The organism is Streptomyces sp. NPDC088910 (assembly GCF_044749865.1).
Classification (GTDB): Bacteria; Actinomycetota; Actinomycetes; order Streptomycetales; family Streptomycetaceae; genus Actinacidiphila.
In genome coordinates this window covers 1-115343 of sequence record NZ_JBIVIV010000005.1, presented here as the reverse complement: position 1 = coordinate 115343, position 115343 = coordinate 1, and the positions used below count along the sequence as shown (strand labels likewise).

Below are 115343 nucleotides of genomic sequence, written 5' to 3'. Positions count from 1 at the left end.
CGTACACGACGTGCTTGATCTGGGACAGGTCCCCCTCGGCCGGCCCCGCGGTCGCCGCCCGCGCGAGGTTCTCGGGCAGCACGCCCGCCACCCCGGCGGCACCCGCCAGCGCGGCGGCGCTGGCGACGAAACGGCGCCGGGAGATCCCCGAGCGGCCTGAAGCGGTGTTGCTCATCGTCTGTCTTCTCTCCGTCTCGTGGGACCCGGTCAGGACTTCTGCGGGGCGGGACCGCGCGGGGCGGCGCCGTGACCGCGCGGAGCCGTCGGCCCCGCCGCGTCACCGGACCGGGCGACACCGAGCACCTGGGCGACCGCGTTGTTGCGTGTGTCGGCGAGGTACAGCAGGTCCGAGGACCGGTCGACCGGAGGTCGCCGCGCCGCCGTCGCCGGAGAACGCGCCGAGGCCGTCGTCCGCCTTGTCGGCAGTATGGTCGCCCGCCACGGTCGTGATGGTCCCGGTCCGCGCGTCGACCCGGCGGATCACGTTGTTGGCCGAGTCCGCGATGTAGTCGCGGAAGGCGCCGTCGCGGTCGTCGGCGCGGCGGCGTGCGGCGGCTCGGGGTGGGGCACGCGTGCACCGCGAGCGGGTCTCCTGTCGTTCTTCCAGCGTTCAACTCGTAGTCCATGACGGCGCATTGTGCTGTCCCTAGGGTCCCTGAGGGCTGTGAAAGAAGGGACTCATGGACACTCTCCTTGCTGTCCGGGCTCGTGGGATCACCAAGTGCTTCGGTGACGTCGTCGCCCTCGACGGCGTGGATCTGGATGTCGCGCAGGGGCGGATCCACGGCCTGGTCGGACCGAACGGCGCAGGCAAGACCACGTTGTTGGGCCTGCTCCTGGGCCTGGCCGTCGCCGACGCCGGGCACCTCGACATCCTGGGCACGCCGATCGGCCGGCTGCTCGCCGCTCCCGAGGGGGTGGCCGGATTCGTGGACGGGCCGGGGCTGTACCCCTCGCTCACCGCCCGGCAGAATCTGGCCGCGCTGGCCGCCCTGCGCGGACGCGACGCGCGGACGGCGGGGATCGACGACGTACTCGACCAGGTCGGCCTCACCGACGTCGCCGACGACAGGGCGCGCGGGTTCTCCCTCGGCATGCGGCAGCGCCTCGGACTCGCCGCGGCCCTGCTCACCACACCCCGGCTGCTCGTCCTCGACGAACCGTCCAACGGCCTCGACCCGGCGGGGAAGAAGCACGTCCACGGTGTCCTCACCCGGCTCGCCGCCGAGGGCGCCGCGGTCGTGCTCTCCAGCCACCGCATGGACGACCTCGAAGCGCTGTGCTCCGACGTCACCATCCTCGCCACCGGAAGGACCGTCTTCTCCGGCCCGCTGGGCAAGCTGGCCGCCGAGAGCCGCGAACTCGACTACCGGCTGCTGACCTCGGACCAGCGGGCCGCCAGCCGGCTGGCCCATGACACGGCCGGTGTGCGTGTCGTGGACGAGGCCGCGACATGGCGCGGCGCCGACGTCCTCGTCGTCCGCGCGCCGACGCCGGCCCTGGACGACCTGGTGGCGCGGATCGTCCGTGACGGCGTCGCCGTACGAGAGGTGGGCCCGGTGCAATCGCCCCTCGAAGCCGCGTTCCTCGCCCTCACCGAGCAGGAGGCGGCCCGATGACCGCGACCGTGTCCGCGACCGACCGCCCGGCTGACGGCCATGACGCCCATGACGGCCATGACGACGAGGCCGGAGTCCGCCGCGTCTCGGTGGCCCGCGCCTACCGCTTCGAACTGGTCAAGCTGGTGTCGCAGTGGCGCATCCGCCTGCTGGTGCTCGCCTGCTGGATCGCGCCCGCGCTCTTCGTCGCCGCGGTGAGCCAGCAGAGCACGCTCCCCTCCGACACCCTCTTCGGCCGCTGGATGCATGCCACCGGGTGGGCCGGATCGCTGGTGGTGCTCGGCTTCTCCGGCACCTGGGCGCTCCCGCTGCTGACCTCGCTGGTCGCCGGGGACGTCTTCGCCTCCGAGGACCGGCTCGGCACCTGGCGGCACCTGCTGGTGGCGGTCAGGTCGCCCGGGCGGATCTTCGCCGCGAAGGCACTGGCCAGCGTCACGGTCATCCTGCTGCTCGTGGCCGGGCTGGCCGCCTCCGGCGTGGTCGGCGGGCTGCTGTCGGTCGGCAACCACCCGCTGGTCGGCCTCGACGGCCACCTGCTGGCGCCTTCCGACGCCGCGCGTGACGTCCTCCTCGCCTGGGCCTGTGTCGTCGCGCCGACCCTCGCCCTGGCCGCGATCGGACTCCTCGGGTCGATCGCGCTGGGACGGTCCCCGATGGGTCTGCTCCTGCCCGCGCTCGTCGCGCTCGCGATGCAGCTCGCCCAGATGCTGCCGCTGCCCGTAGCTCTGCGCCTGGCCCTGCCCGGCTACGCCTTCCTCTCGTGGAACGGTCTGTTCACCAGTCCGGGACAGCTCGAACCGCTGCTGATCGGCATCGCGGTGAGCGTGGTGTGGGCCGTGGTCGCGACGGGACTCGCGTGTCTGCTCTTCCTGCGCCGCGATTTCACCGACCTCACCTCCGACGGCTCGGGGCGCCGTGCCGTCACCGCCGGACTCCTGCCGCTGACCGGCCTGTTGGCCGCGACCTTCGCGGTCATCGCAGTGGCGACCCCGTCGACGGGCTCCGGAATCGACCAGGACAAGATCCAGCGGTCGGTGGCCACCGCGTTCGCCCACCTCTACCGCGTCCAGGCCGGCGACCTGAACCGCCCCGACGTGACGGAGGAGCACCTGCGCGTCACCGCGGCGTGCAACAGGGGCGGGGGCCAGGTCGCCGCCGAGGGTCCGGGCAACGACTGGCGCTGCGTCGTCACCTGGCATCTCCCCGACGTCACGGCCGCGGGGACGGCTGTCTACCAGCTCGACGTCACCGCGGACGGGCGGTTCGTGGCCGACGGCGACGGGCCGAAGGAAGTCAACGGCTACTTCCTCGTGCGCACCCCCGTCGGGGACGCGCCGAACCCGCTCTGGCAGTTCGACGGCAACGTCGAACTGCTCCACTCCTCGAAGGGATGACTCCATGCAGGTAGCTCGCCGCCGAAGGCGTACCGAGAAACCGGAGTTCAGCATTTTCGGCAAACGCGTCGGACGCCGGGCGGTCCTGGTGACGTCGGGCGTCAGCGCCCTCGCCCTCGCCGCCACCGGCACCGCGTTCGCCCAGACGCACCAGTTCGGCACCCAGCAGGTCGGGCAGACCACCGACCGGGGCCAGGTCATCTCCAGCGACCAGTACATCGCCCCGTACGGCGACCGCCTCGTCGTCAACAACGGCAAGATCATGTCGTCCACGGTCAGCCCGGACGGCACCCACCTGGCGGCCGCGGTCACCGACGGCGGGATGGCGCTGTCCGTCGTGGACCTGAAGAGCTGGAAGGTGCAGCAGCTCATCGGCAACTCCGCCGCGGCCGACCTGCGGATCAGCGGCAATGACGTGGGACAGGAAAGCCCCGCGTACTCGCCCGACGGCTCACAGTTGTGGCTCGGCCAGACCGACGGATACACCAAGTTCACCGTGAACGCGGACGGCAGCCTCGCCCACCCGACGGCCGTCAAGATCCCCGCCGACGGTCCCCGGCACGCGCTGGCGAGCGCGGCGGTCTTCTCGCCCGACGGCGCCACCGTGTACAGCGTGGTCAACGGCCAGAACCGCGTGGTCGCCATCAACGCCGCGACCGGATCCGTCCAGCGGAGCTGGCCCGTCGGCAACGCCCCGCGCGGCATCGCCCGGGTCGGCGACAAGCTGTACGTCAGCAACGAGGGCGGACGTCCGGCACGTCCCGGCGAGACCACCATCAACTCGTACAACACCCAGGTGGCCGCCGACCCGGTGACCGCCGCCACCACGACCGGCACGGTCAGTGTCATCAACCTGGCCAAGCCCGACGCCGCGCCGGCCAGCATCACCGTCGGGCTGCACCCGACCGCGGTCTACGCCAAGAAGGGAGCGGTGTTCGTCACCAACACCGCGACCAACGACGTGTCGGTGATCAGGACGGCCAACGACAAGGTCGTGCAGACCATCGCCACCCGGCCGTGGCCCGAGGCGTCGGTGGGCTACGAACCCGACGCCGTGACCCTCACCGACGACGGGCACCTCCTGGTGACGCTCGGCCGCGCCAACGCCGTCGCCGTCTACCGCTACACGACCCCGCAGGAGCCGGTCAGTTACGTCGGACTGCTCCCGACGGACTACTTCCCCGCCGAGATCGCGACCGTCGGCAAGCAGGTCGTCGTCTCCAACACCCGTGGCGTGGACGCCCGTCGGCCCACCACCGCCGCCGGGCACGGCACCCACGACACCACGTCGAGCGTGCAGCACTTCACGCTGCCGAACGACCGTGTCATCGCGTCCCAGACGGCCAAGGTCTTCCGGCAGAACGGCTGGACCAACGGCTCGCTCAAGGAGGCCGCGTCCAAGGGCCACGCGAAGCCGGTGCCGGTCCCCGCGCGGCTCGGCGACCCCTCGACGATCAAGCACGTCTTCCTGATCGTCAAGGAGAACCGGACCTACGACCAGATCCTCGGCGACCTCCCGCAGGGCGACGGCGACCCGGCGCTGACCCAGTTCGGCGAGAACGTGACACCCAACCAGCACGCGCTGGCGCGCCAGTTCGGGCTGTACGACAACACGTACGACATCGGCACCAACTCCGCCGAGGGCCACAACTGGCTGATGCAGGCGGACAATCCGGAGTACACCGAGTCCTCCGCCGGTGAGTACCTGCGCAGTTACGACACCGAGGACGACGCGCTCGGCCACCAGCGAAGCGGATTCCTGTGGACCGGCGCGCAGGCGGCGGGGAAATCGGTGCGGGACTTCGGCGAGTTCCAGCAGTTCCTGGCCAAACCCGCCGACGCGAGCTGGCAGAACCTGTACTGCGACGCCAAGACCATGGACGCCACCGGGAAGGACACCGCCTACCCGCTGGACTCCTCCTCGCCGATCCCGTCGCTCAACGCCGTGTCCGTGCCGGGCTTCCCGAAGTTCGACACCAGCGTCCCCGACGTCTACCGGTACCAGATCTGGAAGCAGGACTTCGAGAAGAACGGTCCGGCGAACCTGAACATGTTCTGGCTCTCCAGCGACCACACCGGCGGTCCCGCGAGCCCGGCCGCGCAGGTCGCCGACAACGACCTCGCGGTCGGCAAGATGGTCGACGAGATCTCGCACAGCCGGTACTGGAAGGACTCCGCCATCTTCGTGGTCGAGGACGACTCCCAGGCCGGTCTCGACCACATCGACGGCCACCGCGCCCCGATCCAGATCATCAGCCCGTACGCCCGGCACGGCGTCGTCGACAACCACTACTACTCGCAGATCACGATGATCCGCACCATCGAGCAGATCCTCGGGGTCCACCCGATGAACCAGAAGGACACGGCGGCCAGCCCGATGACCGCGGCCTTCACCAAGAAGCCCGACCTCGCGCCGTTCAACGCTCTGGCCAATCGCACCTCGCTCACCGACGGTCTGTCCACCCCGCCCTCCTGCGGCGTCGACACCCCGGCGGCGCAGAACCCCAACGCGGCGGCGGTACCGGCGGCGGCGGTCCCGGCTGCCGAGAAGCGGCTCGCGGACCAGTGGGACACCTGGAAGTCCCAGCAGCGCCTGACCGGCCCCAACGCCGTGCCCGACTACGCCAACCCGGCGCAGATGAACCACCTCACCTGGTACCAGACGCACAACTGGACCAAGCCGTACCCCGGCGAGGCCAGGATCTTCGCGCCGAACGACGTACCGGGCGCGTACATCCCGTCGTCGGAGAACGACGGCTGACGGTCCGAGCCGGATCGATCGCGAGAGGGCCCCTGGCCGGCGTCACCGCCGCCCAGGGGCTCTCCAGTCGTCCTGCCGTCTTCCCGTCAGCGGGAACGCGAGATCCGCTCCTCGGCGCCGTAGCGGTGCTCCTGGTCGCCGTCCATCGCCTCGTAGATGGTCCTCTTCAGACCCTCCGGGTCCGGAATGTGCTTCAGGGTCAGCAGGCCCTGCTCGGAGGCCGACTCGATCTTGAGCGTCCCGCACCGGATGATCCGCTCCCACAGGGAGGCGGCGAACGAGATGTCGTTGATCCGGGCCAGCGGGATGCTGCGCCCGGTCTTGTTCACGAAGCCGACCCGCGTGTGGACCCGCTTGGTGGTCAGGATGTAGAGGGTGCCGCGCCACTTCATGAGCGGGATCAGCCAGAACCACAGCGACACGAGCGCGGCCACACCGAGCACCACGTACCTGGCGGCGTCCGTCCAGCTCTTGCCGGAGGGCAGCACCCACATACGTTTCCGCCCCCCCGCCGACCACGTCGCGGCGCGGTCGGTGCCGCCGTGCTGTGTGTCGAACCCGCCGTCCATCGCCGTTGGTACCGGCAGGTGCGGACGGAATCCGGCTGGGCGGGCCGCTGGTTGGCGGGTGGCCGGTCGCGAACGGGCAGGTCGGGGACCGTACAGTGGGCGATCCGAACGGTGGTACGAACAGCGAAACGCGTGTCGGCACGGGAAAGGCCCGATCATGACGTCCCCTCTGAGCCCGCAGGTCCGCCCGAATCTCGTTCCGGACGACGGCGTCGTGCTCTTCATCGGCGACAGCATCACCGACTGCGGTCGTGACCTGGACGCGCCCGACTCCCTCGGCGACGGCTACGCGGCGATGGTGGCCGAGCGGTACGCGGCCGGGCACCCCGGCTCGGGGGTCCGATTCGTCAACCGTGGCATCAGCGGCAACCGCGCGGTCGATCTGCGGGGCCGCTGGGACCGGGACTGCCTGGCGGTCGGCGCCGACGTGGTGTCCGTCCTGGTCGGGATCAACGAGGTGTGGCGCCGCTTCGACAGCGACGACCCCACCTCCGACGAGGAGTACGAGGACCACTACCGCACCGTGCTCGGCCAGGCCGCCGACCGGGGCAGCGCGCTGGTGCTGATCGAGCCGTTCGTGATGCCCGTCAGCGAGGACCAACTGGCGTTCCGCGACGACCTGGACGGCAAGCTGGCGGTGGTACGGCGACTGGCCGCCGACTTCTCCGCCACCCTCGTCCCCGCCGACGCGCTGATGACGCGGGCCGCCGCCGACGCCGGTCCCCGCAAGTGGACCGACGACGGCATCCACCTGACCCCGGACGGTCACGCCCTGCTCGCCGACGCCTGGCTCACCGCGGTCGGAGCGGCGCTCCCCGAGCGGGCCTGACCCTCGCGCCCCGGCCGCTTGCCGGTCGCCAGGGCCACCCGGCTCACAGCCGGGTGGCCGTGCGGACCAGGGCGGCGAGGGGGAGGGAGCGGCTGTGGGCGGGCCAGGCGATGTGGGTGACGACGGGCGGAGCGTCGCTGAGCGGGACGGCGGTGTGCTCGGCCCACAGCCAGGCGCGGGCGGAGTCGGGGAAGACGGCCATGGTGCGGCCGAGGGCGATGAGCTGGGCCAGTTGCGTCTGGTCGTGGATCTCGGGGCCAGGGCCTGGGGGATACGTGCCGTCGTGGGCCCAGCGGGCGAGCGGGAGATCGGGGAGGTCGCTGACGTCGGCCAGCGACAGGACCTTGCGCGTGGCCAAGGGGTGCCCTGCGGGCAGGATGGCGATCTGGCCCTCGGTCATCAGTTCCTCGCTGTCGAATCCGGCGAGGGAGTTGAACGGCTTGTGCATGAGCGCCACGTCGGCGCGGCCGTCGCGCAGCATCTCGCCCTGCTCGCACGTGCCGCTCGGTAGCACCTCGATCTCGGCGGCGTCCGGCTCGGCCGCGTAGGCGTCCAGGAGCTTGTGCAGCAGCTCGTGGGACGCGGCGGCCTTCACCGCCAGGACCAGACGGTCGCGGGCCCCGCCCGCGCGGTCGGCGTCACCGGCCCGGCGGGTACGGCGCGCGGCGGCGGCCGTCGCGTCCAGGGCCGCGCGGCCCTCGTGCAGCAGCACCTGACCGGCGCCGGTCAGAGCGACCCCGCGGCGGTCGCGGATCAGCAGCGTGACACCGAGCCGCCGTTCGAGCTGCTGGATCGCGCGGGACAGCGGTGGCTGGGCCATGCCGAGGCGCTCGGCGGCGCGGCCGAAGTGCAGTTCCTCGGCGACCGCCGTGAAGTACCGAAGCTCGCGGATCTCCAAGGTGTTCATGACCCCAGCGTACGTGTGATACCTGCCGGGTATGACAGAGCACCGTATCGGTGTTGGATGCGCGGCCCGGCCGCGGGCGAGCATCAACGGTATGAGCGAAACGAAGATCGCGCTGGTGACCGGCGCGAACAAGGGAATCGGCTACGAGATCGCGAGCGGCCTCGGGGCCCTCGGCTACCGGGTGGGCGTGGGAGCGCGTGACGGGGGCCGCCTCGAAGCCGCCGTCGACAAGCTGCGCGCCGCCGGGGTGGACGCCTTCGGGGTGCCGCTGGACGTGACCGGCGACCGCAGCGTCACCGACGCCGCGGAACTCGTCGAGCGGCGGGAGGGCCGCCTGGACGCCCTGGTCAACAACGCCGGTATCTCAGGACCGACGGGGCCGGGGTGGACGCAGGACCCGACGACGCTCGACCTCGACCTGGTCCGCACGGTCGTGGAGACCAACGTCCTCGGCGTCATCCGCGTGACCAACGCGATGCTGCCCCTTCTGCGGCGCTCCGCGTCGCCGCGCGTCGTCAACGTCTCCAGCAGCGTCGCCTCCCTGACCCGGCAGGCGGACCCGGACGTCGAGATCGGCCCGGTCATGGCGGCCTATTCGCCGACGAAGACGTTCCTCAACGCCGTCACCGTGCACTACGCCCGGCAGTTCGCCGGTACGAACATCCTGATCAACGCCGCCTGCCCCGGCCTGGTCGCGACCGACTTCACCGGCTTCCTCGGCCCCCGCACCCCCCAGCAGGGCGCGGCCACCCCCATCCGCCTCGCCACCCTGCCCGACGGCGGCCCGACCGGCGGGTTCTTCGAGGACGCCGGCGTCGTCCCCTGGTAACGGCTTCCAGCACCGAGTCCCGAGGGTGCGCCGGGTCAGCCGGTGACGGCCTCGGCCGCGAGGGCGTCCTGCGCCGTGCCGCGCATGCCCGCGACGATCATGTCGACACCGCGCCGGTAGTACGCGTCGTTGCTCGCGCACGACAAGAGCGCGTCGGCGGCGGCCACGACGTGCGGGTACCGGTCGGGGGAGAGGTCGAGCAGGCTCGCCTTCTTCGCGCTGACGGCCTCCTCGCGGGACTCGGGGTCCAGGGCCGGATTGCTGCGGCCGGGCTCGGTGATGACGAGGGTCACCAGCGAGCACAGCGCCTGACCGGCGGTCTGCGCGCCCTGCTCGACCGGCAGACCGGCCGCGGAGAGCAGCGCGAGGGTGCGTTCGGTGACGACGAGACCGGGCTCCGAGGCGAAGATCCGGGTGATCACCAGACCGGCGGCGTTGGGGTGCGGGCGCAGCGCCGCGAGGAAACCGCTCAGCAGGTCGTTCATCTGCTCGTGCCACGGCCGCTCGTCCGGCTCCGGGACCCGGACGTCGGTCAGCAGCCGCTCGGTGACCGCGTCGAACAGCCCGTCCTTGTCCGGGAAGTGCCGGTACAGCGCCATCGGCGTCACGTCGTGCTGCTGGGCGACCCGCCGGATGGTGACGGCTTCGAGACCTTCGCTGTCGGCCACGGCGAGCGCGGTGGAAATCAGCTCGTCCCTGTTCAAGCGCTTGTGAGCCGCCACGGGTCCCGCCACCTCCTGGTCGACAGCCTGAGCGACACCGGATTCCTCGCCGCCGCCACTACGCAGCGTACTGCGTATACAGCCGCGAACGGTGCCGCCGAGGATCAAGGTATACGCCGTACGCATACGGGGTGCGACTCCGGGACTGTCCCGGAAACGGCGGCCGGTCCGCACCTCGGCCGGTGGCCGTATTGCCGGAATTTGCTATGGTCGGATGAGTACCCGACGAGCGCGTCGTACCGGGACCCTGCAAAGACGGCGCACCCCCGTAAGCACGAAACCCACGGAGGTGCCCTCATGGCATGGGTCCTTGTTGTTGTCGCAGGTCTGCTCGAAGTGGCCTGGTCGATCGGAATGAAGTACACCGACGGCTTCACCCGTCCCGTCCCGAGTCTGCTGACCGGCGCGGGCATCGTGGCGAGCATGCTGATGCTCTCCCAGGCGGCGAAGACGCTGCCGATCGGTACGGCGTACGGCGTCTGGGTCGGCATCGGCGCGGCCGGTGCGGCCGTGGTCGGCATGGCGGTGCTCGGCGAGCCCACGACCGCCGCCCGGATCTTCTTCGTCTCGCTGCTGCTGGTCGCCGTGGTCGGTCTGAAGGCGACCTCCGGCCACTGACCGGCGCTGCCGACGGGTCAGCTCGGCTGTCCCGTCGGCATGACGGTGACCTGCTGGATGTTGACCCGCGGCGGCAGCGTCGCGATGAAACCGACGGTCCTGGCGATGTCCCCGGCCTCCAGGAACTCCATCGACCGCCGGGCGCCGTCCAGCCACTCCAGCGCGCCCGCGTCCGTGACGTGGGTCTGGAGTTCGGTGCCGACGATGCCCGGCTCCAGGGAGGTGACGCGCACGTTCTTCGGGCCGAGTTCGACCCGCAGATTCGTGGACAGATGCGTCACGAACGCCTTCGTCCCGCAGTAGACGGCGAAGGTCGGGAAGATGTTCCGCGCGCCGATGGACGAGGTGTTGATCAGGTCGGCGACGCCGCGCTCGGCCGCGGCGGCGATCAACTGCGGGGTGAAGGCGCCGATCGCGTTCATCAGGCCCTTGACGTTGAGGTCGATCTGCCGCTGCCACAGGTCGGTGCGCAGCTCCTCGATCGGCGAGGGCAGCATCACGCCCGCGTTGTTGAACAGCAGGTCGGCGCCGCCCAGTTCGGCCGCGACCCGGTCGGCGGCGGCCAGCAGGGCTTCCGGGTCGGTGACGTCGACCGGCAGGGCCAGCGCGGCGCCGCCGTTCTTGGTGATCCGGGCGACCAGGTCGTCCAGCCGGTCGGTGCGGCGGGCCAGCACCGCGACCTTCGCGCCGAGTTCCGCCAGGTGCTCCGCCGACGCCTCGCCGAGACCGCTGGAGGCGCCGGTGACGACCGCCACCCGGCCGGTGAGGGGCTTGCTGATGTCGTGCGCGGACATGGCTGTCCACCTTTCGTGTTCGGTGTGATGCGGCGGCGGACCCTCGGTCCGCCTGCCGTCCAGCACACCACCCGGGCCGCCGCCGCGGAGCGCCGAAAAGTGCCCTGAGCAGGCAGGTAACGGCCTGACCCGCACCGGCGAGGCAGGTACTGACAGGGCCAGTCACGACGCGCGCGGCCTGCGCGCCGCCCGCCACACTGGGGGTATGGACCGCAGCACCGACACCGCCGACTTCCTGCGCTCGCGCCGGGCCCGTATCACCCCCGACGAGGCGGGACTGCCCGCCGACGGCCGGGTCCGCCGGGTGCCGGGGCTGCGCCGCGACGAGGTGGCCCGGCTGGCCGGGGTGAGCACCGAGTACTACACCCGGCTCGAACAGGGGCGCGGCGGGAACCCGTCGCCCGAGGTGCTCGACGCGCTCGCCCGCGCGCTGCGGCTCGACACCGCCGAGCGCGAGCACCTGACCGACCTGCTGACCCGCAGGCCCGCAGGTTCCCGGCACGCGCCGAGCGGACCGCAGCGGGTTCGGCCGGGACTCCATCTGCTGCTCCAGACGCTGGAGCACGTGCCCGCCTTCGTCCTCGGCCGCCGCACCGACGTGCTGGCGTCCAACCGGCTGGCCCGCGCGCTGCTCGTCGACTTCGACGCGCTGCCCGCGACCCGCCGGAACATGGCCCGCTACTACCTGCTGGACCCCGAGGCGCGCGAGCGCGTCGTCGACTGGGAGCAGCTCGCCGCCGAGACCGTCGCCATGCTCCGGCTGGAGGCCGGCCGCTACCCGAACGACCGCCAGCTCGCCGACCTGGTCGGTGAACTCACCCTGCGCTCACCGGAGTTCACCACGTGGTGGAACGACCACCGGGTGCTGCGCCGCACCCACGGGATCAAGCGCTACCGCCATCCCGTCGCGGGGGACCTGGAGTTCTCCTACGAGTCGCTGCAACCGCCCGGCGATCAGGACCAGACGCTGTGCGTCTACACCGTCGAGCCGGGCTCGCCGAGCGCCCAGGCGCTCCAGCTCCTCGGCAACTGGACGGCGCCCGCTCCGGAAGGGCGCGACGGCGGCCGGGGAAGCGGCCAGGACAGCGACCCGGAGCTGCAAATTTAAGTTAATTAGGAATTATCGTTGACAGGGTTCGGGACCGCCGCCACAGTCTTCGTCGTGGCGGCGGTCCCCGGTGTTCCGGGAGGCGGCCGTCCGCGTATCCCCAACTCTCGGGAGACCCTTCATGACTTCGCATCGTTCAGGGACGGCGCGTGCCCGGCGCGCCGTGGCGACGGCGGGAGCGGGCGTACTGCTCGCGGTCGCGGTGCCGGGGGCGGCGCATGCCGACGCCCCGGCGCGTACCGCCGCCGACGGCGCCCCCGCCTTCTACGACAGCGGCCTCGCGCCGACGCCGTACATGGGCTGGAACACCTACTACGGCCTCGGCGCCCCCACCGAGGCCCAGGTCAGAAGCGTCGCCGACCACCTCGTCAGCAGCGGTCTGCGCGACAGCGGCTACGACATCGTGTGGCTCGACGGCGGCTGGCAGGCCGACACGCCCCGCGACAGCGCCGGACGCCTGACCGCCAACCGGGACCGATTCCCCTCCGGCATACCGGCGTTGGTGACCTATCTGCACCAGCGCGGACTCAAGGCCGGCATCTACACCGACGCGGGCGACTACGACCCGGCGAACTGCGGGCTCGGCAGCCGCGGCCACTACCGGCAGGACGCCGACCAGTTCGCCGCCTGGAAGATCGACGCGGTCAAGGTCGACTTCCTGTGCGGCATCGCGGAAAAGCTCGATCCCGGCCCGGCCTTCAAGGAGTTCAGCGACGCCGTCGCGAAGTCCGGCCGCCCGATGATCCTCAACCTGTGCAACCCGCTCACCGACGACTGGGGTCTGCCGCACACCCCGGCGCAGGACGCGCACAACGCGTACGTGTACGGGCCGACCGCCGCCGACTCCTGGCGCAGTGGCACCGACATCGCCTACGGCACGCCGACCGCGGACGAGTGGCCCAATGTGCTGCGCAACATGGACGCCAACGCCTGGCACCCCGAGGCGCAGGGCCCCGGCCACTACAACGACCCCGACTATCTGATCCCGATGCGGAAGATGCCCGACGGCTCGTACGAGCTGACGCAGGAGGAGTCCACCACGCAGCTCGTGATGTGGGCGGAGATGGCATCCCCGCTGGTCATCGGCTCCGACCCGCGCACCCTGCCCAAGGCGATGCTCGACACGCTGCGCAATCCGGAGATCCTCGCCGTCGACCAGGACCCGCTGGCGATCCAGGGCGTACGGGTGGCCACGGACGCGACCGGCGACGTCTACAGCAAGGTCCTCCAGGGCGCGGGCCGCCGCGCGGTCGTCCTGCTCAACCGCTCGGACCGGCCCGCCGCGCGCACGGTCGACTTCGCCGCCGCCGGGCTGACCGGCAACGTGGCCGTACGCGACCTGCGGGCGCGCGCCGACCGGGGCACGCGCAGCGGCTCGTACACCGTCACCGTCCCGGCCCACGGCACCGCCTTCCTGAAGCTCACCGGGCGCGACGACGCGCCCGGCGTCACGCTCGGCGGCCGGTCCACGGCGAGCCCCGCGCTGGTGCGCGACGGCGCCACGCTGACCGCGTTCACCCGCGGCGACGGCGGCGAACTGCGGGCGCGCACCGGCCGGGACGGTCACTGGCCGGCGCGCACCGCCGACCTCGGCGGCCCCACCCGCGGCCGGTTCCTCGGCGACCCCGCCGCGTACGGCAGCGCGGGCGGCCGGATCGACGTGTTCGTGCGCGGCACGGACGGCGCCGCGTACCGGCGGACCTACGAACACGGCCGCTGGGGCGGCTGGCAGAGCCTGGGCGGGCGGCTCGCGGACGCGCCGACCGTCGCCTTCGACGGCCCCGACCGGTGGACGCTGTTCGCCACCGGGAGCGACGGCACGGTCCGCAGCCGCGGCCCGCGCACCGGCTGGACCTCGATCGGCGCGCCGGACGGACTGGCGCTGTATGGACGGCCGTCGGCCGTCGCCGACGCCGCGGGCCGGATCCATGTGGCGGTGCGGGCCGCGGACGACGCGGTGTGGACGCGGGTGCGCGACACCTCGGGCGCCTGGTCGGGCTGGTCGTCGCTGGGCGGCACCATCAGTGCCGCGCCCACGCTGGTCACGGCGGGCGGCACCGTCCAACTGCTCGCGCGGGCCTCGGACTACACGCTCTGGCAGCGGGGGTACGACGCCGCGAGCGACACCTGGTCGGGGTGGTACCCGCGCACGGCGTTCGTGAGCGGGGCGCTCGACGGGTCGGCCGGGGCCACGGCCGCGGCGGACGGGGGCGTGCTGGTGGTCTTCCGCGGGGTGGGCGGAGCCGTCCGCCAGAGCACGCTCTGACAGGTCGAGTACGGCGTCCGGTGCGGGATCGCGCACGGGCCACGGACGTGCCTAAGTAAATAAATTAGGAATTAATCTTGACGGCGCTCCGCCGTCACGACAGTCTGTACCAGCCGAACGAGGGCCCGGTCGTCAGGGGGCCGGGCCCCGTTCCGTGGGCGTAAGGGAGTCCCATGAACACCTCGCAACCCAGCCGCCGCCGGTTCCTCGCCGGTGCGGGCGCCGTCGGCGCCGCGGCGATGATGAGTAGCTGCGTCACCTCCGGCTCGTCCGGTGCCAAGACCCAGTCGGGCAAGGGCCCGGTCACCCTTCAGTCCAACCTGTCGTCCCCGCAGGCGAAGGCCGCGATGCAGGACCTCGTGGCCGCGTACAACAAGCAGGGCGACGGCAAGGCCAAGCTGAACACGGTCGCCTCTGAGACCTTCCGCACCCAGCTCCCGACGTACCTCACCTCCGGCAACCCGCCGGACCTGCTCACCTGGTACCCCGGCTCGGTCGCGGACTCGTACGCCAAGAGGAATCTGCTGCTCGACGTCGGCGACATCTGGGCCGAGCCGGAGCTGTCCGGCTACTCCAAGGCGCTCCAGACGCTGTGCACCTCCTCGTCGGGCCAGAAGGTGTTCGTGCCCGCCACGTACTACTGGTGGGGCGTGTTCTACCGGAAGTCGAACTTCGCGAAGTGGGGCGTCCAGGAGCCCAAGACCTGGGACGAGTTCATGGCCCTGTGCGAGACGCTCAAGTCCAAGGGCGTCGCGCCGATCGGCCTCGGCGCGGGCGGCGGCACCGCGTGGGTCGCGTCGTCCTGGTTCGACTACCTCAACATCCGTATCAACGGCGCCCAGTACCACCGCGACCTGCTCGCGGGGAAGCACCGCTTCGACGACCCCGAGGTCCGCAAGGTCTTCGACAAGTGGGCCGAGGCGCTGCCGTACTTCGACCCCAACGGCACCGCGCTCGCCTTCCAGGACGCCACCACGGCGCTGCTCCAGGGCCGCACCGGGATGATGCTGATCGGCACCTTCTTCGCCGACTCCGCCCCGAAGGGCGAACTGGACGACATCGACTTCTTCCGCTTCCCGGTGATCGACGCCAAGATCCCGATGGCCGAGGAGGGCCCCACCGACGGCTACTTCGCCAGCGCCCGCACCGGCCACCGGGACGAGGTCAAGGACTTCATGCGGTATCTGGCCACCGCCCCGGCGCAGGAGACCTACATCAAGGGCTCCTCCGGCACCGCGCTGCCGACCAACCCCAAGGCCAAGGACAGCGGCACCCCGCTGGTGAAGAAGGGCCGCGCGCTGATCGAGAGCGCCGCCGAGGTCACGCAGTTCTTCAACCGCGACTCCAGCGACGCCCTCCAGCCGACCGCCGACACCGCGCTGACGAAGTTCCTGGCCAAGCCCAAGGAGATCGACTCGATCCTCACCACCTGGCAGCGGGACGCGCAGAAGATCTGGAGCCAGTGAGATGGCGGTGCTCACCGCGACCCGCGCGGACCCGGGCAAGAAGCCGGGGAAGCCGAAGAAGCGCAAGCAGGCGACCCGGGTCCCGCCCGTCGTCCTCGCCTTCGTCCTGGTCCCGCTGCTCGCCGAGGGCTTCTGGGTCTTCTGGCCCGCCCTCCAGGGCTTCTACCTCTCGCTGACCAAGTGGGACGGGGTCTCGGCGCCGCGGTTCATCGGCCTGGGCAACTACCGGGAGATGGTGCACGACAGCGTCTTCCACACCGCCGTGCTCGACACCGTGCTGTGGCTGGTGCTCTTCGGCGGCCTGTCCGCCGCGCTCGGCCTCGGCGCGGCCCTGCTGCTCCAGCAGGAGCGGCGCGGGGTCGGCTTCTACCGGGCCGCGCTCTTCCTTCCCGTGGTGTTCTCGCTGACCGCGACCGCCCTGGTCTGGCAGGCGATGTACCAGCCGGACGGCCTGATCAACCACACCCTGTCCGGCCTCGGACTCGGCAGCCTCACCCACCCCTGGCTCGCCGACCAGGACACCGCCTTCTACGCCGTGATCTTGCCCGCCCTGTGGCGGCAGATCGGCTACGTGATGGTGCTCTACCTGGCCGGACTCAAGGGCATCGACCCGATGCTCTACGAGGCCGCCAAGGTCGACGGCGCCTCCCGCTGGCAGCAGTTCCGGCACATCACGCTGCCGCAGCTCAGCAGCGTCAACGCGGTCGTGCTGTCGGTCATCATCATCGACTCGCTGCGCTCCTTCGACGTGGTGTGGGCGCTCACCCGCGGCGGCCCGTACCACTCCTCCGAACTGCTCAGCACGTACATGTACTCCACCGCCTTCCAGTCCCTGCGGCTCGGCTACGGTTCCGCGCTCGCCGTCGTGATCTTCGTGCTGGCGTTCGGCGTGATCGCGTCGTACCTGGTGCGCGCCTTCAAGGAGGCCGACTCATGACCGTCACGCACGCGGGCGCCGACGCGGCGCCGACCGCGGACCGTACCGGCGAGGACGCGGGTGCCGGTGCGAAGGCCGCGCGCGGCGGGAGCCGTCGGCCCGACCGGCGCCGCGCCTGGGGGACCGCCGCCTTCCACACCGGCGCGGGACTGCTGTCGCTGATCTGGCTGATCCCCATCGTCGTCGTACTGGTCACCAGCACCCGCTCCTTCGACGACATCGCCGCCAACGGCCTCGGCGGCCTGCCGCACTCCTTCACCCTCGACGGCTTCCGCCAGGCATGGGTCGACGGCGGACAGCAGCGCGCGCTGATCAACAGCATGCTGGTGTCCGTCCCCACCGTGCTGATCTCGCTGCTGCTCGCCTCGATGGCCGCCTTCGCGCTCAGCCGCTACGACGTGCCGCTGCGCCGCGTACTGCTGCTGGTGATGCTCAGCGGCAATCTGCTGCCGCCGCAGATCCTGCTGATCCCGGTCTCCAAGCTCAGCGAGCAACTGGGCTTCTACGACTCGCTGTACGCCCTCATCGGCGTCCAGGTCGGCTTCGGCGTCGGCTTCTACGTCTTCGTGCTGCACGGCTTCATGCGGTCCATCCCGCCGGAGATCCAGCAGGCCGCCGTCATCGACGGAGCGGGCCCCTGGCAGATCTACACGCGGATCATCCTGCCGCTCGCCAGGCCCGCGCTCGCCGCGCTCACCGCGCTGTCGTTCACGTGGATCTTCAACGACCTGCTGTGGGCCATCACCGTGCTGCGCACCGACAGCAAGATGCCGATCACCGCGTCGCTGATCGGCCTCCAGGGCCAGTACGTCTCCATGTGGAACGTCATCGCGGCCGGTTCCGTGATCGCCGCCGCCCCGACCGTCATCGTCTTCCTCCGATTCCAGCGGCACTTCGTGGCCGGACTCAACCTGGGAGCAGTCAAGTGACCCCGTCCGCAACGCCGTCGGCCGCACCGTGGCTGCTGCGCACCGACACCACCGCCTACGCCGTCCGCCTCGGCGGCGACGGGCGGTGGGCCGAGGTCGCCGCCTGGGGCCCGCACGGCGCCGAGACCGGCCCGTCCCCGCTGGACTGGTCGCGCCGCACCCACTACATCACCCCCGCCGACGCCGCCCCGGCCGAATACCTGCCCCAGGGCATGCGTCCCTTCGGCGGCGCCGACCTCGTCGTACGCCGCCCCGACGGCGAACGCGGCGTGTGGTGGACCTTCGAGCGCGCCACACAGGACGACGACCGGTCGCTGCGCCTGGACTTCACCGACGACCACCTCGGACTGCGGGTCGCGCTGCGCTACGAGACCGTGTCCGGCACCGACGTACTGCTGCGCTGGACCGAGCTGACCTGCACGGGACCGGACGAACTGCGCCTGGAACGCCTGGACTCCGCCGCGATCAGCGTCCCCGTCACCGACGGCGAGGGCGGCCGGCTCACCTACCTCACGGGCCAGTGGTCGCAGGAGTTCCAGCGCACCCAACTCGACCTCGTCAGGGGCCGGTTCGAGATGGCCTCCACCCAGGGAGTGCCGGGCCACGCCTACGCGCCCTGGCTCGCGGTCCAGGACGCCGCCGCCCCGCAGGAGGGCGACACCCCCACCTACGGCATCGCGTTGGAGTGGTCGGGCAACTGGCACATCACCGCGGACGCGGAACCCGGCGGGATCGTCCGCGTACGCGCCGGACGGCTGCCGCACGAGGAGTCCGTCCGCCTCGCGCCCGGCGCCACGCTCACCACCCCGCGCGTCGCCTGCGCCTTCAGCTCGGAAGGGCTCGACGGACTGACGCGGATCTGGCACGCGTACGAGCGCGCGCTGAGCGGCGAGCGGCTGCACCGTACCCGCAAGGTGCAGTACAACTCCTGGGAGGCCACCGGCTTCGACGTCGAGGCCGACGCGCAGCTCGAACTGGCCGCCGTCGCCGCCGACATGGGCGTCGAACTCTTCGTCGTGGACGACGGCTGGTTCCGCGGGCGGCAGGACGAGACCGGGGGACTGGGCGACTGGACCCCGGACCCGGCCAACTTCCCCGAGGGATTCGACGGCTTCATCGAGCGGGTCCGCGCCACCGGCATGGACTTCGGCCTGTGGGTCGAGCCCGAGGCGATCAGCCCGCGGTCCGAGCTGTACGCCAAGCACCCCGAGTGGGTGTACCGGATCGACGGCCGCCCGGCGACCCTCGTCCGCGAGCAACTGCTGCTCGACCTCGGCCGGGTGGACGTGCAGGACTTCGTGATCGCCACCTTGGACCGGCTGCTCGGCGAACACGCCGTCAGCTACCTCAAGTGGGACATGAACCGCCCGCCGACCGAGCGCGGCAGGCCCGACACGGGACCGGCCGCGGGCCAGGACCTCGACGCCGACCACGTCGCCGGATACCTGCGGGTCCTCGACCACCTGCGCGCCCACCACCCGCACGTCACCGTCGAGGGCTGCGCGGGCGGCGGCGCCCGCATCGAACACGCCACGCTGGCCCGTACCGACGTGGTCTGGCCCAGCGACAACACCGCGCCGCTCGACCGGCTCGCCATCCAGTACGGCTATCTGCACGCGCACGCCCCGCACACCATGAGCTCCTGGGTCACCGACGCGCCCGGCGTCTTCGACCCGCGGCCCCGCTCCCTGGCCTTCCGCTTCGTCCTCGCCATCGCGGGCGTGCTCGGCATCGGCGCCGACATCCGCGCCTGGACGCCGGAGCAGCGCACCGAGGCGGCGGGCTGGATCGCCCGCTACAAGGAGATCCGCGACGTCGTCCACCACGGCACGGCCCGGCTGCTGAACGGCCCCGCCGATCCGACCTGCGGTGTCCAGTACGAGGAGCGCGGCGGCGCGCGGGTCGTGGTCACCGCGTGGAGCACCGGACGGCTCGACGGCGCGCCGCTGGTCCCCGGACGCGCCTCGCGGCTGCGGCTGCGCGGCCTGGACCCCGCCGCCCGCTACACCGACACGGCGGACGGGACGGTGTACAGCGGGGCGTATCTGCTCCACAGCGGCCTGCCGTTCGGCTGGACCGGTCGACACGACGCCGAACTCGTCGTGCTGGCGCGGCAGGAGGCCGCCGACGGCTCCGGGCGTCACTAAAGTCGCGGGAGGCCCGGACCGGTCCGACCGCACCGAGCGACCCGACCGCACCGACCGCACCGACCGCACCGACCAGCCCCACCGTACCGAGGAGCAGGACCAGCACATGAACGCAGCACTCCGCTTCGCCGACAAGGTGGCCGTGGTCACCGGAGCCGCTTCCGGGATCGGCGCGGCCACCGCAGAACGGCTCGCGGCCGAGGGCGCCGCCGTGGTCCTCGCCGACATCGCGGCCGACCGCGCCGAGGGCGTCGCCGCGGGCATCCGCGAGGAGGGCGGCCGGGCGGTGTCCGTACGGGCGGACGTGTCCGACCCCGAGGACTGGGAGCGGATCGTCGCGGTGGCGCACGCCTACGGCCCCGTGGCGGCCCTGGTCTCCAACGCCTACACCGTCGACGTGGCCCCGGCCCACGAGATGTCCGTCGCCTCCTGGGAGCGTCAGCTCGCGGTCAACCTCACCGGCGGCTTCCTCGGCTTCCGGGCGCTGCTGCCCGACCTGCGCACCGCGCGCGGCGCCGCCGTCCTCACCTCCTCCGTCCACGCGCACAAGGGCATCCCCGGCCACCCCGCCTACGCGGCGGCCAAGGGCGCGCTGCTGTCGCTGAGCGGCCAACTGGCCGTCGAGTACGGGCCCGAGGTCCGGGTCAACGCCGTGCTCCCCGGTCCGATCCTCACCGCTGCCTGGGACCGGGTGCCCGAGGAGGACCGGGCCCGCAGCGTCGCGGAGACCGCGGCGCGCCGCTTCGGCCGCCCGGAGGAGGTCGCCGCGGCCATCGCCTTCCTCGCCTCGGACGACGCCTCGTACATCACTGGTTCGAGCCTGCTGGTGGACGGCGGCTGGAGTGTCACCAAGGCCTCGGCCTGACCGCCGCCCAGCACCATCGCCGTACCTCACCCGGGGTACCCCACCCGACCTGGAGAAAGGCAGAACGACATGACGCCATACGCGCGCCGCGGAGTGCACGGGCAGACCGTGGAGACTCTCGCGCGCCGGGTGCTCAGCGGCGAGATCCCCGAAGGGGCGACACTCGATCTCGTGGCGTTGCAGAGCGAGTTGGACGTCAGTCTCACCGCGCTGCGCGAATCGCTGAAGGTGCTGGCGGCCAAGGGGATGGTCGACGCGCGGCAGAAACGCGGCACCTTCGTCAGAGCCCGCGCCGACTGGAATCTGCTGGACGCCGACGTGCTGCGCTGGCAGTTCGCGGGCGGCACCGGCACCGGGGCCGACCTGGGGCTGCTGCGCAGCCTCGGTGAGGTCCGCGGGATCGTCGAACCGGCCGCCGTACGGCTGGCGGCGGTGCGCCGTACCGACGGCGACCTGGTCGCGCTGGACGCCGCGCTCACCGCGATGGGGGAGGACGAGGGCGGCGCCGCGCACGCGGTCGAGGCCGACCTCGCCTTCCACCGCGCCCTGCTCGCCGCCACCCACAACGAACTGCTGGAGCGGATGGAGATGGTGATCGAGTCCGGTCTCGCGCACCGCGACGAGATCGTGCACAGCTCCCCGCACGGCCAGGACCCGGTGCCCAGCCACCGGGCCGTCCTCGACGCGGTACGCGACCAGGACCCGGACGCCGCCGAGCGCGCCATGCGGGCCCTGCTCGACCAGGCCGTCCGCGACCTGGACCTGGTGCACGGCTCGGGCGCCGAGGCGGTCGAGGGGTCCGGCGGGTCCGGCGGGTCCGGGACAACCGGGGCATCCGAAACGGCGCGGGCATCCGAAAGGGCGCAGGCATCCGAAACGGCGCGGGCAACCAAGGAATCCCAGACCTCCACGGCTTCAGAGGCGGCGAAGTGAAGATAGTGCGCGTCGAGACCTTCCTCGTACCGCCCCGGTGGCTGTTCTGCCGGATCGAGACGGACGAGGGCGTCGTCGGCTGGGGCGAACCCGTGGTCGAGGGGCGGGCCGAGGTGGTGCGCGCCGCCGTCGACGTCCTGGCCGAGTATCTGATCGGCCAGGACCCGCTGCGGATCCAGGACCACTGGCAGGTGCTCACCAAGGGCGGCTTCTACCGCGGCGGCCCGGTGCTCTCCAGCGCCGTCGCCGGTCTCGACCACGCGCTGTGGGACATCGCGGGCAAGACGTACGGCGCCCCCGTGTACGGCCTGCTCGGCGGTCCGGTCAGGGACGCGGTCCGGGTCTACGCCTGGGTCGGCGGCGACGAGCCCGCGCGGCTCGCGGAGGACGTCGGCGCGCAGGTCGAGGCGGGCTTCACCGCCGTCAAGATGAACGCGGCCGGCCGCACGTCGGCGCTCACCACGCCCGCCGAGACCGCCGCCGTCGTGGAGCGGGTGGCCGCCGCGCGCCAGGCGCTCGGCCCCGGACGCGATGTCGCCGTCGACTTTCACGGCCGCTTCACCGCCGCGGGCGCCCGGCGTGTCCTGCGTGAAATCGCGCCGCTGCACCCGCTGTTCGTCGAGGAGCCGCTGCTGCCGGAGCTGGGACATCTGCTCGGCGGCCTGGTGGCCTCCACCGAAGTGCCGATCGCGACCGGTGAACGCCTTTACGGGCGCGCGGAGTTCCTGCCCGCGCTCACCGCGGGCATAGCCGTGGCGCAGCCGGACCTCTCGCACGCCGGGGGCATCACCGAGGTGACGCGGATCGCGTCGCTCGCCGAGACGTACGGCGCCCAACTCGCCCCGCACTGCCCGCTCGGGCCGATCTCGCTCGCCGCCAGCCTCCAAGTCGCCTTCTGCACGCCGAACTTCCTCATCCAGGAGCAGAGCCGCGGCATCCACTACAACAAGGACGCCGACCTCCTGTCCTATCTGGTGGACACCGAGCCGTTCCGCTTCGTGGACGGCCAGGCGCAGCGCACCGGGCTGCCGGGGCTCGGGATCACCGTGGACGAGGCGGCGGTACGCGCCGCCGACCGCGGTGGGCACGCCTGGCGCAATCCGGTGTGGCGGCACGCCGACGGGTCGTTCGCGGAATGGTGACAGCGCTGACCGGGGTGGCGCTTCCCGTACGGATCGTCACCGACCTTGCGCACGGCGGCCGTTGGACGTCGCTGCGGGCCGGGGACCGCGAATGGCTCTGGCACCGGGACGAGCCGCGTCGCGCGGGCGTCGCGCCCGGTGACGCCTTCGCCGACGCGGGCGGTGTGGAGGAGTGCCTGCCCACCGTCCGGGGCGTCCCCGACCACGGCGACGTGTGGTCGCGCCCCTGGCGGCGCGAGAACGGCGGGGACGGCGCAGATGGCGCGGGCGGCGCGGATGGCGCGGACCGGGTCGACCACCCCGACTTCCGGCTCACCCGGCGGATCGGGGGCGGCCCCGGCGGCGGCGCGGTGGTCGACTACCGGCTGACCGCCGCGCCCGGCTACCGCTTCCTGTGGGCCGCCCACGCGCTCCTCGACGTGTCGCGGGACGGCCGGATCGAACTGCCGCCCGGCGCACAGGCCCTGCACTACCCGGACGGGGGCGCGCGGCGCGAGCCGTTCACCTGGCCGTCCGCCGGGGGCACGGGCGACGGGACGCGTACCCGCTTCGACCTGCTCGGGCCCGACGACGGTACGGCGAGCGGCGCGGTCGTCGAGGCCGCGACGGCGACCGTGCACGACGGGCCCGACCGGCTGCGGTTCGCGCTCGACGTGGCCGGTCAGCCCGCGTCCATCGCCCTGTGGCGGAATCTGGGCGGCTTCCCCGAGGGCGCGCCGTACCGCTCGATCGGCATGGAGCCGATGCTCGGGCGGGTCTTCGACCTGGCGACAGCGGGGGAGGGGGACGCGGCCCGCGTGCCCGCGAGCGGCGAGGTCCGCTGGCGGCTCACGGTCACGGCCGCCGGTGCTTCCGCCGCCACCGCCGCCGCGTCCGCCCAGAACCGCTGAACCCTCGACGGGATCGGCTGACCGTGTCCGGCTCACCACGACCGGCTCACCGCACCGCGACCGGCTCACCCCGACCCCACCGACCGCCCGGACCCACGCCGTCCGAATCACCGCAACAGGAAAGGAACATCACCCGTGGACCTGCTCACCGCGCTGCGCGCCCACCGCCTCGTCGCCATTGTGCGCGGCGACGACGAGGACGCGTCGCTGCGCACCGTACTGACCCTGGTCGAGGAGGGCGTCGCGCTGGTCGAGGTCTCGCTCAGCGGCCGGAACGCGCTCGGCGTCATCGCCGCGGCCCGGGCCGCCCTCGGCCCCGACGCGCCGCTCGGCGCGGGCACCGTCCTCACCGAGCAGGACGCCAAGGACGCGCACCGCGCCGGGGCCGACTTCGTCGTCACGCCCGCGGTCGGCGAAGGCGTCAGCGCCGCACGGGAGTTGGGCCTGCCCGTGCTGGCCGGAGTGATGACGCCCACCGATATCGTCACCGCGCGGCGGCTCGGCGCCACCGCGCTCAAGCTCTTCCCCGCCGAGCAAGCGGGCGGCCCCGGCTACCTCCGCGCCCTGCGCGGCCCCTTCCCCGACCTGCCCTTCGTGCCCGTCGGCGGCGTCGACATCCCGGCCGCCCGCGCCTACTTCGCCGCCGGAGCCCTCGCGGTCGGCGTCGGCTCGCCCCTCATCGGCGACGCGGCGAGCGGCGGCAGCCGGACCGCGCTCCGCGCGCGGGCCAAGGACTTCCTCGCCGCCGTCGCGGAGACGGACGCGCCGAGCGCGCGGGCCGCACGATGACCGGGAGTACGACGGGACGGGGGCAGCCCCCGGCGCCGTCACTCGCCATGACCGGACGGGGCCCGCGCCGTACCCCCGCGAGGAGACTGCCGTGATCCGGATCGGCGGCCCCGTCGCCTGCCTCGGGGAGACCATGGTCGCGATGGTGCCGGAGACCGGTGAAACGCTCGCGGAGGCACGGCGGTTGCGGGTGGAGGTCGCCGGGGCGGAGTCGAACGCGGCGATGTATCTGGCCGACCACGGGGTGGAGGCCCGGTGGGTGTCGGCGGTCGGTGACGATCCGTTCGGGCGGCGGATCGTGGCCGAGGTCGCGGCGTGCGGGGTGGACGTCGGCGGCGTCAGGACCGACACGGGGCGGCCGACCGGGGTGATGGTGAAGAGCCCCGGCGGGCAGGGCACCCGCGTGCACTACTACCGGCGGGGGTCGGCCGCGTCCGCGCTCGGGCCGCGATCGCTGGCGGCCGAGGCCGTACGCACCGCGGGGCTGCTGCACCTGACCGGCGTCACGGCGGCGCTGTCGGACTCCTGCCGTGACTTGGTGGACGCGGCGCTGCGCGGCCCGCTGCCGGTCAGCTTCGACGTCAACCACCGGCCCGCGCTCTGGCCGGACGGCGCGGCGCCCGGCGTCCTGCGCGACTTCGCCGACCGCGCGGACATCACTTTCGTCGGCCTGGACGAGGCCCAGGAACTGTGGGGCGCGCACCTCGCCGACGCCGCCGACGTACGCGCCCTGCTGCCGGGCCCGCGTGTGCTGGTGGTCAAGGACGGCGCCCGCGCCGCGACCGCCTTCGACGGCGCGACGGCGCACACCGTGCCCGCCCGCGCCGTCGAGGTCGTGGAACCCGTCGGCGCGGGCGACGCCTTCGCCGCCGGATTCCTCACCGGCCTGCTCCGCGGCGAGCCGCCCGTCCGCGCGCTGCGCCTCGGCCATGTCACCGCGGGCGCGGCCCTGCGGGTCCCCGGCGATCACGGCCCGCTGCCGGACCCCGCCCGTATCGCACACCTGCTGGACGCCACCGAGGCGCGGTGGGCCTCGGCGGCGTCCCCGGGCGGCGTCACCGATAGTTGACGGTGACCTGCTGACGCACGGACCTCTGCGGAACGGTGACGGTCACCTTCCCGGCGGCGGCGTCCCACGCCCAGGCGCTCCTGGCCACCGGGACGCCGTCCACGGTCACGGACTTCGGCGCGGTGGCGTTGGTCACCGGCACACCGGGCCTCCTCGGCCAGAATTTACGTGTACGGCAACAGCGCCTCGCTCGAGCGGGTGTCACCCGTGAAGTGCACGGTGGTGCGCTTGTCGGCCCGCGGCCCGGTCGCGAGCCCGGCCCTGCCGCCGTAACCGCCGGTCGGGAGTGAGCCGTACGCCCGCGAGAACCCGCTGGGTGAACGGGGCGCCGCCGAAGCCGTCACGGCTGACGGTGTCGAAGGTCGGCGCGTCCAGGAACGCGGTGTCGCCCGCGTACGCGGTGCGGATCAGCGTGGGGGAGAGGACCTCGAACCGCGCCCGAGACCACGGCGTCGGAGCGACGTCGGGTCATGTCTGGTTGCGGGTCCGCTTGTGCGCATTTCTGTTCGTGCGCTGACAAGTCGACGATGACAGATCCGGCGCCGCGAGGGGAGTGTGCCGACTGGTGCGAATGGGGTTGGTGCAGAGAGCTGATGCGAGTGGGTGTGCCCGGCGGGGCGCACCGGCTGGTGAGCCGTCAGGGGGCGGTCTGCTCGCGCAGCGGGCCGGTGTCCTTCGCGGGGTCGGCCGCCGGGGCCGGGGCGCCGGAGTCGTAGCGCCAGAAGGAGCGGGCCAGCGGGGCGGCGAGTGCCACGACCGCCACGCAGGCGAGGCCGCCGATCGTCCAGGACAGCCCGGCGCCGAGCGCGGCGGCCATGGTACCGGCGCGAAGGTCGCCCAGCCGGGGGCCGCCGGCGACGACGACGGTGTGGACGCCCTGCATACGGCCTCGCATCTCGTCGGGGGCGTAGGTCTGGAGGAGTGTCTGGCGCAGGACCGCGCTGATCAGGTCGGCCGCGCCGGCCACGGCGAGGAGCAGGACGACCAGCCAGAGCTGGCGGGCCAGGCCGGAGACGGCGACGGCGGCGCCCCACACCAGCACGGCGCCGGTGAGCACCACGCCCTGCCGCCGGATCCGGCCGATCCATCCGCTGGCGAACCCGGCCAGGACGGAGCCGATCGGGATGGCGGAGTAGAGCAGTCCGACCGAGCCGCCGAAGCGGGCGTCCGCGACGGCGGGGAACAGCGACCGCGGCATCGCCAGCGTCATGGCGCAGATGTCCACGAAGAAGCTCATCACCAGCACCGGCCGCCCGCCGATGAAGGACAGCCCGTCCCGTACCGACCGCAGACCCAGGCGGGCCGCGGAGCCGTCCGGCGGAAGTCGGGGCAGCCGCAGCGTGGAGTGCAGCGCGGCCGTGAACAGCACGGCGTCCGCGCCGTACGCGTACGCGAAGCCGTGCGGGACGGTGACGAGGACACCGGCGATCAGCGGGCCGACCACCTCGCCGACCGTGCCGATCACGTAGTTGAGGGTGTTCGCGGCGGGGATCAGGCCGGGTTCGACGATGCGCGGCACGATCGCGCCGCGCGCGGAACTGGCCATCGCGAACCCGGCGGACTGCGTCGCGACCAGGGCGAGGATCAGCCCGACACTGCGCAGGTCGAGCAGCGTCTGCGCGAGCAGCGCCAGTGTCACCGTCCAGGTGCCGAGCGAGGACCACAGATACAGCGTCCTGCGGTCGACGGCGTCGGCGACGGCTCCGCCGTAGAGGCCGAAGACGATCAGCGGCACCAGACCGGCGAAGCCGACCATGCCGACGGCCAGCGACGAGTGCGAGATCCGGAAGACCTGGACCGGCACCGCGATCTGGGTGAGCATCGAGCCGACGAACGACGTGCCCTGGCCGATGAAGAGCCGCCGGAAGGCGGGCAGGGCCAGCGGGCGGGTGTCGATGGCGTGGTCGGCGAGCAGCCGCCGCGCTCCGCGAGGGCTCGGCTGCTCCGCGCGCTCCACGGCGTCGCCTTTCATCCGCCTCTGCTTTCCGGGCCGCCGCGGCCCTCTTCCCGTTGCCGTCCGCCGGGGGCCCCTGCCCGGCCGTTCGTCCTGCCGGGCCCCTTGCCGCCGCGGCTCACAGACGGCAGCTGATCTCCATGCCGTCCTCGACCGGGAAGGTGACGCTCTCGTAGCCGTTGCGCGGATCGCGGACGTAGTCGAGATACGGCGCCAGGTCCGTGAGGTCCACGTCGTCGGCCACGACGAGGGTGCCCGGCGCGAGGCGCGGTTCGAGCAGCCGCAGGACGGGCAGACAGAGGTCCTTCCAGCCGTCGAGCAGCAGGAAGTCCACCGGACCTGACAGCTCGGCGAGGGTGTCGCGGGCGTCGCCTTCTAGGACGGTGACCAGTCCGTCGAGACCCGTCTCGGCGAAGGTCACGCGGGCCGCGGCGGCCTTGTCCGCGCTCAGTTCGGTGCTGATCACCCGCCCCGCGCCGTTGTCGCGCACCGCGGCGGCCAGGTGGAGCGTGGAGATCCCGAAGGAGGTGCCGAATTCGACGACGGTGGCCGGGCGGACGGCCCGGACCAGGCTGTACAGGAGTTTTCCGCCGTCGGCCGAGATCGGCATGTACACCTCGGCGTTGGCGTCGGCCAACTCCCGCGGCGTCGCCGGGGCGAAGCCGTCGGGCCACGCGGCCCGGATACGGCGGCGGGTCGCGTCGTCCTGCGCGGCCCGGTCGAACATCGCGGTCAGGGCGGAGACGACCCGGGGGTCGCGGAGGGTGCTGGTCGCTGTCATGAGCCCTAGAGTAGACGCACCGTTGCGTTGCGTCTAGAAGTTGCCGACCTACCCCGGGACCCGGAGGATGCAGACATGGAGCGAGGGAGTTCGGTCGCCGACGGCGCCAGGGGCGCCGAAAGCGCGGGGGGCGCCGAGAGTGCGGGCGGCACGGAGGGTGCGGGGGGCGCCGGGGCTGACGCCGACCGGACGGCGCGGCACCACGGCAACCGGCACGGGCGCAGCGAGCAGGCGCGGATGGCCGTACTGGAAGCCGCCGACGACCTCCTGGTCGAGAAGGGCTTCGCCGGTGTCACCGTCGAAGGCATCGCGGCGCGGGCCGGGGTCGCCAAACAGACCATCTACCGCCGCTGGAACACCAAGACCGACATCCTTCTGGACGCCTTCCTCCAGGACGCCGCCGAAGCCCTCGCCCCGGCCGACCACGGCGATCTCGGCGCCGATCTCCGCGAGCACCTGGGCCTGCTGGCCGGCTTCCTCACCGCGTCAGACGCGGGCGCGGTCTTCCGGGCCCTGCTCGGGCACGCGCAGCACGACCCGCAGTTCGCGGCCGTGCTGCGCGCCCGCTATCTCGACGAGCAGCGCCGCCGCGACCGGCTCCCGCTGGAGAACGCGGTGGGCCGCGGCGAACTCCCCGCCGGTCTCGACCTGACGGCCGAGGTCGACCGGCTCGTGGGGCCGATCTACCACCGCGTCCTGGTGACCGGGGACCCGGTCGACCGGGACTTCACCGACCGTCTCGTGGACGACTTCCTGCGCCGCCACCCCCGTGCCCGTCCCGCGTCGGACGGCGCTTCCTAGCGGCGCGTGGTACGTCCTCCCGTCGGCGTCCCTCAGGCTCCGGTGCCGTCGGCGGCGGCCTTGAGCGCCGCCAGGTCGATCTTCTTCATACCGAGCATCGCCTTCATCGCGCGCTGGCCGCGCTCCGCGTCGGGGTCGTTCAGCATCGCCACCATGCCGGTGGGGACGACCTGCCAGGACAGCCCGTACTTGTCCTTGAGCCATCCGCACGGGCCCTCGGAGCCGCCGCCCTCGGTGAGCCGGGCCCAGTAGTGGTCGACCTCGGCCTGGTCCTCACAGGTGATCAGCAGCGAGACGGCCTCGGTGAAGGGGAACTCGGGGCCGCCGTTGATCGCGATGTACGGCTGGCCGTCCAGCTCGAACGCCACGGTCAGTACGGTGCCCGCCTCGCGCGGACCGGCCTCGCCGTAGTAGGTGGTGTCGGTGATCCGCGAGTTCGGGAAGACCGAGACGTAGAACTCGGCGGCTTCCTGGCTCTCGGTGTCGAACCAGAGGTTGGGGGTGATCCGGGGCATCGCGGTCTCCTCGCGTCAGGCTGTCGTCGGCGCCCGAGCGCCGCCGTTCACCTTTATGACCGGCCGCCCGCCGAAAACTCATCGGCGACACAGCACCCGCGCGGCTCAGTCCCCCAGCCGGTCGATCTGCCGGATCTTGTTGGTGACGTCGAGCGCCGCGACCTTGTAGGACTCGGCGAGCGTCGGGTAATTGAAGACGGCGTCCACGAGGTAGTCGACGGTGCCGCCGCAGCCCATCACGGCGTGGCCGATGTGGATCAGCTCGGTGGCGCCGGTGCCGAAGCAGTGCACGCCGAGCAGCTTGCGGTCCTCCGGCGAGACCAGCAGTTTCAGCATGCCGTGCGCGTCACCGATGATCTGGCCGCGGGCCAGCTCGCGGTAGCGGGAGACACCGACCTCGAACGGCACCAGTTCGTCGGTGAGCTGGTCCTCGGTGCGGCCGATGAAGCTGACCTCGGGAATGGTGTAGATGCCGATCGGCTGGCCGTCCCGCATCGCGTGCACCGGTTCGCCGCAGGCGTGGTACGCGGCGGTCCTGCCCTGCTCCATCGAGGTCGCGGCCAGCGCGGGGAAGCCGATGACGTCACCGACGGCGTAGATGTGCGGGACCGCGGTGCGGAAGTGCTCGTCCACCGATATCCGGCCGCGCTTGTCGGCTTGCAGACCGGCCTTGTCGAGGTCCAGCTCGTCGGTCAGACCCTGCCGTCCCGCCGAGTACATCACCGCGTCCGCGGCGATCTTCTTGCCGCTCTCCAGCACGGTCAGGGTGCCGCGCTCGTGCCGCGAGACCGCCGCGACCGTCTCGCCGAAGCGGAAGGTGACCGCGAGATCGCGCAGGTGGTACTTGAGCGCCTCGACGATCTCGGCGTCGCAGAAGTCCAGCATTCCCTCGCGCTGCTCCACCACGGTGATCTTGCTGCCGAGGGCGGCGAACATCGACGCGTACTCCATGCCGATGACCCCGGCGCCGACGATCACCATGGACCGCGGCACCCGCTCCATGCTGAGGACGCTGTCGGAGTCCAGCACCGTACGGTCGTCGAACTCGACGCTCGCCGGGCGCGCGGGCCGGGTGCCGGTGGCGATCACGATGTGCTCGGCCGTCACCAGCCGGTCCTGGCCGACCGCGTCGCGCACCGCGACGGTGTGCTGGTCGACGAAGCGCCCGGTGCCGGAGAGCAGCGCGACCTGGTTCCTGGAGAGCTGACTGCGGATCACATCGACCTCGCGGCCGACCACATGCTGCGTCCTCGCGGTCAGGTCCGCGACGGTGATGTCCTCCTTGAGCCGGTAGCTCTGGCCGTACAGATCCCGCTGGTTGAGACCGGTGAGGTAGAGCACCGCCTCCCGCAGCGTCTTGGACGGGATCGTGCCGGTGTGGATCGACACCCCGCCCAGCGAGTCCGCGCGGTCCACCACCGCCGCCCGCCGTCCGAGCTTGGCCGCCGCGATGGCCGCCTTCTGACCACCAGGACCTGAACCGATCACCAACACGTCGAAGTCGGGCACACCAGCGAGTGTGACAGTCGGCGGGCCGCCCCGGAAGGCTTTGCCGAACAGGGCCGCCCGCGGCCGTGTCGCGCTGCCGCCGGTCCGCTACGTGACCGGCCGCCCCGCCCGTTGCCCGACCCGTTCCCGAACCGCTGCTCGCCCGGTTCCCCGACCCGTAACCCGACCGGCTACGTGACCGGCGCGAAGAGGTGCTGCGCCGCCACGGCCGCGCCGCCGCGCGCCCACTCCTCGAACGGCAGCGGGCGCAGCAGCAGATCGCACTCGGCGGCGGCGCCGAACGCCTGGGCGGCGAAGGTCTCGCGGATCTGGTCGGCGAACAGGTCGTAGGTCGCCACGCCCTCGCCGGAGATGATGATCCGCTCGGGGCCGATCAGGTTGGCGACCGAGGCGATGGCGAGGCCGAGCGCGTGCCCGGCGCGGGAGAACACGGCGCGGACCGCCTCGTCCCCGGCGTGCGCCAGCCGTACCGCTTCGGTCATCGTCAGCTCCGGATTCCCCGTGGCCTGCCTGGCCTGCTCGGTGATGGCGTGCGTGGACGCGACGGCCTCCACACAGCCGGTGTTGCCGCAGGTGCAGGTCCGCTCGGTGCCGCCGACCGGCAGGTGGCCCACCTCCCCCGACACGCCGTGCGCCCCCGACACCACGCGCCCGCGGATGGAGAGTCCGCAGCCGATCCCGGCGCCGACGGTGATCAGCGCGAACGAGTCCAGGCCCGCGCCCGCGCCGAACCACTGCTCGGTGACGGTCAGCGCGCGTACGTCGTTCTCGATCACCGTCGGTGTGCCGGTGGCGGTCTCGACGAGCCGGGCCAGCGCGACCCGGCGCCAGTTGAGGAACGGCGAGTACTGCACGATGCCGGTCTGCCCGTCGACGTCGCCGGAGATGGTCACGCCGATGCTGTGCACGTCCTCGCCGTGCTCGGGCCCGGCCGCCGCGCGCAGCCGCTTGACCAGCCGGGCGATGGCCAGCACCACGGTGCCGACGTCCCGCGAGTCGAGGGTGACCCGGCGTGCCACGAGCGGCTTGGCCGTGAGATCGGCCAGTACGCCGATCAGCTCGTCCGCGGTCACCTTGACGCCGATGAAGCGGGCCCGCTCCGGGCGTACCGCGATCAGCGTGGCGGGTCTGCCGGTCGCCCGCTTCGGGGCCGGGGTGCTCAGCTCGGTGATCCAGCCGTCGCTCAGCAGCGGCGCCGTCACTTTGGTGACGGCCCCCGCGGACAGGCCGGTACGTCGGCCGGCCTCGGCCCGGGTGAGCGGCCCGTGGGCGAGCAGGGTCTGGAACACCAGGGCGGCGGCGGGCGGCTGATCGGCGGGAGTCACGTCTCCGACCCTACCTTTCCGCTGGAAGGTAAGGGAAGGCGCGATGGCGTCGCGAGAGGTGCACAGGTTTCACAGAATCCGCCGGGAAACCAGGTGGTGACTATGTTGACGCTGGAAGGAAACTCTGGCTACAGTCGCCGCACTCCACAGCCGAACGGGGTCCGGGACGGCCCCGAACGGCAGGAGCGCGACCGGCGTTCCTCCCCTCCGGCCGCGGCCTGCGCACGGGGCGGCGTCCCCTCGGACCGCCCCGCGGGCGCAGGCGTCCACGCCAACCAACCCTCCTCGTCACCCGGCCCCGCCGTGCCCGCGCACGGTGCCGAGATGGAGCAGTCATGGCACCTTCCGATGGACCCGTACGCCTCAGCGCCCGTGCCGCCCGCGCCAGGGGCGGCGCCCGGAACGCCGTCCTCCCCGCCCTGCTGGCGGCCGGAGCGCTGATCGCGGCCTTCGCCGTACCGGCGTCCGCGTCGGCGCCCGCTGCCGCGCCCGGCTCCGCACCCGAGTCCGTACAAGCCGCCGTCTCCCGAGCCGCCCCCGCTCCCGCCTCCGCCCCGTCCCCGGTCCTGGCCGCCAAGCCGTACATGGGCTGGAGCAGTTGGAGCCTGGAGTCGACCAACTTCCCCGGCTACGGCGGGATGAGCTGGCTGACCGAGGCGCATGTGAAGCAGCAGGCCGATGTGGTGGCCAAGAAGCTCAAGTCCCACGGCTACGAGTACATCAACATCGACTCGGGCTGGGTCGGCGGCTTCGACCACTACGGCCGCCCGATGCCCAATGCCACGACGTTCCCCGACGGACTGAAGGGCCTGGCGGACTACGTGCACGCCAAGGGCCTGAAATTCGGCGCCTATCTGGCCGTCGGGCTCTACTTCGACGCGTACAACGACGGGAAGTCCCCGATCTACGGGGCACCGGGCTGTACGACCAAGGACATCGTCTACCCGGACCTGCGCAAGACCAGCGGCTGGGACAACGTCTCCTACCAGATGGACTTCTCCAGCCCGTGCGCCGCGAAGTACATCGACTCCGTCGCGGCCGAACTGGCGGGCTGGGGCGTGGACTTCCTCAAGGTCGACGGCGTCGGCCCCGGCTCCAACCAGGGCGACGCGGCCCACGACAACATCCCCGACGTCCAGGCATGGCACGCCGCGCTCCAGAAGACCGGCCGTCCGATGCAGTTCACGGTGTCCTGGTCGTTGAGTCATGACCGGGCGGACGTGTGGAAGCGGAACTCCAACGGGTGGCGGGTCGACACCGACGTGGAGTGCTACTGCGACACGCTGGTGACCTGGGACAACTCCGTCAAGCAGCGGTGGAACGACGTCGTCCAGTGGATCGACGACGCAGGCCCCGGCCACTGGAACAACCTCGACTCGCTCGACGTCGGCGCAGGCGAGATGGACGGCCTCACCGACGCCGAACGGCAGACCTACATGACGCTGTGGGCGGTCGAGTCCGCGCCGCTGTACTCCGGCGACGACCTCACCCGACTCGACCCCTACGGCCTGAAACTCCTCACCAACGACGAGGTGATCGCGGTCGACCAGGCGGGCAACCCCGCCAGGCCCGTCAGCCAGGCCACCGACCAGCAGGTCTGGTACTCCCGGAACACCGACGGAACGTACACCGTCGCCCTGTTCAACCTCGGCAGCGCACCCGCAGACGTCACCGCGGACTTCGCCGACCTCGGCATCACCGGCAAGGCCGCCGTCCGCGACCTGTGGAGCCGCACCGGCCTCGGCAGCGCCTCGGGCCACCTGACGAAGAACCTGCCCCCGCACGGCTCCCGCCTGTTCACCCTCACCCCCGCCAAGAAGACCCCTGCCCCCGGCACCCCCCTCGGCGTCCACGGCACCGCGTCCACCGCCACCACCGTCTCCCTGGCCTGGAACCCGGTGAACACCGGCCCCGCCACCACGGGATACGACGTGTACGTCAACGGCCGCAAGGCCACCTCGACCGGCAGCACCTCCGCCACCGTCACCGGCCTCACCCCCGCCACCGGCTACACCTTCACCGTCACCGCCCACGACGCCAAGGGACGCCACTCCGCGCCCGGCAAACCGGTTCCGGTCACCACCCCCGCCCCCGGCGGACGCGTCACCTACGAAGCGGAAGCCCCCGCCAACACCCTCACCGGAAACGCGAGCATCACCGACTGCGCCGCCTGCTCCGGCGGAAAGAAAGTCGGCAACCTCGGCGGGGACAGCGCGGTCGCCATCAACCATGTGACAGCGCCGAAGGACGGCACCTACCTCCTCACGCTCGGCTACGCGGACGGGTCCTCCGGCCGCACCGCCGTGGTCACCGCGGGCGGCTCGTCGTTCCAGCTCCCGCTGCCCGGCGGCAACGACAACAACTGGGGCGTGGCGCGGTCCGTGACCGTACCGGTCCACCTGAAGGCGGGCGACAACACCGTCACCTTCGGCAACCCGGCCGACTACGCCTCGGACGTCGACCGCGTCACCGTCTGACCCCGGTCGCCGTCCCGCGGTTGGGGCGCGGCAGCCGCCACGGCTGCCGCACCCCACCGGCGGCGCCCTGGTGCCCGATGACGATGATGGTCACCGGACCTGCGGAAAGGACTCATTCATGACCACCATCCCCGCGCGGATCGTCACCCTGCGCGCGGCAGGCGCCGCCCTCGTCGTGGAGCTCGGCGAGCCGGTGCCCAGAGTCCTGCACTGGGGCGCCGACCTCGGCGATCTCTCGGACGCCGACCTCGCCGCGCTGAGCCTGACCGCCGAGGGCGCGGTGCTCAACAACTCCCTCGACGTCCCGCGCCGGTTCACCGTCTGGCCCACCGAGGCCGACGGCTGGTCCGGCAGCCCCGCCCAGCAGGGCCACCGGGCGGGCACCGCGACCACCCCGCGGCCGTCCCTGACCGGCGCCGAGCAGCGCGAAGTGCCCGGCGGCGGCGAGTTGGTGATCCGCCTGCGGGACGAGGTCAGCGACCTGGCCGTCACCGTCACCTACCGCCTGGAGCCGTCGGGCGTGCTCGGGGTGCACGCCGAGCTGACCGCGGGGCAGGCGGCGGGCTCCGGCACGGACCCGGCGCCGTACGACCTGTCCGCGCTCGGCCTGCTGCTGCCGCTGCCCGAACGCGCCGGTGAGGTACTGGACTTCACCGGCAAGTGGAGCAGGGAACGCTCCCCGCAGCGCCGCCCGCTGCACTACGGCTCGTACGTCCGCGAGGTCCGGCGCGGCAAGCCCGGCGTCGACTCGCCGTACCTGCTGACCGTCGGCGTGCCCGGCTTCGGCTTCCGGGACGGCGAGGTGTGGGGCCTGCACGTCGGCTGGAGCGGCGACCAGCGGTATCTCGTCGAGCGGCTGCCGGAAGGCGCGGGCAGCGACCACGCCGTGGTGCTCGGCGGCGGCGAACTGCTGCGCGCGGGCGAGGTACGGCTGGCACCGGGGGAGTCGTACACCTCCCCGGTCTGCTGGTTCGCCTGGTCCGACGCGGGCCTCGACGGGCTCGCCGACCGCTTCCACACCCTGCTGCGCGCCCGCCCCACCCACCCGGCCACCCCGCGCCCGCTGATCCTCAACAGCTGGGAGGCGGTCTACTTCGACCACGACCTGGACCGGCTGCTGCGGCTGGTCGACCGGGCCGCCGAGGTCGGCGTCGAGCGCTTCGTCCTGGACGACGGCTGGTTCAAGGGCCGCCGCGACGATACCGCGGGCCTCGGCGACTGGACGGTGGACGCGACCGTCTGGCCCGACGGCCTGACCCCGCTGGCCGACCACGTCCGCTCCCTCGGCATGGAATTCGGCCTGTGGGTCGAGCCGGAGATGGTCAACCTCGACTCCGACCTCGCCCGCGAGCACCCGGGCTGGATCCTCGGCCCCTCGGCGGGCCTCGGACCCAGCTCCCGGCACCAGTACACGCTCAACCTCGCCAACGAGGACGCCTGGCAGTACCTGCTCACCTCGCTCGACACCCTCGTCGGCCGGTACGGGATCGGCTACCTGAAGTGGGACCACAACCGCGAGCTGCACGAGGCGGTCGAGCGCGGCCCCGGCGGCGTCGACCGGCCCGGCAGCCGCGCCCAGGTCCTCGCGGTGTACCGGCTGATCGACGCGCTCAAGGCCCGCCACCCGGGCCTGGAGATCGAGAGCTGCGCCAGCGGCGGCGGCCGGATCGACCTCGGCATCCTCGCCCGTACCGACCGGGTGTGGGCCTCGGACTGCAACGACCCGGTGGAACGGCAGACCATCCAGCGCTGGACCGGCCAGCTGTTGCCGCCGGAACTCTTCGGCGCGCACGTCGGCCCCACGCCCAGCCACACCACGAGCCGTCCCGGCACCGACACCTTCCGGATGGCCACCGCCCTGTTCGGCCACGCGGGCATCGAACAGGACCTCAGCCGCTGCACCCCCGAGGAGCTGGCCCGGCTCACCCACTGGTCCGCGCTCTACCGCGAGCAGCGCCCGCTGCTGCACTCGGGACGGGTGGTCCGCGCCGACCTCGCGGGCGGCGCCGTCCTGCTGCACGGCGTCGTCGCCGCCGACGGCTCGGCCGCGCTGTACGCGTGGGCCAGGATCGCCACCTCGCCCGAGGGCCAGTCGGGCCGCGTCCGGCTGCCGGGCCTCGACCCCGCCACCGCCTACCAGGTCCGCGTCCGCACCGAGATCGGCCTGCCCTCCTTCCACCAGACGACCGCACCGCCGTGGCTGGCCCGCGCCCTCGAGGGCTGGCTGCCGCTGCCCGGCGCCGTCCTGGCCACGGCGGGAATCCCCATGCCCACCCTCGACCCGGAGCACGCGATGCTCATCGAGGTGCGCACGGCACCCTGACCCGGCGGACCGGCGGACCGGCGGACCGGCGGACCGGCCGGCCGACGGGCGTACGGACCGGGGGAGCCCATTGGGGGAGGCATTCGTACCCCAGGTGTACGAATGTCGAATCCACCGGCGCAGGCGGCACGGCGAACCGCCCTCGAACGGGTCACGGACCCGCACGGAGGCGGTTCGCCCTGTTAGGCAGGAGTCGATGCCCGCCATCGAACCCTGGAGTCCCCTTGTCCTTCGCCACCGCCGCCCGCGAGGAGCCGACCGCCTGCCTGCCCGGCCCGGTGCCCGCCCAGAGCGACGGCGCCACGGCGCGGCCATTCGCCCGGATCAGTGAGTGGCATCTGGAGTACGAGGGCTTCCGGTACACCTGCCGGATCAGGCACCACGAACGGCCGGTCGACGCCCCCCTGCTGATCCTCGGCGGCTCCTCCCAGGACCGGCACTCGTGGATGCGGCACGAGCAGCGGATCGGCACCGCGGCCGACGTGATCACCGTCGACCTGCCGGGCTACGGCACCGCCGACTTCCTCCCGGCGTTCTACGGCATCGACTTCCTGGCCGCCGTCGTCCGGCATCTGCTGGACGAACTGGTCGTGCCCGCCGTCAACCTCGTCGCGGCCTGCTTCGGCGGCGCCGTCGGCCTGCGCTTCGCCCAGCACTACCCGGCGCGGGTCGAGCGGCTGTTCTTCGTCGGCATGACGACCCGGATCCCGCCGGACTACGCGGCGGCCATGGAACGCTGGGACGGCATGATCGACCGCGGCGAGACCGACCGGATCGCCCGCGAGCTCACCGACCGCTTCATGTCCCCGCCCGGCACCGGCCGGGTACGCAAGCACGCGGCCGTCGCCCGCCTGGTGTACGGCGGTCTGATCGGCCAGGACGCCGAGCAGTTGCGGAAGTCCGCCGAGCACAACAAGCGGCTGATGCGGCACGAGTGGTACCGGCCGGAGCCCGTACCCGCGGTGCCCAGCCTGGTCGTCACCGGCGAGTACGACACGCTGTGCACCCCGGAGATGGGCCGTGAGGTCGCCGCGGTGCTGCGTGCGGCCACCTTCCTGACCATCGACGAGACCGACCACCTCGCGCCGGTCGAGCGGATCGCGGACTTCGCCGACCTCGTCACCCGCTTCTGCGCCGGCCACCCGCTGGACGACCTGCCGTACTGCAGCGCCCCCGAGTCGGCCGCGGCCGGCACGCTCCGGGAACCGGCCGTGGCCTGGCGCGGCCGACCGTAAGACCGGCGGTACGAGCGACTGTGAAGCCCGGCGGTGATGACCGGCGGTGACGGGAGTCCGAAAGGGCAGGGGACCCGCGCTACGGGGTCGGGATGCCCGCGGGCTTGTTCGGCAGGCCGAAGCGGACCGGGACGCCGGGGGAGTACAGCACGCTGACCGGGTCCCCCAGCGGCCGGGCCAGACCGGCGGCCGTCACCACGTCCTCGTCCAGGGACAGCAGCTCGGCGCGGTGCAGCGGCCAGCGCGGGTGGACGTTGGGCAGATACACCGGCCGCCCGAAGAAGGCGTTGTGCATGCCCCAGCGGGCGGTGAGGAAGTGTTCGAGTTCCGTGGGCTCCGCCACCGGCTCACCGATCCGTACGCTCAGCGAGGCCCGCGCGCCGCGCGGCCCCGGCCAGCGGCGGGAACTGGTGTACGTGATGGTGTCGGCGTCCCGGCGCACCGACATCCGCGACCACAGATAGGGCAGCCGGAAAACGCCCCGCCCCACGACGACCGGTATCAGCCGGGAGGCGTCCAGCGACCGGAACACCACACCGCGCCGCCCCCGCTCGTCCACCGAGTACAGCCGCACATTCGTCTCGGGGAAGGTGCCCAGGTACGGCACACCGGGCAGCCGGAACCAGCCGACCCGGTGCATGCGGAAGGCGACCAGACCCACGTACGTGACGCCGTGCAGGGTGTCGGGCCGTACGCCCGGCGGCAGCAGCGGTGCCACCAGCCCAGGCTCCACCGGCCAGTGCACGAAAGCCAGGTCCAGCCACCACTGCGTCATCAGCGGCTCGGCCGCGGCGCCGGGCGGCGCCTCGGCCACGATCGGCTCCGCGTCGGCGGGGATGGTGGACACGCCGTCCAGCATGCCACCGCCGCGTCACCGGCCGGGCTCCGGGGGACGGCCGGTCAGCTCGGGCGGTAGCGGATCTCCAGCATCAGACAGCCGGGGCCCGTGCGGTACGGGCCGTGCGGCATGCCGGGAGGGCGGGAGGCGAAGTGGCCGCTGGCGAAGGTCTTCCCCAGGGTCAGATCCTCCAGCTCGCCCTCCAGGAGATAGACCTCCTCGTAGTAGGCGTGCCTGATCACCCCGGCGGCTGAGGTGTCGAGCCCCGGCTCCCAGCGCGCGAGCCGGGTCAGCTCCGCGCTGTCGGCGGCCGGGTCGGCCGACAGCACGCGCTCGCTGACGCCCGGCGAGCCCTCCGCCGGGGTCCACGGGATGTCCGCGGCGGCGAGGAATTCGTGTTCGTCCTTCACGGGGAGACCTCTTTCAGCACGGGTACGGGGGTGCGGGCGCCGGCCTCGAATTCGGTTGACCGACGCATGCGGCCGGTATAGCAATGCCGGGTGATAGAAGGCGAGAAAATCCAGCTCAGGGCCAGGATCGAGAGCGATGTCCCGGTGCTCCACGCCGAGTTGCAGGACGACGTGGTGGGCAGGTCCCGCTCCGACTCCCGACCTTGGCGCCCCATATCGCCGGGCACGGCGGACTCACCGTACGCGGTGAACGGGCTTCCTCCGGAGGTGGTCGTCTTCTCCGTGGTGGAGACGCGGACGCGGGAGCTGGCGGGCGCGGCCTCGATGTGGGGAATCGACACCCACAACCGGCTCGCCCACCTCGGGATCGGTCTGCGCCCCGCCTACCGCGGTCGCGGCCTCGGCACCGACGTCGTGCGCGCGCTGTGCCACTACGGCTTCGTCGTGCGCGGTCTGCACCGGATCCAGCTCGAAACCCTCGCCGACAACACCGGGATGATCACCGCGGCCACACGCGCCGGATTCCGTGTCGAGGGAACGCTGCGCCGGGCGGCCTGGGTGTACGGCTCCTTCCTCGACGAGGTGGTCCTCGGGCTGCTCGCCGACGAGTGGACCCCGTAGGGCGGACTCACCGCGTCCGGCTCATGGACGTACAGTCGGTCAGCCGTCAGCCGTCAGCCGTCAGCCGTCAGCCGTCAGCCGTCAGCCGTCAGCCGTCAGCCGTCAGCCGTCAGCCGTCAGCCGTCAGCCGGTCGGCCGGGGAGACCGGCGGACGGCCGCGCGGCGCGGTTCACATGCCCTCGCGTACGCGGCAGGAAGCGGCCGACCCGCCTGGCCGGGAAGACGTATTGTCCGATATGCCCCGTTATGCTCGACGGTGTGAAGACGATCCGATCCCGCTGGCGCTCCTGGTGGCCGGACGTCCGATGGGATCCCGTCCTCCTGACCCCGCTCCTGCTGACCGTGATGATCATAGTGGTGGCGCTGGTCACTCCGACCGACTTCGCGATCAGCCGCCTGCTGCCCGCCGCTCCCGCGCTCGCCGCCTCCATGTGGCCGGTGCGCCCGACCGTCGCGCTGGGCGTGGTGGCGACCGCCGTGGTGGTCGGTGACTCGCTCATCATCGACTCCCCGAACATGCTGTTCACGGCCGGGGCGATCGCCGTGGTCACCGCCGCGGCCGGATACGCGGCGCACAGCCGGCTGCACCGCGAGGAGACCCTCACCCAGGTGAGATCGGTGGCCGACACCGCACAGGCGGTCGTCCTGCGGCCGGTGCCGCCCCGTGTCGGGAACGTGGACGTCGAGACGCTGTACGTGGCCGCCGCCGCGGAGGCCCGGATCGGCGGCGACTTCTACGCGGCGGCCGACACCCCGCACGGCGTACGCCTGCTCATCGGCGACGTCCGCGGCAAAGGGCTGAACGCGGCGGGCGCGGCCGGGGCGATCGCCAACAGCTTCCGCGACGCCGCCCACGACGAACCCGACCTCGCGGCGGTCGCGCGCAGGCTGGACAGGAGTGTGGTCCGCTACAGCGCGTCGATCCCCGGCGGCGACGCGCCCGAGCGCTTCGCCACCGCCCTGTTCGTCGAGATCCCGGCCGACGGCGGCCACGCCGTCCTCCTCAACTGCGGCCACCCGCCGCCTCTGCTGCTGCGCGGCGACCGGGCCACGTCCCTCGACCCGAGCGCCCCGTCACCGCCCCTGAACATGGCCGTGCTGATCGGATCCGAGTACCGCATGGACACCGTCCCGCTGGTCCGCGGCGACCGGCTGCTGCTCTACACCGACGGCGTCATCGAGACCCGCGACGACACGGGCGCGTTCTTCTCGCTGCGCCGATGGATGAGCGGCAGACCGCCCGTGGAGCCCAGGGAACTGCTCGACCAGCTCCGCGCCGAGTTGCTGCGCTTCAGCGACGGACAGCTCGACGACGACATCGCCGCCGTGCTCGTACGCTCCCGCGCGGGAGCATACGATTCGCGCGGTTCGGGCAGCGCGGACGGCTCGTCCGGCTCAGGCGGCGGCTCACCCGGTTCACGTGGCGCGGATGAAGACGTGTGAGCGGCCGATCGGGGTGAAGCCCCGCCGCGCGTACCAGGTGCGCGGCCAGTCGTCCGCGTCCGCGATCAGGAACAGCAGCGGGCACCCGGCCGCCAGGTGCACGGCGGTGGCGAGATTGACGTCCGCGTAGCCGCGCCGCTGATGCGTGGTCGCGGTGACGACCTCCTCGATCTGCGCGATGCCCTCCGCCGGGTCGAGGTAGAGGTCGGTCCACGCGCCGACCGCCCCCTGCTCGTCCCTGACCGCCAGGAAACGCACCTGCTCCGCGCCCCGCAGCCGGGCGGCGCGGCGGTCGGTGAGCTGGCGCAGCACCTCGTCGTCGGCCTTCGGCAGCCACTGCCGCGTCTGGCGCAGCACGGCGGACCGCAGGGCCCGCGGCGTGACGGTCTCGGCGGCCGGGTCCGGCGCGGGCGCGGGACCCGAGTGCCGCATCACCAGTTCCGTCTCGTGCTCGTAACCGGCCGCGAGCAGCGTCGGCGCGCACAGCACGCCGAACTCGTCGTCCAGCACCGAGATCCGGCGGTGCGGCAGATGGGCGAGTACGGCGTCGGCGAACGCGGGCAGCTCGTCCACCGCCACCGGTCCCTCCACGACGATCTGATTGTGCTCGTGGGAGGCGGCGTACGCGCCGTTGAGGACCGCCGCGCCGCCGGGGAACTCGACGACGCACCGGGCCTGCCGCCGCTGGAAGGCGGCGCGGAAGGACGCGATGCGGTGCAGATCGACGGCGGAGACCTCGACAGCGGGCATACCGCCCAGTCTAGGAACACCTGGTCACGGCGCCGCAAGCGCATTTTCCGCCGCCCGCGCGCCGTACCGCTGCCTCGGGGAGGCGCGACCGGTCGGCCGTCACTCCCCGATGTCCTCGTACCAGAGCTCGGGCCGGGCCGCGATGAAGTCCCGCATGAGCGCGACGCAGTCGGGGTCGTCCAGCAGCGTGATCCGTACGCCGTGCTCCGCGAGCCAGTCGTGGCCGCCGGAGAAGGTGCGCGCCTCGCCGATCACCACATGGCCGATGCCGAACTGCCGGATCAGCCCCGAGCAGTACCAGCACGGGGACAGCGTCGTCACCATCGTCGTGCGCCCGTATCCGCGCAGCCGTCCGGCGGCCCTGAAGGCCGAGGTCTCGCCGTGCGCCGACGGGTCGCCGTCCTGCACCCGGCGGTTGTGCCCGCGGCCCAGCACGTGCCCGTCCTGGCCGAAGAGGGCCGCGCCGATCGGGATGCCGCCCTCGGCGAGCCCGGCGCGGGCCTCCTCCAGGGCCGTGGCCAGCATCGTTGTCGGGTCCGGGGCCGCCGCGTCAGTCATGTGCCCACTGTGGCCGCGGGGGAGCGCCGCCGCAATGCCGTCGGCGGCGGACGGCCCGAGGCGCGGAACCGGTCCCTTCCCCCGTGGCCCGGCGCGGACGCCGTGCAAGGGTAGTGACAGGCGTGGCCCGCGTTGCTTCAATGCAGCAAGCGCTTTCCGTCCCCGTTTCCCTGGAGCCGCCGCCGTGCCGATATCCCGTCGTGTCCTGCTCTCCTCGGTCCCGGCGGCGAGCCTGACGGCCCTGGTCGCACCCTTGCGCGCGCGAGCCGCGGACGGCCCGGTCCCGGCGGGCGGCGCGCACGGCGCGAGCGCGGACCAGGCGGCGCTCGTCGCCAACACGGTGGCGGTCTTCGCCGGTACCGCCGAGTCCAACACCCGCCCCGAGGTCGCCGCGAAGCTCACCGCGATCGAGGCGACCGCCCGCGCCAGGCTGGCCGCGCTGGGCACGGCAGGAGCGCATCAGCTCTTCGGCGGCCTGACGCTCGGCACCAGCGACACCAACCTGACGACGTCGTTCCAGTACCTGTACGAGACGGCGCTCGCGACCCGCGTACCCGGCGCGCCCGGCGGTCCGGGCTCCGGGCTGCGCGACGACGTGGCCGTGCAGCGGCGCGTCATCGACGGCCTGGCCTTCCTCTACGACGGCTACTACGGCGACCAGGCGAAGGGCTACTACGGCAACTGGTTCAACTGGGAGATCGGCATCTCCACCCACGTCACCAAGACGCTGCTGCTCCTCCAGGATGCCCTCGCCGCCTACCGGCCCGACCTCACCGCCGCGTTCGTGGCCGCCATGGACGCCTATCTGCGCAATGGCGAGGACGGCGACGTCGACCTCGACTCGCGCTTCCACACCGGCGCCAACCTCGCCGACATCACCACCAACCGCATCCTGCAAGGCGCGGTCCTCGGCGACGACGCCCGCACGTCCAAGGCCGTCGCCGACCAGTTGACGGTCTTCGCCACGATCGACCCGTACGGTCTGCGGCACGGCGTCACCGACGGCTTCTACGCGGACGGCTCCTTCATCCAGCACGCCTCCGTCGCCTACACCGGCTCGTACGGCACCGGGCTGCTGAGCCGCGTCGTGCAGACGGTCCGGATGCTGGACGGCACCAGCCATGTGCAGGGCGACGACCTGATCGGCGTCGTGCAGGGCTGGATCGCCGAGGGCTTCGCGCCGCTGATCTTCGAGGGGTGGATGACCGAGATCGTCAAGGGCCGCGCGATCTCCAGGACCACCACCGGATACGCGGACGTCGCCACCGTCGTCGAGGCCGTCACCGGAATATCCGCCTACGCCTCCGCGAACGACGCGGCGGCGCTGGCCGGTTACGTCCGCTACGTACGGCAGACCTCGCGGGCCGCCCTCGACCCGGTCACCTTCGTCTCCCCGACGACCGTCGTCCGCTACGCCGACATCCTCGCCGACACCTCGGCCCCGGCGCGCGACCTCGTCCCGGCCGCGCACCACGCGGCCCTCAACTCCATGGACAGGACCGTCCACCGCCGCCCCGGCTACGCCTTCGCGCTGGCCCGCAGCTCGGCCAGGATCAGCAAGTACGAGTACATGAGCGGCGAGAATCTGCTGCCGTGGTTCCAGGGCGACGGCGCCCACTACCTCTATCTCACCGGCCAGGACCAGACCCGCGCCTACGGCATCGACTACCTCACCGCCGTGTCGCCCTACGGCCTCGCGGGCGTCACCGCCCCCGTCGAGACCCGGCGCAGCGTGCCCGAGCTGTACGGCACCGCCTGGTACGACAACCCGGACCAGGGCTTCACCGCCTCCTCCGAGTCGCAGAACACCTACGTCTACTTCCCGCGCGCCACCAACGCCCTCTCCGGCGGCGCCACCCTCGGCGCGTACGGGACGGCCGCCTTCGTGCAGTCCGACGACGCCGCCTACGCCGCCGAGCGGGCCGGGCTCCTGCCGGACGACTTCGTCGTCTACCGCAACGCGGACGCCACGAAGTCCTGGTTCATGCTCGACGACGAGATCGTGGTCCTCGCCGCCGGAGTCGGCGACGGCGCGGGCCGCGCGGTGACCACGACGCTCGACACCCGGATCGCCGACCCGGCGGACCCGGTCACCCTCACCGGGCGGCTGCGCGACGGCGCCCCGTGGTCCGGCACCGGCACCGCGCCGCTGGCCTGGCTGCGCTGCGCCGACGCGGGCCAGGGCACGGCCGTGGGGTACGTCTTCCTCGACGGCTTCGAGGACCGGCGACAACCGGACCGGGGACACGGGCGGTCCGGACCGCGCACCACCGTCGCGCTGGACACCGTCGCCCGCAGCCGCCGCGTCGTCCGTACCTCCAACCCCGACACCACCGTGACCAAGCAGGTCTTCGCCGTCCGCGTCGAGCAGGCCGCCGGAGCGCGGCCGGTCTCCATGGCGTACGCCCTGGTCCCGCACGCCACCGAGGCGCGTCTGCGGACGTACGCCCGCGGCCCGCTGTCGGTGGTCGCCAACTCCACGGCGGCGCAGGCGATACGCCACCGCGACCTGGGCCTGCTCGCCGTCAACACCTTCACCGCGGGTTCGCACCACGCCGAGCGGCTCTCCGTCGAAGGGCCCGCGTCCGTCCTGCTGCGCGAGGACCGGCGCGGCGTGGTCTCCCTCGCCGTCGCCGACCCGACCACGCGGCGCGACCGGATCACGCTCGTCCTCCGGGGCCGTCCGCTGCGCGCGGTCACCGCCGACGACGGCGTGCGCGTCTCCCGTGTGCCCGGCGGCACCCGCGTCGAGGTGACCACCCGGCACGCGTACGGCCGCAGCTTCACGGCCACGCTGCGCTGACCGCCTGGCCCGGCCGGTCCCCGGGAACCGCGGCGACCGCCGTGGGCGCTGTCCGTCGCGGGTCCCGGTAAGGGGTCGGCAAAGGATCGGCGCGGACCGCCCGCGTGTCCGATTCGCCCGCATGCCGTTCGTCTACAGTCGTGTAGTCGTCGGCCTGTCGGGGCTCGCCGCCCTGGTCGGCGCGTGCTCGGGGCCGTGCTGTGCGGAGAGCGGAATCGGCCTGCGCGCCGGGAGAGTTGCGGTCCTGTGGAACAACCTGTGGAGCAGCGGTCCGCGCGTGCGCGGACGGTCGGAGCGGTGCCGTACGAGTCGGCGGGCGCCGGTCCCGTACGGCACCGGCGGACGGGGCGGAGCGGCCTCGCGGCCGGCGGCGCCCTGAGCAAGGTGCCGGAGGTGACCGCCTGGTTCTGGCTGACCAAAGTGCTCACCACCGGCATGGGCGAGACGACCTCGGACTTCCTGGCCCGCGCGCTCGGCCCGGTCGTCGCGGGCGGCCTCGGCCTGATCGGCCTGGTGGCGCTGCTGGTCGCCCAGTTCCGCGCGCCGCGCTACTCGCCGTGGATCTACTGGTCGGCGATCGTCATGGTCAGCGTCTTCGGCACCATGGCCGCCGACGTCGTGCACGTGGTGGCCGGGGTACCGTACGCGGTCTCCACGGTGGCCTTCTCGCTGATCCTCGCGGCCGTGCTCACCGCCTGGTACGCCAGTGAGGGGACGCTGTCCATCCACAGCGTCCGCACCCCGCGCCGCGAGGCGTTCTACTGGGCGACCGTCCTGACCACCTTCGCGCTCGGCACCGCGGCCGGCGACCTCACCGCGGGCAGCCTGCACCTGGGCTACTTCTCCTCCGGCGTCGTCTTCGCCGTCCTGATCGCCGTACCGGCGCTCGCGGGCCGCTTCCTCGGGCTCAACGCGGTGGCCGCCTTCTGGTGGGCGTACATCCTCACCCGCCCGCTCGGCGCGTCCTTCGCCGACTGGATGGGCGTACCCCTCCACCGCGGCGGCCTCGGCTGGGGCACGGGACCGGTCAGCCTGGTGCTCGCCGTCCTGATCGCCGCGCTGGTGGGCTTCCTGGCGGTCAGTCACCGCGACCTGCCCGCGAACGCGGGCGCGTAGCACCGGACGTGACGCGCGGTCGCCCGCGCCGCCGCCGGGATCCGGCGGCGGCGCGGGGGCCGAGGAAGCTGTCCACCGCCCCCGCGCCGAATTTCTGCACGATGCTGTACGCCAGCACCGGCATCAACACCTGCGGATGCGCGGGGAGATGAGTCGCCGCGAGCACCGCGCTCGCGCTGCTGTTGTTCATCCCCGAGGCCAGCGTGATCGCGACCGTGTCGGCCCGGTCACTGCGCAGACCGCGCGCCAGACCCCAGCCGACGGCCAGCGCCGCGAGGCACGCCAGGGCCGCCACACCGACCGACGCGGCGATGAACGCCACCTGCGGGTGCCGCAGTTGACCGCCCAGCGCGCCGCACGCGTTGGCGTACGTCAGCAGCAGTGACGCCAGCAGCGCGGCCAGCTTCAGACCGGGAAGCGCGCGGTCCCGCCGCTCCCGCGACGTCATCCGCTGCGCCAACAGCCCGGCCAGGCACGGCGCGACGACCCCGGCCAGCGCGAAGGCGCCGCTGCTCGCACCGGCCATCCGCCCCAGATCGTGGGCGTAGTGGCCGTGCGCGAAGACGGCGGCCATGGAGAGCGTCAGCGGGGTGGTCAACGGGCTGAGCAGCGTGGAGGCGAGCACGATGCCGACCACCAGTGCGTGGTTGCCGCCCGCCCGGCCGCCCCAGACCGTCGCGCCCCCGGCCACCGGCATGGCGCCGACGAGCGCGATCCCGGTCAGCAGCCCGCTGCCGCCGTCGGTGTCGGGCGAGAACCGCAACAGTCCCGCCAGCAAGGGCAGGACGAGCAGCGGCACGGCCGCGTTCACCGCCGTACCGGTCATCAGCGCCCCCGGGCGCCTGGCCAGCGCGGGCAGCCGCCGCACCGGCACCTGAAGGGCCGCCGTGAACAGCACGAACGCCAGCAGCGCCGAGGGCGGCGACAGCGCGGCGGCCGGTACGCCGACCCCGCGCGGCACGCTCCACCGCAGGTGCCGCAGCCACAGACCGGCGGCGGGAGCGACCGTCGCGACGGCGTAGGCCAGGGCCATCAGCCAGGTCAGGGACCGTTGGACGCGCGCGAGGGCGCGGGGGACGAAGGGAGCACGCACGGGCTGTCGTTCCTGTCTGCTGCGATACGGCACGGGGGACCGGTGGACGCCGGTGACCGGCGCGGGCGGCGTATCAGCGCAGACAGGACGGTGGCAGCCGCGTACGTCATCAGGCGGTTTCCGCCGCCCGCCGGTCCTGCTGGGCGTGCTCGTCCAGCGGCGTGTGCGGTGCGGGCCGCTGGTCCTTGCGGGTCCGGGTCAGATTGACGACCAGGGCCAGGATCGTGGCCAGGAACAGCGCGCTGGTGCCCACCGTGCCGAGGCCGAGACCGCCGTCCGCGCGCGGCTGCGAGAGGTAGTCGCCCAGGGACGCGCCCAGCGGCCGGGTCAGGATGTACGCCAGCCAGAACGCGAGCACGGCGTTCAGCCGCAGCCGGAAGTGCGCCAGCGCGACCACCGCGATGACCGCGCCGAAGGCGAGCGCGGAGAGCCAGTAGCCGAGGTTCATCCGCTCCGCGACCAGGTCGCCCGCCGCCGTGCCCAGGGCGAAGGTGAACAGGATCGCCAGCCAGTAGAACGCCTCACGGCGCGGGGTGCGGATGCTGTGGATCGACAGCGTCCGCTCGACGGCGAACCAGAGCGCGAAGGTCGCCGCCAGGACGACCGCGAAGACCGCGGTCGTGGTGGTCAGCGCCACCCCGAGGTTGTCGGTCAGATTGTCCGTGACCAAGGTGCCCACCACGCTGATCAGCACCACCGCGAGCCAGTACACGCCCGGCACGTACCGCCGTACCCGGAACTGCGCCACCAGGGCCGCCACCAGCAGCACCGACATCACGTACGTCGTGTTCGTCAGGCCCATGTGGAGACTGGTGTTGAGATAGTCCGCCGCGGTCTCGCCGACCGTGGTGCACAAGACCTTGATCAGCCAGAAGTAGACGGTGACTTCCGGCACCTTGTTGAGCATCGTGCGCACCCCGGGCGCGGAGCCCGAGCGTTCCATGGTCGTTGTCATGCCGCGCAGGCTGGCACGCGGCGCCTGAACACAACCTGAGCGCCGCCCCGCCTCCGGCCGCCCGGCCCTTCCCCGACGTGCCCGGTCGTCAATACTGGGCCCATGACCGCCCACTGCGTCCTGATCGTCGAGGACGACCACGGACTGCGCGACGTCCTCGCCCGCGGCCTGCGCGAAGAGGACTTCGAGGTGCTCACCGCCGCCGACGGCGCGAGCGCGCTGCGTACGGTCGGCCCGCGCGTGGACGCGGTCGTCCTCGACGTCGGCCTGCCCGACTCCGACGGGCGGGACGTCTGCCAGGCCATGCGCGCCGTCGGCATCGAGGCCGCCGTGCTCTTCCTCACCGCGCACGACGCGCTGCACGACCGGCTGTCGGGCTTCTCCTCCGGCGGCGACGACTATCTCGCCAAGCCCTTCCACCTGGCCGAGCTGACCGCCCGCCTGCACGCGGCGCTCCGCCGCGGCAACCGCGTGGCGGCCCGCGAGGTCGAGGGACTGCGCCTGGACCCCGTCACGCACGCGCTGTCCGCGGACGGCGGCGCGGCCGTACCCCTGACCCCCACCGAATTCCGCATCCTGGCCTGCCTGATGGCCGCGCCCGGCGCCGCCGTACGACGGCACAGCCTGGTACGGGCGGCGTGGCCGCACGGCGCCCAGGTCAGTGACAACACCCTCGACCAGTACGTGTCGCGGCTGCGCCGCAAGCTCCGCGAGACGGGCAGCACGCGCGGCATCGACACCGTGCGCGGCATCGGATACCGGTTCGCGTGAGGCCGCCCGCCCGCGTGCGACGTCCGGGCCGGGCGGAACGCCCGAGCCGCGCCGGGCAGCAGCCGCGCGCGGGGCGCCCGCGCCGCCGGGGTCTGTCCGGCACGCTGCCCGCGACCCTGCGCGGCCGACTGGCGCTGCTCGCCCTCGTCACCACCGTGCTGTGGGTGGCGCTGCTCACCGCCGCGTTCAACGTCGCGCTGCACGAGATACTGCGCCGCCAGGCCGACGACCTGCTGCGCACCCGCGCCGCAGCCGTCGCCGCGACCGTCGACATCCGCGCCGACGGGACCATCGCCGTCCGGGAACCGGGCGACGACGGCGCGCTCGACAGCGGCATCTGGATCTACCGCGGCGCCCACGTCGTCGAACGCCCCGCCGCTCCCGAACCGCTCCAGCGCCGCGCGGACGCCCTCGCGGGCAAGGGGACCCGATTCGCCGACACCTCCACCCCGCGCTCGACCCGGCTGTACGCGATGCCGCTGAGCAGCGGGGGAGTTCAGGTCGCCACCGTCGTGGCCGCCGCGAGCCTGGAGCCGTATCTGCTCACCGCCCGTTCGGCGCTGGCCGGTTCGCTCGGCCTCGCCCTGCTGCTGGTCGGCGGCGTCTACCTCGTCACCCGCATGGTGATCGGCCGCGCCCTGCGCCCGGTCAGCACCATGAGCGACCAGGCGTCCCGCTGGAGCCGGTACGGCGCGGCGCAGCGCTTCGGCGCGCGGGAGGCCAGGCCCGCGGAACTGGCCGCGCTGGCCGCCAATCTGGACCAGCTCCTCGACCGCCAGGCGGCCGTCCTGCGGCACGAACAGCAGCTCACCGCCGAGCTCTCCCACGAACTGCGCAATCCGCTGGCCCGGATCACCGCGGAGACGGACTGGCTCACCGCCCGCCCCCGCACCGCGGACCAGTCCCGCTCCTCCCACCAGGCCATCGCCGCCGCGGCCACACAGATGGCGCAGATCTGCCGGACACTGCTCAGCGAGGCCCGGCAGCCGTCCGCGGCGGCGGGCCGCTGCGCCGCCCTCGACGTCGCCCGCGCGGTCGCCGACCGCAGCCGCGCCGAACACCCCGAGGCGCCCCCGGTCACGGCGTCCGGCGAGCCGGTGGACGTCGGCGTCACCCCCGAACTCCTCGAACGCGTCCTCGCCCCGCTGCTCGACAACGCCCGCCGCTACGCCGCCCGCGCGATCACTCTCGAATGCGTCCGACTCCCCGACGGCGCGCGGGTGTTCGTCGCCGACGACGGCCCCGGCGTCCCCGCCGAACACGCCGAGGCCGTCTTCGAGGCGGGCCGCCGCTTCGGCTCGGAGACGGACGCCCACGACGGCGCCGGGCTCGGCCTCCCCCTGGCCCGCCGCCTCGCCCGTGCGGCAGGCGGCGACATCACCCTGGTCCCCGCACCGCGCGGAGCCCGCTTCCAGGTGACACTCCCGCCGGGCTAGGGTCCGTTCCGCGGATCACGAACGGCCCCTCGGCCCCGGCCTCTTCGGCCCCGGCCCCTTCGGCCCTGGCACGCCCGCCCGTGCCCGGCGTCGTCAGGACCGGCGGCCGCGCGGGCGCCGCGCCGGGCGGGTGCCGGGAGCGGCGCCGGTGGCCTGCCCCGAGGCGTGATCGCGCAGCAACCTCTCCAGCAACCTCTCGTCCTCCGCGGGCAGTTCGGAGACGAAGCGGGCCAGGACGGCCGCGCGGTCGCCGCCGGCTTCCAGCAGGTCGCGCATGCCGGCCGCCGCGTGGCCCGCCTCGTCGCGCACGGGGGAGTAGAGGTAGCCGCGTCCGGCGCGCTCGCGGGTGACCAGGCCCTTGTCGTGGAGGCGGGTGAGGATCGTCAGGACGGTGGTGTAGGCGGGTTCGCCCGCGACCTGTTCGCGTACGGCGCCCGCCCCGGCCGGCTCGCCGACTGCCCACAGCGCCGCGAGGACTTCGCTCTCCAGCTCGCCCGGCGCGCGTCGCCCGGCGGCCGGGCCTTCCTGCTCGGCCACGCTTCCCGCTCCTTCGTAGAATCCTCACGGTACTACGGCACGACCTGGCCGCCCCGGCCCCGGCCGCCCGACCAACCGGCCACCGCGAGCCCCCCGTGATCGCGCAACGGGCCGACCGTCAGGCCGCGTTCCTGACAGAAGTCGAGGAGGCGGGGGAGCGCCCCGAGCGTGTTGCGCCACGACCCGGTGGCCGAGGCGCAGTCGGAGTCGTGGAGCAGGACGGTGCCGCCGCCGCGCAGGTCGCGGGTGACGGTGTCGAGGACGGTCCGGGGCGTCGCGCGCCCGCGCCAGTCCTCGCCCCAGGCGGTCCACAGCACCGGCGTGAGTCCGAGGCGGCGGCAGGCCAGATGCGTACCGGCGGTCATGACGCCGTACGGCGGCCGGTAGAGCGTCGGCGCGCCGCCGGTGAGGCCGCCGACGAGGTCGCGGGCGCGGGCCAGGTCCTCGTACGTGGTCCAGGGGCCGCGCAGCAGCGCGGGCCGGTGGGTCCAGCCGTGGATCGCGACCTCGTGGCCCGCCTCGTACATCTCCGTGACGAGTCCGGGGGAGCGGACGGCCATCGAGCCGAGCAGGAAGAAGGTGGCCCGCACGCGGCGGGTGTCGAGCAGTCGCAGGAAGTGCGGGGTGGACAGGTGGTCGGGGCCGTCGTCGAAGGTGAGCGCCACGCTGTCGGGCCGTCCGCGTCCCGACAGCCGCGGCATGAGCCGGTTGCGCAGCGGCCCGAAGGTCGACAGCGCGGGCCCTGCGTACGCGGCGGCCAGCGCGGACGCGGCCACCGCACCCGTGCGCAGGACGGTACGGGCGACGATCCGCCGGTCGGAATGAGGAGTCACGGTGATCGGCCTCCTTGCGGGCGTGGGCAGCGGGAGCCGGGCATGCCGGACCCGCGCCCCGCGGTGACCTCGGCGGACGGCCCCGGCCGGGGGCTGCCCGCGAATCTACTACACGTTGTAGAAGGTGGACGAGGTGCCCGTCGATCGGAGGGCGCACGGGGCGGGCGGCGGCGGTCTCCCGAATCCATGGACGGGCAACATTGGATCTTGCGAGAGAAAGTAGAGATTGAGCAAAGATAAGTTCGTATATTGCGCTGCCGTGTCCACGACATTACGGTTCCCCTTGCGCCGTCACCCCCCCACCCGCCGACCGCTTCAGCGCAACGCCCCAGCCGCCATCCCCTTCACCGCCACCGCGACGGGCCGTGTCCCAGGCCCGCTCCGGCGTCGGCGGCCCAGCTCCGCGTCACCTCGCTTCCCCATGCCCTCGTACGGCTGTCCGCACGGCGCAGGTCCGGCATTCCGTGTCGAAAAGGAGCAGACGTTGTTCCAGCCCATCAGATCCCTGAGGCGCACCATCGCCGTGGGAGGCACCACCGCGCTGATCGCCGCCGCGGGCGTCATCGCCCTCGCGGCCCCACCGGCATCGGCCGCCGCAGCCACCGGCGGCAGCGGCGCGAGCCTTCCCTACGTCGAGGTGCAGGCGGAGAACTCCGCCACCAACGGCACGGCCATCGGCCCGAGTTTCGCCGCGGGACAGCTCGCCGACGAGGCGTCGTACCGCAAGGCGGTGACCCTCTCGGGCAGCGGCAAGTACGTCACCTTCACCACCCCGGTCGCCACCAACTCGATCGACTTCCGCTACAGCATCCCCGACGGCTCGGGCGGCTCGGTCTACACCGCCCCGCTGTCGTTCGCGATCAACGGCGCCGCACAGCCCGACTTCACCCTCACCAACGCCTATAGCTGGTACTACGGCAGCTACCCGTTCACCAACACACCGGGCAGCAACCCGCACCACTTCTACGACGAGGTCCACCGGCTGCTCCCGCAGACGTATCCGGCCGGCACCACCTTCACCCTCCAGACCAGCGGCTCCAGCGCCGCCACCACCATCGACTTCGCCGACTTCGAACAGGTCGGCGCCGCCCTCCCGCAGCCGTCCGGCTCGGTCTCGGTGACCAGCCAGGGCGCCGACGCCACCGGCGCCGCCGACAGCACGGCCGCCTTCAACGCGGCGATCAACGCGGCGGGCCCCGGCGGCACGGTGTGGATCCCGCCGGGCACCTTCAAGATCCCCCGGCACATCACGGTCAACAACGTCACCGTCACCGGCGCGGGCATGTGGTACTCGACGGTGACCGGCGCGGCGCCCGGCTTCTACGGGCTCGGCGAGCCCGACAGTTGCGGAGTCGGCGGCAATCGCGGGGTGAGCAGCAACGTCCACCTCTCCAACTTCGCGATCTTCGGCCAGGTCGGCGAGCGCAACGACTGCGACCAGGTCAACGGCATCGGCGGCGCGATGAGCAACTCCACCGTCTCCAGCCTCTGGATCGACCACCTGAAGGTCGGCGCCTGGATGGACGGGCCGATGGACAAGCTGACCCTCAGCGGTCTGCGGATCCGTGACACCACCGCCGACGGCGTCAACTTCCACGGCGGAGTGACCAATTCGACCGTCACCAACAGCGAGATCCGCAACACCGGCGACGACGGCATCGCCACCTGGGCCGACGCCGCGCTCGGCGCCGACGCCAACGACACCATCTCCAACAACACCGTGGAGACCCAGATCCTGGCCAACGCCATCGCGATCTACGGCGGCCACGACAACACCGTCAGCGGCAACCTCGTACGGGACACCGGACTCGCCCAGGGCGGCGGCATCCACGTCGGCCAGCGCTTCACCTCCACCCCGGTCGGCACCACCACGATCTCCAACAACACCCTGATCAGGGCGGGCAGTCTCGACCCGAACTGGCAGTTCGGCGTCGGCGCGCTGTGGTTCGACGGCAGCCAGGGCGCCATCACCGGCCCGATCAACGTGACCAACGCGCTGATCCAGCAGAGCCCCTACGAGGCGGTGCAGTGGGTCGAGGGCACCGTCAGCGGGGTCAGCCTCAACAACGTGACCATCGCGGGCGCCGGCACCTTCGCCCTCCAGGAACAGACCGGCGGCGCCGCGAAGTTCACCAACGTCACGGCCACCGGCATCGGCGCCAGCTCACCGATCTATAGCTGCGAGGGCAACAACTTCACCGTCACCGACGGCGGCGGCAACTCCGGTATCAGCGGCACCCCGTTCTGCGGCGGATTCCCCACCCCCGTCTTCCCGCCCTACCCGGCGGAAGGCGTGACCGCCAGCCCGAGCGCGCTCAACTTCGGCTCGGTCGCCACCGGTTCGACCAGCGCCGCCCAGACCGCGACGGTCACCAACCCGACCGGCTCGGCCGCCTCCGTCTCCGCCATCACCACCAGCGGTGACTTCTCGCAGACCAACACCTGCGGCACCTCCATCCCGGCCAACGGCTCCTGCACCGTCAGCGTGAAATTCGCGCCGACGGCGACCGGCGCGCGTGCCGGGACACTGACCGTCGGCGCCGGCGGCAACACCAGCACCGTCGCCCTGTCCGGCACCGGCACCGCGCCCGGCCCGATCCTGGGCACCAACCCGGCGAGCCTGTCCTTCGGCGGCACGGTCGTCGGCGCGACGGCCGCCCCGCAGACCGTCACCGTCACCAACTCCGGCACCACCACGGCCACCGTCTCGGCCGTCGCGGCGACCGGCGACTTCACCCAGACCAACAACTGCTCGTCGCTCGCGGTCGGTTCGTCCTGCGCGGTGACCGTCACCTTCAAGCCGACGGCCGGCGGCAGCCGTAACGGCACGCTGACACTGACCAGCAACGCCAACAACAGCCCGACCACGGTCGCGCTCAGCGGCGCCGGAATCGACAGCAGCACCGACATCGCCGCAGGCCGCCCGGCCACGGCGAGTTCCGCCAACGGCACCTTCGTCGCGGGCAATGTCACCGACGCGGACGCGTCCACGTACTGGGAGAGCGCCAACGGCGCCTTCCCGCAGTGGGTCCAGGTCGACCTCGGGCAGAACTACGCCGTCGGCAAGGTGACCTTGCGGCTCCCGCCGTCCACGGCGTGGGCCACCCGTACCGAGACCCTGTCCGTACAGGGCTCCACGGACGGCACCTCGTTCAGCACCCTGTCGCCCTCCGCCGCGCAGACCTTCGACCCGAGCGCCAACAACAACACGGTGACCCTCACCTTCCCCGCGGCCACCGCCCGCTACGTACGGATCAACGTCACCGCCAACTCGGGCTGGAGCGCCGCCCAGTTGTCCGGCCTCCAGGTCTACCCGAGCGGCGGCACCAACCCGTCGTCCGCGACCTTGTCCGTCACTCCGACCTCGCTCACCTTCGCCTCCCAGGCGCCCGGCACCACCAGCGGCGCGCAGAGCGTGACGGTGACCAACACCGGTACGGCCGCCGCGTCGATCAGCTCGGTCACCGCCTCCGGGGACTTCTCGCAGACCAACACCTGCGGCACGTCGCTCGCGGCCAACGCCAGTTGCTCGGTCGCGGTGAAGTTCACCCCCACCGCCTCCGGCACCCGCACCGGCACCCTGACGATCAGCGGGAACGCCTCCAACAGCCCCACCACCGTGGCGCTGACCGGCACCGGCAGCGGCACGGTGAGCACCAACCTGGCGGCGGGCAAGGCCACCAGCGAGTCCAGCCACTCCGACGTCTACGGGTCCTCCAACGTCACCGACGGCAGCCAGAACAGCTACTGGGAAAGCGCCAACAACGCCTTCCCGCAGTGGGTCCAGGTCGACCTCGGCTCCGCGCAGAGCGCGAGCAAGGTCGTCCTCCAGCTCCCCGCGGGCTGGGGCGCCCGCAACCAGACGCTGTCCCTGTCGGGCAGCACCGACGGCAGCACCTTCACCACCCTCAAGTCGTCGGCCTCCTACTCCTTCGACCCCGCCTCCAACAACACGGTCACCCTCACCTTCACCGCGGCCACCGCGCGGTACTTCCGGGTGACGGTCACCGCCAACTCCGGCTGGCCCGCCGGGCAGATCTCCGAATTCCAGGTCTGGAACACCTGACCCGGACTGACCTCCTCCGACCCGACCCGACCCGACTCGACCTCCTCCGGCCCGGCCCGACTTGGCCGGCGTCCCTGAGCACAACGGCCCGGCCCCTCGCGTGCGATACGCGAGGGGCCGGTGGCGCTCCGGGGACGGCGACCAAGCGCGGACGGCCGGACGGAGGGGGAGCATTTTATGCCCAGTGCGGTCATGTACCGCTGGAAATTGCCAGAAGTCCTTCGCGCGAGTGCCACCGTGCGTAACGTGACGGTCACTGCCGATCCGTCGGCGGGCCAACAGCGGCCTCACGCAGGGGAGTCGGGTGTCCGGGATAGACGAGTGCCTGCGCGAGGCCATGACGCTGCCGGGAGCCCGGGGCGCCGCTCTCGTGGAGTGGATCAGCGGGCTCTCCCTCGGACAGGTCGGAGACGCGCCGGGCGGTGACCCCGAGACGGCGGCGGCCGAGACCGCGGAATTCGCGCGCATGGCCGTGGAGCACTCGGCGTTCGAACCGGCGGAACCCCTCGGCTCACCGCGCGGCGGCACCACGGGACCCGCCGCACCCGCCGCACCCGCCGCACCCGCCGCTCCCTCAGGACCCGCAGACACCGCCAAGGGACTGCCGGTCGAGGACGTCATCGTCGTCACCCGCACCGGCTACCACCTGCTGCGCTTCGTCGAAGCGCCCTTCGACGGCGGGGTGTTCCTGCACCTGTGGCTCGACCGCGAGCACGCCAACCTCGCCCTCGCCATGATGCGCGTACGCGACCTCGCCGAACGGCTGGTGCTGGCATGACCGGGCCGCTGTCACCGATGCTGCTGCGCCTGGCCGAGGAGGGCGCGACGGGCGCGCTGCTCCGGGACAGCGGGGCGCTCTACCTCGCGGACGGCGTCGTGGTGCACGCCGAGAGCCCGGCCACCCCCGGTATCGACGTCCTGCTGACCGCCGGCGGCCGACTTCCCGTCGAGGTGTGGCAGGAGGCGGTGGACGCCGCCGGAGCCCGCTGCCGGACCGCCCGCCACCTCCTGGAACACCGCAGGATCTCCGCCGCGGAACTGGAGATCAGCCACCTCGGCGCGCTCTACGACGCGGCCTTCTTCGTCCTCGCCGCAGGCAGCGGCCCCACCCGCTTCCGGCACGGCGTCGTCCACTGGTTCGGCCCCGTGCGCCCGGTGCGGGTGGCCGAGGTGGAGCGCGAGACCCGCCGCCGCCGCGGACTCCTCGACGCCCTGTGGCCGTATCCGCAGCTCGACACCGCCCCCGTCGTCCGCCGCAGGGCCGCGTGCCTGCCGCCCGTACCGCGTCGGCAGCGGGCCCTGCTGGACCTCGCGGACGGGGTACGCACCCCGTCCGCCATCGCCACCGTGCTCGGCAGGCCCACCTTCCACGCGCTGGTCGACGTACGGCGGCTGGCCGCCGCCGGGCACTGCGAGACCCCGCGGCGCGCGGCACCGCCACCCGGGCAGGGGCGGCCACCGGGACGGGCACAGGAAGCCGCATCCGCACCGGCCACCGCGGACCGCGCCGGGTACCTGCCGGGACCTCCCGACGTCGGCACGCTCCGCAGGGTCCTCGACGCCTTGGAGGCACGACCGTGAAGCGCACTCCCGCCCGCAGGACCGGGACCGCACAGATATGAGGCGCGTCGTGCGACAACGCGCCGACAAGAAGGTCGGAAGGAGAGAGGAGAGAAGGAATCTGATGGCGCAGGAGGCCGAGATACGCGAGGAACTGCGGCGGCTGCGGGCCCGGCTGCCGCACGCGACGGGCGCGCTCGCCGCGGGCGTCGACGGCATGGTGCTCGCCCAGGAGGCGGACACCGTGGAGGCCGAGGGAGTGGCGGCCCTCACCGCCGCGGCGCTGGGCGTCGGCCTGCGGCTGACCGACACCGCGTCCCACGGCCCCTTCCGGGAACTGCTGGTCCGCGGCGAGCAGGGATACGTCGCCATCTACGCCGCGGGCACCGCCTGCGTGCTCACCGTCCTGGCCGGACCGCAGGTCAACGTGGGCCGGCTGCACATGGAGGCCCGCCGCTCCGGCGCGCACATCGCGCACCTGGTCGACGGCGACCCCGAGCCACGGGAGGACGCCCCCACACCATGACCACCCGACCCACCCGGACCGGCGGCGCCCGCCACCGCGCGCCCACCGCCCCCGACGCGGCAACGGCATCGACCGTATCCACCCCATCGACCGCATCCACGTCAGCACCGCACATGAACCGACCGGAAGGAAGCCCAGCCATCATGGCCAACACCGAAACCGCCCTCAAGGACGCGATGACCTCGATCGACGGCGTCATAGGCGTCGCACTCGTCGACTACACCAGCGGAATGGCGCTGGGCACCCTCGGCGGGGGCAAGGAACTCGACCTCAACGTCGCGGCGGCCGGCAACACCGACGTCGTCCGTGCCAAGGCGCGCACCATGGAACTGCTCGGCCTCAAGGACGAGATCGAGGACATCCTCATCACCCTGGGCTCGCAGTACCACCTGATCCGGCTGCTCAAGGGCCGGGGCAAGAACGGCCTCTTCCTGTACCTGGCGCTGGACAAGTCGCGCGCCAACCTGGCGATGGCCCGGCACCAGTTGAAGCGGATCGAGAACGACCTGGAGCTGTGACCGGGCCGTCGCGCCCGTACGCCGTCGGCCGAGCCCACCGGGCCGCGTGGAGACGGCCGTCCTGCCGGGCGGCCGTCTCCGCGCGACATCCGTTCACGGCCCGCTCACCACCCGCCCGTTCCCCGAGCGCGCCGCCCGTCCGAGGCCCGCGTCCGGCCCGGAAGGAGAAGCCGAAAAAAAGATGGGTGTGAAGCGACTGGGGTGGGGCAGAAGCCCTGACGGTTGTGCCGGACAACCGGACAGGGGCAAGAACATGCGTTCCAGCGCGATGGCCGTGAACGGCCCGCATCAGCAGGCCGGGCAGGACATCTGGGCGGGAGCCGCGTACGACGGCGAGACCGGATCGATCGCGGCGGCCCGCGCCTTCACCGCCGACTTCCTGGCCGGTGTGACGGGCGGGCGCGCCCAGCCGATCCCCGCGGTCGTCGTCGCCGACGCGCAACTCGTGGTGAGCGAGCTGGTGACCAACGCGTGCAAATTCGCGCCGGGTCCCTGCGCGCTGAACCTGGAGATCCAGGGCACGGATCTGGTGATCACCGTGTGGGACACCGACTCGTCGATGCCGCTCGCGCGCGCGGCGGAGCCCGGCAGGATCGGCCAGCACGGCCTGGAGATCATCCTCGCGGTCTGCGAGGGCTTCGACGTCCGGCGCGAGCCGGTGGGCAAGCGGATCAAGGTGCGCGTCGCCCTCGGAGCGTGAGCGCCTGACCCGGTCAGGGGGCGTGGGCTGACGCGTTACGCGCCGCCCGCGCTTCCGCACGCTCCTTTTCTCGAGCCGCGCGGTGATCTTCACTGGGTACGGAGCGAGCTGCCCGCCTGAACTCTCGGCCGGATCTCGCCGAGCCACCAGGAGCACCGTGACCACCGGCCAGGACGCGGCTCAGCCGCCCCCTCAGCAACCGACCCCTCATGACCCGCCGCAGGCCCCGCCGCACGGTCCGCCGCCGCCCCGGCGCCCCCGGCGCGTGGTCTTCGACGCGCCCTTCACCGACCGCACGGCCTGGGCGGCGGGCCGCACCTCCGCCTACCCGGAGAGCGGCCGCAATCCCGGCGACAACAAACTCGACCAGATCGGCCCCGCCTACGCCCCCACTGCCGGGGGTGTCTTCCGCGCCCGGCGGGCGGCGGGCGGCGTCTGGCACACCGACCTGGTGTCGACCGAGTACGCCCCCGGCGGCTTCGAGCTGCTGCCGGGCGACGAACTCACCGCCACCTGCGTGGTGCACGCCCCGCAGGGCGCCTGGCCCGCGATCTGGACCTGGGGCCGCGACAGCGACGCGGGCCGCCCCCAGCCGGGCCACGGCGAGATCGACCTCTTCGAGTACCACCCCACCAACCCGCGGCTGCTCGAACTGTCCAACCACGTACGCCCCGGCGGGTTCGAGGCGGCCGACGTGATCGCGCCGGGCCGCCCCTTCGCACTCCGGGTCCGCTTCGACGCCGACGACGTCTGCTGGTCCATCGACGACGAGGTCGTCTTCCGCGACGGCCACGGCGTCGGCCCCGCCTGGCGCGCCTGGCCGGTGGTGAACATCAGCGTGTCCGCGGGCGCGTACGGGCACACCCCGCCCGACGCGCGCACGAGCCTGCTGCACTGGGAGTGCGCCGGACTCACCGTCACCCGCTGATCCGGACCCGGTGGCTCACGCCGTCGCCCGCAGTGCCTCCTCCGCCGTCGAGTACACCTTGAGGACGCGGTCCACGCCGACGATACGGAGCAGCCGCGCCAACTGCGGCGGCACGGCGGCGACTCGCAGGTCACCGTGCTGGTGGATGCTCAGCAGCAGATTGAGGAAGCTGGAATCGGCGAAGGTGATCCCGCTGGCGTCGAGCACCAGCACCCGGCCGGCCTCGGCCGCCTCGGTCAGCTCCTGCCGCAACGGCCCCAGCGTGTCCGCGTCGAGGTCGCCGTGCGGGGTGACAATGCGCGGGAGGTCGCCGACGACCGGGTCCCTATGCGCGTCGTGGTGTGTCGACATATGACAAGTATGTCCAGCGTCACGGGGGAGAGGAAAGAGCGGATCAGGGCGAACCCGAGTGCGCCCCCGTCGACGCGCGCCGGTGGAGCCCGATCCCAGGTCAGAAACTGATCGCAAGCGGTCGGAACCAGTCGCAAACCGATGGGCCCGCGGCGGCGGACCGTCCGCTAGGCGGAGCGGGCGTGGATCCCCATGCCGCCGGAGACGATCAGATTGTCGCCCGTGATGTAACCGGCGGCGTCGGAGGCGAGGAAGGCGACCGCCTCGGCGACATCGGCGGGGGCTCCGACGCGGCCGAGGGGAACGTCCTCGCCCCACGCGGCGACCGTCTCCCGGCCGATGCCCAGCTTGCCGTACGCGGGAGTGTCGATCAGGCCGGGGCTCACCGCGTTGACCCGGATACGGCGCGGGGCCAGTTCGATGGCGAGCGAGCGCATCAGAGGCAGCAGCGCTCCCTTGGCGGCGGTCATGGCCGCGCCGAGCCCCTCGCCCGCGCCGATGGTGAACACCACGGACGCGCCCTCGTTCAGCAGCGGGAGCGCCTTTCGCAGGGTGAAGAAGTTCCCCTTGACGTTGATGTCGAACAGGGCGTCGAAGGCGGCCTCGTCGGTGGACTCGATCGGTCCGGGCCGGGAGATGCCCGCGTTGAGATGGAGCAGGTCGAGGGAGCCCAGGTGCCCGCGCGCCCGCTCCACCGCCTGGTCGATGTCGGTGAGCGAACCGGCGTCGGCCCTGACGGCGACCACGTCGTGCGGCAGGCCGGAGCTGTCGACGCTGCCGAGGCCGGTGACCATGACGCGGTAGCCGCGCGCGTGGAGCAGTTCCGCGGTGGCCTTGCCGATCCCGCTGGTGCCGCCGGTGACGAGTGCTGTCTTCGCTGCCACGGTCGCTCTCCTTGTCGACGCGTGGGGCGCGTGGACGGCCCCACTGATTGTCACCGTACGCCCGTGTGGCAGTGACTGCCAAATGTCGTGTGAATGCCACGATGGCAGGCCGCGCTAAGGTGATGGCATGACGCAGGGAACAACGGGCGACGGGCCGGCCGCGCCCACACTGTGGGACCGGACGCGGCAGCTCGCGGCCCGGGAGATCCTCGACACCGCCCTGCGGCTCTTCACACGGCAGGGGTACGACGAGACGACCATCGCGCAGATCGCCCGCGAGGCCGGTGTCTCGCAGCGCACCCTCTTCCGCTACTTCGGCACCAAGGAAGACCTCGTCGGCGGCAGCCAGGAGCAGTTCGTCACCCTCCTGACGGAGACCGTCCGCGAGCAGCCCGCCGACGCCGACGCCTGGCAGACCCTGCGCGCCGCCCTTGAGGCCGCGCTCTCCGTCCACACCGGTCCCGAACAGGCTCTGGAGCGCTTCCGCCTGATCCACCGCACCGACTCGCTGCGCGCCGCCTACCTCGGAAAGCGCGTGCGCTGCCAGGAGGAACTGCTCCCGCTCCTCGAAGCCAGGCTGGCAGCCTCGGGCGCCGACCGAGTACAGGTCCGCGCCGTCCTCGCCACGGCCTTCGGCTGCTTCGACGCCGCCACCGCGACCTGGATCGAGGGTGACGGCGAGGGCGACATCCTCGACCTCTACGACCGCGGCCTGGCCGCGGTCCGCGACGTCCGCTGACCGGGTCGCGGGCGTACCGCCGCGACTCCCGGCGGGGGCTCAGTCGTCGATGCCGGAGCGTTCGATGCCCGCCACGATGTGCCGCTGGAGGAGCAGGAAGACCAGCAGCAGGGGCAGGATCGACACCGCCGCCGCGACGAACAGCTCGTGGATGTTGACCACTTGGGCGGTGGTGAAGGTGGACAGCGCCACCTGCACCGTCCAGGAGGACGTGTCCTGGCCGATGACCAGAGGCCACAGGAAGGCGTTCCAGGCGCCGATGAAGACGATCGTGGACACGGCCGCGAAGACCGGCCGGGAGTTGGGCACCACGATCCGCCAATAGGTGCGCCAGTAGCCGAGTCCGTCGACCTTCGCCGCGTCCTCCAACTCACCGGGAAAGCCCAGGAAGTACTGCCGGAAGATGAAGCAGGCGAACGCCGAGAAGATCGTCGGGATGATCAGGCCGCGCAGCGTGGAGATCCAGCCGAGCGAGGACACCAGCACGAAGCTCGGCACGAAGGTGACCGCGGCGGGCACCATCAGCGTGCCGAGGATCGCGTAGAACACCTGGTTGGACCAGCGGTACGGGATACGGGCCAGTCCGTATCCCGCCAGCGACGCCAGCACCACCGTGCCCACCGTCGTGGTGACCGCGATCATGGCCGAGTTGAGCAGCGACCGGGCCATCGGCACCGCCGGGTCGTCGAACAGCTCGCGGATGTTGGACCACTGGAGGTGGGTGGGGAAGAACGTCCAGTCGGGCGAGGTGATGTCCTGCTCGGCCGACAGGCCGTTGCGCACCAGCAGGTAGAACGGGATCAGGAACAGCAGCGCGAGTACCACGAGCAGCACCAGGCGCACCGCGCGCCCGAATCTGAGCAGGGCCTGCTCCATGTCAGTCCTCCCTCCTGCCGAGCCCGAACCAGCGGGCCTGGACGACGGTGACCACCGCGATGATCAGCGCGAGGACGACGGCGCCCGCGCTGCCCACGCCCAGGTTCTGCCCCCGCCCGAGCGCGGTGGTGTACAGGTACACCAACGGCGGCCGGGCGTACGGCGGATAGCCGCGGGAGTCGCTGAGCAGGTTGTAGAACTCGTCGAACGCCTGGAAGGCGTTGATGACCAGCAGCAGCGCCACCGCCACCGAGGTGGCCCGCAGTTGGGGCAACGTGATGTGGCGGAAGACCTGCCAGCCGGGCCGCGCGCCGTCCACCGCCGCCGCCTCGTACAACTGCGCCGGGATGCGCTGGAGTCCGGCGAGGAAGAGGATCATGTAGAACCCGGCCTGCAACCACAGCCGTACGGTCACGATCACCAGCCAGTACCACGGCGGGTGGGTGGTGGACAGCCACGCCGTCTGGTCGGCGCCGAACCAGCCCAGGACGGTGTTCGCCAGGCCGAACCGCACACCGTTGAAGATCGACAGCTTCCAGATCAGCGCCGCCACCACATAGGAGCAGGCGGCCGGCAGGAAGAACACCGAACGGAAGAACGCCTGCGCGTACCGCAGCCGGTTCACCATCAGCGCCAGGGCGAGCGAGAGCGCGTAGGTGGCGGGCACGATGAACAGCGCGAACACCCCGAAGGTGCGCAGGCTGTCGGTGAACGCCTGGTCGCCGAGGACGTCCGCGTAGTTGCCCAGGCCCACGAAGCGGTGCGGGGACACCGTGTTGTGCGCGTCGAAGAAGCTCAGATAGACGCTCCACAACAGCGGCACGTACGTGAACAGCGCGAGCCCGGCGGCGAATGGTCCGACGAAGACCCAGAACCACAGCGTGCGGTGTCTCACGACTTCTTCCGGACCCGCTGCAATTCGGAACTGGTCTTGCGCACCACCGACTTGAGCTCCGTGTCGGGGTTCGCGCCGTCCTTGATGATGCGGCTCAGCGCGTCCTGGTACGCGGTCTGGCTGGCCGGTGTCCACAACAGCGGCTGCGAGAAGCCGTGGTCGGTGGCGTACGAGACGGCGTCGGCCGCCGCGCCCTCCCGCAGTTTGGCCGCCTTCTTCGCCAGCGAGATCCGGGCCGGGATGTGGAAGCCGTAGGAGAGCGCGAAGTCCTCCTGGTACTCGGTCCTGTCGATCCACAGCCACTTGATGTACGCCTTGGCCTCGGCTTGGTGCTTGCTGCGGGAGTTGACGGCCGAGCTGTACGCGCCGACCGGCACCGTGGGCTTGCCCGCCGCGCCGTCCTTCGGGAACGGCAGCACCCCGAAGTCGTCCCCCAGGGCCTTCTTGACCGCGGGCAGCGCCCAGAGTCCGGACCACTGGAGCGCGGTGAGCCCCTGGATGAACGCCGAGGGGTCGGACCAGTCGGTCGGCGCGCCCAACAGCAGCGACTTGTCGGCGTAGAGCCGGTGGAACTTGGCCAGGGTGCGGGCGGCGGCCGGGTCGTCGAAGCCGACGGTGCCCTCCGGGGTCACCAGGCTGAGCCCGGCGGCGTAGAGCGGTGTACCGCCGAGCACCCCGGCGCCGCCGTCGTTGCCCAGGAACAGCCCCTTGACCTTCTTGGTGGTCAACTTCGCCGCCGCGTCGACCAGTTCGTCGAGCGTGGTCGGCGGCGCGATGTTCGCGGCAGTGAGCAGGCTCTTGCGGTAGTACAGGAGCTGCATGTCGATGACCTGCGGGACACCCCAGATCCTGTCCCCGTACGTCGTCACCACGGCCGGGTTGAAGTCGGCCTTCACCGGGCCGACCAGGTCGGTGACGTCCACCACTTGACCGCCCTGGATCTGGTCCAGCGTCGGGCCGCCCTCGAAGACGTCCGGTCCCGACGAGGTGAGCAGCGCCGCGGCGGTCTGCTGGTCGTAGTCGCCGGGCCGCCACTGCACCTTGACGTTCGCCGCGGTGTACGCGTCGGCGTACCGGCGCACCGCCTGCTCCGTACCCGCCTCGCCGTACTGGTGGTACCACTGCTGCAAGGTGACCTTGCCGCCCTTGCCGCCCTTGCCGCCCTTGCCGCCTCCGTCGTCCCGGCCGCTGTTCGACCCGCAGGCGGCGGCCAGCGCACCGGTCAGGGCCAGGCTGCCTCCGGTACCGAGCAGTTGTCTGCGGCTGAACGTCACTGCGTATCCCCCTAGTCAGAGTGGGTCCCGGCGATCTTCGCGCCGGACCATGCACCAACCATGCAGGGGAATTACGACAGCGACATTGCGCGAACGTGGCGGCACCCTGGGTGGCGGGGCGGGCACTCTGCGCGGTCGTCCGCGTGGCGCGTGGGTGCCCCCGTCGCACCTTGGAATCGCACTAGGCCGCTTGTCAGTCGGCGGGCGATGGGGGGATGAAGAGTGCCACCGCGGGACCGGCGCGACACCGTTAGCCGGACGTGTCCTGTCGGCAGGACGCGCCGGTGCGCAGGTTCACGGAGGCGCCGGCGATGACCGAGTCGAGCCGGTCGCGGGTGTGTGTCAGATCCGCGATGTGCCGGTCGATCTGATCACGCTCGACCGTGAGGCGATCCAGAAGCTCGGGCGTGGCCCGGCCGTCGATGACGCAGGGCGTGAGCGCGGCGATGGTCTTACTGGACAGACCGGCCGCGTACAGCTCCCGGATCAGATTGATCCGGTCGACCGCGGCCTCCGCGTAGTGGCGCTGGCCGCTGTCGCTGCGCTCGGAGACCAGCAGATCCTGCTCCTCGTAATACCGCAGCGCCCTGGTGCTGACGCCCGTGCGACGAGCCAGTTCCCCAATGCGCATGTCCCACTCCACGTCTCTGCGATCCGCGTCACAGCCACTTGCCTTTGACGTCAACGTCAGGTTTTAGCGTAACCAATGCGCCCTTCTCCCGGAGCTTCCTCCCGGAGAGCCCCGCTTCCCGAGCCACCGCACGCCCGCACGCCCGCACGCCCGCACGCCCGCACCTCCGCACCTCCGAAAGAGACACGCATGACCACGTATTCGGCGACCGGCCTCACCGGCCCCGCGCCCACCCCGACCGTCTCGGTCAAGCCACTGGTCCTGCCCGCCCCGCACCGAGGCGCGGACCTGCGGGTACGGATCTCCGCCCCGGTCACCGGCACCCGCTTGCCGATCGTGCTGTTCGCGCACGGCTTCGGTTCCGACCTGGACGGCTACGGGCCGCTGGTCGACCACTGGGCCGCGCACGGCTTCGTGACCGTCCAGGCCACGCATCTGGACTCCAAGCGCTTCGGCCTCGCCGGGGACGACCCCCGTACGCCCGACCTGTGGCGCTACCGCGTCCAGGACATGAAGCGCGTCCTGGACGAACTCGGAACGCTGGAGGCGTCGGTGCCGGGCCTGGCGGGCCGGACCGACCACGGCCGTGTCGTCGCGGCGGGACACTCCTTCGGCGGTCAGACCGCGGGCATCCTGGTGGGGCTGCGCGTCAAGGACCCGCGCACCGGCCTCGCCGAAGACCTGTCCGACCCGCGGGTCATGGCCAGCGTCCAGCTCGCCACCGCGGGCAAGGGCGGCGCGGAACTCACCCCCTTCGCCCACGAGCACCTTCCCTGGCTCCGTGACCAGGACTTCTCCCACATCACCGCCCCCGGACTCGTCGTCGCGGGCGACAAGGACGACCTCCCCCTCTCGACCCGGGGTCCGGCGTGGACCACCGACCCCTACACGCTCAGCCGAGGCGACAAGAGCCTGCTCACCGTCCGCGGCGGCGAGCACTTCCTCGGCGGCATCTCCGGCTACCGGTCGGCCGAGACCACCGACGAGGACCCCGGCCGCGTCGCTCTCGTCCAGCAGGTCACCCTCGCCTACCTGCGCCACATCACCGGCGACGACCACACCGACTGGGAGACGGCCCGCTCCGTCCTCGCCGCCGCCCACCCCCTGGGACACCTGGAGTCCAAGTGACCCGTACGGCGCCGGGCCGCCTCCGACGATCGCGGCGACGCCGCTGATCCGCTGACGGCCCGCTCCTGTGCGGCGGCATCGCCGAGCCCGCGTGGACGGTGACGCGTGCGGACCAGCCCGTCGCGGACCCCGGCGCGACGGCCTCAGCCGAGGACCGGGGGGCGTGGTTGCCGGCCGGTGTCGGCGCTGTCCTCGCTCGTGAGGATCGCGCTCGCGATCACGTCGAAGAGGTGGTCGGCGCGGGGGGCGAGGGAGGGCTGGTCGCCGAGCCAGGCGAGCATGGCGACGAGGGCGAACAGGTCGGCGCCGTCGATGTCGTCGCGTGCCACGCCCGCGGCCTGGGCGCGGGTGAGGAGCCGCGCTCCGGCCGCGCGCAGGGTAACGCACGAGGCGTGGAGCGCGGATTCGGGGTCCTCGATGGCGGCGGCCATCAGGACGGTCACACCCCGGTACTCGGTCGTCCAGGCGACGCAGTCGCGCAGCCACGAGACGAGGGCGTCCTCGGGTGACCCCTGTGTCTCCAAGTCGGCCGCTCGCGACGTCAGTTCACCGAAGCTCGTGTGGAGCAGGGCTTCGAGCAGGGCCTCCCGGGTGGGGAAGTGCCGGAGCAGTGTCGCCAGGCCCATGTCGGACCTGCGGGCGATGTCGCGCAGCGAGACGTCGACACCGTGCTCGGCGATGACGGCGCCCGCGACGTCGAGCAGGTGGTCGCGGTTCTTCCTGGCGTCGGCGCGCATGGGTCCCTCTTGACTATCCGGATCAGTGGTCCATATATTCGGATCAGTGGTTCGGATAGATGGACCACTGATCCGTTCAGCGTATCCCCCGGTGGGGGCAGGAGACGACGATGCCCACGAAGATGCCGTCAGACACGATGCGGGCGATCCGGCTGCACGAGCACGGCGGCCCCGAGGTGCTGCGTGAGGACCGGGTGCCTATTCCCGAGCCGGGACCGGGCGAGGTGCTCGTCCGCGTCCACGCGGTGGGCGTCAATCCTCCGGACTGGTACCTGCGCGGCGGGCTGACCACGGTGCCGGGGGAGCCGGAGTCGACCGTCAGGCTGCCCGCCGTTCCGGGAACGGACGTGTCGGGTGTCGTCGAAGCCGTCGCCCCGGACGTGGACGACCTCGCCCTGGGCGACGAGGTCTTCGGTCTTCTGCGCTTCCCCGGCTTCGACGGCAGCGCCTACGCCGAGTACGTGGCCGCGCCCGCGTCGGACCTCGCGCGCAAGCCGTCCGGCATCGACCACGTGCACGCCGCCGGGGCGCCCATGGCCGCGCTCACGGCGTGGCAGTTCCTCATCGAGGCAGGACACGACCACCCCTCGCCCTTCCAGGCGGCGCGGCACCGCCCGACGCCGCTCGACGCCGACAGCAAGGTGCTCGTCAACGGCGCCGCGGGCGGCGTGGGGCACTTCGCCGTGCAGTTGGCGAAGTGGAAGGGCGCGCATGTCACCGCCGTGGCGTCCGGTGCGCACGAGGCGTTCCTGCGCGATCTCGGCGCCGACCGGTTCATCGACTACACCAAGAGCCGTCCCGAGGAGCTGGTGCACGACGTCGACCTCGTACTCGACGCCGTCGGCGGCCCCGACAGCAGGCGGTTCCTGCGCACCCTCAAGCGCGGCGGCGCCCAATTCCCCGTGCTTCCCGGGGACTTCGACGCCGAGGAGACCGCGAGGCTGGGCGTCACCGTCTCGACCGCCCAGGTCCGCTCGAACGGCGCGCAACTCGCCGAACTGGGACGCCTGCTCGACGCGGGCACGGTACGCGTCGCCGTCGACAGCACCTTCCCGCTCGCCCGCGCGCGGGCGGCGCACGAACGGGCCGCCCGCGGACACCTCCAGGGCAAGATCGTGCTCACGGTCGAGCAGGTCACGGCGCCGCGTTGAACAGCTTCCAGTTCCCCTCGGAGACGATCTCGACGCCGTCGTCGGTCACCTTGATGGCGGTCTGGTTGTCGATGGCGTACGCCGGGGCCTTGAGCGCGGCGGCCCACCGCTCCGCCTCGGCCATGGTGTTCTCGGGGCAGCCCGGACTGTCGAGGTGCGGGAAAAGGGAGAAGTCGACGACTCCCAGGGCGCGGTCGTCACCGGTGGGCGGCTGCCAGGCGACGAAGTGCTCCCCGACGCGGGGAGTCAGCACCATGCTCCCGGCGCTGAGCCCCACATAGACCGTGTCGTGCAGCGAGGGGAACAGGTCGGCCAGGCCGGACTCCCGCATCCAGTGAGACAGGTACAGCGCGTCGCCGCCGTTCACCAGCAGGACGTCCGTCTCCCGGACCCAGGAGACCCACCGCTCCTTGTCGATGCCGGGCAGCGCCGTGAGCTCCAGTACGCCGACCGACTTCCAGCCCAGCCCGGTCATGGGGTGAAGGGACTGTCCGCTGATGAAACGCCACGGCCCGCCCGGATCGCCGTACGGGCCCCCGTACCCGGCGGTGGGAATGCACAGGGCGTTGGCTTCGGCGATCGGTTTGCCCAGGAGGTCGAGGAGCGCCGCCAGAATGCTGGCGTTCTTGACACCGGAGTCGGTAAGGAGAAGCTTCATGACGCCCCCGCACTGATCGCTCTGTGAAAGTGAGCGAGCGACGCTAACACACCCGCTGTCGGCAGAGCAGACGCGCCGAGACCGGCCGCCTCACGGCCGGGTCCAGGCGGTGTCGCGCAGCAGCCGGAGGCCGTTGAGGGCGACGACGAGAGTGGAGCCCTCGTGGCCCGCGACCCCGAGGGGGAGCGGGAGAGTGGCGGTCAGGTCCCAGACGGCCAAGGCGGCGATGAACACCGCGGCGATCGTCAGATTCTGGATCACCAGACGGTGGGCGGCGCGCGAGAGCTTCACGACGGCCGGGACGGTGGCCAACTCGTCGCGGATCACCACGGCGTCGGCGGTCTCCAGCGCGAGGTCGGACCCGGCCCTGCCCATGGCGACGCCGGTGTGTGCGGCGGCCAGCGCGGGCGCGTCGTTGACGCCGTCGCCGACGACCAGCACCTTGCGACCGCGCGCCTCCCACGCGCGTACGGCCGCTGCCTTGTCCTGCGGCAGCAGGCCGGCGCGCACGTCGGTGATGCCGACCTCTGCGGCCAACTGCCGGGCGGCCCGTACGTTGTCGCCGGTCAGCAGGACCGGGGGGAGGTCGGTCATACGGGCGAGGGCGGCGACGGTGGCGGCGGCGTCCGGGCGCAGCCGGTCCGCGATGCCCAGCACTCCCAGCGGCGTACCGTCGCGCAGCACCGCGACGGCCGTACGCCCGGCGGCCTCCACCTCCCGCACTGCCTCGCGCACCCCGTCCCGCAGCCCGTCCCGCGCCGCCTCGCCGGTCCCGAGGGGGAGGAGGCGGCCGGGGGAGCCGACCTGGACCGTGCGGCCGCCGACGGTGGCCGTGACGCCCTGGCCGGGGGCCGAGGTGAAGCCGTCGGCGGCGGACAGCGGAAGGCCGCGCTCGCGGGCCGCGTCCACCACCGCGCGGGCCAGCGGGTGTTCGCTGGGATGCTCGGCCGACGCGGCGAGCCGGAGCAGGGCGTCCGCTTCGAGGCCGCTGTCGGGCAGCGGCCGGATGTCGGTGACGCGGGGCGTCCCCTCGGTGAGCGTGCCGGTCTTGTCCAGCGCGACGGTGTCGGTCTGCCCGAGGCGCTCCATTACGACGGCCGACTTGACGAGAACCCCGTGCCGGCCGGCGTTGGCCATCGCGGACAGCAGCGGCGGCATCGTGGACAGGACGACCGCGCAGGGAGAGGCCACGATCATGAACGTCATCGCGCGGAGGAGGGCCGGTTGTAGCGCCGCGCCGAAGGCCAGCGGGAGCGCGAAGACGGCGAGCGTGGCGACGACCATGCCGATCGAGTAGCGCTGCTCGACCTTCTCGATGAACAACTGGGTGGGGGCCTTGGTCTCGGCGGCCTCCTCGACCATCCGCACGATCCGGGCGATCACCGAGTCCGCCGGATCGCGCTCGACGCGTACGCGCAGGGACCCGGTGCCGTTTACGGTCCCGGCGAACACCTCGTCCCCGGCCTGCTTCACCACCGGCAGCGGCTCGCCGGTGATGGTGGCCTGGTCGACGTCGCCGGCGCCGTCCAGGACCACGCCGTCGGCGCCGACGCGCTCGCCGGGCCTGACGAGGATGACGTCCCCGACCGCCAGTCGCGCGGCCTCGACGCTCTCCTCGGTGACGACACCACCGTCGGCACCGAAACCACCGACACCACCGTCCGTGCCCTCCGGCCGGAGCCGGGTCGCGGTGGCGGGCGCGAGGTCGAGCAGTCCGCGTACGGAGTCGGCGGTCCGCGCGGTCGCGACGGCCTCCAGGGCGCCGGAGGTGGCGAAGATGACGATCAGCAGCGCCCCGTCGAGTACCTGGCCGATCGCGGCGGCGCCGAGCGCCGCGACGACCATGAGCAGGTCCACGTCCAGCGTCCTGTCCCTGAGCGCCTTCAGGCCCTGCCAGCCCGGTTCCCAGCCGCCGGTGACGTAGGTGGCGGCGAACAGCGGACCCCATGACCAGGCGGGGGCGCCCAGCAGGTACGGGGGAAGCGCGAGCAGTAACAGGGCGAGCGCCGCGCACGCCCACCGTGCCTCCGGCAGTGCGAGGACGCGCGTGCGGCGGCGCGGAAGAGCCGGTCGCGGACGCCCCGCGGAGACCGGTGCGGGCCGCCGGTCCAGGACAGAAGGCATGACAAAACAACCCTTCACGGGCGGACGAGGTGACAGCCCCCACCGTACAGGAACATCTGAACAGGTCTTCAGTTGTCATCCGTATGATGGGGGCATGGGCCATGGAAACGACGCCGCCGCCACCGCCACCCCGCGCGAGCGTCTCGACGCGGTCGGCGCCGCCGACGTCGCCGCCACCCTCCAGGCGCTCGCCACGCCCTCGCGGCTGCACATCCTGGCCCGGCTCCAGGAGGGCCCCTGCGCGGTCGGCGACCTCGCCGACGCCGTGGGCATGGAAGCCTCCGCCTGTTCCCACCAACTGCGCCTGCTGCGCAACCTCGGCCTGGTCACCGGCGAACGCCACGGACGCTCGATCGTCTACGCCCTCTACGACAACCACGTCGCCGAACTGCTCGACCAGGCCCTCTACCACGTCGAGCACCTGCGCCTGGGCATCCGCGACCGCCCCGCGGACCTGCCGGAGGCGGTCGCGGCCGACTGAGGCCGCGCGCGTGCCGTCACGCCGGGTGGTCGGTGAACGACGGTCCTACGGCCTCACGCGTCGGCCTCCCGGGCCGCCCGCTCCAGGCGGTCACGGTGGTTCTCCCACCAGGCCGCGTCGCCCGGCGGCAGGCTGCCGTTGTTCTCGTTCATGCCCACCGCGCCGTCGGTGAGTTCGCGCAGGATGTCCGCGTGCCCCGCGTGCCGGTGGGTATCGGAGATCACCCGCACCACGGCGTGATGCAACGTCACCTCGTCCCGGCCGTCGGGCCACCACGGCACCCGGCCGGTCGCGTCCAGGGCCAGCGCGTCGATCGTCGCGTCCGCCTGGGCCCACGCCCGGTGGTAGAGGCCCACGATGTACTCGCGTGACTCGTCGGCGGCGGCCCACATGTCCGCGTTCGCCTCGGCCCCCGCGTCGAGCCAGGGCAACGGCTCGCCCGACGGCCGCCCGAAGGTGTCGCCGAGGTAGCCGAACTCCACACTGGCCACATGCTTCACCAGGCCCAGCAGATTCGTGCCGGTCGGCGTCATCGGGCGGCGCACTTCGTACTCCGAGAGCCCTTCCAGCTTCCACAGCAGTGCGTCGCGCGCGGACTGGAGGTAGAAGCGCAGGTCGGTCTTGGCATCCGTAACGGTCATGCGGCCAGTCTCGCGCCCGCCCGACCACCGGTCACGCCGTTTACGCCGTCGGTGCGGGGCCCGCGCCGGGCGGCGGTTCCGCGACGCCGACGAGGAACCCGGCCCTGGTACGGACGCTGACCGACCACTTCAGCGCGGTGAGGTCGTCGGTGAGCGTCCGGGCGTCGTGGAACACCTTGACGATGCGGTACCGACCGCCGTCGTCGGTCCTGCGCAGCGCCGCCGGGGTCGCATGGCCGGTGAGGACGTCCTCGTACGTCGCCGCGCCCGGGCCGTCGTCGACGAAGACGGCCCTGCCGCCCGGGGCGAGCGCGGCGGCGACGGTGACCCAGAACCCGGGCAGCCGGGCGGGCGGGACGTGGGAGAGCCAGAAGGCGAAGAAGACCGTGTCGTAGCGGCGCGGCGGCTGCCACGCGAACACGTCGGCCTCGACGAACCGGACGGTGGAGGACCCGGTACGGGTACGGGCGATGGCCAGCACCTCGGCCGCCGCGTCGACCGCCGTCACCGACCGCGCCCGCGCCGCGAGCCTCGGGGTCCACTGGCCCGTCCCGCAGGCCAACTCCAGCACGTCCCCGGTGATGGGGAGTTCGTCGACCACCTCCAGCAGGTCCCGCAACTCTTGGTACTGCGCGTAGGTCCGGTCGTACTCGCCCGCCCGCCCCCGGTAGTACGCCATCTGCTCCGCCACGAGGGCGTCGTCGTCCATGGGTGGGTCCTCTCGTCCGGTTCCCGCCGGAGCCGCGTGGGCTCCGCTCGTCGGCTGGTCTCCACCGGCACTGTCGACCTTCACCTCCGGTCAAGGTCAAGGGTCCCGGCATCAGCCACTCGCCGTGGCAGGGCCGCCACACCCTCGCCCGGCCCGTCGCCGACCCCGTACGGGGGCGGCGGTGGGCGGCGCGGGACGCTCGGCGGCGGCGCCCCGTCAACCGGGCCATGAACGCCGAACTCGGCGCGGAAGGCCGCGCGGACCCGCTGGACGGTCACATCGCCGAGCTGCGCGCGTGCCTGCGGCGATTCGTGCGCGCCGCGGCGGACGCGTAGGCCGCCGCGCGCGCCGGGTTCAGTACAGCGGCAGGATGAGGGTGATCCGCTTGCCGCGCGGGGTGCCGTCGGGCGCGGGGTCGTGCGGGGTGACGGTTACTCGCAGGGCGAGCTGCTGGATCAGACGCCAGCCGAATCCGCCGCCCACGTAAGGGGCTTCGGTGCCCGGCGGGCGTTCGGTGAGGCGGGGGAGCGCGGGGCTCAGGTCGTCGATGCTCACCTCGACGCCGAGCGGCACGAGGCGGGCCTGGCAGTGGGTGATACCGCCGCCGTGCACGATGGCGTTGGTGGCGAGTTCCGAGGTGGCGAGCACCGCGTCGCCCATGGCTCTGGGATCGCACGGCTCGGGGTCGGCCGCCACGGTCTCCCGCACCAGAGCGCGTACGGCGGCGGCCGTGAAGGGGGCCCGAAGCGCTCGCATACCGGTGGGGGGCGTTTGCGTGGAGCGCTGCCCACCACCCGGCGGCGGCCTGTCAGCGGCCATCTGATCTCCAGGAATTCGACATCGGGTCGCAACGGACGGCGACGGTCCGGGGAGGTCGCCCGCGGTGCGCGGTGACACCTGCGGACGTTTTTCCCAGGTCTGTCGTCAACGGGGCGTCTTGCCGACGTGCCATGACCGAAACGCATCCGCCACAGTTGGGACCCGCGCAGTTTGCCACCGGTCGCACGGGCAAGGCGACGAGGTTGACCCGGTCGGCCTTCCGAGGGCGCCCGGACGCCCCCGGAGGCCCTGGGGCACCTCCGGTACGGCTGTGACCTGCGGATCTGCCGTGTTGGGCCGCTCTGGGCGCGGCGTCTCCCACTGGGGATGCAAGGATGGTGCCCATGGACAACGTGTACTTCGACATCTCCATTGACGGCGCTCCGGCCGGTCGGATCGTCTTCCGTCTCTTCGACGACGTCGTGCCCGAGACGGCGCGGAACTTCCGTGAGCTGGCCACCGGCGAGCACGGCTTCGGCTACGCGGGCTCGGCGTTCCACCGGATCATCCCGTCCTTCATGCTCCAGGGCGGCGACTTCACCAGCGGCGACGGCCGCGGCGGCAAGAGCATCTACGGCAACAAGTTCGCGGACGAGAACTTCAAGCTCAAGCACGACCGCCCGTTCCTGCTGTCGATGGCGAACGCCGGGCCGAACTCCAACGGCTCGCAGTTCTTCGTCACCACCGTGGTCACCGACTGGCTCGACGGCAAGCACGTCGTCTTCGGCGAGGTCGTCGAGGGCGAGGAACTGGTCAAGCAGATCGAGGGCAAGGGCTCGCGCAGCGGCACGCCCTCCGCCAAGGTCGTCATCTCCGCATCCGGCACCGTCGCGTAAGCACCCCACCAGCGACCTCGTAGGCCCGAAGGCCCCCGGCGACCCGCCGGGGGCCTTCCGCGTTCGCTGAGCGGGGCGGGCGGGACCGAGGGAAAATCGAAGAGCCGGGAGCGGGGTCCCGGCGGTGGGACCGGGAACCGAAGCGGGGGAGCGAGAGCCGGAGAGAGGTCACCGAATGTCGACATCAGCAAGCCCTGAAGGGACGACGGCCACGACTCAGGCCGGGACGACGGCGGAGCCGAGGGCCGAGATGAAGGCGGTTCAGTACCGCACCGTGGGCGCCGCCCCCGAAGTGGTGACCGTCCCGCGCCCCGAGCCGGGCCCCGGCCAGGTGCTGCTCAAGGTCACGGCGGCCGGGGTGTGCCACTCCGACATCGCCGTCATGAGCTGGCCCGCCGAATCCCTGCCCTTCGCGCTGCCGCTCACCCTCGGCCACGAAGGCGCGGGCACCGTCGCCGCGCTCGGCGAGGGCGTCGGCGGCCTGGAGCCGGGCGAGTCGGTCGCCGTCTACGGCCCGTGGGGCTGCGGCGGCTGCCTGATGTGCGCGCAGGGCAAGGAGAACTACTGTCTGCGCGCCGAGGAGCTGGGCATCCGCCCGCCCGGCCTCGGCGCGCCCGGCGCCATCGCCGAGTACATGATCGTCGACGACCCCCGGCACCTGGTGCCGCTCGGTGACCTCGACCCCGTCGCCTCGGTGCCGCTGACCGACGCGGGCCTCACGCCGTACCACGCGATCAAGACCTCGCTGCCGAAGCTGGTCCCCGGCAGCACCGCCGTCGTCATCGGCACCGGCGGCCTCGGCCACGTCGCCGTGCAGCTGCTGCGCGTGCTCAGCCCGGCCCGCGTCATCGCCCTCGACGTCAGTGACGAGAAGCTGGAGCTGGCGCGCGCTGTCGGTGCCCACGAGACCGTCCTGTCCGACGCCGACGCGGCCGACCGGGTCCGCGCGCTGACCGACGGCGTCGGCGCCCAGGCCGTCTTCGACTTCGTGGGCGCCGCCCCCACGGTCGCCACCGCCACCGCGTGCGCCGCCGTCGAGTCCGACGTGACGATCGTCGGCATCGGCGGCGGCAGCGCCACGGTCGGCTTCGGCACCGTCGCCTACGACGCGGCCGTCCGCGCCCCCTACTGGGGCTCGCGCGCCGAGCTGATCGAGGTGCTCGACCTCGCCCGCTCCGGCGCGGTCGAGGTCCACGTCGAGACGTACTCCCTGGACGACGCTCCGCTCGCCTACGAGCGGCTGCACGCCGGGAAGATCAACGGCCGCGCCGTGATCCTGCCCTGAAGGTCGACCTCACGTTGAGCTTCTGGGACCTACTGGGACCTAGTGTGACCTTCTGGGATCTTCGGACCGGGTACGGCCGAGGACCGCTCAGACCGGCTCGTCCGCCGGCGCCGGTGCCGGGACCTTCGCCGTACCGCCGCCCGTGGCGCGCACGTGCCGCGCCGGGATGAACGCGGCGATGAACAGCGCCGCGACGGCCGCGCCGCAGGCGACGGCGAAGGCCACCCGGAAGCCGCTGAGCGAGGGCAGCGGCGCGCCGTGGTACGAGGTGGTCATGTGGGCGAGGATCACGCCGACGACCGCGCTGGACGACGAGGTGCCGATGGACCGCATCAGGGTGTTGAGCCCGTTGGCGGCGGCGGTCTCCGCCAGCGGCACCGCGCCCATGATGAGCGCGGGCATGGCCGCGTAGGCGAGGGCGATCCCGCAGCCGATGACGGAGGCGACGACCACCACCTGCCACACGGCGTGGGTGAGGAACAGGCCGAGCCCGTAGCCGACCGCGACGACGGCCATGCCGATCATCAGGGACACGCGCGGGCCGCGGGCCGCCGAGATCCGCGCCGACAGCGGCGACACGGCCATCATCACCAGCCCGGACGGGGCCAGGCACAGACCGGCCACGAGCATGGACCGGCCGAGCCCGTACCCCGTCTCCTCGGGGAGCTGGAGGAGCTGGGGCAGGACCAGCGACATCGCGAAGAGCGAGAAACCGGCCATGACGGAGGCGATGTTGGTGAGCAGCACCTGCGGCCTGGCCGTCGTGCGCAGATCCACCAGCGGCGCGCTGGTGCGCAGTTCGAACATGCCCCAGCCGACGAGTACGACGACGGCCGCGGCCAGCAGTCCCAGCGTGGTGCCCGAGGCCCAGCCCCAGTCGCCGCCCTTGGAGATCGCCAGCAACAGGCAGACCAGGCCCACGGACAGCCCGATCGCGCCCGGCACGTCGAACCGGCTCGGCGTGCGCACCGGGGACTCCGGCACGAGGAACAGGACCAGCGCCATCGCCGCCACGCCGAGCCCCGCGGAGGTGTAGAACAGCGCGTGCCAGTCGGCGTGCTGCGCGATCAGCGCGGCGCTGGGCAGGCCGAGCGCGCCGCCGATGCCGAGCGACGAGCTCATCAGCGCCATCGCGGAACCGAGCCGTTCCGCGGGCAATTCGTCGCGCATGATGCTGATGCCCAGCGGGATGACGCCCGTCGCGCCGCCCTGGAGCGCCCGGCCCACGACCATCGGGACCAGCGACGAGGTGAAGGCGCAGACCAGCGAGCCGACGACCAGCAGACCGAGGCTGAGCAGCAGGACGCGGCGCTTGCCGTACATGTCGCCGAGCCGTCCGGTGACCGGGGTGGCGACCGCTCCGGCGAGCAGGGTCGCGGTGATCACCCATGAGGTGTCGGAGGCCGAGGCGTGCAGCAGGCCAGGCAGTTCGGGCAGCAGCGGGACGACCAGCGTCTGCATGAGGGCCACCACGATGCCCGCGAAGGCCAGCACGGCGACGACCGCGCCACTCGCGGGCCGGTGGACACCGGCGGTGTGACCGGCTGCCGGTATGCCGGTGCCGCTTGCTGAGTCGGACATGTCGTCGCCTTCGGTGGGGGTCGTCGGGCCGCGGGCCGTGGACGACGTGGGCAGGGAGATGTGCATGATACATAGGATGTGCGTCATGCACATTGCCCAGGTCGTGGGTACTCTCGGGAGGCGGGAGCACGGACGTCACGGCGCGCGCCCCCGGGTTCGTACGTCCCACGTCGTGCGTCCATACGTCATGCGGAGGCGGTGTGCTGGAGCGGCTGGAGCGGGAACTGATGCTGGTGGCCCGCCACCATGTGCTGACGCGCCGGGACAGCTCGGCCGAGCGGCTGGACAAGTCCGCGTATCTGCTGCTCGCGCGCCTCGACTCGGAGGGCCCGATGTCCATCGGACAGCTCGCCGACGCCTTCGCGCTCGACACCTCGACGGTCAACCGGCAGACCGCCGCCCTCCTGAGGGCCGACCTCGCCGAGCGCGTCCCCGACCCCGACGGCGGCCTCGCCCGCAAGCTCCGCATCACCGAAGAGGGCGCCAAACGGCTCGCGGCCGACCGCGCGTTCTACATCGCGGGCATCGACAGCGTCCTGACCGACTGGTCACCGCAGGACGTGGAACTCCTCAGCGACATGCTCGCCCGCTTCAACCGCAGCATCGAGTCCCGCGAAGGGCGGCAGTGGCCGCGGCCGTGAGACCGCGCTCGGCGGACCGTCCACGCGAGGGCGTACGGCCGGTCAGCCGAGCAGGGCCAGCAGACGGCCCGCCTGCCGCCGCGCCGTACCCGGCGGATTGCGCCGGGCGGCCGGGTCCTCCGAGGCCAGGTCCTCGAAGGACAGCAGGAACAGCCACACCAGCGCGATCAGCCGTCGGCAGTCCCGCAGCCGTACGGTCTCCGCCGCCGTCAGCTCGACGTGCGACAGGAACGCCGCGACGTCCAGCGGGTGTTCCACCCAGCTCGCCACATGCTCGGTGATCTCCGCCAGTTCATAGGCGCGGTCGCTGCGGCCGGAGTCCTCGAAGTCCACGACCCGCACACGCGAGCCGTCCCAGAGGTAGTTGGCGAGATTGCCGTCACCGGGGCCGAAGACCGCGGGCACGGCGGTCTGTTCCGTACGGTCCGGGCCCGACGCGTCCAGCCAGGCGAGGCCCGCGTCGACAGCGGCCCCCACGGCCGCGTCCACCCGTCCCCGCACCCGCGGCGCCCAACCGCGCAGCCGCGCGCCGAGTTCCGCCGGGCCTTCCGGCCGTACGGGCACCCGCGCGAGGACGTCGGCGGGCAGCGCGCTGTGCAGCGCGTTCACCGTCCGCGCGAGACGCGTCAGCCGCTCGCCGTCCAACGGCGCGCCCCGGAGCGGCGCTCCGGGCAGCAGGGACATCGAGACCACCGGCCCCGCGTCGCCCAGGTCGCAGGAGTACGGCCGCGGCGCCAGCCCCGGCGCGTGCCGGTCGAGCAGCGTCAACGCCCGCCACTCGCGCACGGCGCGCTCGTGGGCGGTGGCCGGGAACCGCTTGGTCACGCCGTCGGCCGCGAACGTCACGGCGTGCGTGCCCCACTGATGCGCGCCCATGGCAACCGATCCTGCCAGGCCCGCCGTTGGACCCGCCGGGAGGCGGCGCGGGAAACGCCGTGTGCGAAGTGCCGCCGCTCGCCGCTCGATTGATTTGGCAATCTCTTTACAACCCGGCGCCACCCCGCGTCGTCTCTCCCCTGCGAATCCCCTTACGGCCCGGCCGGCGCTCGTTCCGGAGCGCGGCAGCCGGGGGGAGAAGGGAAGACCGGACATGCGCATGAGTTCACTCGCCGTCGGCGCCGCCGCGTTCTCGACCGCGGCCAGTTTCGCCGTACTCGGAGCGTCCCCGGCGACCGCCGTCGCCCCCGCGAGCGACACATCGAGCACTCCGATGTGCGCCACCTCCCAGCTCACCGCGTCCCTCGGCGGTCAGGACGCCGGAGCGGGCAACCTCTACCGCTACCTGGTGCTGACCAACCACAGCGGCACCACCTGTCACCTCACCGGATTCCCCGGCCTGTCGCTGCTCGACGCGAGCGGCAAGCAGATAGGCGCGCCCGCCACCCGCGAGCACAACGGCTACGCGGCGGTCGTGCTGCGCCCCGGCGGCAAGGTGAGCGACACCATCCACACCATCAACCACCAGGGCACCTGCCTGCCGACCTCCACGAGCCTGCGGATCTACCCGCCGGGGAACAAGGCGTCGCTGGTCTTCGCGGGAAAGATCACCAACTGCGACAACCAGTTCTCCGTCACCCCGCTCGTCGCGGGCACCGGCGGCAACCCCTCCAACTCCGCGCCCGCGCCGACGCCCACCACCACGTCCTCCGGCTCCGGCTCGCAGGTCACCGCCGTACCCAGCGGCGCCCCCGACACCGGCCTCGCCGAGACCGCGCACTCCTCGGGCACCCACGACAAGGACACCCTCGCGCTGGCCGGCGCCGGTGTGCTGGCCGTCGGCGCCCTCGGCCTGGTCACCGGGATGCGCCGCAGGTCGCACGGCCGGGCACAGGACTGACCGTTGCCGACCGTCACCTCCCTCAGCCGTTCCGTCCCGGTACGGGCCTGGTGCGTGCTCGCCGCCGCCGTACTGGTGCTGCTGAGCGGCTGCCAGTCCGACCCGCCCGCTCGGGCCACCCCGGGCGGGACGGAGCGGACACCGTCCGCCTCGGCGTCCGCGACCTCGACGCCGTCGTCCCGCGGTACGGCCCCGGCGACCACCGGGGCCGTACCGCTGGCCCGCTCGGTCCCGGTCCGGCTGCGGATCGCGGCCATCGGCGTCGACACCCCGGTGATGTCACTGGGGCTCAACTCCGACGGCACCGTGGCCGTACCGCCGATCGAGGCGCGCTCGCCCGCGGGCTGGTACAGCGGCTCGCCGACGCCCGGCGTCACAGGACCCTCGGTGATCCTCGGCCACGTCACGGTCGGACAGTACGGCGACGGCGTCTTCCGCCACCTGTCCGAGCTCGCCGCCGGCGACCGGATCGAGATCGGCCTCAAGGACGGCGCCACGGCCGCCTTCACCGTCGACTCCGTCCAGACGGTCGCCAAAGCGCGATTTCCGACGGACCGCGTGTACGGGAACGTCGACCACCCCGCTCTGCGTCTCATCACCTGTGGCGGCACCCGGATCACCGGGAGCGGCTATCAGGACAACGTGATCGTCTACGCGTCCCTGTCGTCGGGAGCGGGAACCTGAACAGGACCCCGCACCCGTCCGCCGTCCGGACGCCCACCGCTCGTACGCACCGGACCTGGTCCGCGCGTACGTCCCCGGCGCCGGCCCCGATCCGGGGCCGGCGCGGGGCGGGCGGCGCCGGGCGGCCCGGGAGGTCTGCCCCGGCGCCACCGGGGCAGACGACGATCACCACGAGGACGACGAGTGAGGAGAGCGGCCATCCGGTCCCAAGAGCGCGCGGCCGCCGAGCTGTTCGAGGCCGTCTATCCGCGCCTGGCGGGCTGGTGCCGCCGTCTGGTGGACGACGACGGGACCGCGCACGAGATCGCGTCCGAGGCCTTCACCCGGCTGTGGGCGCGCTGGACCAAGGTCGAGGAGCCCAGCGGATACCTCTATGTGACCGCGGCCAACCTGGTCAGGGACCACTGGCGCAGACTGGAGCGGGAGCGCCGCGCCATGCGCCGATTCACCACGGAGGAAGCCGTGAAGGAGCAGCAGGACAGCAGCGACCCCTCGGTGCGCATGCTCGTCCAGTCCCTCCCGGAGCGACTGCGCGACCCGGCACTGCTGTACTACTACGCGGACCTGCCCGTACAGCAGGTGGCCGCGCTGCTCGGCCGGAACGAGGGCACGGTCAAGGCCGACCTGCACGCGGCCCGCGAACTGCTGCGCGCCAGGCTGGGGGAACACCATGACCGGACTGTCTGACGACGGTCCCGGCGGGGAGCCCTTCGACCCGCTGGAGCCGCTGCTGCGCCCGCCCGCGGTCTACCTGCCGCCGCCCGCGGGCTCGTTCGAGCTGATCCGCCGCCGCGCGGCCAGGCGCCGCCGCTCCCGCGCGATGGTCGGCGGCACGCTCGCCGCCGCCGTCATCACCGGTGCCTTCTACGTGGCCGGCACGCTCAACAGGGACGACTCGCAGGAGGTCGTCCCCACACCGGCCAACAGCAGCGGGCCCGTCACCACGGCCCCCGGACCGACGACCCCGCCCGTCGTGCCGCCGCCCGCGCCCACCCCGACGCGGACCACGCCCACCAAGGGCCCGGGCGACGGTACGACCGTCACGTCCGAGCCGTCAGGGACCACCCCGCCCACCTCGCCGACCAGCACCAGCACCGGCACCGACTCCGCCGCCACACCGCTGTGCACGGCCGCGCAGCTCACCGCCTCCCTCGGCGACGGCGACGCGGGCGCGGGCAACCTCTACCGCTACCTGCTGCTCACCAACCACAGCGATACGGTCTGCCATGTCACCGGCTTCCCCGGCCTGTCGCTGCTGGACGCGAACGGCAAGCAGATCGGCGCCCCCGCCACGTACCAGAATCTCCCGCACGGGCCCGTCGTGCTGCGGCCCGGCGAGTCCGCGAGCGACACCATCCACACCGTCAACCAGCAGGGGACCTGCCTGCCGACCTCCACGAGCCTGCGGATCTACCCGCCGGGCAGCAGGGCGTCGCTGGTCTTCCCGGGGAAGATCACCAACTGCGACAACGAGTTCGTGGTCACCCCCTTCACCGCGGGCGCGACGGGCAACCCGCCGTCCTGACGGGGACGGCGGGGGTCGGTCCGCGCCGACGCCGGCTCAGTGCACGTCCGGCGGGCTGGAGGTCGCGGGCGGCATCGAGTAGGTGGGGGACGCGGGGGAACCCGAACGGACGCCCGGCGGTTTGCTGGGCGGCATCGGCGCCGCGGTGATCAGCACCCTGCCGTACGCCGCCATCGCCGCCGCCATCACGAGCAGGATCATCAGCCAGCGCAGGTGCAGCCGGGCGGGGACGCTGAGCAGCCACGACAGCATCCCGCCGGACAGCAGCAGCCCGGAACGACTCCTGCGGTTGACGCCGCGACGGCTCATCGGCGCCCCCTTCCGCCGGTGGGCCGGGTATGGGGCAGAGTGCGTCCGATCTGGTCGCGGTAGCGCAGGAGTTCCAGCGGCATGTCGAAGGCGACGGCCGCCACGATCTGCGGACCGTACGCGGTCTGCCGGGAGTAGCGGACCAGGAAGCGGTCCGAGCGCATCGAGCCCGCCACGACCTCGGTGTCCGTGCCGAGCGCGGGGATGCCCACCGCCTGGATCCGGATGCCGTGCTGTTCCGACCAGAAGCGCGGCACCGGAGTGAAGCGCGCCGCGCGTCCGGGGCCGCGCAGCAACGAGTCGGCGGCGTGCTGCCCCATCTCCACGGCGTGGATGAGGTGTTCGACCCGGCGCGGCTCGGTGTCGAACCGGGGGTTGGGCCAGCGGGCCACGTCCCCGGCCGCCACCACATGCGGCGTGGTCCTGCCCCACTGGTCCACCGCGTGGCAGGTCGGCCCGCAGAGCACGCCGTCGGAGATCTCCAGACCGCTGCCCCGCAGCCACTCGGTACGGGGCTGGCCGCCGAGACCGAGCACCACGAAGTCGCAGTCGAGGACCGCGCCGTCGTCGAGCCGCAGCCGCAGCCCGTCGCCGTGGTCCTGCCAGTCGGTGATCTTCGTGCCGAGGCGGACGTCGACACCCGCGCGGCGCTGGAGCGAGCCGACCACCGCGCCGACCCTGGCGCCGAGCACCCGGCGCAGCAGCGGCGCGCTGTGGACGACGAGCGTCACGTCCATCCCGTTCTCCCGCGCGGTGCAGGCGAGTTCGCAGCCGATGAAGCCGCCGCCGAGGATCACCACCCGACGGGCGCGCGCCGCGTGCATCGCCCGCCGTATCGCCGCCGCGTCCTCGATCGTGCGGACGGTACGGACCCGGTCGCTGAACACCGGCGCCTCGGGCAGCCGCTTGGCGTCCACACCGGTCGCCACCACCAGCCCGTCGAACGGCAGATACTCCCCGCCGCGCAGTTCGATCGCGGACTTCGCCAGGTCCAGCCCCGTCATCCGGGTGTCGAGCAGCCAGTGCGCGTCCAGCGCCGCGTCCGCCCGGAAGGGTAACTGCTGTTCGGCGAGCCGGCCCGACAGATACTGCTTGGACAGCGGCGGACGGCTGTACGGCCGGTGCGGCTCCTCGCCGACCATCACCAACTCCCCGTCGAAACCGCGCTCCCTGAGTCGGGTCGCGGCGCTCAGCCCGGCGAGCCCGGCGCCCGCGACGACGATCCGCCGCAGGCTCGCCCGCGCCGCGGAGCCGCTGCGCAGCGGCCTCGCCGCCCGCCGCCCGATCGCGGCGGGACCGCCGGACGGGCTCTGCCCGCCGTGGACGGTGATGGCCTGCATCGGGCAACACCGCACCGCCTGGCGGGCCTTGGCCGCGTAGTCGGCGGGCACGCTGCGCGTGTAGTGCAGCGAACCGCTCTCGGCGATCCGGAAGACCTCGGGCGCCTCCTGCTGGCAGATGCCGTAGATGTGGCACCGGTTGTTGTCGACGCTGATCCGTACCGGCTCCGCCTCGGGCACCAGTACGGGCCTGGCGGGCGCGAACGACTCGGCGGCGATGGGGGCTTGGGGGAGCGGCGGCGCGGTGCGCGCGGCCGGGCGGCCCTGGTGGACGACGACCGGCGTGGTGGGCCGGGCGGCGGGCGTCTGACCAGGTGGCCAGGGCGCCGGGGGGACACGGCCCGGGGGAGGCGGCTGGATCATTCGGCGGCTCCCGGCCTGCCGAGGTAGGTGCGCTGTCTGAGCCGGGAGCGGGACGGGAAGGCGCGGATCAGGAAGGCCAGCAACACCGTGCCCGCGCCGGTGGCGATGCCGACCGACACCAGATTCAGATGGCGCGGCTCGGGGTGCACCAGGAAGACGTGCAGCCAGATCAACCCAAAGGCTGCATAAGCGAACTGATGAGTCCTCAGCCAGCGGTGGTAGCCCAGTCTGCGCTGGAGCCACACCGAACAGCCCACGGCGATGGCCAGTTCGGTGCCGAGGATGCCGAAGCCCACCGGGAGCCGCTGCACACCGCCGGTGAACGGCACCGTCAGCTCACGGCCGCCGATCCGCCAGACCGGCTGGTAGAGAAAGGTCGCGCCGTGCACGACACCGAAGATCATCGCGGAGAGCGCCAGCGTCATGTGCGCGCCGTAGAAGGTGGCCCGGTTGACCGCGTGCTGCAGGAATCTCAGCCGCAGCAGCACACCGAGGACGACGGTGGCCACCATCAGCACATACGCGATCAGAGCCGCGAGTCGCGCGATCTTGTGGACGCCCATGTCGTAGGGGACCTGCTTGTCGTACGCGTCCAGCGGGGAACCGGGGATGGGAGCGGCGGCGGAAGTGCCGCGCGCCAGGAGCAACCCCACCGTGAAAAGCACCAATACCGAGAAAAGCACCAGCAGAAGACGGGAAGCACCGCTGAGCGCGGGGGTCTTCTTACGGCTGTCGAATGCCGCGACCGTGACCATATCCTGTGACTCCTCGTATCGACGCGACTGCGACACGCGCAGGGCGAAGACCTGGGGCGATACCCGGAGCCGAGCTGTCCCGTTACCCTTTTGTGCATTCGCCGATGAATGCGGCAAAGGTGTTCGGGGCAGGCTTCTCTTCGGGCCCTTTCCCCTGAAGGACACGCTGCTTGGCGGCAGACGCTACACCAAGATTCGCGCGCGGTCGATGCATGGCCAACGGGCCCCGGGCTGGCTCGATATGACGCTAAATCACCATTGTGACGGCGAATCACCGGCCCGGATCGCGTAGCTCGCGTAAAGGCTTTGCGCGGCGATGGTGAATCACGAACCGGTGTACTGCGCGGCGAATGGTGAAGGACCGGGCCGGGCGCGGCTCAGCCCGCGCCGCCCGGACGGTCGGCCGTGCGGGGGAGCGGCAGGTCGCCGGTGAGGGAATTCTGGATCACCGGCGCGTACACGGCGATCAGCGACGGCGTGCTCGCGGATGCCAGCGGCTCGACGCGGATGATGTAGCGGGCCATGACCAGACCGATGAGCTGAGAGCCCAACAGGGCAGAGCGCAGCGCGCGTTGTGGCTCGGCCAGTGCCTGGGCCAGCGGGCCGAGCACTTCGCGGCCGAGGAATTCCCGCAGAATCCCGGCGGCCGTCTCGTGCGAGACCGCCGACCGGATCACCGCCAGCAGCGCGTCGTGCCGCTCGGCCGACTCCCACAGGCCGAGGACCGTCGTCAGCAGCCGCTCGCCCGAGGTGGCGGGATCCCCGGCGAGCACCGGCAGCAACTCCATCGGGCGCACCGCCTCGTGGACGGCGGCGGCGAACACCCCTTCCTTGGACCGGAAGAAGTGGTGCACGAGCGCCGCGTCGACCTTCGCTTCGCGGGCGATGCCGCGCACCGTCGTCCGCTCGTAGCCGTACTCGGCGAATTTCAGCCGCGCCGCCCGCAGGATCGCCTCTCTGCTGCCGCTGCGGCCCGGCCGTCGGCCGGGCCGTCCGGTGACCGCCTCTCCCATGACCGCCGCCCTGTCACGTAAATTCACCGTTCGGTGATTTATGAGAGTAGCCTCGGCGGGGTGAAACGCCAACCACCCGCCGGCCGTGCGCCGGCCACCGTCGGCGCCGCGGGCGCGGACCGCGTGCGGACCGGGCGCCGGTCCGGTCCGGCGCCGACGCGGCCCGGCCGCCCGCCGGGCGCTCGACACGCCTCGCCGAACCCGGAAGAATTACCCGCGAGGGTCGCTTGAAACCTCTTTGGGACGCAAACGGGCGACCTGTCCGCGAGGGGAGTTTATCGGCGCGCCGTGACCTGTGCGGCGGCTCGGGGCATTGCCCGAAAGGGCTATAGATTTAACTTTCAATCATAACGAGCTCAAATGTTCCATGTTGATGCTGGTCAGGCGTGCGTGCTAGAGTCGAAATAACGTGCTGTTTGCTGAAGGTCGGGGGCTCGATGCTTCAGGATGGGATCACGAGAGTTCTTCTCGTCGACTCCAGAGCGGTTTCCCGTGTGGGACTCAGTGTCCTGCTGAGCAGGGAAACCGATCTGGAAGTCGTGGGCGAGGTTGCCGATATTCGGCACGCTCTGCCCTGCGTGGCAAGGTTGTCTCCGCATGTGGTGATCATCGACGCGCTGGATGTGGCGCCGGATGTTCCGCATGCCATCCAGCAGCTCATCGTCGGCGGCGCCGACGGCTGCCCTAAGATATTAGCCCTGGTCCAGAGCCTGGAGCAGTGCGCTCAGCACTGGCAGGCGGCCGGTGCCAGGGGTGTGCTCGACAGTCAGGCGAGTCCGGAGCGGATCATCGCCGCTGTCCGGATGGTCGCCGCCGGTTACCGACTGGTGATTCCCACCGTCGGGGCCGCCACTGCCGCCGCCACCGCGGCGGCCATCACGCCGGAACCGCCGCAAGCGGAAACATCGGAGACCGATCTGGTGTCCAGTGGAATAACCCGGCGTGAGCGCGACGTGCTCCAGCTCATCATCCGCGGCTATTCGAACGCGGAAATATCAGAAGCACTTTTTCTGAGTGAGAGCACCGTGAAATCACACGTTCAGCGCATGCTGGACAAGCTGGCTCTGCGCAATCGAGTACACGCCGTTATATATGCTTATGAAAAAGGAATTGTCAGAGCCGGCGGCAATTTAGAATCTTTAGTCGGTACCAGTATGTGACACCATTTTCGCGACCTGGGAACGGTCTTTCTTGCCGTTCCCGGTTCGGGGTATCTCGTCGAAAAGGCTGAGGCTGTCGACGAGCATGTAGGTGGGGAGCCGTTCGGCGCTCCACCGCTTGAGCGCGAGCAGGCCCGGAGCGCTGTCCGGGGCCGGGACCACCACGGCGTGCAGCCGTGCCGTGAGCCCGGTCCCGAGCACGACCACGGCCACGTCCCTGACCTGCGGGTGCAGGCTCAGGACGCTCTCGATCTCGCCCAGCTCCACCCGGTTGCCGCGGATCTTCACCATGTGGTCGCGGCGCCCCAGGTACTCCAGCATGCCCGCGTCGTCGTACCGCACGAGGTCGCCGGTCGCGTACGTGCCGCTCTGCGGCGGATGGCCCCAGTACCCGAGCATCACCGTGGGGCCGGAGACCAGCAGTTCCCGCCCCGCCTGGCCCGCGACCTCGGGGCCCAGCTCCAGGGTGTCGCCCGAGCAGACCGCGCCGATCGGCAGGGCGCCCGCGCGGTCGAGATCGGCGGCGCAGACTTCGTACGACGTACAGACATTCGTCTCGGTCGGGCCATACCAGTTGAGCAGCCTGACGTCCTGCCACGCCGCGCGCAGCCGCCGCACATGGGCGATCGGGAACGCCTCGCCCGCGAAGACGCAGGCCCGCAGCGCGCGCGGCGGCGGCCCGTCCAGCAGCCCGCCCTTGGTGATCATCAAGGTGAGCGCCGACGGCACCGAGTACCAGACGGTGATCGCGTGCTCGTCCATGAAGCGGACGAGCTGGGCCGGCGCGTAGGCCAGCGCCTCGGGCACCAGATGGACGCTGGCGCCCGCCAGGAACGCCGCGTAGAGGTCGAAGACCGACAGGTCGAAATTGAAGGGCGCGTGGTTGGAGAGCCGGTCCGAGGGGACCAGCCGCAGATCGGCCGCCGCCCACCGCACGAATGCCAGCGCGTTGAGGTGGCTCAGGCACACACCCTTGGGCTCACCGGTCGAACCCGACGTGAACAGGATGTACGCCGGATCGTGCTCCGAGCCCTCGACCGGCGACGGTACGGGCTGGCCCTCGCCCGTCGCCAGCAGGTCCGCGAAGGTACGGCAGGGCGCCGCGTCCCAGCCCGCGTCGGCCGCCGCGTCCGCGCCGTCCTCGTCGGTCACCACCAGCGCGGGGGCGCAGGCCGCGACGATCCGCGCCAGCCGCGACGGCGGGTTCGAGGACGCCACCGGTACGTAGACCGCTCCGCCACGCAGGCACGCCTGCATCAGCGCCACGACGTGCAGGCTCTTCGCGCTCCACAGCACGACCCGGTCGCCCGGCCGCACCCCGCTCGCGGCCAGCGCCGCGCCGTAACGCGCCGCGAGCGCGTCCAGTTCGCCGTAGGTCAGCCGTCCGTCGACGGCGTCGACCGCGAGTGAATCCGGCGCCCTGCGGGCGGCGGCGGTGACGAATTCGTGCAGCCTCACAGTCCCAGCTCCTTCGCGACGAGCTCCTTTTGGATCTCCGAGGTACCGGAGAACAGCACGCTCGGCACCGCGTCCCGCAGTGCCGCCTCCACACCCGACTCCGACCGGTATCCGCGACCGCCGAGAATCCGTACGGCGTCCAGCGCGCTCTGCACCGCGGCCTCGGAGACGGCGAGCTTCGACAGCGCCACCGGCAGGGTCGCCCTGCCGCCGCGGTCCATCTCCCAACAGGCCCGGTAGAGCAGGAGTCTGGCGCTCTCCAGCCGCAGCTTCATGTCCACGATGCGGTGCGAGACCGCCTGGAAGCCGGAGATGCGGCGGCCGAACTGCCGCCGCTCGCGGGCGAATCGGACGCACTCCTCGACCAGCCGGTCCATCAGGCCCAGATAGCCCGCGAAGAGGCAGGCACGCTCCCAGCCCATGGACGTCTGGAAGATCGTCGCGCCCATCCCCTCGACGCCCAGCACCTGGTCGTCGGGGACGAAGCACTCCTGGAAGGTCACCGTGCCCGCCAGGCAGGAGGACAGACCCATTTTCTCGAAGGGCTCACCGCGCAGCACCCCGGGGGCGTCGGCCGGCACGACGAAGGCGGTCTGGCCGAGGTGTCCCGAGTCCGGGTCGCTGGTCGCGTACGTGACCAGGACGTCGGCGGCCGGGCCGTTGCTGACGAAGCTCTTCTCGCCGTCCAGGACGAATCCGCCGGGCACTTCGGTCGCCGTCACCCGCAGCCGCGAGACGTCGGAGCCGGACTCCGGCTCCGTCATGGCGTTGCCCGCGATCATCCGGCCGGACGCCAGCTCCGGCAGGAAGCGCTTCTTGAGGTCCGCGCTGCCGAACTCCGCGATCGGCACGGCGCAGGCGAAGAGGTGGGCGCTGGCCGCGAAGACCAGCCCGGTGTCGTGGCAGCCGCGGCCCACGGCCTCGATGACCCGCGCGGTGTCGAGCGCGCCGAGGCCGTCCCCGCCGTACTCGGCGGGAAGGCAGGCGCCCAGGGCGCCGATCCGGCCGAGTTCCCGCCAGTCGGACCGTTCACCGGGGCGCCGCGGACGGTCCGCGGGGAACGCGTCGGCGGCCCGGCGGACGGTCTCCTCGTACCGCGCGGTCTGCTCGGTGCTCCAACTGAAGTCCACGCTGGCTCCTGCATCGGGAGGGGGGAGGGAGGGAGAGACGGAAGGTGGGGTGCTGCGCTCGGGGCTCGGGGCTCAGGGCTGGGGCTCGGGGCCGAGGGCTCCGCGCTCAGGGCTCAGGGGTCGCGGATCACATCGCGCCGACCGTGAGCAGGTCCGCCAGCGCGGAGCGCAGTTCGGCGCTGGCGAGCATCATGTGGCCGCCCCGCACGGTGGTGACCCGGCACGGCCCGGTGGTCTCCGCCGCCCACGCGGCCAGCCCCGGCGCGTCCACCACCGGGTCCAGGTCGCCGGCGAAGACATGCACCGGGCAGGACAGCGGCGGCAGTTCGGTGGGACGGCGGTAGGTCTCCGTCATCCGCAGGTCGGCGCGGAGCGGCGGAAGGAACAGGTCGAGCAGTTCAGGACTGTCCTCGACGGCGGGCAGCGCGCCCTCCAACGTCCGCAGGCCGCTCAGCAGTTGGGCGGGCGGCGCGTTGTGCAGCGGCGGCAGCGCGTGCGGGGTGCGGGGCGAATTGCGTCCCGAGACGATCAGGGCGGCGGGCGGCCCGACCAACTGCGAAAGCCGATGGGTCAGTTCGAAGGCGACCACGGCGCCGAAGCTGTGCCCGAACACCGCGTAGGGTCCCTCGATACCGGGTGCCAGCTCGGCCGCGAGGGTACGGGTCAGCGTGCCGATGTCCTGGGCGAGCGGTTCGCGCCTGCGGCTGCCGTGGCCCGGCAGGTCGACCGGGCGGACCCGCGCCACCTCGGCGAGGCCGGGCCGCCACGCGTGGTACATCACCGCGCTGCCGCCGGCATGGGGCAGGCACAGCAACTGGGGCCGTAGGGCGGGAAGCAGCACGGCCGCGGACCTCCTGTGATCGGGCGCACCGGATGGTCCCTCGATCCTCGCCGTTGCGGCGGCACGGGGCCACGGCCGTGAGTACTCATCATTAATGAGGACCCGCACGGGAAGCGGAAGCGGCGCCTCCCCCGTAAGTACGCACTTCGGGGCGTGTGTGCGCGGGCGTAATTCATCAGGTCTGGTGAAGTCCTCCGGCGGCGCCCGTAGCTACGTTTGGGGCCCTGGCCGAGCCGACCGCGACTTCGTGGAGTCGGGGGTTCCGCCGTGTCAACCCCGGACTCCGGAAGGTCGCTACGCATGTCCGACAGTTCTGATCCGCAGCTCGGCTACGACGAAGTCCTCGCGGAGCTGAAGGAGTTCGTCGAAACGCGATTCCTGCCCGAGGGCGAGGAGGGAATCGAGCCCGATTCCCCGCTGCTCCAGCTCGGAATCCTCACGTCGCTGAACACCACCGAGCTGATCGCCCATATCCACGACAGGTACGGGCTGTTCATGCCGCCCGAGTACATCGTCGGCAGGAACTTCAAGAGCCTGGACGCCATCAGCAAGCTCGTGGTCCGGATCCAGACCGACCCCGCCGCCATGGCCTGACGCTCTGTCCGACGCCGCTGTGCCGCCGCCGCTTTGACGCGGACGCGAACCGCCCGACCGGAAGCGCGGCCCGTGCCGAGGCAGGGCCCGTCCGATCCGACTCAAGAGGAGCAGTCTTGTCCGCAGTCGACTATGACATCGGGATCATCGGTGGAGGCCCGGCAGGCTCCACCGCGGCCTCATACCTGACCAGGGCCGGACTCACCGTCGCGGTCTTCGAGGGGGAGACCTTCCCCCGCGAGCACGTCGGCGAGTCACTGGTGCCCGCCACCACCCCCGTACTGCGCGACATCGGCGCGCTCGACCTGGTCGAGCAGGCCGGATTCCCCCGCAAATTCGGCGCGGCCTGGACGTCCGCGGCACCGGCCGGCATCCCCACCATGGGCTTCGGCGGCCTCTCGCACGGCCTCGGCGCCGCCGAGATCGAATTCGACGAGCGCGACCAGCCCGGCGTCCTCCAGTCCCACACGTACCACGTGGACCGGGGCAAGTTCGACCAGCTCCTGCTCCAGCACGCCGCCTCCTGCGGCGCGAAGGTCTTCGAGAACACCCGCATCGGCAGCGTCGACTTCTCCGGCGAGCACCCGGTGATCCACCCCGTCCGCGACAAGGACACCGGTGTCACCGTCCGCATGGTCGTGGACGCCAGCGGGCGCGGCACGATGCTCGGCCGCCAGCTCAAGCTCAAGGTCCCCGACCCGGTGTTCAACCAGTACGCGGTGCACACCTGGTTCGACGGCCTGGACCGCACGGCCCTCTCGCACGACAAGAAGAAGGCCGACTACATCTTCATCCACTTCCTGCCGCTGACCGACACCTGGGTCTGGCAGATCCCGATCACCGACACCATCACCAGCGTCGGCGTCGTCACGCAGAAGAAGCACTTCACCGCCTCCAAGGACGACCTGGAGGGCTTCTTCTGGGAGTGCGTGGGAAGCCGCCCCGAACTGCGCGCCGCGCTCGAGGACTCCGAGCGCGTACGCCCCTTCAAGGCCGAGGGCGACTACAGCTACGGCATGAAGGAGATCACCGGCGACAACTTCGTGCTGATCGGCGACGCCGCGCGCTTCGTGGACCCGATCTTCTCCAGCGGCGTCAGCGTCGCGCTCAACAGCGCCCGCATCGCGACCAAGGACATCATCGCGGCGGCGGAGGCCGGGGACTTCAGCAAGTCCCGCTTCACCGAGTACGAGCGGACGCTGCGGCGCGGGGTGAGCAACTGGTACGAGTTCATCTCCATCTACTACCGGCTGAACATCCTGTTCACCGCCTTCGTGCAGGACCCCAGGTACCGGCTCGACGTCCTCAAGATGCTCCAGGGCGACGTCTACGACGACGACGAACCGCGCGCGCTCGCCGCGATGCGGAAGATCGTCGCCACGGTCGAGAACGATCCCGACCACCTCTGGTACAAGCACCTGGGCAGCCTGTCCGCGCCCTCAGCGGCGGCGCTGTTCTGATGACCGATCAGGCCCCGGAGGCGGTGGCGATCATCGGTGCCGGCTGCCGCTTCCCGGGCGGCGTGGCGGACCTGGCCGGATTCTGGCGGGTGCTGCGGGACGGCACGGACGTGATCACCGAGATCCCGCCGTCCCGCTCCGACCTCGCCCGGCACTACGACCCGGACCCCGACGCGCCAGGCCGGACGTACACGCGCTGGGGCGGTTTCATCGAGGACGAGACGCGTTTCGACGCGGAGTTCTTCGGTATCGCCCCGCGCGAGGCCCGGCAGATCGACCCGCAGCAGCGGATGCTCATCGAGGTCGCCTGGGACGCGCTGGAACACGCCGGGATCGTCCCCGGCAGCCTCGCCGGCACCCGTACCTCCGTCTTCTCCGGCGGCCTGAGCGTCGACTACTTCCTGCGGCACTCCCGCGAGGCGGGCGTCCGCGGCATCGACCCCTGGTACGCCTCGGGCAAGGAGGCCAGCTTCGGCCCCGGGCGGCTGTCGTACCTGCTCGGCCTCAACGGCCCGAGCGTGGCGCTGAGCACCGCCTGCTCCTCGTCGCTGGTCGCCGTGCACCTCGCGCGGCAGAGCCTGCTCACGGGGGAGTCCGACACCGCGCTGGTCGGCGGCGTCAATCTGCTGCTCTCCGCCGAGCTGACGGTGTTCATGTCCAAGGTCGGCGCCATGGCCAAGGACGGGCACTGCAAGGTCTTCGACGCGGCGGCCGACGGAATCGTCCGCGGCGACGGCTGCGTGGTGCTCGTCCTCAAGCGGCTGACCGACGCGCTCGCCGACGGCGACCGCGTGCTGTCCGTGATCCGCGGCTCCGCCGTCAACCACGACGGGCACAGCGCGGGACTGACCGTGCCCAGCGCCGCCGCCCAGCAGTCGCTGCTGCGGGACGCCCTGGCCGCCGCGGACGTACGACCCGACGAGATCGGCTACGTCGAGGCGCACGGCACCGGCACCCCGCTCGGCGACCCCATCGAGATGAGCGCGCTCGCCCGGATTCTCGGCGAAGGACGCGACGCGGAACACCCGCTGCTGGTCGGCTCGTTGAAGACCAACTTCGGGCACACCGACGGCGCGGCGGGCGCGGCCGGGCTCCTCAAGGCGGCACTGGCCGCACAGCACGGCGAGATCCCCCCGCATCTGCACCTGGACCGGCTCAACCCCGGTATCCGCTGGGACCGCTGGCCGGTGCGGGTGCCGACGGACCTCACCGCGTGGCCGGACGGCGGCGGGCGGCGACTGGCCGGCGTCAGCGCCTTCGGGCTCAGCGGAACCAACGCCCATGTGATCGTCGAGGCACCGCCAGCGGTCGCCGCGCCCGCCGAGGCGGCACAGGACCGGCCGTCCCGGCTGCTCCTGCCGGTCTCCGCGCGCTCCGGCGCCGCGCTGCGCGAACTGGCCCGTGCGCACCGCGACCGGCTGCTCGACCAGCCGGAGGCCGAACTGGCCGCGTACGTCACGGCGGCGGGCACCCGGCGCACCCAGCACCGCGAGCACCGCATCGCCGTCACCGGCAGGACGGCCGCCGAACTCGCCCAGGAACTCGGCGCGTTGCTGGAGACGTCTCGCGACACAGCCGTGCCGGACCTGGCGGCGGAAGAGCGAGGCGGCGCGCAGTGGGGCGGCACGGACGCCGGGGACTTCGGCGACCCGGGCGACTCGGGCGACGACCTGCCGCAGGTCTGCTTCGTCTTCTCCGGGCAGGGCGGCCAGTGGACGGGCATGGGCCGCGAACTGCTGGCCCACGAGGACGCCTTCCGGACCGAACTGACCCGCGTGGACGAGCTGATCGCCGCGGAGGCGGGCTGGTCGGTGATCGGCGAACTGACCGCGGACGCCGAGCACTCCCGGCTGACCCGGACCGAATTCGCCCAGCCCGTCGTCTTCGCCGTGCAGGTGGCCGCCGCCGCGCTCTGGCGCTCCTGGGGCGTGGAGCCCGCCGCCGTCATCGGGCACAGCATGGGCGAGATCGCCGCCGCCCACGTGGCGGGCGCCCTCACCCTCACCGACGCCGTACGCGTCATCGTGCACCGCGGACGCCTCCTCCAACGGGCCGAGGGCGGCGGCCGGATGGCCTCCGTGGCCCTCCCCGAAGCCGACCTGCTGCCGCTGCTCGCCGCACACGGCGACGACGTGACCGTGGCCGCCGTCAACGGTCCCGCGAGCACCGTCGTCTCCGGACGCACCGAGGCCGTCGAGGCCCTGGGCGCCGAACTGGCCGAGCTCGGCCACGGCTACCGCGCGATGCCCGGCGAATACGCCTTCCACAGCGCGCAGATGGCGCCCTACCAGGACGAACTCGTCGCACTGCTCGGCGAGATCACCCCGGCGAAGCCGCGCGTGCCGGTCCACCTCACCTGCGAGCCGGGCGCCGATGGCCCCTTCGGCGCCGACTACTGGGGACGCAACCTCCGCCAGCCGGTCCGCTTCTCCGCCGCGCTCGGCCGCGCGCTCGACGCCGGTCACCGCCTCTTCGTGGAGCTGGGCCCGCACCCGGTGCTCGCCCAGCCCGTCGTCCAGAGCCTCGAGGACCGGGGAGTCGACGGGCTCGTCGTCCCCACCCTGCGCCGCGACACCGACGACGTCGCCACCGCGCGCACCTCGCTGGCCAGGCTGTACGCCGCCGGGGTCGACATCCGCTGGCCCGAGGTCAATCCGGGACCCACGTCCGTCACTGACCTGCCCGGCTACCCGTGGCAGGGCGACAAGCTGTGGTTCGACATCCCCGCGCCCGACGCGAACGCCAATGCCGACACCCTGCCGCAACTGAACGCACTGCACGGTGAGTTGAAGCTGTACGACGAGGCCGGGCGGCTCGTCGCCGAGACCGTGGGGCTGCGCCTGAGCACACCGGGCGCGCCGCTGTCCGAGACGGCGCCGCCCGCCCTGCCCGCGCCGGTGGACGCCGCTCCCGCCACCGCTCCGGCGACCCCGGCGCGCCCCAGCCGCGACCAGCTCGCCGACCTGGTCGCGGACGCCGCCGCGGAGGTGCTGGGGCTGGCCTCCGGCACCACCGTGGCGCGCGGTCGCGGCTTCACCGACCTCGGCATGGACAGCCTCGGCGCCGTCGAGCTGTGCAAGGTGCTGGAACGGTCCGTGCCGCTGAGGCTGCCGAAGACCGCGGCCTTCGACCACCCCACCGTGCGGCGGTTCGCCGCCTACCTCGACGGCCTGCTCGGCGACGCCCCGGCTCCCGCGCCCGCCGTGGCCCGTACGACCGACGCGGCGGCCGTGTCCCGTACGACCGACACGCCCGCGGCTCCGGCCGCGCCGACCGGCACACCCGGCGCGCCCGAGCCGATCGCCGTCATCGGCGTCGGCTGCCGCTTCCCCGGCGGCGCCGAGGGCCCGGACGCCTACTGGCGGCTGCTGACCGCGGGCCGCGACGCCGTACGCCGCGCCCCCGACGGCCGCTTCGACGACCCGCGCGTGTGGTGGGGCGGCTTCCTGGACGACGACCCGGCGGGCTTCGACGCGCCGTTCTTCCGGATCCCGCCGCGCGAGGCCAAGGTGATGGACCCGCAGCAGCGGATGTTCCTCGAAGTGGCCTGGGAGGCACTGGAACACGCGGGCGTCCCGCCGACCTCGCTCGCCGAGTCCCGCACCGGGGTCTTCCTCGGCATGAACTCCACCGACTACGCCCAGATCGTGGGCAGCCACCCCGACAACGTGGACGCCTTCTACGGCACCGGCACCTCCTTCAGCGCCGCCGCCGGCCGCCTGTCGTACCTGCTCGGCATGCGCGGCCCGAGCCTGGCCGTCGACACCGCCTGCTCGTCCTCGCTGGTCGCGGTGCACCTCGCGGTGGCCAGTCTGCGCTCGGGCGAGAGCGACCTCGCGGTCGCCGCGGGCGTCAATCTCATCCTCGGCCCCACCATCCACCGGGCCAGCGACGCCGCCGGGGCCCTCGCGGCCGACGGCCGGTGCAAGACCTTCGACGCCACCGCCGACGGATACACGCGGGGCGAGGGCTGCGGAGCCGTCATCCTCAAGCCGCTGTCCGCCGCCCGGCGCGACGGCGACCGGGTCCTGGCGCTGATCCTCGGCTCGGCCGTCAACCAGGACGGCGCCAGCAGCGGCTTCACCGCCCCCAACGGTCCCGCGCAGGAGACACTGCTGCGCGCCGCACTCGCCGACGCCCGCGTCGGCGCCGACGACATGGACTACGTCGAGGCGCACGGCACCGGCACTCCGCTCGGCGACCCGATCGAACTGCGGGCGCTCGGGGCGGCGTTGGCCGGACGGACGACCCAGCAGCCCTGCCTGGTCGGCTCGGTGAAGACGAACATCGGCCACCTGGAAGCCGCGTCCGGCATCGCGGGACTCATCAAGACCGTCCTGGCCCTGCGGCACGAGACGGTGCCCGCGCACCTGCACTTCACGCGGCCGAGCCCCGACATCCCCTGGGACGAACTGCCCCTGGACGTCCCGACCGAGGCCCGCCCGTGGGCCCGCGGCGAGCGCCGCAGGGTCGCCGGGGTCAGCGCCTTCGGCTTCAGCGGCACCAACGCGCACATCGTGCTCGCCGAGGCCCCCGCGACCGACGCCTCCGGCGCATCCGACGTCCCCGATGCTTCCGGCATCTCCGACGCGGACGACGGCGCGGCCCTGACCGCCCGCCTCCACGTCCTGCCGCTGTCCGCCGCGTCCCCCGCCGCACTGCGCGACCGGGCCGCCGCCCTGCGCTCACTGCTCACCGCCGAGCCGGACGGCGACACGACACGGGACGCGCACGGCGCGGAACCGGCCGCCGTGGCGCGGACCCTGGCCGTACACCGCTCCCACCTCGACCACCGGCTGGTCGTCGTGGGCCGCGACCGCGCCGCGCTCGCCGAACGACTGACCGCCGTCGCCGACGGTGACAGCGTCCCCGGCACCGTCCTCGGCAAGGCCGCCGCACGCGCACGCGGACCCGTCTTCGTCTTCTCCGGACACGGCTCCTACTGGCCCGCCATGGGCCGCTCCCTGCTGGCCGCCGACCCGGTGTTCCGGGACGCGATCGCGGACTGCGACGCCGCGCTCGCCCGCCACCTGGACTGGTCGGTGCGCGAAGCGCTGGAATCCGCGCGCGAGCCTTCGAACGAACTCGACCAGCAGATCATGCTCTTCGCCACCCAGTACGGCCTGACGGCGAGCTGGCGCGCCCTGGGCGTCGAGCCCGCCGCCGTACTCGGCCACAGCATGGGCGAGGTGTCGGCCGCCCTGTGCGCGGGCGCGCTCGACCTGGCGCAGGCCGCGGAGATCATGGTGCGCCGCACCCACCTGCTGCGGGCCCTGGTCGGCCAGGGCGGCATGGCCGTGGTCGGCCTCGACGCCGACCGCACCGAGGACGAACTGGCACCGTACGGCGACCGGTTGTGCGTCGCCGTGGTCAACAGCCGACAGTCGACGGTGGTGTCGGGAGAGACGACCGCACTGGAGGAACTGGGCGCCCGAATGCGCGCGCGCAACGTGTTCTTCCGTGCGGTCAACGCCGGCGGCCCGGCCCACAGCCCCTGGGCCGAGCCGCTGCGCGAACAGCTTGTACACGCCCTGACCGGCCTGGCCCCGGCCGCCCCGCGCCTGCCGATGTACTCCTCGGTGGACGGCGCCCCGCTCGCCGCCGACACCCCCCTGGACGCCGCCTACTGGGGCCGGAACCTGCGGCAGACCGTACGGTTCGCCGACGCCGTACGCGCAGCGGCGGCGGACGGACACGACACCTTCGTGGAGCTGTCCGCGCACCCCATCCAACTCGTGCCCATCGAGCAGGAGTTGCGGGCCGCGGGCACCGACGGACTGTTCGTGCCGTCACTGCTGCGCGACCAGGACGGCCCGGAGTCGCTGCTCACCGGGCTCGGCGCCCTGCACGTCGGCGGCCAGGCCGTGGACTGGCCGCGGCTGCACCCCGGGAACGGCCCGCTCGCCGAGATGCCGACCTACCCGTGGGAGCACAAGCGGTACTGGGTCGACCAGCGCGACGCCGCCCCCGCGAACAAGGGCGCCCACCCGCTGCTGACCCGCGACGTCCGCACCCCGTCGGGCCGCGTCGTGGAGACGGACCTCGACGCCCGTACCGCCACCCGGCTCGGCGCCGAACCCGTGGGCGCCGCGCTGCGGGTGCCCGGCGCCACCTGGCTGGAGCTGGCCGTCGCCGCGGCCGGGACCGCCTTCGGCCCCGGCCGCCCCGTCCGCCTTGAGGACATCACCCTCGACCGCCCCCTGCTGGTCCCGGCCGACGGCTCCGTCACCACCCAACTCACCCTGGAACGGGCCGCGTCGGGCGACCGGCCGGGTCTGGCGCTCACCTTGTGGGAGTCCGCCACCGACACCGCGCCGCGCCCCCGCCGCCTCGTCTCGGGCCGCGCCCTGCCAGGACGCGCGCCGTCCGACACCGCTGCGGACGCCCCGCCGCACCCGCGCGGCCCGGTCGACGAGGCCCTGCGCGCCTGGGTAGCCCGGCACGCCACCGGGGACTGCGCGCCGACCCCGGAATCGGCCCGGACCGCCGACGGCCGCATCGAACTCGAACTGCGGCTGCGCCCGGCCACCATGCGCTGGCACCTCGCCCCCGACCTCCTCGAACTCGCCCTGCGGCTGCCCGCGTTCCTGCTGTCCGCCGACCCCGCCGACCCGGTGCCGCTCCCCGCCTCCCTCGACAGCCTCACCCTGTACGCGGCCCCCGACGACCGCGTCCTCGTCACCGCCGCCCTGCGCCCCGACACCGCGGGCGACCCGACCGCCGACATCCGCCTGACCACCCCCGAGGGCCGGCCGCTCGCCGAGATCACCGGCCTGCGCCTCGCCCCGCCGCGAGGCCGCGTCCTCAACCAGGAGGAGACCGCGCGCCTCACCACCAGCCTGTACGTCCTCGGCTGGCAGGAGCGCCCGCTGACGGTCCGTCAGCCCGAGCAGCGGCCGGCCGAAACCCCGGCTCGGCTCGAAGCCGGGACTCCGCAGCGCGGCTTGACCGCCCATGTCCCCGCCCAGCGGGACGGCCTCGGCGCATCGCGGACCGACGACGACCCGTCCACAGCCGCCGGGGGAGCGGGGGCGCCCCTGACCGGGCCCGTCACCGTCGTCCTCGCCGACCGCGGCGGCGTCGCCGAAGAACTGGCACGGGCACTGGCCGCACAAGGCCGGCCCACGACCCTGCTGGCGGCCGACGGCGAGCCCGACGCCGTACGGCAGCGACTCGCCGACGCGCTGCGGGAGTTGCGCACCGGGCCCGGCTGCCGGGACGTCGTGCACCTCGGGGCGCTGGACCTGCCGGAGCGGGACGAGCCCGACCCCCTCGCCGTGGCCGACGCGTGCGCGGGGGTGACGGCGGTCGCCTCCGTGACGGCGGCGGTCGGCAGCGGCGCACGCGTGCTGTATGTGACGCGGGGCGCGGTCGCGGTGGACGAGCTGGAACTGCCCGCCGCCGCACAGGCACCGCTGCGGCAGTCCGCGATCGTCTCCGGCGTGGAACGCCCCACCGCCTGGGGCGCCGCGCTCGACCTGGACCCGCTGACCTCGGGTGTGGCGGAGGACGCGGCGGCCGTCGCGGCCGAACTGCTCGCCCACGGCGCCGACCGCGCCGGAGGCGAGGACGTCGAGGACCAGATCGCGCTGCGCGCGGGACGCAGGCTCACCGCCCGGGTGCTGCGCGCCCCGGCCCCGCCGCCGCTGTTCGAGCCGGTCGAACTGGCCGCCGACCGCAGCTATCTGGTGGCGGGCGCGGAAGGACCGCTGCCCGACCGGGTGGCCGCCTGGCTGACCGCGCGCGGCGCGGGCCGCACGCTGGTCGTGCCCCGCGTGGAGGACGCCAAGCAGGCGACCCGGCTGATCGAGGACGAGGCCGCGGCCGGACACCCCGTCGCGGGCGTGATCTGGCTCGGCGTCGGCTGGAATCTGCCGATCGACCAGGAGCCGACCGCCGCCGCGATCGCCGAGGCGGTCGAGGACCGTGCCCGCGGCGCGTGGCTGCTGCACCAAGCAGCGCTCGACACGCGTACCGACCTGGACCTCTTCCAGGTGTGGGGCACCGTGGCGTCGGCCTGGGCGGCGATCGGGGCGGGCGTACAGGCCCCGGTGGACGCGCTGCTCACCGCCCTCGCCGGGCACCGGCGCGCCCTGGGCCTCCCGGTCTGCGCCATCGCCTGGGCGCCCTGGCTCGACGTGGATCTGCTGGACCGCGACAGCGCCAACCGGCTGACGCGCAGCGGCATGCGCCCGCTCCCGCCCGGCATCGCCGTGGAACTGCTCGACCGGATCACCGCGGCCGGCCTGACCGGCGCCGCCGCGGCCGACGCCGACTGGGGCCTGCTGCTGCCGCTCTACCAACAGGCCCGCCCCTGGCCGCTCTTCGACGCCCTGGCCGCCGAGGCGGCGGCTGCGCCCGGTGACTCCGGCGCGCTGCTGGACAAGCTGCGCTCACTGCCCGACGCGGCGCGCGGCGATCTGCTGCTGGAGTGCGTCCTGGAGGAGGTGGCGGTGGTGCTCGGCCTGGACGGACCCGGCGAACTGGAGCCCCGGCAGGGCTTCTTCGAGCTGGGCCTGAACTCCATCACGGCGCTGGAGATGAAGGTACGGCTGGAGCGCCGCTTCGGCAGCGCGCTCCCCGCGACCCTCGCCTTCGAATACCCGACGGGCGACGCCGTGGCCGGATTCCTCGCCGCCGAGGTGGTCGGCGGATCGGGCGACGAGCGGTCTGACGCGCCGCAGCCCGCCGCCGACAGCGCCACCCGTACCGAAGACACCGGACGCGCAGAGAACGCCGCGACCACCGGACGCGCCGAAAGCGCCGATGGCACCGCGGACAACGCCACCGTCACCGGCGACCTCACCGATGAAGACGACTACGACGACCCCGACGACGCGGACCTCTTCGCCCGTCTGGACGCCGAAGTCGCCGCCGTGAACGCCCTCATCGAGGGAGACAAGCGATGAACCAGCCCACCGACGGTGCCGGACCCCGCACATCGGACCGTACGCCGGAGCGCGCACCGGACCAACGGTCCCGCCTCGCCCAAGCATTGGAGACCATCGGGCGGCTGCGCACGATGGTCGAGGACCAACGGGCCGCGCTGCACAGCCCGGTGGCCGTCATCGGCGTCGGCTGCCGCTTCCCCGGCGGCGCCGACTCGCCCGAGCGCATGTGGGACCTGCTGCGCGACGGCGTGGACGCCATCGGCCCCTTCCCGCGCGACCGTTGGGACACCGACCCGTACTACGACCCCGACCCCGAGGCGCCCGCGAAGGCGTACGTCGTGGAAGGCGGGTTCCTGGACAGCGCCGACACCTTCGACGCGCAGCTCTTCGGGATCGCGCCGGGCGAAGCACTCGGAATGGACCCCCAGCAGCGGATCGCGCTCGAAGTCGCCTGGGAGGCGCTGGAGCGGGCCGGCATCCCGCACGACTCGCTGGACGGCTCACGCACCGGCGTCTACATCGGCGCGAGCACCAGCGACTACGTACGGCTGCGGCAGCAGTACGGGGACCCGGCCGCGATCGACGGCTACCAACTCCTCGGCGAGAACAGCTTCATCGCCGGACGCATCGCGCACACCTTCGGGCTGCGCGGACCCGCGCAGGTCGTCGACACCGCCTGCTCCTCCTCACTGGTCGCCGTCCACCAGGCGTGCCAGGCCCTGCGCCTGGGCGAGACCGATCTGGCACTGGCGGGCGGGGTCAACGTGATCCTGTCCCCGTACGGCTTCGTGCTGGTCAGCAAGGCCGGGGCGGTCTCGCCCGACGCCCGCTGCAAGGCGTTCGACGCCTCCGCCGACGGCTACGCACGCGGCGAGGGCTGCGGTCTGGTGGTGCTCAAACGGCTCAGCGACGCCGTGGCCGACGGCGACCGGGTGCTCGCCGTCATCCGGGGCAGCGCCGTCAACCACGACGGCCACGCCAGCGGCATCTCCGTACCCAGCGGCAAGGCGCAGCAGGAGGTCATCCGCGCGGCCCTCGCCGACGCGGGAGTCACCGCAGACCGGATCGGCTACGTCGAGGCGCACGGCACCGGCACCGCCCTCGGCGACCCCATCGAACTGCGCAGCCTGGAGACCGTCCTCGGCACCGGCCGTTCGGCGGATCACCCCGTCTACGTCGGGTCGGTGAAGACCAACGTCGGCCACCTGGAGGCGGCGGCGGGCATCGCCGGGCTGATCAAGAGCGTGCTGGCCGTCGGCCACGCCGAGATCCCGGCGAGCCTGCACTTCCGCACGCCCAACCCCAACGTCGACTGGGACGCGCTGCACCTGCGGGTCGCCGCCGAGCACACCCCGTGGCCGTCCGACGGGCAGCCGCGCACCGCGGGCCTCAGCTCGTTCGGCGCCAGCGGCACCAATGTCCACCTCGTCATCGAGGAACCGCCCGCCATGACCACCGAGCAGCCCGAGCCGGACCCGCGGCCGGGGCGGCAGGCAGAAGTGTTCGTCGCGTCGGCCCGCAGCGAACCGGCGCTGCGTGAACTCTCCCTGCGCTGGGCCGACTTCCTGCGCGCCAACCCGGCGACCCCGCTGGACTCCGTGGCCCGCACCATCGCCGCCGGCCGCTCACCGCAGCAGGTCCGCGCCGCCTTCACCGCCCGCGACACCGCCTCGCTTGCCGACCGGCTGCACGACTTCGGGACCGGCGACGGCGGCCCCGCCCCCCGCCGCGCCCAAGCCGCGCACCGCGTGAAGACCGCCTTCATGTTCACCGGCCAGGGCGCCCAGTTCGCGGGCATGGGACGGGAGTTGTACGAGTCCGAGCCGGTGTTCCGGCAGGCTCTGGAGCGCTGCGCCGAGATCGTCGACCCGGTCCTGGACCGACCGCTGCTGGAGATCGTCCACCCCGCCGAGCCCGACGGCTCGCTCGACAGGACCGGCTACACCCAACCCGCGCTGTTCGCCGTCGAATTCGCGCTCGCCGAGCTGTGGGCGTCCTGGGGTGTCCGCCCCGCCGCCGTGATCGGCCACAGCGTCGGCGAGTACGCGGCGGCGTGCGTCGCCGGAGCGGTGGACCTGGAGGACGCGCTCGGGCTGATCGCCCTGCGGGCCCGGCTGATGGAGTCGGTGACCGCGCCCGGTGCGATGCTCGCCCTACAACTGGACGCGCAGGCCGCCGAGCGGGCCATCGGCTCCCGCGCCGACCTGGTCGCCGTCGCCGCCGTCAACGGGCCCCAGGACACGGTCCTTTCCGGCGATGCCGACGCCATCGCGGAGATCCGGGCGGAGCTGGCCCGCGAGGGTGTGACCGCCAAACCGCTGACCGTCTCGCACGCCTTCCACTCGCCGCTGCTCGACCCGGTCCTCGCCTCGCTGGAGGAGGCGGCGGCGAAGATCACCTTCCGTGAGCCGCGCGTCCCGCTGATCTCCAACCTCACCGGCCGGCCGCTGGACCGCGCCACCCTCGCGGACCCCGGCTACTGGGCCCGGCACGCCCGGCAGCCCGTCCGCTTCCACGACGGCGTGCTGGCACTGCGCGAGACCGGCGTCGGCGCCTTCGTGGAGATCGGCCCCGGCCGGACCCTGCTCGGCCTGGCCGCCCGCGCCCTGCCCGACCCCGACCTGCTGTGGCTGCCGTCCCTGCGGCGCGGCCGGCCCGAGGCCGAGCAGGTCCTGGGAAGCCTCGGCGCGCTGCACGCCTGGGGCGTACCCGTCGACTGGTCGCGGGTGCACCCGGCCACCGCCGACCGGCACGTACCGCTGCCCACGTACGCCTTCCAGCGGCTGCGACTGAACTTCCCGCTGGCCGACGGCACCTCTCCGGTACTGCCAGGACCCGGCGGGGCGGTCGCGGACCCCGAAGCCGCGGACTACCCGCAGTACGCGGTGGAGTGGCGCCGCTCGCCGCGCGCGGGCCGCGCCGCGGATCCGGCCGGGCGCACCCTGCTGTTCACCGACACCACGGGGGTCGGTGAGCGGCTGGCGGCGGAGCTGTCCTCGCTCGGCGGGGAGTGCGTGCTGGCCAGGATCGGCGACGGTCCGGCCGGGCTGCCGGGCGCCCGGAGCGTCCCCGCGGGCGATCCCGCCGCGCTGCGCGCGCTGCTGGCCGACGTCGGCCCGGTCGACCGGATCGTGCACCTGGCGGCCCTCGACGCGCCCGGCGGCGACAAGACCACCGTCGAGGACCTGGCGCGGGCCCGTGTGACGGGACCCGAGACCGTGGTGCACCTGATCCAGGCGCTCGCCGAAGGAGCCGCCCAGGCGCCTCCCGGCTCCGCCTCCGAAGCCGCCACCGCCGGGGCCCGGCCGCCCCGGCTGTGGCTGGTCACCCGCGGCGCGCAGGCCACCGGCGAGGAGGAGGCCCCCGAGGGCCTGGCGGGATCGCTGCTCACCGGCCTCGCCAAGGTCGTCTCGCTGGAACACGCCGACCTGTGGGGCGGGGCCGTCGACCTGGACCCGCAAGGCGGCGCGGCCGACAGCGGCGCCGCGGAACTGGCCGAGGAACTGCTCCTCGGAGACGAGGACGACGAGGTCGCCTACCGCGGCGGCGCCCGCCTCGTCCCCCGTCTGATCCGCTCCGGCCCCCCGGCCGACGACGCCCCGCGCCTCCAAGTGACCGGCGACGGAAGCTACTTGATCACCGGCGGGCTCGGCGGCCTCGGGCTGACGCTGGCCGAGTGGCTGGTCGGCCTCGGCGCCCGGCACCTGGTCCTCACCGGCCGCGCGGGCCTGCCCCCGCGTCAGAGCTGGGACGACCCGGCGCTCCCCGCGCCCGTCGCCGAGCGGGTCGCCGCGATCCGCGCCCTGGAGACCCACGGCGCGCGGGTGACCGTCGCCGCCGCCGACGTGGGCGACGAGGCGGGCATGGCGGCGGTCCTCGCGGACATCGCCGACAGCGGGCAGCCGTTGCGCGGCGTCATCCACGCCGCGGGCCTGGCCGGGGCGCAGAACATCGCGGAGGCCGACCCCGAGTCGCTGCACGCCGTGCTGCTGCCCAAGGTCGAGGGAGCCTGGACGTTGCACCGGCTGCTGGACGGCGCACCGCTGGACTTCTTCCTGCTGATGTCGTCCATCGCCTCCGTGTGGGGTTCGGCGCACCTGGGCGCGTACGCCTCGGCCAACCGCTTCCTCGACGCGCTCGCCGCCTACCGGCGCGGCACCGGCGCCACCGCGCTCAGCGTGAGCTGGGGCCCCTGGCGGGTGGCCAGCGGCCTGGGCGGCGACGAGCTGATGGCCCGTCTGGAGGCCCTGGGGCTCCGGGCGATCGACCCGGAGACCGGGCTGCGGCACCTGGGCCCGCTGCTCGCCTCCGACACCGCGCACGCCGTGGTCTCCGGCGCCGACTGGACGACGCTCGGCCCGCTGCTGGAATCGCGCCGCGCCCGCCCGCTGCTGACCGAGGTCCGCGCCGACAGCGCCGGTCCCGGCCAGGACCAGGGTCCCTCCGAACACCTGCGGGCCGTCCTGGACGCGCCCGCCGACCAGCGCGAACCGCTGCTCGACGGCTACGTCAGAACCGTCCTCGCCGACCACCTCGGCGTCGCGCTCACCGAGATCACCGACGACATCAGCCTGCTCGACCTGGGACTGGACTCGCTGGGGGTGACGCAGGTCATCGCCCGCTACCGCGCCGACCTGGCCCTGCGCCTGGAACCCCGTCCCTTCTTCGAGGAACCGGCCGTCCACTGGGCACGGCTGCTCGCCGCCGAGGTCGCCCGTCAGCACTGACCCACCGATCCGGCTGCACCGGCCGAAGCCCCAGGACACACCGCCGTATCCCAGGAGGTCGCAGATGAACACCCGCCACGACGTAGCCATTCTCGGCGCAGGCATCGCCGGTTCGATCCTGGGCGCCGTGCTCGCCCGCAACGGCGCCAAGGTGCTGCTGCTGGACGCCGGCACCCACCCGCGGTTCGCCATCGGGGAGTCCACCATCCCCTACACCTCGGTGCTGATGAAGGTCGTCAGCGCCCGCTACGACGTGCCGGAGATCGCCCACCTCGCCAGCTTCCAGAGCGTACGCAAGCACGTGACCGGGGCCTGCGGCGTCAAGCGCAACTTCGGCTTCGTCTACCAGCGCGAGGGCCAGGCCCAACGGCCCGACGAGGTCAACCAGTTCGTCATCCCGAAGATGCTGCACACCGAGAACCACTTCTACCGGCAGGACATCGACGCCTACATGGCGTACACCGCCGCCTCCTACGGCGCGGTCCTGCGGCAGCAGACCCGGATCCAGGACGTCGACATCGACGGCTCGGGCGTCACCTTGACCACCGACCGCGGCGAGACCTTCCAGGCCCGCTACGTGGTCGATGCCAGCGGCCACCGCTCCCCGGTCGCCGAGCACTTCGGCCTGCGCGAACAGCCCACCCGCTTCAAGCACCACTCGCGCTCGCTGTTCACGCACATGGTGGGCGTCACCCCGTACGACGACGTCATGCGCAACCCGTCGCAGTACGGCAACCCCAGCCCGTGGCACCAGGGCACCTTGCACCACGTCTTCGACGGCGGCTGGCTGTGGGTGATCCCCTTCGACAACAACAAGGGCGGCACCAACCGGCTGTGCAGCGTCGGCCTCACCCTGGACCCGCGCCGGCACCCGCGGCCCGACGGCCCGCCGCAGCAGGAATTCGACGAATTCCTCAGCCGGTTCCCCGACATCGCACCGCAGTTCAAGAACGCCCGCCCGGTCCGCGAGTGGGTCTCCACCGGCCGGTTGCAGTACTCGACCACCAGCACCGTCGGCGACCGCTTCTGCATCACCGCGCACGCCGCCGGATTCATCGACGCGCTCTACTCCCGCGGCCTGACCAACACCCTCGAAGTCGTCAACGTCCTGGGCTACCGGCTGCTCGACGCGATCCGCGACGACGACTTCTCCCGCGAACGCTTCGCCTTCGTCGAGCAGTTGGAGCAGGGCCTGCTCAGCGCCAACGACGACCTGGTCAACAGCTCCTTCATCGCCTTCCGCGACTACGAGATGTGGAACGCGGTCTTCAGGACCTGGGCGATCTCCACCGTGCTCGGCACCTTCCACCTCGAAGGCGTCTACGACCGGCTGCGGCGCGGCGGCGACACCGGCCCGCTGCGCGAGATGGAGCACTCCAAGTACCTCGGCTCGCCCTTCCCCACCCACGACGGCTGCAACGAACTGCTGCGCCACACCACCGCCGTCAGCGAGCAGGTCGAGAACGGCACCATCACACCGCAGGAGGCGACCCGGCGGCTGTTCGCGCAGCTCTCCGCCGCCGACTTCATCCCGCCGCCGCTCAACCTCGACAAGCCGGGCAACCACTTCTTCCACGCGACCCCCGCGCGCATGGCGCGCACCGTCGCCTGGGCCCGGACCAAGGCACCCGCCGACATCGCGGGCACGGTGACCCACGCCATGCGCGGCTTCGCCATGGAACGCGTCGCGCACGGCGGCTGACCCATCCGTATCCGACCCGAACAGGTGATGGGCACCATGAGAACCGACCCCGACCACATCGGAGACGACCAGCGTGACCCGGACGTCACCGTCCTGGGCACCGGGATCACGGCCACCTCGCTGGCCGTGATCCTCGCCCGGCACGGCCTGCGCGTCCTGCTGCTCGGCGAGCACGACACGTCCGGCAGCGAGCCGGGTGAGATGACGCTGCCGTGCACCTCGTTCCTCTACGAGGTGATCGCCGAGCGCTTCCGGGTGCCGGAGATCGCGCTGCTCGCCGACGCGGGACGGGTCGGACGCGAACTGTCGTACAACTGCGGCGTGCAGCGCACCCTCGGCTTCGTGCACCACCACGAGGGCGCCGGGCACCGGCGGGCCGACTCCCTCCAGTTCAACATCCCCTCGGAGCACGGCGAGAGCCGCTTCTACCGGCCCGACCTGGACGCCTGGATGCTCGCCGCGGCCGTCGGGTACGGCGCCCGGGTACGGCAGCGGGTCCGGGTCGACAAGGCCGTCGCCGAGGACGACCGGGTACGCCTGACCCTGACCTCGGGTGAGGAGATACGCACCCGCTTCGTGGTCGACACCGGCGGCCCCGACTCGGCCGTGGCCCGCGCGCTCGGCGCCGAGCGGGTCTCCGGGGGCACCGGCACGCGGGTGATCGGCGCGCACGCCGTCGGCGTACGGCCGTACGAGCGGGTCGCGCCGGTCCTCAAGGGTTCGCACCCCTGGTCGCAGGGCACCTTGCACCACGTCTTCGACGGCGGCTGGATACAGGTCGGCCACTTCCGCAACGGCTCGGGTACGCCGGCCGGCTCCGCGCTCGCCACCGTCACCCTGTCGCTGGACGCCGCCCGCTTCCCCCGGCAGGGGACCGACGGCTGGGAGGAGATCCTCGCCCGCGCCGCCCGTCACCCGGCCGTCGCCGCCCAACTCGCCGACGCGCAGCCGATGTTCTGCTGGACGGCCGACTCCGGCCAGTGGCACGCCTCGCGCACCGTGGGCGACCGCATGCTGCTGCTCGACGGCTCCGCGCTCGGCGGCGACCCGGTCCTCGGCCGCGACCTCTACACCTCCGCCCAACTCGTCTACTCCGCGGCCTCCGACATCCTCGCCGCGGCCAGGGACGACGACTGGTCGGCGGGCCGCTTCCGTTATCTGGAGCGTTTGCAGCACGGCATGGCGGACCGTCAGGACCGCCTGGTGGACGCCGCGTTGACCGCCAGCTCGCACCCCGCGCTGTGGAGCGCGACGGCCAGGGTCTGGCTGCTGGGCACCATGTTCGACGCGCTCTCCCTCAAGCGGAGCGCCAAGACGATGGCGTCGGGCGCCGCCGAGGCCGCCCTCACCTCGCTGCGCGCCGACCCCGCGACCGGTGTCTGCCACGAGACGCTGCCGGAATACCGCGAGCTGCTCGACTTCACCCTCGCCGCCTGCCGCGACACCGCCGAGGGCCGCGCCACCGCCCGCCAGAGCGCCGACCGGATCTTCGTCCGCCTGCGGAACGAAGCGATGGTGCCGCCGATCTACGGCTTCGGCGACCCCACCGACCGCGAGTACGTCCTCACCACCCCGCAACGGGTGCGCACCCTGCTGTGGGCGCGCAAGGAAGCACCACCGGGAGTGCTGCGTCTGGTGCGGCCCTACGGCGCGCGCGGCGGCGGAAAAGACCTCGGCCATGACGACTGACCAGGAACAGGACATCCGACGCAGACTCGCCCACCTGGGGATCGTGGACATGGAAGCAGACACCGGAACCAAGAGGTTCCCCGCCCAGGCCCTGCCGCCGGAGCCGTCCGCCATGCGCCAGGTGTGCGGGCACTTCACCACCGGCATCACCGTCGTCACCAGCGTGATCGACGGGCAATGGGTCGGCGCCACCGTCAACTCCTTCACCTCCGTCTCGCTGGAACCGCCCCTGGTGCTGTTCTGCCTGCGGCACGACTCCCGGCTGCTGGCCGCCGTCCGCGCCACCGGGACCTTCGCCGTGAGCATCCTCGGCGCGGCACAGGGCCCGGTCGCCATGGGCTTCGCCGCACCGGGACCGACCCGCTTCGACGGGCTGGACTGCCTCAGCGGCAGCGCCGGCGCGCCCATCCTGCGCGACGCCATCGGCTACCTGGAGTGCAAGGTCGCCGACGAGTACCACGGCGGTGACCACCGGATCGTGGTCGGCGCCGTCACCTCGCTGGGCACGCTGGAGGACGACGGCCCGCTCACCTTCTACCGCGGACGGCTCGCCCGGCTCGACAAGGAGCGCTGACCATGAGCATCGACCTGACGCGACAGCCCGTCGCCGAGGCCGTGCCCCCGTACCCCCACCCCTCCGCGCCGCTCGACCTGCGCACCCTGCCCGAGGTGCGCACCCTGGTGGACGCGCTGCGGCTGCGCGCCGCGACACGGCCGGACGACACCGCCTTCGTCTTCCTGCACGACGGCGAGGAGCCGCAGGACCCGCTGACCTACGGCGCCCTCGACGCCGACGCCCGGCGGCACGCCGCCGCGCTCATCGCCGCGGGACTCGCCGGCCGCAACGCCGTACTGCTCTACCCCTCAGGATTCGATTTCGTCCGCGCCCTGCTCGGCTGCATGTACGCGGGCATCGCCGCGGCGCCGGTCCAGGTGCCCAGCCGGGTCAGCGGACTCCAGCGGCTGCGCGGCATCGCCGACGACGCGGACACCCACGCCGTCCTCACCACGGCCGCCGTGGCACGCGAGCTGCGGGAGCGGTTCGGCGACCGCCCGGAGCTGACCGGCCTGACGCTGATCCCCACCGACGAACTGCCCGAGGACGCCGCCGGGGGCGCGGACCCGGAGCAGTGGCACGGCACGCTGCCGGGACCGGGCGACACCGCGCTGCTCCAGTACACCTCGGGGTCGACCGGCGACCCCAAGGGCGTGATGGTCACCCACGCCAACTTCATGGCCAACGCACGGGAGACCGACGACCTGTGGCCCTGCGGCCCCGGTGCCACCGTGGTGTCCTGGCTGCCGCTCTTCCACGACATGGGCATGCTGTTCGGGATCGTGCTGCCGCTGTGGGCGGGCCCGACCTCGTATCTGATGACACCCGAGGCGTTCATCCGCCGCCCGGCCCGCTGGCTGGAGGCGATCTCGCGGTTCCGCGGGACGCACGCCGCCGCGCCCGGCTTCGCGTACGACCTGTGCGTGTCAGCCGCCGCGGAGGGCCGGATCGGTCCGGGCCTCGACCTGTCCAGTTGGCAGGTCGCGGGCAACGGCGCGGAACCGGTGCGCTGGCGGACCATCGAGAACTTCGCCGCCGCCTTCGCCCCCGCGCGCTTCGACCCGCGCGCGATGTGCCCCGGCTACGGGCTCGCCGAGAACACCCTGAAGGCCACCGGCGACCGCGTCGACCGGGAACCCGCCGCCCTGTGGGTCTCCGACGACGCCCTGCGGGACGGCGTGGTCCGGCAGGTCGACGCGGACGCGCCCGGCGCCGTGCCGATCGTCGGCTGCGGCGCGCCGGAGCCCGGGACCCGGATCAGGATCGTCGACCCCGCGACCCTGAACCCGCTGCCCGACGGCCGCGTCGGCGAGATCTGGATCAACGGGCCCTGCGTGGCGGCCGGCTACTGGGGCCGCCCGGAGGCGAGCAAGGAGACCTTCTGGGCCCGCACCGCCCCCGCCGCCGACGACAGCCACGAATATCTGCGCACCGGCGACCTCGGCTTCCTCCACGACGGCACCCTGTACATCAACGGGCGGCTCAAGGACCTCGTCATCCGCGCGGGCCGCAACCACTACCCGCAGGACATCGAACTGTCCGCCGAGACCGCCGCCCCCGGCCTGCGCCCCAACTGCGCGGCGGCCTTCTCCGTGGACGACGGCAGCACCGAGAAACTGGTCGTCGTCGTGGAGGCCGACGGGCGGACCTTGCGCGAGACCGGTACGGAACGGCTGCACAGGCTTGTACGTGAGGCGGTCTGGGACAATCATCGGCTGGAGGCGGACGACGTACTGCTGGTGCGGCGCGGCACTCTGCCCAAGACCTCCAGCGGCAAGGTGCGACGCCGCGCCTGCCGACAGCTCTACACGGACGGATCGCTGGCCGACGCCGTCGTACGAAGCGGCTGACGTCCGGGCCCCGCGACGCCCGCACGGCCAGGTCATGACGCACCGAGGAGACACCGTGTCCGCAAGCCCAGGAAGAGGAACCACCGCCGAGCGGCTGTCCGAACTCACCCGCAGGCGGGCCGAGTCGGCGCGGCTGGCGACCGACGCACCAGCCGTCGCGCGCCAGCACGACAAGGGCAAGCTCACCGCCCGCGAACGCATCGACGCCCTGGTCGACCCGGGCAGCTTCGTCGAGCTGGACGCCATGGCCAGGCACCGCTGCCACGACTTCGGCATGGACCGCCAGCGTCCGCTCGGCGACGGCGTGATCACCGGATACGCCACGATCGACGGCCGCCGGGTCTGCCTGTTCGCCCAGGATTTCACCGTCTTCGGCGGCAGCCTCGGCGAGGTCTACGGCGAGAAGATCCTCAAGGTGATGGACCTGGCGCTGCGCACCGGCTGCCCCATCATCGGCATCAACGACTCGGGCGGCGCCCGCATCCAGGAGGGCGTGGTCTCCCTCGCCCTCTACGCCGAACTGGTCAAGCGGCACGTGCAGGCGTCCGGCGTCATCCCGCAGATCTCCCTGATGACCGGCCCCTGCGCGGGCGGCGCCGTCTACGCCCCGGCGATCACCGACTTCATCGTCATGGTCGAGGGCATCTCCCACATGTTCGTCACCGGGCCCGACGTGCTGAAGACGGTGACCGGCCACCAGATCGACCGCGAGGAACTGGGCGGCGGCTACAGCCACAACGCCGTCTCGGGCAACGCCCACCACCTCGCGCGCGACGAGAAGGAGGCGTTCGAGTACGTCCGCCTGCTCCTCGGCTACCTCCCGTCGAACAACATGGACGACGCGCCCGACTACGAGGTGCGCGCCGCGGAGGAGTTCACCGCCGCCGACCTCGCGCTCGACGAGCTGATCCCCGACGAGGCCAACCGGCCCTACGACATGCACCAGGTGATCCACACCGTCCTCGACGACGGCGAGCTCCTCGAAACGCAGGAACTGTTCGCCCGCAACATCATCTGCGGTTTCGGCCGGGTGGAGGGCCGCAGTGTCGGCGTGGTCGCCAACCAGCCCTCGCACATGGCCGGGGCGCTCGACATCGACGCCAGCGAGAAGGCCGCCCGCTTCATCCGCACCTGCGACGCCTTCCACATCCCCGTCCTCACCTTCGTGGACGTCCCCGGCTTCCTGCCGGGCCTGGAGCAGGAACGCGGCGGCATCATCCGGCGCGGCGCCAAGCTGATCTACGCCTACGCCGAGGCCACCGTCCCCATGGTCACGGTCGTCACCCGCAAGGCGTACGGCGGCGGGTACGGCGTCATGGGCTCCAAGCACCTCGGCACCGACGTCAACCTCGCCTGGCCCACCGCCGAGATCGCCGTCATGGGCGGCGAGAGCGCGGTCACCGTCCTGCACCGCCGCGCCGTCGAGCAGGCCGAGGACCCGGCCGCCGAGCGCGACCGGCTGCGCGCCGAGTACGAACAGGCGCTGTGCAACCCGTACGTCGCCGCCGAGCGGGGTTACGTGGACGCGGTGATCATGCCGCACGAGACCCGCGGGCAAGTGGCCCAGGCGCTACGCGCGCTCGCCGACAAGCGGGTGACGCGGCTGCCGCGCAAGCACGGGAACATCCCGCTGTGAGCGGCGCGCGCGACCCCGACATCCGGGTGGTGCGGGGCGAGCCCACCGCCGAGGAGCTGGCCGCGCTGCTCGCGGTGTGGGCGGGCGCCGGCGCCGCGCTCGGTGACGAGCCCGCGGCGCGGCGGTCGCCTTCGCGGCGATCGTGGCGGCGGGGCACGGTCCCCGCCCCGGACCGCGGCCCCGGCCAGTGGCGGCGCGGCGGCCGGAGCGGCGGCTGGACGCCGTGAGCGCGGCCGTCCGTCGCGCGGCCCCCTGACCGCCGCGGGGCGTCGGAGCCGGGAAGCCGCCGGAGTCGGGGAAGCCGAACCAGCCAAATGAGCCAAGGGAGCCATCGTGCGCAAGGTGCTCATCGCGAACCGCGGTGAAATTGCTGTCCGCGTTGCCCGTGCCTGCCGGGATGCGGGGATCGCGAGTGTG

At 72.6% G+C, this 115343-nt stretch carries 98 protein-coding genes, 1 pseudogene and 1 riboswitch (1 of these 100 running past the window's edge); of the genes and pseudogenes, 58 read left to right on the top strand and 41 right to left on the bottom strand.

Translation table 11 applies throughout. The annotated features are described in order from the left end of the window. Positions 1-175: the 5' end (the start) of a phospholipase C gene (locus tag ACIP4Z_RS13730; protein WP_401307482.1), read on the bottom strand. Its footprint begins 1388 nt before the window's first position; 175 of the gene's 1563 nt are visible here — the first part of the coding sequence; its start codon is at positions 173-175; its stop codon lies beyond the left edge, outside the window. Positions 176-680: 505 nt separating this feature from the next. Here ACIP4Z_RS13730 and ACIP4Z_RS13725 point away from each other — a divergent pair. The 3 genes from ACIP4Z_RS13725 to ACIP4Z_RS13715 are packed head-to-tail and all read left to right on the top strand — an operon-like array spanning position 681 to position 5774. After that, complete coding sequence (locus ACIP4Z_RS13725) at positions 681-1619, top strand: ABC transporter ATP-binding protein (protein WP_401307479.1); 939 nt, start codon at positions 681-683, stop codon at positions 1617-1619. Then, positions 1616-3013: an ABC transporter permease gene (locus ACIP4Z_RS13720; protein ID WP_401307476.1), complete on the top strand. Its 1398-nt coding sequence runs from the start codon at positions 1616-1618 to the stop codon at positions 3011-3013. Before ACIP4Z_RS13725 ends, ACIP4Z_RS13720 begins: the two co-directional genes overlap by 4 nt. 4 nt (positions 3014-3017) lie before the next feature. Beyond that, on the top strand, positions 3018-5774 hold the full coding sequence (locus ACIP4Z_RS13715; RefSeq protein WP_401307473.1) for an alkaline phosphatase family protein: 2757 nt from the start codon (positions 3018-3020) through the stop codon (positions 5772-5774). An 86-nt stretch (positions 5775-5860) separates the two neighbouring features. Here the strand turns inward: ACIP4Z_RS13715 and ACIP4Z_RS13710 are convergent, their stop codons facing one another. Next, complete coding sequence (locus tag ACIP4Z_RS13710) at positions 5861-6343, bottom strand: PH domain-containing protein (protein ID WP_401307470.1); 483 nt, start codon at positions 6341-6343, stop codon at positions 5861-5863. A 157-nt stretch (positions 6344-6500) separates the two neighbouring features. Between ACIP4Z_RS13710 and ACIP4Z_RS13705 the strand changes: the two genes are divergently transcribed. Then, positions 6501-7172, top strand: a complete 672-nt coding sequence (locus ACIP4Z_RS13705) for an SGNH/GDSL hydrolase family protein (RefSeq protein ID WP_355334983.1) — start codon at positions 6501-6503, stop codon at positions 7170-7172. A gap of 43 nt (positions 7173-7215) precedes the next feature. Here the strand turns inward: ACIP4Z_RS13705 and ACIP4Z_RS13700 are convergent, their stop codons facing one another. Continuing rightward, on the bottom strand, positions 7216-8079 hold the full coding sequence (locus ACIP4Z_RS13700) for a LysR family transcriptional regulator (protein WP_401307467.1): 864 nt from the start codon (positions 8077-8079) through the stop codon (positions 7216-7218). A 91-nt stretch (positions 8080-8170) separates the two neighbouring features. On the opposite strand from ACIP4Z_RS13700, the gene ACIP4Z_RS13695 reads away from it, so the two are divergent. Further along, positions 8171-8908 (top strand): SDR family NAD(P)-dependent oxidoreductase, encoded by a 738-nt coding sequence (locus ACIP4Z_RS13695; RefSeq protein ID WP_401307464.1) that lies wholly within the window; start codon positions 8171-8173, stop codon positions 8906-8908. Between the two features lie 35 nt (positions 8909-8943). On the opposite strand, the gene ACIP4Z_RS13690 is transcribed toward ACIP4Z_RS13695, so the two are convergent. Then, positions 8944-9630, bottom strand: a complete 687-nt coding sequence (locus ACIP4Z_RS13690) for a TetR/AcrR family transcriptional regulator (protein ID WP_355334974.1) — start codon at positions 9628-9630, stop codon at positions 8944-8946. Positions 9631-9824: 194 nt separating this feature from the next. After that, a riboswitch (guanidine-III (ykkC-III) riboswitch) is annotated at positions 9825-9895 on the top strand. A 32-nt stretch (positions 9896-9927) separates the two neighbouring features. Here ACIP4Z_RS13690 and ACIP4Z_RS13685 point away from each other — a divergent pair. Then, positions 9928-10248 carry a multidrug efflux SMR transporter gene (locus ACIP4Z_RS13685; protein ID WP_188280976.1) on the top strand — a complete coding sequence of 107 codons (321 nt, stop codon included), beginning with the start codon at positions 9928-9930 and terminating at the stop codon, positions 10246-10248. A gap of 17 nt (positions 10249-10265) precedes the next feature. On the opposite strand, the gene ACIP4Z_RS13680 is transcribed toward ACIP4Z_RS13685, so the two are convergent. Continuing rightward, the gene (locus ACIP4Z_RS13680; protein ID WP_401307460.1) at positions 10266-11042 is read right to left on the bottom strand and encodes an SDR family oxidoreductase; all 777 of its coding nucleotides are present in this window, start codon (positions 11040-11042) and stop codon (positions 10266-10268) included. 205 nt (positions 11043-11247) lie between these two features. Here ACIP4Z_RS13680 and ACIP4Z_RS13675 point away from each other — a divergent pair, with 205 nt between their 5' ends. The 12 genes and pseudogenes from ACIP4Z_RS13675 to ACIP4Z_RS13620 all read left to right on the top strand — a co-directional run bounded on the left by ACIP4Z_RS13675 (position 11248) and on the right by ACIP4Z_RS13620 (position 25583). After that, positions 11248-12150 (top strand): helix-turn-helix domain-containing protein, encoded by a 903-nt coding sequence (locus ACIP4Z_RS13675; protein ID WP_391047806.1) that lies wholly within the window; start codon positions 11248-11250, stop codon positions 12148-12150. Between the two features lie 121 nt (positions 12151-12271). Next, on the top strand, positions 12272-14416 hold the full coding sequence (locus tag ACIP4Z_RS13670) for a glycoside hydrolase family 27 protein (RefSeq protein ID WP_401307456.1): 2145 nt from the start codon (positions 12272-12274) through the stop codon (positions 14414-14416). Positions 14417-14589: 173 nt separating this feature from the next. Beyond that, on the top strand, positions 14590-15882 hold the full coding sequence (locus ACIP4Z_RS13665) for an ABC transporter substrate-binding protein (protein WP_355334962.1): 1293 nt from the start codon (positions 14590-14592) through the stop codon (positions 15880-15882). A gap of 1 nt (position 15883) precedes the next feature. Beyond that, positions 15884-16819: a carbohydrate ABC transporter permease gene (locus ACIP4Z_RS13660; protein WP_401307453.1), complete on the top strand. Its 936-nt coding sequence runs from the start codon at positions 15884-15886 to the stop codon at positions 16817-16819. After that, entirely contained in the window at positions 16816-17748 is a 933-nt protein-coding gene (locus ACIP4Z_RS13655) for a carbohydrate ABC transporter permease (RefSeq protein ID WP_355334959.1), read from the top strand. Before ACIP4Z_RS13660 ends, ACIP4Z_RS13655 begins: the two co-directional genes overlap by 4 nt. Further along, complete coding sequence (locus tag ACIP4Z_RS13650) at positions 17745-19895, top strand: alpha-galactosidase (protein WP_401307449.1); 2151 nt, start codon at positions 17745-17747, stop codon at positions 19893-19895. The genes ACIP4Z_RS13655 and ACIP4Z_RS13650 overlap by 4 nt, the downstream gene beginning before the upstream one ends. Before the next feature lie 106 nt (positions 19896-20001). Beyond that, positions 20002-20760, top strand: coding sequence for an SDR family NAD(P)-dependent oxidoreductase (locus ACIP4Z_RS13645; RefSeq protein ID WP_355334955.1), 759 nt, complete (start codon positions 20002-20004; stop codon positions 20758-20760). 69 nt (positions 20761-20829) lie between these two features. Beyond that, positions 20830-21567: pseudogene (locus tag ACIP4Z_RS13640) on the top strand (FadR/GntR family transcriptional regulator); the annotation flags it as partial. Positions 21568-21689: 122 nt separating this feature from the next. After that, positions 21690-22835: a galactonate dehydratase gene (gene dgoD / locus ACIP4Z_RS13635; protein WP_355334952.1), complete on the top strand. Its 1146-nt coding sequence runs from the start codon at positions 21690-21692 to the stop codon at positions 22833-22835. Then, positions 22829-23725: a hypothetical protein gene (locus ACIP4Z_RS13630; protein ID WP_401307445.1), complete on the top strand. Its 897-nt coding sequence runs from the start codon at positions 22829-22831 to the stop codon at positions 23723-23725. The genes dgoD and ACIP4Z_RS13630 overlap by 7 nt, the downstream gene beginning before the upstream one ends. Before the next feature lie 135 nt (positions 23726-23860). Beyond that, a complete protein-coding gene (locus ACIP4Z_RS13625; RefSeq protein ID WP_401307442.1) occupies positions 23861-24514 on the top strand; it encodes a bifunctional 4-hydroxy-2-oxoglutarate aldolase/2-dehydro-3-deoxy-phosphogluconate aldolase in 654 nt (217 codons plus the stop codon). A 91-nt stretch (positions 24515-24605) separates the two neighbouring features. Then, positions 24606-25583: a sugar kinase gene (locus ACIP4Z_RS13620; protein ID WP_401307439.1), complete on the top strand. Its 978-nt coding sequence runs from the start codon at positions 24606-24608 to the stop codon at positions 25581-25583. On the opposite strand, the gene ACIP4Z_RS13615 is transcribed toward ACIP4Z_RS13620, so the two are convergent. The 4 genes from ACIP4Z_RS13615 to ACIP4Z_RS13600 all read right to left on the bottom strand — a co-directional run bounded on the left by ACIP4Z_RS13615 (position 25570) and on the right by ACIP4Z_RS13600 (position 28318). Then, positions 25570-25725: a hypothetical protein gene (locus tag ACIP4Z_RS13615; protein ID WP_401307436.1), complete on the bottom strand. Its 156-nt coding sequence runs from the start codon at positions 25723-25725 to the stop codon at positions 25570-25572. The genes ACIP4Z_RS13620 and ACIP4Z_RS13615 overlap by 14 nt on opposite strands. Positions 25726-25747: 22 nt before the next feature. Further along, complete coding sequence (locus tag ACIP4Z_RS13610) at positions 25748-25927, bottom strand: hypothetical protein (protein ID WP_401307433.1); 180 nt, start codon at positions 25925-25927, stop codon at positions 25748-25750. Positions 25928-26220: 293 nt separating this feature from the next. Beyond that, positions 26221-27555, bottom strand: coding sequence for an MFS transporter (locus ACIP4Z_RS13605; RefSeq protein WP_401307430.1), 1335 nt, complete (start codon positions 27553-27555; stop codon positions 26221-26223). A gap of 100 nt (positions 27556-27655) precedes the next feature. Continuing rightward, positions 27656-28318, bottom strand: a complete 663-nt coding sequence (locus ACIP4Z_RS13600) for a class I SAM-dependent methyltransferase (protein ID WP_355334934.1) — start codon at positions 28316-28318, stop codon at positions 27656-27658. A gap of 75 nt (positions 28319-28393) precedes the next feature. Here ACIP4Z_RS13600 and ACIP4Z_RS13595 point away from each other — a divergent pair, with 75 nt between their 5' ends. Continuing rightward, on the top strand, positions 28394-29119 hold the full coding sequence (locus ACIP4Z_RS13595) for a TetR/AcrR family transcriptional regulator (protein WP_401307426.1): 726 nt from the start codon (positions 28394-28396) through the stop codon (positions 29117-29119). Between the two features lie 32 nt (positions 29120-29151). On the opposite strand, the gene ACIP4Z_RS13590 is transcribed toward ACIP4Z_RS13595, so the two are convergent. The 3 genes from ACIP4Z_RS13590 to ACIP4Z_RS13580 all read right to left on the bottom strand — a co-directional run bounded on the left by ACIP4Z_RS13590 (position 29152) and on the right by ACIP4Z_RS13580 (position 32468). Continuing rightward, positions 29152-29634: a VOC family protein gene (locus ACIP4Z_RS13590; RefSeq protein ID WP_355334929.1), complete on the bottom strand. Its 483-nt coding sequence runs from the start codon at positions 29632-29634 to the stop codon at positions 29152-29154. A gap of 105 nt (positions 29635-29739) precedes the next feature. Beyond that, positions 29740-31143: a Si-specific NAD(P)(+) transhydrogenase gene (gene sthA / locus ACIP4Z_RS13585; protein ID WP_355334926.1), complete on the bottom strand. Its 1404-nt coding sequence runs from the start codon at positions 31141-31143 to the stop codon at positions 29740-29742. Between the two features lie 170 nt (positions 31144-31313). After that, entirely contained in the window at positions 31314-32468 is a 1155-nt protein-coding gene (locus ACIP4Z_RS13580; RefSeq protein WP_401307422.1) for an ROK family protein, read from the bottom strand. Positions 32469-32803: 335 nt separating this feature from the next. Between ACIP4Z_RS13580 and ACIP4Z_RS13575 the strand changes: the two genes are divergently transcribed. The 3 genes from ACIP4Z_RS13575 to ACIP4Z_RS13565 all read left to right on the top strand — a co-directional run bounded on the left by ACIP4Z_RS13575 (position 32804) and on the right by ACIP4Z_RS13565 (position 38503). Beyond that, positions 32804-34945, top strand: coding sequence for a fibronectin type III domain-containing protein (locus ACIP4Z_RS13575; RefSeq protein ID WP_401307419.1), 2142 nt, complete (start codon positions 32804-32806; stop codon positions 34943-34945). 118 nt (positions 34946-35063) lie between these two features. Continuing rightward, positions 35064-37268 carry an alpha-galactosidase gene (locus tag ACIP4Z_RS13570; protein WP_401307416.1) on the top strand — a complete coding sequence of 735 codons (2205 nt, stop codon included), beginning with the start codon at positions 35064-35066 and terminating at the stop codon, positions 37266-37268. Between the two features lie 224 nt (positions 37269-37492). Next, positions 37493-38503: an alpha/beta hydrolase gene (locus ACIP4Z_RS13565; RefSeq protein ID WP_355334916.1), complete on the top strand. Its 1011-nt coding sequence runs from the start codon at positions 37493-37495 to the stop codon at positions 38501-38503. 79 nt (positions 38504-38582) lie between these two features. Here ACIP4Z_RS13565 and ACIP4Z_RS13560 read toward each other — a convergent pair whose 3' ends face one another. Both ACIP4Z_RS13560 and ACIP4Z_RS13555 read right to left on the bottom strand, forming a co-directional pair. Further along, positions 38583-39278, bottom strand: a complete 696-nt coding sequence (locus ACIP4Z_RS13560; protein ID WP_401308144.1) for a YqjF family protein — start codon at positions 39276-39278, stop codon at positions 38583-38585. A gap of 125 nt (positions 39279-39403) precedes the next feature. Next, positions 39404-39751 carry a cupin domain-containing protein gene (locus ACIP4Z_RS13555; protein ID WP_401307412.1) on the bottom strand — a complete coding sequence of 116 codons (348 nt, stop codon included), beginning with the start codon at positions 39749-39751 and terminating at the stop codon, positions 39404-39406. Between the two features lie 90 nt (positions 39752-39841). Between ACIP4Z_RS13555 and ACIP4Z_RS13550 the strand changes: the two genes are divergently transcribed. Next, positions 39842-40372, top strand: a complete 531-nt coding sequence (locus ACIP4Z_RS13550) for a GNAT family N-acetyltransferase (protein ID WP_391047761.1) — start codon at positions 39842-39844, stop codon at positions 40370-40372. 258 nt (positions 40373-40630) lie between these two features. Continuing rightward, entirely contained in the window at positions 40631-41815 is a 1185-nt protein-coding gene (locus ACIP4Z_RS13545; protein ID WP_401307409.1) for a PP2C family protein-serine/threonine phosphatase, read from the top strand. On the opposite strand, the gene ACIP4Z_RS13540 is transcribed toward ACIP4Z_RS13545, so the two are convergent. Then, positions 41789-42565 (bottom strand): GNAT family N-acetyltransferase, encoded by a 777-nt coding sequence (locus tag ACIP4Z_RS13540; RefSeq protein WP_401307406.1) that lies wholly within the window; start codon positions 42563-42565, stop codon positions 41789-41791. The two genes, ACIP4Z_RS13545 and ACIP4Z_RS13540, sit on opposite strands and share 27 nt — an antisense overlap. 99 nt (positions 42566-42664) lie before the next feature. Next, the gene (locus ACIP4Z_RS13535) at positions 42665-43123 is read right to left on the bottom strand and encodes a nucleoside deaminase (RefSeq protein WP_401307403.1); all 459 of its coding nucleotides are present in this window, start codon (positions 43121-43123) and stop codon (positions 42665-42667) included. A 184-nt stretch (positions 43124-43307) separates the two neighbouring features. Here ACIP4Z_RS13535 and ACIP4Z_RS13530 point away from each other — a divergent pair, with 184 nt between their 5' ends. Both ACIP4Z_RS13530 and ACIP4Z_RS13525 read left to right on the top strand, forming a co-directional pair. Continuing rightward, positions 43308-45926 (top strand): polysaccharide lyase family 8 super-sandwich domain-containing protein, encoded by a 2619-nt coding sequence (locus ACIP4Z_RS13530; protein WP_401307400.1) that lies wholly within the window; start codon positions 43308-43310, stop codon positions 45924-45926. A gap of 375 nt (positions 45927-46301) precedes the next feature. Further along, positions 46302-47042: a hypothetical protein gene (locus tag ACIP4Z_RS13525; RefSeq protein WP_401308141.1), complete on the top strand. Its 741-nt coding sequence runs from the start codon at positions 46302-46304 to the stop codon at positions 47040-47042. Here ACIP4Z_RS13525 and ACIP4Z_RS13520 read toward each other — a convergent pair. Together ACIP4Z_RS13520 and ACIP4Z_RS13515 are read right to left on the bottom strand one after the other, a co-directional pair. Beyond that, positions 47005-48135: a sodium-dependent transporter gene (locus ACIP4Z_RS13520; RefSeq protein ID WP_401307397.1), complete on the bottom strand. Its 1131-nt coding sequence runs from the start codon at positions 48133-48135 to the stop codon at positions 47005-47007. The genes ACIP4Z_RS13525 and ACIP4Z_RS13520 overlap by 38 nt on opposite strands. Positions 48136-48244: 109 nt before the next feature. Beyond that, on the bottom strand, positions 48245-49090 hold the full coding sequence (locus tag ACIP4Z_RS13515; RefSeq protein ID WP_401307394.1) for a hypothetical protein: 846 nt from the start codon (positions 49088-49090) through the stop codon (positions 48245-48247). A 102-nt stretch (positions 49091-49192) separates the two neighbouring features. On the opposite strand from ACIP4Z_RS13515, the gene ACIP4Z_RS13510 reads away from it, so the two are divergent. Further along, positions 49193-49861: a winged helix-turn-helix domain-containing protein gene (locus ACIP4Z_RS13510; RefSeq protein ID WP_391124879.1), complete on the top strand. Its 669-nt coding sequence runs from the start codon at positions 49193-49195 to the stop codon at positions 49859-49861. Positions 49862-49875: 14 nt separating this feature from the next. After that, a complete protein-coding gene (locus tag ACIP4Z_RS13505; RefSeq protein ID WP_401307390.1) occupies positions 49876-51297 on the top strand; it encodes a sensor histidine kinase in 1422 nt (473 codons plus the stop codon). A 93-nt stretch (positions 51298-51390) separates the two neighbouring features. On the opposite strand, the gene ACIP4Z_RS13500 is transcribed toward ACIP4Z_RS13505, so the two are convergent. Next, on the bottom strand, positions 51391-51834 hold the full coding sequence (locus ACIP4Z_RS13500; protein ID WP_355334889.1) for a BlaI/MecI/CopY family transcriptional regulator: 444 nt from the start codon (positions 51832-51834) through the stop codon (positions 51391-51393). A 32-nt stretch (positions 51835-51866) separates the two neighbouring features. Continuing rightward, positions 51867-52643, bottom strand: coding sequence for a polysaccharide deacetylase family protein (locus ACIP4Z_RS13495; RefSeq protein ID WP_355335760.1), 777 nt, complete (start codon positions 52641-52643; stop codon positions 51867-51869). A 508-nt stretch (positions 52644-53151) separates the two neighbouring features. On the opposite strand from ACIP4Z_RS13495, the gene ACIP4Z_RS13490 reads away from it, so the two are divergent. The 7 genes from ACIP4Z_RS13490 (at position 53152) to ACIP4Z_RS13460 (ending at position 60965) form a co-directional block, all read left to right on the top strand. Beyond that, the gene (locus ACIP4Z_RS13490) at positions 53152-56733 is read left to right on the top strand and encodes a choice-of-anchor D domain-containing protein (protein WP_401307387.1); all 3582 of its coding nucleotides are present in this window, start codon (positions 53152-53154) and stop codon (positions 56731-56733) included. 337 nt (positions 56734-57070) lie between these two features. Then, positions 57071-57511: a hypothetical protein gene (locus tag ACIP4Z_RS13485; RefSeq protein ID WP_401308138.1), complete on the top strand. Its 441-nt coding sequence runs from the start codon at positions 57071-57073 to the stop codon at positions 57509-57511. Further along, the gene (locus tag ACIP4Z_RS13480) at positions 57508-58314 is read left to right on the top strand and encodes a transcriptional regulator (protein WP_355334882.1); all 807 of its coding nucleotides are present in this window, start codon (positions 57508-57510) and stop codon (positions 58312-58314) included. The genes ACIP4Z_RS13485 and ACIP4Z_RS13480 overlap by 4 nt, the downstream gene beginning before the upstream one ends. A gap of 103 nt (positions 58315-58417) precedes the next feature. Then, a complete protein-coding gene (locus ACIP4Z_RS13475; RefSeq protein WP_391047738.1) occupies positions 58418-58819 on the top strand; it encodes a roadblock/LC7 domain-containing protein in 402 nt (133 codons plus the stop codon). Positions 58820-58962: 143 nt separating this feature from the next. Then, positions 58963-59337, top strand: a complete 375-nt coding sequence (locus ACIP4Z_RS13470) for a hypothetical protein (protein WP_355334877.1) — start codon at positions 58963-58965, stop codon at positions 59335-59337. 253 nt (positions 59338-59590) lie between these two features. Then, the gene (locus ACIP4Z_RS13465) at positions 59591-60037 is read left to right on the top strand and encodes an ATP-binding protein (RefSeq protein ID WP_355334874.1); all 447 of its coding nucleotides are present in this window, start codon (positions 59591-59593) and stop codon (positions 60035-60037) included. Positions 60038-60194: 157 nt separating this feature from the next. After that, complete coding sequence (locus ACIP4Z_RS13460) at positions 60195-60965, top strand: beta-glucanase (RefSeq protein ID WP_401307382.1); 771 nt, start codon at positions 60195-60197, stop codon at positions 60963-60965. A 15-nt stretch (positions 60966-60980) separates the two neighbouring features. Here ACIP4Z_RS13460 and ACIP4Z_RS13455 read toward each other — a convergent pair whose 3' ends face one another. Further along, on the bottom strand, positions 60981-61316 hold the full coding sequence (locus ACIP4Z_RS13455) for an STAS domain-containing protein (protein WP_355334871.1): 336 nt from the start codon (positions 61314-61316) through the stop codon (positions 60981-60983). 167 nt (positions 61317-61483) lie between these two features. Then, positions 61484-62200 (bottom strand): SDR family oxidoreductase, encoded by a 717-nt coding sequence (locus ACIP4Z_RS13450; protein WP_401307379.1) that lies wholly within the window; start codon positions 62198-62200, stop codon positions 61484-61486. A gap of 127 nt (positions 62201-62327) precedes the next feature. On the opposite strand from ACIP4Z_RS13450, the gene ACIP4Z_RS13445 reads away from it, so the two are divergent. Beyond that, positions 62328-62939, top strand: a complete 612-nt coding sequence (locus ACIP4Z_RS13445; RefSeq protein WP_401307376.1) for a TetR/AcrR family transcriptional regulator — start codon at positions 62328-62330, stop codon at positions 62937-62939. 39 nt (positions 62940-62978) lie between these two features. Here the strand turns inward: ACIP4Z_RS13445 and ACIP4Z_RS13440 are convergent, their stop codons facing one another. The 4 genes from ACIP4Z_RS13440 to ACIP4Z_RS13425 all read right to left on the bottom strand — a co-directional run bounded on the left by ACIP4Z_RS13440 (position 62979) and on the right by ACIP4Z_RS13425 (position 66615). Then, positions 62979-63815 (bottom strand): carbohydrate ABC transporter permease, encoded by an 837-nt coding sequence (locus tag ACIP4Z_RS13440; protein WP_355334863.1) that lies wholly within the window; start codon positions 63813-63815, stop codon positions 62979-62981. Position 63816: 1 nt separating this feature from the next. Further along, positions 63817-64710: a sugar ABC transporter permease gene (locus ACIP4Z_RS13435; protein ID WP_355334860.1), complete on the bottom strand. Its 894-nt coding sequence runs from the start codon at positions 64708-64710 to the stop codon at positions 63817-63819. Then, positions 64707-65984, bottom strand: a complete 1278-nt coding sequence (locus ACIP4Z_RS13430) for an ABC transporter substrate-binding protein (RefSeq protein WP_401307371.1) — start codon at positions 65982-65984, stop codon at positions 64707-64709. The genes ACIP4Z_RS13435 and ACIP4Z_RS13430 overlap by 4 nt, the downstream gene beginning before the upstream one ends. A gap of 250 nt (positions 65985-66234) precedes the next feature. Then, positions 66235-66615 carry a MerR family transcriptional regulator gene (locus ACIP4Z_RS13425; RefSeq protein WP_355334854.1) on the bottom strand — a complete coding sequence of 127 codons (381 nt, stop codon included), beginning with the start codon at positions 66613-66615 and terminating at the stop codon, positions 66235-66237. A gap of 189 nt (positions 66616-66804) precedes the next feature. Here ACIP4Z_RS13425 and ACIP4Z_RS13420 point away from each other — a divergent pair, with 189 nt between their 5' ends. Continuing rightward, positions 66805-67743 (top strand): alpha/beta hydrolase family protein, encoded by a 939-nt coding sequence (locus ACIP4Z_RS13420; RefSeq protein WP_401307368.1) that lies wholly within the window; start codon positions 66805-66807, stop codon positions 67741-67743. Between the two features lie 143 nt (positions 67744-67886). Here ACIP4Z_RS13420 and ACIP4Z_RS13415 read toward each other — a convergent pair whose 3' ends face one another. After that, positions 67887-68480, bottom strand: coding sequence for a TetR/AcrR family transcriptional regulator (locus ACIP4Z_RS13415; protein ID WP_401307365.1), 594 nt, complete (start codon positions 68478-68480; stop codon positions 67887-67889). A gap of 122 nt (positions 68481-68602) precedes the next feature. Here ACIP4Z_RS13415 and ACIP4Z_RS13410 point away from each other — a divergent pair, with 122 nt between their 5' ends. After that, complete coding sequence (locus ACIP4Z_RS13410) at positions 68603-69631, top strand: NADP-dependent oxidoreductase (protein WP_401308135.1); 1029 nt, start codon at positions 68603-68605, stop codon at positions 69629-69631. On the opposite strand, the gene ACIP4Z_RS13405 is transcribed toward ACIP4Z_RS13410, so the two are convergent. Together ACIP4Z_RS13405 and ACIP4Z_RS13400 are read right to left on the bottom strand one after the other, a co-directional pair. Further along, positions 69615-70289 carry a Type 1 glutamine amidotransferase-like domain-containing protein gene (locus ACIP4Z_RS13405; protein WP_355334846.1) on the bottom strand — a complete coding sequence of 225 codons (675 nt, stop codon included), beginning with the start codon at positions 70287-70289 and terminating at the stop codon, positions 69615-69617. The two genes, ACIP4Z_RS13410 and ACIP4Z_RS13405, sit on opposite strands and share 17 nt — an antisense overlap. A 90-nt stretch (positions 70290-70379) precedes the next feature. After that, complete coding sequence (locus ACIP4Z_RS13400; RefSeq protein ID WP_401307362.1) at positions 70380-72413, bottom strand: heavy metal translocating P-type ATPase; 2034 nt, start codon at positions 72411-72413, stop codon at positions 70380-70382. Between the two features lie 94 nt (positions 72414-72507). Between ACIP4Z_RS13400 and ACIP4Z_RS13395 the strand changes: the two genes are divergently transcribed. Further along, positions 72508-72894 (top strand): ArsR/SmtB family transcription factor, encoded by a 387-nt coding sequence (locus ACIP4Z_RS13395; RefSeq protein ID WP_401307359.1) that lies wholly within the window; start codon positions 72508-72510, stop codon positions 72892-72894. 53 nt (positions 72895-72947) lie between these two features. On the opposite strand, the gene ACIP4Z_RS13390 is transcribed toward ACIP4Z_RS13395, so the two are convergent. From ACIP4Z_RS13390 to ACIP4Z_RS13380, 3 genes are all read right to left on the bottom strand, one after another. Further along, entirely contained in the window at positions 72948-73535 is a 588-nt protein-coding gene (locus ACIP4Z_RS13390; RefSeq protein ID WP_391162606.1) for a DUF664 domain-containing protein, read from the bottom strand. A gap of 40 nt (positions 73536-73575) precedes the next feature. Continuing rightward, positions 73576-74244 (bottom strand): class I SAM-dependent methyltransferase, encoded by a 669-nt coding sequence (locus ACIP4Z_RS13385; RefSeq protein WP_401307356.1) that lies wholly within the window; start codon positions 74242-74244, stop codon positions 73576-73578. 354 nt (positions 74245-74598) lie between these two features. Next, positions 74599-75000 (bottom strand): ATP-binding protein, encoded by a 402-nt coding sequence (locus ACIP4Z_RS13380; protein ID WP_355334838.1) that lies wholly within the window; start codon positions 74998-75000, stop codon positions 74599-74601. A 407-nt stretch (positions 75001-75407) separates the two neighbouring features. Between ACIP4Z_RS13380 and ACIP4Z_RS13375 the strand changes: the two genes are divergently transcribed. Continuing rightward, positions 75408-75899, top strand: a complete 492-nt coding sequence (locus ACIP4Z_RS13375) for a peptidylprolyl isomerase (RefSeq protein WP_355334835.1) — start codon at positions 75408-75410, stop codon at positions 75897-75899. Between the two features lie 250 nt (positions 75900-76149). Beyond that, a complete protein-coding gene (locus ACIP4Z_RS13370) occupies positions 76150-77184 on the top strand; it encodes an NAD(P)-dependent alcohol dehydrogenase (protein WP_401308132.1) in 1035 nt (344 codons plus the stop codon). A gap of 87 nt (positions 77185-77271) precedes the next feature. On the opposite strand, the gene ACIP4Z_RS13365 is transcribed toward ACIP4Z_RS13370, so the two are convergent. Then, complete coding sequence (locus ACIP4Z_RS13365) at positions 77272-78765, bottom strand: MFS transporter (RefSeq protein WP_401308129.1); 1494 nt, start codon at positions 78763-78765, stop codon at positions 77272-77274. Positions 78766-78992: 227 nt separating this feature from the next. Between ACIP4Z_RS13365 and ACIP4Z_RS13360 the strand changes: the two genes are divergently transcribed. Continuing rightward, positions 78993-79406, top strand: coding sequence for a MarR family transcriptional regulator (locus tag ACIP4Z_RS13360; RefSeq protein WP_391048211.1), 414 nt, complete (start codon positions 78993-78995; stop codon positions 79404-79406). 42 nt (positions 79407-79448) lie between these two features. On the opposite strand, the gene ACIP4Z_RS13355 is transcribed toward ACIP4Z_RS13360, so the two are convergent. Further along, positions 79449-80282, bottom strand: coding sequence for a phosphotransferase (locus tag ACIP4Z_RS13355; RefSeq protein ID WP_401307353.1), 834 nt, complete (start codon positions 80280-80282; stop codon positions 79449-79451). Between the two features lie 214 nt (positions 80283-80496). On the opposite strand from ACIP4Z_RS13355, the gene ACIP4Z_RS13350 reads away from it, so the two are divergent. The 4 genes from ACIP4Z_RS13350 to ACIP4Z_RS13335 all read left to right on the top strand — a co-directional run bounded on the left by ACIP4Z_RS13350 (position 80497) and on the right by ACIP4Z_RS13335 (position 83452). Then, positions 80497-81243 carry a DUF4232 domain-containing protein gene (locus tag ACIP4Z_RS13350; protein WP_401307350.1) on the top strand — a complete coding sequence of 249 codons (747 nt, stop codon included), beginning with the start codon at positions 80497-80499 and terminating at the stop codon, positions 81241-81243. A gap of 3 nt (positions 81244-81246) precedes the next feature. Continuing rightward, the gene (locus ACIP4Z_RS13345) at positions 81247-81927 is read left to right on the top strand and encodes a class F sortase (RefSeq protein WP_401307347.1); all 681 of its coding nucleotides are present in this window, start codon (positions 81247-81249) and stop codon (positions 81925-81927) included. Between the two features lie 183 nt (positions 81928-82110). Beyond that, a complete protein-coding gene (locus tag ACIP4Z_RS13340; protein WP_355334821.1) occupies positions 82111-82614 on the top strand; it encodes an RNA polymerase sigma factor in 504 nt (167 codons plus the stop codon). Then, entirely contained in the window at positions 82598-83452 is an 855-nt protein-coding gene (locus ACIP4Z_RS13335) for a DUF4232 domain-containing protein (protein ID WP_401307343.1), read from the top strand. Before ACIP4Z_RS13340 ends, ACIP4Z_RS13335 begins: the two co-directional genes overlap by 17 nt. A 36-nt stretch (positions 83453-83488) precedes the next feature. Here ACIP4Z_RS13335 and ACIP4Z_RS13330 read toward each other — a convergent pair whose 3' ends face one another. From ACIP4Z_RS13330 to ACIP4Z_RS13315, 4 genes are all read right to left on the bottom strand, one after another. Then, the gene (locus ACIP4Z_RS13330; RefSeq protein WP_391047703.1) at positions 83489-83761 is read right to left on the bottom strand and encodes a hypothetical protein; all 273 of its coding nucleotides are present in this window, start codon (positions 83759-83761) and stop codon (positions 83489-83491) included. Beyond that, positions 83758-85464, bottom strand: a complete 1707-nt coding sequence (locus ACIP4Z_RS13325) for an FAD-dependent oxidoreductase (RefSeq protein ID WP_401307340.1) — start codon at positions 85462-85464, stop codon at positions 83758-83760. Before ACIP4Z_RS13325 ends, ACIP4Z_RS13330 begins: the two co-directional genes overlap by 4 nt. Further along, the gene (locus ACIP4Z_RS13320) at positions 85461-86219 is read right to left on the bottom strand and encodes a ferric reductase-like transmembrane domain-containing protein (protein ID WP_401307337.1); all 759 of its coding nucleotides are present in this window, start codon (positions 86217-86219) and stop codon (positions 85461-85463) included. Before ACIP4Z_RS13320 ends, ACIP4Z_RS13325 begins: the two co-directional genes overlap by 4 nt. A 377-nt stretch (positions 86220-86596) precedes the next feature. Next, positions 86597-87232 (bottom strand): TetR family transcriptional regulator, encoded by a 636-nt coding sequence (locus tag ACIP4Z_RS13315; protein WP_355334808.1) that lies wholly within the window; start codon positions 87230-87232, stop codon positions 86597-86599. 494 nt (positions 87233-87726) lie between these two features. Between ACIP4Z_RS13315 and ACIP4Z_RS13310 the strand changes: the two genes are divergently transcribed. Beyond that, positions 87727-88392, top strand: a complete 666-nt coding sequence (locus tag ACIP4Z_RS13310) for a response regulator transcription factor (RefSeq protein ID WP_355334806.1) — start codon at positions 87727-87729, stop codon at positions 88390-88392. Here ACIP4Z_RS13310 and ACIP4Z_RS13305 read toward each other — a convergent pair. The 3 genes from ACIP4Z_RS13305 to ACIP4Z_RS13295 all read right to left on the bottom strand — a co-directional run bounded on the left by ACIP4Z_RS13305 (position 88372) and on the right by ACIP4Z_RS13295 (position 91821). Next, a complete protein-coding gene (locus ACIP4Z_RS13305; protein ID WP_401307333.1) occupies positions 88372-89850 on the bottom strand; it encodes an amino acid adenylation domain-containing protein in 1479 nt (492 codons plus the stop codon). The genes ACIP4Z_RS13310 and ACIP4Z_RS13305 overlap by 21 nt on opposite strands. After that, entirely contained in the window at positions 89847-90980 is a 1134-nt protein-coding gene (locus tag ACIP4Z_RS13300; protein ID WP_391047692.1) for an acyl-CoA dehydrogenase family protein, read from the bottom strand. Before ACIP4Z_RS13300 ends, ACIP4Z_RS13305 begins: the two co-directional genes overlap by 4 nt. A 127-nt stretch (positions 90981-91107) precedes the next feature. Then, positions 91108-91821, bottom strand: coding sequence for an alpha/beta fold hydrolase (locus ACIP4Z_RS13295; protein ID WP_355334797.1), 714 nt, complete (start codon positions 91819-91821; stop codon positions 91108-91110). A 300-nt stretch (positions 91822-92121) separates the two neighbouring features. On the opposite strand from ACIP4Z_RS13295, the gene ACIP4Z_RS13290 reads away from it, so the two are divergent. The 11 genes from ACIP4Z_RS13290 to ACIP4Z_RS13240 form a co-directional block, all read left to right on the top strand. Continuing rightward, positions 92122-92415, top strand: coding sequence for a phosphopantetheine-binding protein (locus ACIP4Z_RS13290; RefSeq protein WP_355334794.1), 294 nt, complete (start codon positions 92122-92124; stop codon positions 92413-92415). 116 nt (positions 92416-92531) lie between these two features. After that, on the top strand, positions 92532-93875 hold the full coding sequence (locus ACIP4Z_RS13285) for an NAD(P)/FAD-dependent oxidoreductase (protein WP_355334791.1): 1344 nt from the start codon (positions 92532-92534) through the stop codon (positions 93873-93875). Next, on the top strand, positions 93875-102784 hold the full coding sequence (locus ACIP4Z_RS13280) for a beta-ketoacyl synthase N-terminal-like domain-containing protein (protein WP_401307327.1): 8910 nt from the start codon (positions 93875-93877) through the stop codon (positions 102782-102784). Before ACIP4Z_RS13285 ends, ACIP4Z_RS13280 begins: the two co-directional genes overlap by 1 nt. After that, complete coding sequence (locus ACIP4Z_RS13275) at positions 102781-107493, top strand: type I polyketide synthase (RefSeq protein WP_401307324.1); 4713 nt, start codon at positions 102781-102783, stop codon at positions 107491-107493. Before ACIP4Z_RS13280 ends, ACIP4Z_RS13275 begins: the two co-directional genes overlap by 4 nt. Before the next feature lie 64 nt (positions 107494-107557). Beyond that, positions 107558-109195, top strand: a complete 1638-nt coding sequence (locus tag ACIP4Z_RS13270) for an FAD-dependent oxidoreductase (protein WP_355334782.1) — start codon at positions 107558-107560, stop codon at positions 109193-109195. 36 nt (positions 109196-109231) lie between these two features. Next, the gene (locus tag ACIP4Z_RS13265; protein ID WP_391047682.1) at positions 109232-110884 is read left to right on the top strand and encodes an NAD(P)/FAD-dependent oxidoreductase; all 1653 of its coding nucleotides are present in this window, start codon (positions 109232-109234) and stop codon (positions 110882-110884) included. Next, positions 110874-111458, top strand: coding sequence for a flavin reductase (locus ACIP4Z_RS13260; RefSeq protein WP_391047680.1), 585 nt, complete (start codon positions 110874-110876; stop codon positions 111456-111458). Before ACIP4Z_RS13265 ends, ACIP4Z_RS13260 begins: the two co-directional genes overlap by 11 nt. Positions 111459-111460: 2 nt before the next feature. Further along, positions 111461-113290 (top strand): fatty acyl-AMP ligase, encoded by a 1830-nt coding sequence (locus ACIP4Z_RS13255; protein WP_401307320.1) that lies wholly within the window; start codon positions 111461-111463, stop codon positions 113288-113290. A 34-nt stretch (positions 113291-113324) separates the two neighbouring features. Then, on the top strand, positions 113325-114926 hold the full coding sequence (locus tag ACIP4Z_RS13250; RefSeq protein ID WP_391047674.1) for a carboxyl transferase domain-containing protein: 1602 nt from the start codon (positions 113325-113327) through the stop codon (positions 114924-114926). Then, positions 114923-115153 (top strand): acyl-CoA carboxylase epsilon subunit, encoded by a 231-nt coding sequence (locus ACIP4Z_RS13245; RefSeq protein WP_391047672.1) that lies wholly within the window; start codon positions 114923-114925, stop codon positions 115151-115153. Before ACIP4Z_RS13250 ends, ACIP4Z_RS13245 begins: the two co-directional genes overlap by 4 nt. A 106-nt stretch (positions 115154-115259) precedes the next feature. Then, positions 115260-115343 (top strand): biotin carboxylase N-terminal domain-containing protein (locus tag ACIP4Z_RS13240; RefSeq protein ID WP_355335748.1); only part of this gene is annotated, 84 nt, incomplete at its 3' end.

Coding starts and splice junctions, on each gene's coding strand:
- ACIP4Z_RS13725 (WP_401307479.1), top strand. CDS start 681: ATGGACACTCTCCTTGCTGTCCGGGCTCGTGGGATCACCAAGTGCTTC.
- ACIP4Z_RS13720 (WP_401307476.1), top strand. CDS start 1,616: ATGACCGCGACCGTGTCCGCGACCGACCGCCCGGCTGACGGCCATGAC.
- ACIP4Z_RS13715 (WP_401307473.1), top strand. CDS start 3,018: ATGCAGGTAGCTCGCCGCCGAAGGCGTACCGAGAAACCGGAGTTCAGC.
- ACIP4Z_RS13710 (WP_401307470.1), bottom strand. CDS start 6,343: ATGGACGGCGGGTTCGACACACAGCACGGCGGCACCGACCGCGCCGCG.
- ACIP4Z_RS13705 (WP_355334983.1), top strand. CDS start 6,501: ATGACGTCCCCTCTGAGCCCGCAGGTCCGCCCGAATCTCGTTCCGGAC.
- ACIP4Z_RS13700 (WP_401307467.1), bottom strand. CDS start 8,079: ATGAACACCTTGGAGATCCGCGAGCTTCGGTACTTCACGGCGGTCGCC.
- ACIP4Z_RS13695 (WP_401307464.1), top strand. CDS start 8,171: ATGAGCGAAACGAAGATCGCGCTGGTGACCGGCGCGAACAAGGGAATC.
- ACIP4Z_RS13685 (WP_188280976.1), top strand. CDS start 9,928: ATGGCATGGGTCCTTGTTGTTGTCGCAGGTCTGCTCGAAGTGGCCTGG.
- ACIP4Z_RS13680 (WP_401307460.1), bottom strand. CDS start 11,042: ATGTCCGCGCACGACATCAGCAAGCCCCTCACCGGCCGGGTGGCGGTC.
- ACIP4Z_RS13675 (WP_391047806.1), top strand. CDS start 11,248: ATGGACCGCAGCACCGACACCGCCGACTTCCTGCGCTCGCGCCGGGCC.
- ACIP4Z_RS13670 (WP_401307456.1), top strand. CDS start 12,272: ATGACTTCGCATCGTTCAGGGACGGCGCGTGCCCGGCGCGCCGTGGCG.
- ACIP4Z_RS13665 (WP_355334962.1), top strand. CDS start 14,590: ATGAACACCTCGCAACCCAGCCGCCGCCGGTTCCTCGCCGGTGCGGGC.
- ACIP4Z_RS13660 (WP_401307453.1), top strand. CDS start 15,884: ATGGCGGTGCTCACCGCGACCCGCGCGGACCCGGGCAAGAAGCCGGGG.
- ACIP4Z_RS13655 (WP_355334959.1), top strand. CDS start 16,816: ATGACCGTCACGCACGCGGGCGCCGACGCGGCGCCGACCGCGGACCGT.
- ACIP4Z_RS13645 (WP_355334955.1), top strand. CDS start 20,002: ATGAACGCAGCACTCCGCTTCGCCGACAAGGTGGCCGTGGTCACCGGA.
- ACIP4Z_RS13630 (WP_401307445.1), top strand. CDS start 22,829: ATGGTGACAGCGCTGACCGGGGTGGCGCTTCCCGTACGGATCGTCACC.
- ACIP4Z_RS13605 (WP_401307430.1), bottom strand. CDS start 27,555: ATGAAAGGCGACGCCGTGGAGCGCGCGGAGCAGCCGAGCCCTCGCGGA.
- ACIP4Z_RS13600 (WP_355334934.1), bottom strand. CDS start 28,318: ATGACAGCGACCAGCACCCTCCGCGACCCCCGGGTCGTCTCCGCCCTG.
- ACIP4Z_RS13595 (WP_401307426.1), top strand. CDS start 28,394: ATGGAGCGAGGGAGTTCGGTCGCCGACGGCGCCAGGGGCGCCGAAAGC.
- ACIP4Z_RS13590 (WP_355334929.1), bottom strand. CDS start 29,634: ATGCCCCGGATCACCCCCAACCTCTGGTTCGACACCGAGAGCCAGGAA.
- ACIP4Z_RS13575 (WP_401307419.1), top strand. CDS start 32,804: ATGGCACCTTCCGATGGACCCGTACGCCTCAGCGCCCGTGCCGCCCGC.
- ACIP4Z_RS13570 (WP_401307416.1), top strand. CDS start 35,064: ATGACCACCATCCCCGCGCGGATCGTCACCCTGCGCGCGGCAGGCGCC.
- ACIP4Z_RS13560 (WP_401308144.1), bottom strand. CDS start 39,278: ATGACGCAGTGGTGGCTGGACCTGGCTTTCGTGCACTGGCCGGTGGAG.
- ACIP4Z_RS13540 (WP_401307406.1), bottom strand. CDS start 42,565: ATGCCCGCTGTCGAGGTCTCCGCCGTCGATCTGCACCGCATCGCGTCC.
- ACIP4Z_RS13535 (WP_401307403.1), bottom strand. CDS start 43,123: ATGACTGACGCGGCGGCCCCGGACCCGACAACGATGCTGGCCACGGCC.
- ACIP4Z_RS13515 (WP_401307394.1), bottom strand. CDS start 49,090: ATGACAACGACCATGGAACGCTCGGGCTCCGCGCCCGGGGTGCGCACG.
- ACIP4Z_RS13510 (WP_391124879.1), top strand. CDS start 49,193: ATGACCGCCCACTGCGTCCTGATCGTCGAGGACGACCACGGACTGCGC.
- ACIP4Z_RS13485 (WP_401308138.1), top strand. CDS start 57,071: ATGACGCTGCCGGGAGCCCGGGGCGCCGCTCTCGTGGAGTGGATCAGC.
- ACIP4Z_RS13480 (WP_355334882.1), top strand. CDS start 57,508: ATGACCGGGCCGCTGTCACCGATGCTGCTGCGCCTGGCCGAGGAGGGC.
- ACIP4Z_RS13475 (WP_391047738.1), top strand. CDS start 58,418: ATGGCGCAGGAGGCCGAGATACGCGAGGAACTGCGGCGGCTGCGGGCC.
- ACIP4Z_RS13470 (WP_355334877.1), top strand. CDS start 58,963: ATGGCCAACACCGAAACCGCCCTCAAGGACGCGATGACCTCGATCGAC.
- ACIP4Z_RS13465 (WP_355334874.1), top strand. CDS start 59,591: ATGCGTTCCAGCGCGATGGCCGTGAACGGCCCGCATCAGCAGGCCGGG.
- ACIP4Z_RS13455 (WP_355334871.1), bottom strand. CDS start 61,316: ATGTCGACACACCACGACGCGCATAGGGACCCGGTCGTCGGCGACCTC.
- ACIP4Z_RS13445 (WP_401307376.1), top strand. CDS start 62,328: ATGACGCAGGGAACAACGGGCGACGGGCCGGCCGCGCCCACACTGTGG.
- ACIP4Z_RS13440 (WP_355334863.1), bottom strand. CDS start 63,815: ATGGAGCAGGCCCTGCTCAGATTCGGGCGCGCGGTGCGCCTGGTGCTG.
- ACIP4Z_RS13425 (WP_355334854.1), bottom strand. CDS start 66,615: ATGCGCATTGGGGAACTGGCTCGTCGCACGGGCGTCAGCACCAGGGCG.
- ACIP4Z_RS13420 (WP_401307368.1), top strand. CDS start 66,805: ATGACCACGTATTCGGCGACCGGCCTCACCGGCCCCGCGCCCACCCCG.
- ACIP4Z_RS13415 (WP_401307365.1), bottom strand. CDS start 68,480: ATGCGCGCCGACGCCAGGAAGAACCGCGACCACCTGCTCGACGTCGCG.
- ACIP4Z_RS13410 (WP_401308135.1), top strand. CDS start 68,603: ATGCCGTCAGACACGATGCGGGCGATCCGGCTGCACGAGCACGGCGGC.
- ACIP4Z_RS13405 (WP_355334846.1), bottom strand. CDS start 70,289: ATGAAGCTTCTCCTTACCGACTCCGGTGTCAAGAACGCCAGCATTCTG.
- ACIP4Z_RS13400 (WP_401307362.1), bottom strand. CDS start 72,413: ATGCCTTCTGTCCTGGACCGGCGGCCCGCACCGGTCTCCGCGGGGCGT.
- ACIP4Z_RS13395 (WP_401307359.1), top strand. CDS start 72,508: ATGGGCCATGGAAACGACGCCGCCGCCACCGCCACCCCGCGCGAGCGT.
- ACIP4Z_RS13390 (WP_391162606.1), bottom strand. CDS start 73,535: ATGACCGTTACGGATGCCAAGACCGACCTGCGCTTCTACCTCCAGTCC.
- ACIP4Z_RS13385 (WP_401307356.1), bottom strand. CDS start 74,244: ATGGACGACGACGCCCTCGTGGCGGAGCAGATGGCGTACTACCGGGGG.
- ACIP4Z_RS13380 (WP_355334838.1), bottom strand. CDS start 75,000: ATGCGAGCGCTTCGGGCCCCCTTCACGGCCGCCGCCGTACGCGCTCTG.
- ACIP4Z_RS13375 (WP_355334835.1), top strand. CDS start 75,408: ATGGACAACGTGTACTTCGACATCTCCATTGACGGCGCTCCGGCCGGT.
- ACIP4Z_RS13370 (WP_401308132.1), top strand. CDS start 76,150: ATGAAGGCGGTTCAGTACCGCACCGTGGGCGCCGCCCCCGAAGTGGTG.
- ACIP4Z_RS13365 (WP_401308129.1), bottom strand. CDS start 78,765: ATGTCCGACTCAGCAAGCGGCACCGGCATACCGGCAGCCGGTCACACC.
- ACIP4Z_RS13360 (WP_391048211.1), top strand. CDS start 78,993: ATGCTGGTGGCCCGCCACCATGTGCTGACGCGCCGGGACAGCTCGGCC.
- ACIP4Z_RS13355 (WP_401307353.1), bottom strand. CDS start 80,282: ATGGGCGCGCATCAGTGGGGCACGCACGCCGTGACGTTCGCGGCCGAC.
- ACIP4Z_RS13350 (WP_401307350.1), top strand. CDS start 80,497: ATGCGCATGAGTTCACTCGCCGTCGGCGCCGCCGCGTTCTCGACCGCG.
- ACIP4Z_RS13335 (WP_401307343.1), top strand. CDS start 82,598: ATGACCGGACTGTCTGACGACGGTCCCGGCGGGGAGCCCTTCGACCCG.
- ACIP4Z_RS13330 (WP_391047703.1), bottom strand. CDS start 83,761: ATGAGCCGTCGCGGCGTCAACCGCAGGAGTCGTTCCGGGCTGCTGCTG.
- ACIP4Z_RS13325 (WP_401307340.1), bottom strand. CDS start 85,464: ATGATCCAGCCGCCTCCCCCGGGCCGTGTCCCCCCGGCGCCCTGGCCA.
- ACIP4Z_RS13320 (WP_401307337.1), bottom strand. CDS start 86,219: ATGGTCACGGTCGCGGCATTCGACAGCCGTAAGAAGACCCCCGCGCTC.
- ACIP4Z_RS13315 (WP_355334808.1), bottom strand. CDS start 87,232: ATGGGAGAGGCGGTCACCGGACGGCCCGGCCGACGGCCGGGCCGCAGC.
- ACIP4Z_RS13290 (WP_355334794.1), top strand. CDS start 92,122: ATGTCCGACAGTTCTGATCCGCAGCTCGGCTACGACGAAGTCCTCGCG.
- ACIP4Z_RS13280 (WP_401307327.1), top strand. CDS start 93,875: ATGACCGATCAGGCCCCGGAGGCGGTGGCGATCATCGGTGCCGGCTGC.
- ACIP4Z_RS13275 (WP_401307324.1), top strand. CDS start 102,781: ATGAACCAGCCCACCGACGGTGCCGGACCCCGCACATCGGACCGTACG.
- ACIP4Z_RS13270 (WP_355334782.1), top strand. CDS start 107,558: ATGAACACCCGCCACGACGTAGCCATTCTCGGCGCAGGCATCGCCGGT.
- ACIP4Z_RS13265 (WP_391047682.1), top strand. CDS start 109,232: ATGAGAACCGACCCCGACCACATCGGAGACGACCAGCGTGACCCGGAC.
- ACIP4Z_RS13260 (WP_391047680.1), top strand. CDS start 110,874: ATGACGACTGACCAGGAACAGGACATCCGACGCAGACTCGCCCACCTG.
- ACIP4Z_RS13255 (WP_401307320.1), top strand. CDS start 111,461: ATGAGCATCGACCTGACGCGACAGCCCGTCGCCGAGGCCGTGCCCCCG.
- ACIP4Z_RS13250 (WP_391047674.1), top strand. CDS start 113,325: ATGACGCACCGAGGAGACACCGTGTCCGCAAGCCCAGGAAGAGGAACC.